Annotated in this window: 99 protein-coding genes, 1 pseudogene and 2 riboswitches (2 of these 102 cut by a window edge); of the genes and pseudogenes, 48 read left to right on the top strand and 52 right to left on the bottom strand. The window is 71.0% G+C overall.

Annotated features, from left to right (window positions below):
- The 3 genes from pulA to ACSHXC_RS27805 form a co-directional block, all read left to right on the top strand.
- Window positions 1–384: the end of a pullulanase-type alpha-1,6-glucosidase gene (gene pulA, locus ACSHXC_RS27795; RefSeq protein WP_438294203.1), read on the top strand. The gene continues 4917 nt to the left of window position 1, outside the view; the window shows 384 of its 5301 coding nt (coding positions 4918–5301); its start codon lies beyond the left edge, outside the window; it ends in the stop codon at window positions 382–384.
- A 90-nt stretch (window positions 385–474) separates the two neighbouring features.
- Window positions 475–2508 carry an ATP-binding protein gene (locus tag ACSHXC_RS27800; RefSeq protein ID WP_438294204.1) on the top strand — a complete coding sequence of 678 codons (2034 nt, stop codon included), beginning with the start codon at window positions 475–477 and terminating at the stop codon, window positions 2506–2508.
- A gap of 130 nt (window positions 2509–2638) precedes the next feature.
- Window positions 2639–4240: a SpoIIE family protein phosphatase gene (locus tag ACSHXC_RS27805; RefSeq protein ID WP_438294205.1), complete on the top strand. Its 1602-nt coding sequence runs from the start codon at window positions 2639–2641 to the stop codon at window positions 4238–4240.
- Window positions 4241–4328: 88 nt separating this feature from the next.
- Here the strand turns inward: ACSHXC_RS27805 and ACSHXC_RS27810 are convergent, their stop codons facing one another.
- The 6 genes from ACSHXC_RS27810 to ACSHXC_RS27835 all read right to left on the bottom strand — a co-directional run bounded on the left by ACSHXC_RS27810 (window position 4329) and on the right by ACSHXC_RS27835 (window position 10513).
- Window positions 4329–5042: a TetR/AcrR family transcriptional regulator gene (locus tag ACSHXC_RS27810; RefSeq protein WP_438294206.1), complete on the bottom strand. Its 714-nt coding sequence runs from the start codon at window positions 5040–5042 to the stop codon at window positions 4329–4331.
- A gap of 13 nt (window positions 5043–5055) precedes the next feature.
- Window positions 5056–6120, bottom strand: a complete 1065-nt coding sequence (locus ACSHXC_RS27815) for a PDR/VanB family oxidoreductase (protein ID WP_438294207.1) — start codon at window positions 6118–6120, stop codon at window positions 5056–5058.
- A 1-nt stretch (window position 6121) separates the two neighbouring features.
- A complete protein-coding gene (locus ACSHXC_RS27820) occupies window positions 6122–7009 on the bottom strand; it encodes a metal-dependent hydrolase (protein WP_438294208.1) in 888 nt (295 codons plus the stop codon).
- Between the two features lie 81 nt (window positions 7010–7090).
- Window positions 7091–9034, bottom strand: coding sequence for a hypothetical protein (locus ACSHXC_RS27825; protein WP_438294209.1), 1944 nt, complete (start codon window positions 9032–9034; stop codon window positions 7091–7093).
- A 77-nt stretch (window positions 9035–9111) separates the two neighbouring features.
- The gene (locus ACSHXC_RS27830; protein WP_438294210.1) at window positions 9112–9903 is read right to left on the bottom strand and encodes a tyrosine-protein phosphatase; all 792 of its coding nucleotides are present in this window, start codon (window positions 9901–9903) and stop codon (window positions 9112–9114) included.
- 28 nt (window positions 9904–9931) lie between these two features.
- The gene (locus ACSHXC_RS27835) at window positions 9932–10513 is read right to left on the bottom strand and encodes a rhomboid-like protein (protein ID WP_438294211.1); all 582 of its coding nucleotides are present in this window, start codon (window positions 10511–10513) and stop codon (window positions 9932–9934) included.
- Between the two features lie 98 nt (window positions 10514–10611).
- Between ACSHXC_RS27835 and ACSHXC_RS27840 the strand changes: the two genes are divergently transcribed.
- Window positions 10612–10995: a hypothetical protein gene (locus ACSHXC_RS27840; protein WP_438294212.1), complete on the top strand. Its 384-nt coding sequence runs from the start codon at window positions 10612–10614 to the stop codon at window positions 10993–10995.
- Window positions 10996–11046: 51 nt separating this feature from the next.
- Here ACSHXC_RS27840 and ACSHXC_RS27845 read toward each other — a convergent pair whose 3' ends face one another.
- From ACSHXC_RS27845 to ACSHXC_RS27880, 8 genes and pseudogenes are all read right to left on the bottom strand, one after another.
- Window positions 11047–12441 (bottom strand): DUF1996 domain-containing protein, encoded by a 1395-nt coding sequence (locus tag ACSHXC_RS27845; protein WP_438294213.1) that lies wholly within the window; start codon window positions 12439–12441, stop codon window positions 11047–11049.
- 149 nt (window positions 12442–12590) lie between these two features.
- Window positions 12591–13736 carry a methyltransferase gene (locus ACSHXC_RS27850; protein WP_438294214.1) on the bottom strand — a complete coding sequence of 382 codons (1146 nt, stop codon included), beginning with the start codon at window positions 13734–13736 and terminating at the stop codon, window positions 12591–12593.
- 62 nt (window positions 13737–13798) lie between these two features.
- Window positions 13799–14446, bottom strand: a complete 648-nt coding sequence (locus ACSHXC_RS27855; RefSeq protein ID WP_438294215.1) for a LuxR C-terminal-related transcriptional regulator — start codon at window positions 14444–14446, stop codon at window positions 13799–13801.
- Entirely contained in the window at window positions 14431–15696 is a 1266-nt protein-coding gene (locus tag ACSHXC_RS27860; RefSeq protein ID WP_438294216.1) for a sensor histidine kinase, read from the bottom strand. Before ACSHXC_RS27860 ends, ACSHXC_RS27855 begins: the two co-directional genes overlap by 16 nt.
- A 358-nt stretch (window positions 15697–16054) precedes the next feature.
- On the bottom strand, window positions 16055–16639 hold the full coding sequence (locus ACSHXC_RS27865) for a winged helix-turn-helix domain-containing protein (RefSeq protein WP_438294217.1): 585 nt from the start codon (window positions 16637–16639) through the stop codon (window positions 16055–16057).
- A gap of 378 nt (window positions 16640–17017) precedes the next feature.
- On the bottom strand, window positions 17018–18049 hold the full coding sequence (gene glnII, locus ACSHXC_RS27870; protein WP_438294218.1) for a glutamine synthetase: 1032 nt from the start codon (window positions 18047–18049) through the stop codon (window positions 17018–17020).
- A gap of 121 nt (window positions 18050–18170) precedes the next feature.
- Window positions 18171–19267, bottom strand: a pseudogene (locus ACSHXC_RS27875) (ARPP-2 domain-containing protein).
- A complete protein-coding gene (locus ACSHXC_RS27880; protein ID WP_438294219.1) occupies window positions 19264–20685 on the bottom strand; it encodes a hypothetical protein in 1422 nt (473 codons plus the stop codon). The pseudogene ACSHXC_RS27875 and the gene ACSHXC_RS27880 overlap by 4 nt, the downstream one beginning before the upstream one ends.
- 179 nt (window positions 20686–20864) lie before the next feature.
- On the opposite strand from ACSHXC_RS27880, the gene ACSHXC_RS27885 reads away from it, so the two are divergent.
- Complete coding sequence (locus ACSHXC_RS27885; RefSeq protein WP_438294220.1) at window positions 20865–21770, top strand: Gfo/Idh/MocA family protein; 906 nt, start codon at window positions 20865–20867, stop codon at window positions 21768–21770.
- Window positions 21771–21977: 207 nt separating this feature from the next.
- Here ACSHXC_RS27885 and ACSHXC_RS27890 read toward each other — a convergent pair whose 3' ends face one another.
- On the bottom strand, window positions 21978–22337 hold the full coding sequence (locus tag ACSHXC_RS27890; protein WP_438294221.1) for an arsenate reductase family protein: 360 nt from the start codon (window positions 22335–22337) through the stop codon (window positions 21978–21980).
- Between the two features lie 118 nt (window positions 22338–22455).
- On the opposite strand from ACSHXC_RS27890, the gene ACSHXC_RS27895 reads away from it, so the two are divergent.
- Together ACSHXC_RS27895 and ACSHXC_RS27900 are read left to right on the top strand one after the other, a co-directional pair.
- Window positions 22456–22737, top strand: a complete 282-nt coding sequence (locus ACSHXC_RS27895; RefSeq protein ID WP_399491830.1) for a hypothetical protein — start codon at window positions 22456–22458, stop codon at window positions 22735–22737.
- A gap of 192 nt (window positions 22738–22929) precedes the next feature.
- Window positions 22930–23127, top strand: a riboswitch (cobalamin riboswitch).
- A gap of 29 nt (window positions 23128–23156) precedes the next feature.
- Complete coding sequence (locus tag ACSHXC_RS27900) at window positions 23157–24269, top strand: HoxN/HupN/NixA family nickel/cobalt transporter (RefSeq protein ID WP_438294222.1); 1113 nt, start codon at window positions 23157–23159, stop codon at window positions 24267–24269.
- Between the two features lie 32 nt (window positions 24270–24301).
- Here ACSHXC_RS27900 and ACSHXC_RS27905 read toward each other — a convergent pair whose 3' ends face one another.
- Window positions 24302–26194: an ABC transporter ATP-binding protein gene (locus tag ACSHXC_RS27905; protein WP_438294223.1), complete on the bottom strand. Its 1893-nt coding sequence runs from the start codon at window positions 26192–26194 to the stop codon at window positions 24302–24304.
- A 374-nt stretch (window positions 26195–26568) separates the two neighbouring features.
- Here ACSHXC_RS27905 and ACSHXC_RS27910 point away from each other — a divergent pair, with 374 nt between their 5' ends.
- Together ACSHXC_RS27910 and ACSHXC_RS27915 are read left to right on the top strand one after the other, a co-directional pair.
- Window positions 26569–27966 (top strand): hypothetical protein, encoded by a 1398-nt coding sequence (locus ACSHXC_RS27910; RefSeq protein WP_438294224.1) that lies wholly within the window; start codon window positions 26569–26571, stop codon window positions 27964–27966.
- Between the two features lie 85 nt (window positions 27967–28051).
- Window positions 28052–29827, top strand: coding sequence for a hypothetical protein (locus tag ACSHXC_RS27915; RefSeq protein WP_438294225.1), 1776 nt, complete (start codon window positions 28052–28054; stop codon window positions 29825–29827).
- A 128-nt stretch (window positions 29828–29955) separates the two neighbouring features.
- Here the strand turns inward: ACSHXC_RS27915 and glnA are convergent, their stop codons facing one another.
- Window positions 29956–31365 (bottom strand): type I glutamate--ammonia ligase, encoded by a 1410-nt coding sequence (gene glnA, locus ACSHXC_RS27920; RefSeq protein WP_438294226.1) that lies wholly within the window; start codon window positions 31363–31365, stop codon window positions 29956–29958.
- A gap of 210 nt (window positions 31366–31575) precedes the next feature.
- Between glnA and ACSHXC_RS27925 the strand changes: the two genes are divergently transcribed.
- Window positions 31576–32043: an RDD family protein gene (locus ACSHXC_RS27925; RefSeq protein WP_438294227.1), complete on the top strand. Its 468-nt coding sequence runs from the start codon at window positions 31576–31578 to the stop codon at window positions 32041–32043.
- A gap of 111 nt (window positions 32044–32154) precedes the next feature.
- Here ACSHXC_RS27925 and ACSHXC_RS27930 read toward each other — a convergent pair whose 3' ends face one another.
- From ACSHXC_RS27930 to lipB, 4 genes are all read right to left on the bottom strand, one after another.
- Window positions 32155–32862 carry a DUF4191 domain-containing protein gene (locus tag ACSHXC_RS27930; RefSeq protein ID WP_114035619.1) on the bottom strand — a complete coding sequence of 236 codons (708 nt, stop codon included), beginning with the start codon at window positions 32860–32862 and terminating at the stop codon, window positions 32155–32157.
- Window positions 32863–32881: 19 nt separating this feature from the next.
- Window positions 32882–33094, bottom strand: a complete 213-nt coding sequence (locus tag ACSHXC_RS27935; protein WP_053723984.1) for an SCO2195 family GlnR-regulated protein — start codon at window positions 33092–33094, stop codon at window positions 32882–32884.
- A gap of 275 nt (window positions 33095–33369) precedes the next feature.
- A complete protein-coding gene (lipA, locus tag ACSHXC_RS27940) occupies window positions 33370–34326 on the bottom strand; it encodes a lipoyl synthase (RefSeq protein ID WP_438294228.1) in 957 nt (318 codons plus the stop codon).
- Window positions 34327–34516: 190 nt separating this feature from the next.
- Window positions 34517–35314: a lipoyl(octanoyl) transferase LipB gene (lipB, locus tag ACSHXC_RS27945; protein ID WP_438294229.1), complete on the bottom strand. Its 798-nt coding sequence runs from the start codon at window positions 35312–35314 to the stop codon at window positions 34517–34519.
- Between the two features lie 244 nt (window positions 35315–35558).
- On the opposite strand from lipB, the gene ACSHXC_RS27950 reads away from it, so the two are divergent.
- The gene (locus ACSHXC_RS27950; protein WP_053723987.1) at window positions 35559–37007 is read left to right on the top strand and encodes a hypothetical protein; all 1449 of its coding nucleotides are present in this window, start codon (window positions 35559–35561) and stop codon (window positions 37005–37007) included.
- Window positions 37008–37019: 12 nt separating this feature from the next.
- Here ACSHXC_RS27950 and ACSHXC_RS27955 read toward each other — a convergent pair whose 3' ends face one another.
- Window positions 37020–38336: an NAD(P)/FAD-dependent oxidoreductase gene (locus ACSHXC_RS27955; RefSeq protein ID WP_438294230.1), complete on the bottom strand. Its 1317-nt coding sequence runs from the start codon at window positions 38334–38336 to the stop codon at window positions 37020–37022.
- Window positions 38337–38834: 498 nt separating this feature from the next.
- On the bottom strand, window positions 38835–39734 hold the full coding sequence (locus ACSHXC_RS27960; RefSeq protein ID WP_438294231.1) for a TIGR01777 family oxidoreductase: 900 nt from the start codon (window positions 39732–39734) through the stop codon (window positions 38835–38837).
- Window positions 39735–39770: 36 nt separating this feature from the next.
- Here ACSHXC_RS27960 and ACSHXC_RS27965 point away from each other — a divergent pair, with 36 nt between their 5' ends.
- Together ACSHXC_RS27965 and ACSHXC_RS27970 are read left to right on the top strand one after the other, a co-directional pair.
- Window positions 39771–40295 carry an N-acetyltransferase family protein gene (locus tag ACSHXC_RS27965; protein ID WP_438294232.1) on the top strand — a complete coding sequence of 175 codons (525 nt, stop codon included), beginning with the start codon at window positions 39771–39773 and terminating at the stop codon, window positions 40293–40295.
- An 86-nt stretch (window positions 40296–40381) separates the two neighbouring features.
- Window positions 40382–41599 carry an amidohydrolase gene (locus tag ACSHXC_RS27970; protein ID WP_438296873.1) on the top strand — a complete coding sequence of 406 codons (1218 nt, stop codon included), beginning with the start codon at window positions 40382–40384 and terminating at the stop codon, window positions 41597–41599.
- Window positions 41600–41605: 6 nt separating this feature from the next.
- Here ACSHXC_RS27970 and ACSHXC_RS27975 read toward each other — a convergent pair whose 3' ends face one another.
- Window positions 41606–42286, bottom strand: coding sequence for a TetR family transcriptional regulator (locus ACSHXC_RS27975; RefSeq protein WP_438296874.1), 681 nt, complete (start codon window positions 42284–42286; stop codon window positions 41606–41608).
- 105 nt (window positions 42287–42391) lie between these two features.
- Between ACSHXC_RS27975 and ACSHXC_RS27980 the strand changes: the two genes are divergently transcribed.
- Window positions 42392–43195 carry an SDR family NAD(P)-dependent oxidoreductase gene (locus tag ACSHXC_RS27980; protein WP_438294233.1) on the top strand — a complete coding sequence of 268 codons (804 nt, stop codon included), beginning with the start codon at window positions 42392–42394 and terminating at the stop codon, window positions 43193–43195.
- Window positions 43196–43215: 20 nt separating this feature from the next.
- On the opposite strand, the gene ACSHXC_RS27985 is transcribed toward ACSHXC_RS27980, so the two are convergent.
- Window positions 43216–43737 carry a DUF4240 domain-containing protein gene (locus ACSHXC_RS27985; RefSeq protein WP_438296876.1) on the bottom strand — a complete coding sequence of 174 codons (522 nt, stop codon included), beginning with the start codon at window positions 43735–43737 and terminating at the stop codon, window positions 43216–43218.
- 166 nt (window positions 43738–43903) lie between these two features.
- Window positions 43904–44773: a winged helix-turn-helix domain-containing protein gene (locus ACSHXC_RS27990; RefSeq protein WP_438294234.1), complete on the bottom strand. Its 870-nt coding sequence runs from the start codon at window positions 44771–44773 to the stop codon at window positions 43904–43906.
- Window positions 44774–45031: 258 nt separating this feature from the next.
- Here ACSHXC_RS27990 and ACSHXC_RS27995 point away from each other — a divergent pair, with 258 nt between their 5' ends.
- Complete coding sequence (locus ACSHXC_RS27995) at window positions 45032–45265, top strand: hypothetical protein (protein ID WP_344371879.1); 234 nt, start codon at window positions 45032–45034, stop codon at window positions 45263–45265.
- 38 nt (window positions 45266–45303) lie between these two features.
- On the opposite strand, the gene ACSHXC_RS28000 is transcribed toward ACSHXC_RS27995, so the two are convergent.
- The 8 genes from ACSHXC_RS28000 to ACSHXC_RS28035 all read right to left on the bottom strand — a co-directional run bounded on the left by ACSHXC_RS28000 (window position 45304) and on the right by ACSHXC_RS28035 (window position 56967).
- Window positions 45304–46215, bottom strand: a complete 912-nt coding sequence (locus ACSHXC_RS28000) for a FadR/GntR family transcriptional regulator (RefSeq protein ID WP_438294235.1) — start codon at window positions 46213–46215, stop codon at window positions 45304–45306.
- A gap of 77 nt (window positions 46216–46292) precedes the next feature.
- On the bottom strand, window positions 46293–47273 hold the full coding sequence (locus ACSHXC_RS28005) for a helix-turn-helix transcriptional regulator (protein WP_438294236.1): 981 nt from the start codon (window positions 47271–47273) through the stop codon (window positions 46293–46295).
- A 101-nt stretch (window positions 47274–47374) separates the two neighbouring features.
- Complete coding sequence (locus ACSHXC_RS28010; protein ID WP_438294237.1) at window positions 47375–48148, bottom strand: VOC family protein; 774 nt, start codon at window positions 48146–48148, stop codon at window positions 47375–47377.
- 99 nt (window positions 48149–48247) lie between these two features.
- Complete coding sequence (gene aceE, locus ACSHXC_RS28015) at window positions 48248–50944, bottom strand: pyruvate dehydrogenase (acetyl-transferring), homodimeric type (protein WP_438294238.1); 2697 nt, start codon at window positions 50942–50944, stop codon at window positions 48248–48250.
- Window positions 50945–51170: 226 nt separating this feature from the next.
- Window positions 51171–51797 (bottom strand): GntR family transcriptional regulator, encoded by a 627-nt coding sequence (locus ACSHXC_RS28020; protein ID WP_438294239.1) that lies wholly within the window; start codon window positions 51795–51797, stop codon window positions 51171–51173.
- 127 nt (window positions 51798–51924) lie between these two features.
- The gene (gene sucB, locus ACSHXC_RS28025) at window positions 51925–53661 is read right to left on the bottom strand and encodes a 2-oxoglutarate dehydrogenase, E2 component, dihydrolipoamide succinyltransferase (protein WP_438294240.1); all 1737 of its coding nucleotides are present in this window, start codon (window positions 53659–53661) and stop codon (window positions 51925–51927) included.
- A 54-nt stretch (window positions 53662–53715) separates the two neighbouring features.
- Window positions 53716–55104: a dihydrolipoyl dehydrogenase gene (gene lpdA, locus ACSHXC_RS28030; protein WP_189961025.1), complete on the bottom strand. Its 1389-nt coding sequence runs from the start codon at window positions 55102–55104 to the stop codon at window positions 53716–53718.
- Between the two features lie 333 nt (window positions 55105–55437).
- The gene (locus ACSHXC_RS28035; protein WP_438294241.1) at window positions 55438–56967 is read right to left on the bottom strand and encodes a leucyl aminopeptidase; all 1530 of its coding nucleotides are present in this window, start codon (window positions 56965–56967) and stop codon (window positions 55438–55440) included.
- Window positions 56968–57299: 332 nt separating this feature from the next.
- Here ACSHXC_RS28035 and ACSHXC_RS28040 point away from each other — a divergent pair, with 332 nt between their 5' ends.
- The 5 genes from ACSHXC_RS28040 (at window position 57300) to ACSHXC_RS28060 (ending at window position 63856) form a co-directional block, all read left to right on the top strand.
- Window positions 57300–59312 (top strand): hypothetical protein, encoded by a 2013-nt coding sequence (locus ACSHXC_RS28040; RefSeq protein ID WP_438294242.1) that lies wholly within the window; start codon window positions 57300–57302, stop codon window positions 59310–59312.
- Window positions 59313–59389: 77 nt separating this feature from the next.
- Entirely contained in the window at window positions 59390–60940 is a 1551-nt protein-coding gene (gene pelF / locus ACSHXC_RS28045; protein WP_438294243.1) for a GT4 family glycosyltransferase PelF, read from the top strand.
- The gene (locus ACSHXC_RS28050) at window positions 60937–62373 is read left to right on the top strand and encodes a hypothetical protein (protein ID WP_438294244.1); all 1437 of its coding nucleotides are present in this window, start codon (window positions 60937–60939) and stop codon (window positions 62371–62373) included. The genes pelF and ACSHXC_RS28050 overlap by 4 nt, the downstream gene beginning before the upstream one ends.
- A 47-nt stretch (window positions 62374–62420) precedes the next feature.
- Window positions 62421–63038, top strand: coding sequence for a spherulation-specific family 4 protein (locus ACSHXC_RS28055; protein WP_438294245.1), 618 nt, complete (start codon window positions 62421–62423; stop codon window positions 63036–63038).
- Window positions 63035–63856, top strand: coding sequence for an endo alpha-1,4 polygalactosaminidase (locus tag ACSHXC_RS28060; protein ID WP_438294246.1), 822 nt, complete (start codon window positions 63035–63037; stop codon window positions 63854–63856). The genes ACSHXC_RS28055 and ACSHXC_RS28060 overlap by 4 nt, the downstream gene beginning before the upstream one ends.
- Before the next feature lie 3 nt (window positions 63857–63859).
- On the opposite strand, the gene ACSHXC_RS28065 is transcribed toward ACSHXC_RS28060, so the two are convergent.
- Complete coding sequence (locus ACSHXC_RS28065) at window positions 63860–64642, bottom strand: adenosylcobinamide-GDP ribazoletransferase (RefSeq protein WP_438294247.1); 783 nt, start codon at window positions 64640–64642, stop codon at window positions 63860–63862.
- 78 nt (window positions 64643–64720) lie between these two features.
- Here ACSHXC_RS28065 and ACSHXC_RS28070 point away from each other — a divergent pair, with 78 nt between their 5' ends.
- Entirely contained in the window at window positions 64721–65476 is a 756-nt protein-coding gene (locus tag ACSHXC_RS28070) for a hypothetical protein (protein ID WP_438294248.1), read from the top strand.
- Here the strand turns inward: ACSHXC_RS28070 and ACSHXC_RS28075 are convergent.
- The 4 genes from ACSHXC_RS28075 to ACSHXC_RS28090 form a co-directional block, all read right to left on the bottom strand.
- Window positions 65425–66156 carry a hypothetical protein gene (locus ACSHXC_RS28075; RefSeq protein ID WP_438294249.1) on the bottom strand — a complete coding sequence of 244 codons (732 nt, stop codon included), beginning with the start codon at window positions 66154–66156 and terminating at the stop codon, window positions 65425–65427. The two genes, ACSHXC_RS28070 and ACSHXC_RS28075, sit on opposite strands and share 52 nt — an antisense overlap.
- Window positions 66153–67922, bottom strand: coding sequence for a phosphatidylglycerol lysyltransferase domain-containing protein (locus ACSHXC_RS28080; protein WP_438294250.1), 1770 nt, complete (start codon window positions 67920–67922; stop codon window positions 66153–66155). Before ACSHXC_RS28080 ends, ACSHXC_RS28075 begins: the two co-directional genes overlap by 4 nt.
- 77 nt (window positions 67923–67999) lie before the next feature.
- A complete protein-coding gene (gene cobT / locus ACSHXC_RS28085) occupies window positions 68000–69085 on the bottom strand; it encodes a nicotinate-nucleotide--dimethylbenzimidazole phosphoribosyltransferase (RefSeq protein ID WP_438294251.1) in 1086 nt (361 codons plus the stop codon).
- 30 nt (window positions 69086–69115) lie between these two features.
- Window positions 69116–70312 (bottom strand): bifunctional adenosylcobinamide kinase/adenosylcobinamide-phosphate guanylyltransferase, encoded by a 1197-nt coding sequence (locus tag ACSHXC_RS28090; protein WP_438294252.1) that lies wholly within the window; start codon window positions 70310–70312, stop codon window positions 69116–69118.
- A 79-nt stretch (window positions 70313–70391) separates the two neighbouring features.
- Here ACSHXC_RS28090 and ACSHXC_RS28095 point away from each other — a divergent pair, with 79 nt between their 5' ends.
- Window positions 70392–70601, top strand: a complete 210-nt coding sequence (locus ACSHXC_RS28095; RefSeq protein ID WP_386001090.1) for a hypothetical protein — start codon at window positions 70392–70394, stop codon at window positions 70599–70601.
- A 39-nt stretch (window positions 70602–70640) separates the two neighbouring features.
- Here ACSHXC_RS28095 and ACSHXC_RS28100 read toward each other — a convergent pair whose 3' ends face one another.
- The 3 genes from ACSHXC_RS28100 to ACSHXC_RS28110 form a co-directional block, all read right to left on the bottom strand.
- Entirely contained in the window at window positions 70641–71750 is a 1110-nt protein-coding gene (locus tag ACSHXC_RS28100; RefSeq protein WP_438294253.1) for a S1C family serine protease, read from the bottom strand.
- A 98-nt stretch (window positions 71751–71848) separates the two neighbouring features.
- A complete protein-coding gene (locus ACSHXC_RS28105) occupies window positions 71849–72556 on the bottom strand; it encodes a class I SAM-dependent methyltransferase (RefSeq protein WP_344371929.1) in 708 nt (235 codons plus the stop codon).
- 86 nt (window positions 72557–72642) lie between these two features.
- Window positions 72643–73239, bottom strand: coding sequence for a DUF3043 domain-containing protein (locus tag ACSHXC_RS28110; RefSeq protein WP_438294254.1), 597 nt, complete (start codon window positions 73237–73239; stop codon window positions 72643–72645).
- A gap of 263 nt (window positions 73240–73502) precedes the next feature.
- Here ACSHXC_RS28110 and ACSHXC_RS28115 point away from each other — a divergent pair, with 263 nt between their 5' ends.
- From ACSHXC_RS28115 to ACSHXC_RS28135, 5 genes are all read left to right on the top strand, one after another.
- The gene (locus tag ACSHXC_RS28115) at window positions 73503–74297 is read left to right on the top strand and encodes a PspA/IM30 family protein (RefSeq protein WP_344371934.1); all 795 of its coding nucleotides are present in this window, start codon (window positions 73503–73505) and stop codon (window positions 74295–74297) included.
- Window positions 74298–74316: 19 nt separating this feature from the next.
- Window positions 74317–74595 (top strand): PspA-associated protein PspAA, encoded by a 279-nt coding sequence (gene pspAA / locus ACSHXC_RS28120; RefSeq protein ID WP_438294255.1) that lies wholly within the window; start codon window positions 74317–74319, stop codon window positions 74593–74595.
- Window positions 74596–74634: 39 nt separating this feature from the next.
- Window positions 74635–75858, top strand: coding sequence for a sensor histidine kinase (locus tag ACSHXC_RS28125; RefSeq protein ID WP_438294256.1), 1224 nt, complete (start codon window positions 74635–74637; stop codon window positions 75856–75858).
- Complete coding sequence (locus ACSHXC_RS28130) at window positions 75855–76544, top strand: response regulator (RefSeq protein WP_438294257.1); 690 nt, start codon at window positions 75855–75857, stop codon at window positions 76542–76544. Before ACSHXC_RS28125 ends, ACSHXC_RS28130 begins: the two co-directional genes overlap by 4 nt.
- Before the next feature lie 206 nt (window positions 76545–76750).
- Complete coding sequence (locus ACSHXC_RS28135) at window positions 76751–79870, top strand: efflux RND transporter permease subunit (RefSeq protein WP_438294258.1); 3120 nt, start codon at window positions 76751–76753, stop codon at window positions 79868–79870.
- Window positions 79871–79972: 102 nt separating this feature from the next.
- Here ACSHXC_RS28135 and nadA read toward each other — a convergent pair whose 3' ends face one another.
- Window positions 79973–81187, bottom strand: a complete 1215-nt coding sequence (nadA, locus tag ACSHXC_RS28140; RefSeq protein WP_438294259.1) for a quinolinate synthase NadA — start codon at window positions 81185–81187, stop codon at window positions 79973–79975.
- 299 nt (window positions 81188–81486) lie between these two features.
- Between nadA and ACSHXC_RS28145 the strand changes: the two genes are divergently transcribed.
- The gene (locus ACSHXC_RS28145; RefSeq protein WP_030933606.1) at window positions 81487–81843 is read left to right on the top strand and encodes a HesB/IscA family protein; all 357 of its coding nucleotides are present in this window, start codon (window positions 81487–81489) and stop codon (window positions 81841–81843) included.
- 75 nt (window positions 81844–81918) lie between these two features.
- Here the strand turns inward: ACSHXC_RS28145 and ACSHXC_RS28150 are convergent, their stop codons facing one another.
- Window positions 81919–83418 (bottom strand): hypothetical protein, encoded by a 1500-nt coding sequence (locus tag ACSHXC_RS28150; RefSeq protein WP_438294260.1) that lies wholly within the window; start codon window positions 83416–83418, stop codon window positions 81919–81921.
- A 116-nt stretch (window positions 83419–83534) separates the two neighbouring features.
- A complete protein-coding gene (locus ACSHXC_RS28155) occupies window positions 83535–83744 on the bottom strand; it encodes a hypothetical protein (RefSeq protein ID WP_399485572.1) in 210 nt (69 codons plus the stop codon).
- A 182-nt stretch (window positions 83745–83926) separates the two neighbouring features.
- Here ACSHXC_RS28155 and ACSHXC_RS28160 point away from each other — a divergent pair, with 182 nt between their 5' ends.
- Complete coding sequence (locus ACSHXC_RS28160) at window positions 83927–84901, top strand: carbohydrate kinase family protein (protein WP_344371956.1); 975 nt, start codon at window positions 83927–83929, stop codon at window positions 84899–84901.
- 3 nt (window positions 84902–84904) lie between these two features.
- Here the strand turns inward: ACSHXC_RS28160 and ACSHXC_RS28165 are convergent, their stop codons facing one another.
- Window positions 84905–86284: a cysteine desulfurase/sulfurtransferase TusA family protein gene (locus ACSHXC_RS28165; protein WP_438294261.1), complete on the bottom strand. Its 1380-nt coding sequence runs from the start codon at window positions 86282–86284 to the stop codon at window positions 84905–84907.
- 273 nt (window positions 86285–86557) lie between these two features.
- On the opposite strand from ACSHXC_RS28165, the gene ctaC reads away from it, so the two are divergent.
- The 4 genes from ctaC (at window position 86558) to ACSHXC_RS28185 (ending at window position 91028) form a co-directional block, all read left to right on the top strand.
- The gene (gene ctaC, locus ACSHXC_RS28170; RefSeq protein ID WP_344371961.1) at window positions 86558–87523 is read left to right on the top strand and encodes an aa3-type cytochrome oxidase subunit II; all 966 of its coding nucleotides are present in this window, start codon (window positions 86558–86560) and stop codon (window positions 87521–87523) included.
- Window positions 87520–89262: an aa3-type cytochrome oxidase subunit I gene (ctaD, locus tag ACSHXC_RS28175; protein ID WP_438294262.1), complete on the top strand. Its 1743-nt coding sequence runs from the start codon at window positions 87520–87522 to the stop codon at window positions 89260–89262. The genes ctaC and ctaD overlap by 4 nt, the downstream gene beginning before the upstream one ends.
- Window positions 89259–89657 carry a cytochrome c oxidase subunit 4 gene (locus ACSHXC_RS28180; RefSeq protein ID WP_189961050.1) on the top strand — a complete coding sequence of 133 codons (399 nt, stop codon included), beginning with the start codon at window positions 89259–89261 and terminating at the stop codon, window positions 89655–89657. The genes ctaD and ACSHXC_RS28180 overlap by 4 nt, the downstream gene beginning before the upstream one ends.
- Before the next feature lie 117 nt (window positions 89658–89774).
- Entirely contained in the window at window positions 89775–91028 is a 1254-nt protein-coding gene (locus ACSHXC_RS28185; protein ID WP_438294263.1) for an Ig-like domain-containing protein, read from the top strand.
- Between the two features lie 2 nt (window positions 91029–91030).
- On the opposite strand, the gene ACSHXC_RS28190 is transcribed toward ACSHXC_RS28185, so the two are convergent.
- A complete protein-coding gene (locus ACSHXC_RS28190) occupies window positions 91031–91432 on the bottom strand; it encodes a hypothetical protein (RefSeq protein WP_189961052.1) in 402 nt (133 codons plus the stop codon).
- A 187-nt stretch (window positions 91433–91619) separates the two neighbouring features.
- On the opposite strand from ACSHXC_RS28190, the gene ctaE reads away from it, so the two are divergent.
- The 6 genes from ctaE (at window position 91620) to ACSHXC_RS28220 (ending at window position 98925) form a co-directional block, all read left to right on the top strand.
- The gene (gene ctaE, locus ACSHXC_RS28195; RefSeq protein WP_438294264.1) at window positions 91620–92240 is read left to right on the top strand and encodes an aa3-type cytochrome oxidase subunit III; all 621 of its coding nucleotides are present in this window, start codon (window positions 91620–91622) and stop codon (window positions 92238–92240) included.
- A gap of 64 nt (window positions 92241–92304) precedes the next feature.
- Window positions 92305–93114, top strand: a complete 810-nt coding sequence (gene qcrC / locus ACSHXC_RS28200; protein WP_385999433.1) for a cytochrome bc1 complex diheme cytochrome c subunit — start codon at window positions 92305–92307, stop codon at window positions 93112–93114.
- Complete coding sequence (gene qcrA / locus ACSHXC_RS28205) at window positions 93111–94160, top strand: cytochrome bc1 complex Rieske iron-sulfur subunit (RefSeq protein ID WP_438294265.1); 1050 nt, start codon at window positions 93111–93113, stop codon at window positions 94158–94160. Before qcrC ends, qcrA begins: the two co-directional genes overlap by 4 nt.
- Window positions 94157–95782 (top strand): cytochrome bc1 complex cytochrome b subunit, encoded by a 1626-nt coding sequence (gene qcrB / locus ACSHXC_RS28210; protein WP_438294266.1) that lies wholly within the window; start codon window positions 94157–94159, stop codon window positions 95780–95782. Before qcrA ends, qcrB begins: the two co-directional genes overlap by 4 nt.
- Window positions 95783–95967: 185 nt before the next feature.
- Window positions 95968–97032 (top strand): anthranilate phosphoribosyltransferase, encoded by a 1065-nt coding sequence (trpD, locus tag ACSHXC_RS28215; protein ID WP_438294267.1) that lies wholly within the window; start codon window positions 95968–95970, stop codon window positions 97030–97032.
- Between the two features lie 136 nt (window positions 97033–97168).
- Window positions 97169–97286: riboswitch (SAM riboswitch) on the top strand.
- A 247-nt stretch (window positions 97287–97533) separates the two neighbouring features.
- The gene (locus ACSHXC_RS28220) at window positions 97534–98925 is read left to right on the top strand and encodes an aminotransferase class V-fold PLP-dependent enzyme (protein WP_438294268.1); all 1392 of its coding nucleotides are present in this window, start codon (window positions 97534–97536) and stop codon (window positions 98923–98925) included.
- A 264-nt stretch (window positions 98926–99189) separates the two neighbouring features.
- Here the strand turns inward: ACSHXC_RS28220 and ACSHXC_RS28225 are convergent, their stop codons facing one another.
- Both ACSHXC_RS28225 and ACSHXC_RS28230 read right to left on the bottom strand, forming a co-directional pair.
- On the bottom strand, window positions 99190–99471 hold the full coding sequence (locus tag ACSHXC_RS28225; RefSeq protein ID WP_053727718.1) for an Lrp/AsnC family transcriptional regulator: 282 nt from the start codon (window positions 99469–99471) through the stop codon (window positions 99190–99192).
- Window positions 99468–100217, bottom strand: coding sequence for a rhomboid family intramembrane serine protease (locus ACSHXC_RS28230; RefSeq protein ID WP_438294269.1), 750 nt, complete (start codon window positions 100215–100217; stop codon window positions 99468–99470). Before ACSHXC_RS28230 ends, ACSHXC_RS28225 begins: the two co-directional genes overlap by 4 nt.
- A 154-nt stretch (window positions 100218–100371) precedes the next feature.
- Here ACSHXC_RS28230 and ACSHXC_RS28235 point away from each other — a divergent pair, with 154 nt between their 5' ends.
- The 5 genes from ACSHXC_RS28235 (at window position 100372) to ACSHXC_RS28255 (ending at window position 105848) form a co-directional block, all read left to right on the top strand.
- Window positions 100372–100626: a hypothetical protein gene (locus ACSHXC_RS28235; RefSeq protein WP_386100543.1), complete on the top strand. Its 255-nt coding sequence runs from the start codon at window positions 100372–100374 to the stop codon at window positions 100624–100626.
- 45 nt (window positions 100627–100671) lie between these two features.
- Complete coding sequence (locus ACSHXC_RS28240; protein WP_438294270.1) at window positions 100672–102033, top strand: NYN domain-containing protein; 1362 nt, start codon at window positions 100672–100674, stop codon at window positions 102031–102033.
- A gap of 275 nt (window positions 102034–102308) precedes the next feature.
- Window positions 102309–103331 (top strand): NlpC/P60 family protein, encoded by a 1023-nt coding sequence (locus tag ACSHXC_RS28245; RefSeq protein WP_438294271.1) that lies wholly within the window; start codon window positions 102309–102311, stop codon window positions 103329–103331.
- A gap of 239 nt (window positions 103332–103570) precedes the next feature.
- A complete protein-coding gene (locus ACSHXC_RS28250; protein ID WP_438294272.1) occupies window positions 103571–104599 on the top strand; it encodes an NlpC/P60 family protein in 1029 nt (342 codons plus the stop codon).
- A 16-nt stretch (window positions 104600–104615) separates the two neighbouring features.
- Window positions 104616–105848, top strand: a complete 1233-nt coding sequence (locus ACSHXC_RS28255) for a hypothetical protein (protein WP_438294273.1) — start codon at window positions 104616–104618, stop codon at window positions 105846–105848.
- Here ACSHXC_RS28255 and ACSHXC_RS28260 read toward each other — a convergent pair whose 3' ends face one another.
- Complete coding sequence (locus ACSHXC_RS28260) at window positions 105849–106376, bottom strand: PadR family transcriptional regulator (protein ID WP_438294274.1); 528 nt, start codon at window positions 106374–106376, stop codon at window positions 105849–105851.
- A gap of 98 nt (window positions 106377–106474) precedes the next feature.
- Here ACSHXC_RS28260 and ACSHXC_RS28265 point away from each other — a divergent pair, with 98 nt between their 5' ends.
- Window positions 106475–107806 carry an MATE family efflux transporter gene (locus tag ACSHXC_RS28265; RefSeq protein WP_438294275.1) on the top strand — a complete coding sequence of 444 codons (1332 nt, stop codon included), beginning with the start codon at window positions 106475–106477 and terminating at the stop codon, window positions 107804–107806.
- Here the strand turns inward: ACSHXC_RS28265 and ACSHXC_RS28270 are convergent.
- Entirely contained in the window at window positions 107767–108993 is a 1227-nt protein-coding gene (locus ACSHXC_RS28270) for a glycosyltransferase 87 family protein (RefSeq protein WP_438294276.1), read from the bottom strand. The two genes, ACSHXC_RS28265 and ACSHXC_RS28270, sit on opposite strands and share 40 nt — an antisense overlap.
- A 155-nt stretch (window positions 108994–109148) precedes the next feature.
- Here ACSHXC_RS28270 and ACSHXC_RS28275 point away from each other — a divergent pair, with 155 nt between their 5' ends.
- The gene (locus tag ACSHXC_RS28275) at window positions 109149–110291 is read left to right on the top strand and encodes a glycosyltransferase family 4 protein (protein WP_438294277.1); all 1143 of its coding nucleotides are present in this window, start codon (window positions 109149–109151) and stop codon (window positions 110289–110291) included.
- 589 nt (window positions 110292–110880) lie between these two features.
- On the opposite strand, the gene ACSHXC_RS28280 is transcribed toward ACSHXC_RS28275, so the two are convergent.
- Window positions 110881–112674: an AMP-dependent synthetase/ligase gene (locus ACSHXC_RS28280; protein ID WP_438294278.1), complete on the bottom strand. Its 1794-nt coding sequence runs from the start codon at window positions 112672–112674 to the stop codon at window positions 110881–110883.
- A 275-nt stretch (window positions 112675–112949) separates the two neighbouring features.
- On the opposite strand from ACSHXC_RS28280, the gene ACSHXC_RS28285 reads away from it, so the two are divergent.
- Together ACSHXC_RS28285 and ACSHXC_RS28290 are read left to right on the top strand one after the other, a co-directional pair.
- Window positions 112950–113711, top strand: coding sequence for a metallophosphoesterase family protein (locus tag ACSHXC_RS28285; protein ID WP_438294279.1), 762 nt, complete (start codon window positions 112950–112952; stop codon window positions 113709–113711).
- Between the two features lie 127 nt (window positions 113712–113838).
- Window positions 113839–113990: the start of an SRPBCC family protein gene (locus ACSHXC_RS28290; protein ID WP_438294280.1), read on the top strand. 328 nt of this gene lie beyond the right edge of the window; 152 of the gene's 480 nt are visible here — the first part of the coding sequence; the start codon lies at window positions 113839–113841; the stop codon falls past the right edge of the window.

The raw sequence follows: 113990 nt of genomic DNA on the forward strand, positions 1-113990 counted from the left end.
ACGAATCCGTCGCTCACCCCGGGCTGCGCCCAGATCAACGGGACCTCGGCCGCCTACCAGGACCTCCTCGCGATCCGGGGCAGTGAGAGCGCGTTCGGGCTCGCCACCGCGGACCAGGTCCAGTCGGCGCTCTCGTTCCCGTTGTCCGGCACGGACGAGACCCCGGGCGTGATCACCATGCGGCTCGGCCCGCTGGTCGTCGTCTTCAACGCGACCCCCGAGGCCCAGACGCAGCGCGCGGCCGCCCTCGCGGGCACCGCGTACGCGCTGCACCCGCGCCAGGCGGCCGGGGCCGACCCGGTGGTGAAGACGGCCACATACGATCAGAGTTCGGGGAGCTTCACAGTCCCAGCCCGTACCGTTGCGGTCTTCAAGCAACACTGAACCGATCATTCCGGGTCGTTCGGTGACCTAATCCGGTTGTTCCCCGCCGCGGGTTGAGTCAAGGGCCGCACTGTGGTCCAGACTGTGCCCGTGGTGGGGAATCTTCCTGCGGAGAGCACGAGTTTCATCGGTCGGTCGGTCGAACTGACCACCCTGGACGGCCTCCTCGAACAGCATCGGCTCGTCACCGTCACGGGACCCGGCGGGGTCGGAAAATCCCGGCTCGCGCTGCGGACCGCCCGGCGGATCGAGGGCCGCTACCCCGACGGGGTCTGGTGGGTGGAGCTGTCGCCGCTGAGGGACCGGAACCTGCTCGCCGCCACCGTCGCCGACGCCTTCGACGTCTTCGACCAGAGCCTGCGCACCGCCTGCGAGGCGCTCTGCTCCTGGCTCGCCGACAAACGCCCGCTCCTGGTGCTCGACACCTGCGAGCACCTGATCAGCGCCTGCGGCCACCTGATCGGCGAACTCCTCCAGACCTCGCCGGGGCTCACCGTCCTCGCCACCAGCCGGCAACCGCTCGGCCGGCCGCAGGAGCGTGTCTTTCCCCTGGAGCCGCTGTCCGTCGCCGGCGAGGCGCTGACCCTGTTCAAGGAGCGCGCCACCGAGGCCGTGCCCCACCTCAGCTTCGCCGACCCGGCCCGCGAGGCCGCGGCCGTCGACGTCTGCCGGCGCCTCGACGGAATCCCGCTCGCCCTCGAACTCGCGGGCGCCCGGCTGCGGCTGTGGTCGGTCGAACAGCTCGCCAACCGGCTCGGCTCCCGATTCGAGGTGCTCGCCGACACCCGCGTCGCGGCCCTGCCCCGCCACCAGACGATGCGCACCGCCATCGGCTGGAGCCACGAGCTGTGCGAACCCCTGGAGCGGCTCCTGTGGGCGCGGCTCTCCGTGTTCGCGGGCGAGTTCGACCTCGCCGCCGCCCAGCACATCGGCGCGGGCGGCCCGCTGCCCGCGTGCGCCGTCGAACAGGTCCTGGCCGGCCTCATCGACAAGTCCGTCGTACGCACCCGGCTCGACGGCTCCGGCCGGTTCGGCCACCGCATGCTGGACACCATCCGCGAGTACGGCCTGCGCTGGCTCGACGAACTCGGCGAGACCCCCGAGGTCGCCGACCGGCACGCCCACCGCTTCCGCCGGATCGCCCACGAGGCCGACGAGGCCTGGATGGGCCCCGGCCAACTCGACTGGTACGTACGCCTGGAGGCCGAGCACGCCGATCTGCGCACCGCGCTCGAACACCTCCTCGCGACCGACCCCGAGGCGGCCCTCGACATGGCGGGCTCGCTCTGGTTCGTCTGGTTCTGCTGCGGCCGCCTGCGCGAGGGCCGCGGCTACCTCCAGCGCGCCCTGGACGGCTGCCCGGGCCCCGGACCGCACCGGGCCACCGCCGTGTGGGCGCTCGGTATGTGTGCGCTCCTTCAGGGCGACCTCGTCATCGCGGACAGACTCGGCGAGGAGTGTTCCCGCACCGCCACCGACCCCGAACACCGCCTGCGCGCGGCCTACTTGTACGGCGCCGCCGTCCTGATGCCCGGCGACCCCCGGCGGGCCCTCGGCATCCTCGACCCCGCTCTCGCCCAGGACACCGGCTTCTCGGCGGGCCGCGCGCTGTGCGCACTCGCCCGGATCTACGCCCTCACCAACCTGGCCCGCCACGCCGAGGCGTCCGCCGAAGCGGTGCTCCTTCGCGACGAGTGCGCCGCGCGGGGCGAGCGCTGGATGCGGGCGTACGCCGACTACATGCTGGCGGCGAACGCGCTCGCCCTGGACCGGCCCGCCGAGGCCGCCGCCCACGCCCGCGCCACGCTGGCCGGCAAGCGCCTCCTGCGCGACAGCTTCGGCATCGCGATCGGCCTCGACCTGCTGGCCTGCGCGGTCACCGCCCAGGGCGACGGCGAGGACGGTGCGCTGTTCCTCGGCGTCGGCCAGGAGTGCTGGCGCACCGTCGGCAAGGCACAGATGGGCGCGCCCGAACTGACCGCCGTGCGCGAGCAGTGCGAGCGCCGGGCGCGCGCCGCGCTCGGCGACGGGGCGTACGACTCGGCCTTCGGCCGCGGCGTGGCCACCGGCCTCGACGACGGGCTCGCACTGGCCCTCAAGGGTTGCCTGCCGGAAGGGGGTTGACGAAAGCCGCATGCGGCCGCCCCTGTCCGCGATGCGGCGCTACGGTGGGTGGCGGTCCCGTGTCACGGAGCGAACAGCACACGTGCGAGGGGCCGTTGGAGACGATCGGCGGTGAACGATGACGATGCCCATGTCGACGGACCGGGAAACGACCGTCCTGGTGGTCGACGACGTCGACGCCAACCGCTGTGCCATGGGCGCCGTGCTCAGCCGCGCGGGCCACCGCGTCGTATCGCTCGCCACCGCCTCGGCCGCGCTCATCGAACTCGACACCCGGCTGCGCGCGGGAGCGCTGCCCGACGCCGCCCTCGTCGACGTGGGCCTGCCCGACCTGGACGGCTTCGAACTGTGCCGCCGCATCAAGTCCCACCCCGGCATAGCGCCCATGCCCGTCGTTCACTTCTCGGCCGCCTCCATCACCCCGCACGACCGCAGCCGGGGCCTGGACGCGGGTGCCGAGGCCTATCTCACCGTGCCGGTCGAGCCCGAGGAGATCCAGGCCGTCATCCGGGCCGCGCTGCGCGGTGCCCGGCTGCGCCACGAGTCGGCCGCCCTGGCCGGCCGGCTCAGCCGTCTCGCCGAGGCGACCGCCGCCCTGCACCTGGCCCGCTGCCCGCAGGAACTCGCCGACGCGGCGGCGGCCGCTGCCATGCCGCTCACCTCGGGCCCGGTCACCGCGTTCGTGTTCGGCACCGGCGCCTTCCTCCACGCGGGCGGCGCGGCTCGCCCGGCCCAGGCCACCGAGATCCCGGCGCTAGCCGTGCTGCTCCGCCGCGCCATGGCGGGCTGCACCGGCGTGCGTTCCGTGCTCGCGCCGGCCCCGTTGTGGCCGCCGGAACTCTTCGGCATCGAAGGGGCCCGCCTGGTGCTCGCCCGCGGCCAGGCCGACCAGCCGCCCGTCTGCCTCGCCGTCCCGGCCCGCCTGCCGTACGGCCAGGAGACCGAGGAGCTGCTCTCTCGGCTCGCCCAGTCCCTGGCCGTGGCCGCCGAGTTCCTGCGCACCTACGCGGAGGAACGCCACATCGCGCTCACCCTGCAACGCAGCTTCCTGCCGCAGAGCGCACCCCGGCTGCCCGGCGCCGACATCGCCCTGCGCTACGTTCCGGCCTCCAGCCGCGCCGAGATCGGCGGCGACTTCTACACCGCGCTCACCACGCCCGCGGGACTCCTGGTCGGCGTCGGCGACGTCGTGGGGCACTCCCTGGACGCGGCCACCGTCATGGTCGAACTCCGCCATGCCCTGCGCGCGTACGCCACCGACCACCACGAACCTGCCGCCCTGGTCCGGCGCCTGGACCGGATGCTCCAGCGCTACCACCCCGAGGCCACCGCGACGCTGTGTCTGGCCCTCATCGACCCGGACACGGGCGAGACCCGCATGGCCAACGCCGGGCACCTCCCGCCGCTGCTCCTGCCCCACCGGGGCGAGGCCTCGTTCATCGAGACGCGGGGCCCGCTGCTCGGCCTCGGCCTGCGCCACCCTCCCTCGACGCGGCTCCAACTGGGGCTTTGCGACGGCCTGTTGATGGTGACGGACGGCCTCATCGAGCGCCGCGGCACCGACCTCGCCGACTCGCTGGAAGACCTCAGGCGCACCGCGGCCGCCGCCCCGCCCGACACCGAGGCGCTCTGCGACATCCTGCTCGACCGGTTCGGCGACGACCTGGAGGACGACGTGGCCCTGCTCGCGCTGCGCCTCAGCGCGGACCGAGGGCCTTCTCCACCAGCGTGACCGCATAGGGGTCGCTCCCGCCGTCGGTGACGCGTGTGAACGTCACGCCGTCGGTGTGGACGTCATGCCGTCGGCCATGCCGCAGGGCTCAGCCCACGCGCGGCGCGGGCGCCGGCGGGAGCAGGGCACTCAGGCGGTCCACCAGCTCGCTGAACGGGCCGTCGGCGGGCTCGTCCGCCAGCATGCGCAGCACGATCGCGGCCATCTCCGGGTCGTAGGCGGCGCTCACCGCGGCGAGCGCCGCGAAGTCGTGCACCAGCTGCAACTCCAGCTCGCCCCGCGGAATCCGCCGCCCGTCCAGCCAGATCAGCGCCGTCGACTCGGCGAGCGAGACCCAGGACCGTACGATCAACTCCAGCCTGGCGGGCGGCTGTTGGACACCGAGGTGCGCCAGGATCTGGAGGTAGGCGGCGTTGCGCACCTCGTCGATCATGGCGTTCGCGGTGGACGAGCCGACCGCCGGGCCGCCCCGCATCAGCGCGGAGAAGCCGGGCCCGTGCTCGTCGACGAAGTCGAAGAACCGGCTCATCACCCGCAGCAGCCGGGCGCCGAGCGGGCCCTCGTGCGGCTCCATGAAGCGGCCCGCGAGCTCGTCCGCGGCCCGGCGCAGCGCGGCCTCGTACAGGCTCTGCTTGCCGGGGAAGTAGTGATACACCAGCGGCCGCGATATCCCCGCGGCCGCCGCTATCTCGTCGATGGACACATCGCCGGGCGAGCGGTGGCTGAACAGTTCCAGGGCGACCCCGATCAACTGCTGCCTGCGCTCGTCGACGCCCATCCTGCGCCGTACCCCGGTCGTCATGCGAACAGAGTACCTATAGGTCGAGCACGAGTTTCTTGCCGAGGCACCTCGACACACAGATCAGCATCGTGTCGTCGCGCTCCGCGTCCGTGAGCAGCTCGTCGCGGTGGTCGATCTCGCCCTCCAGGACCCGCTGTTGGCAGGTCCCGCAGAAGCCCTGCTCACAGGAGTACGAGATGCCCGGCAGCTCCTCGCGCACGGTGGCGAGCAGCGACTTGTCCGCCGGGACGGCGAGCGTGCGCCCCGAGCGGCGCAGCTCGACCTCGAAGGCGGCGCCCGCAGAGGCCGCGCCGGGTGCGAAGCGTTCCAGGTGCGGGGTGCGTCCGGGCCCGAGCGCGGCGGTGACCGCGTCCATCAGCGGATCGGGCCCGCAGCAGTAAACGGCCGCGTCCGAAGGGGAGTCGGCGAGGAAGGAGGTCAGATCCGGCAGCCCCGACTCGTCCTCGGGGACGACGGCGACCCGCCCGCCCAGCTTCTCGATCTCGTCGAGGAACGGCATGGTGGCCCGCGAACGGCCGCCGTACAGCAGCCGCCAGTCGGCGCCCGAGTCCTCAACTGCCCTGAGCATGGGGAGAATTGGCGTGATCCCGATGCCGCCCGCGACGAACACGTACGAGGTGCCGGCCACCAGCGGGAAGCGGTTGCGCGGCCCGCGCACCGACAGCTCGACCGCCTCCTGGAGCTGCTCGTGCACTTCCCGCGAACCGCCCCGGCCGTCCTCGATGAGCCGCGTGGCGACGGTGTACGAGGTGCGGTCGGCCGGGTCGCCGCAGAGCGAGTACTGCCGTACGAGACCGGACGGCAGCACCAGATCGAGGTGCGCGCCGGGCTCCCAGGCGGGCAGCTCGGAGCCGTCCAGGGCTTCGAGGCGCAGCCGTACGACGCCTTCGGCGGGCTCGGTGCGCTCGGTGACGGTCAGCTTCAGGGTGATGGTGGAGCGCCGGGTGCCGCGCCCCGAGACGGGCTCCTCCAGGGCGGGCATCGGCCACAGAGGCGATGCGGCGATGCGGCGGCGCAGTGCCCGCCGGGTGAGCAGCGCGGCCCCGGCGGCCAGGGCGAACGTGGTGGCACGGCGCATGTCAGCGGCCTCCGTTGGCGCCGGGGGAGGAGGCGAGGTAGGCCACGGCCTGGGCGGTGCTGCCCTCCTGCGAGGGGTGGTAGGTGCGGCTCAGATAGCGCGGGATGGACTTGAGCATGGCGGGGGTGGAGGGCAGCATCCCCTTCTTGCCCGCCCGGTAGAACGCGCCGAGGCTCGCCCTGCCGACCGTCGGCGTCGGGTCGTTGTCCATGAAGAAGCGGGCTCCGCGCTGCCACAGGAAGGCGAGTGCGGTGAACGCGGTCGCCCAGGTGCGCACCCGGCGCCGGTAGCCGCCGTCCACGTGCATGAACAGCTCGAACGCCACCGACCGGTGCTCGACCTCCTCGGCGCCGTGCCAGCGCAGCAGGTCCAGCATCATCGGGTCTGCTCCGCGCCGGTCCAGGGTCTCGGCGTTGAGGATCCAGTTGCCGAGGAACGCGGTGTAGTGCTCGATCGCCGCGATGGTGGCGACCCGCTCCCTCAGCCACCACTCGCGCGCCCTGCCCGGGGGCAGCGTCCGGTCCCCGAGCAGCTTCTCGAAGAGCCAGTCCACCTGCGCGGTGTAGGGCGTCGGGTCGAGGCCGAGCTTCTTCAGATGGGGGAGTACGTCGTCGTGCGCGGCGGAGTGCATCGCCTCCTGTCCGATGAAGCCGATGACGTCCTCGCGCAGCCGGTCGTCCGTGATGTACGGCAGGACCTGCTTGTACACATGGACGAACCAGCGCTCACCGGCCGGCAGCAACAGGTGCAGCACATTGATGGTGTGGCCGGTGAACGGGTCGCCGGGTATCCAGTGGAGCGGGGTCTTCTCCCACTCGAACGAGACGTTCCGGGCCTTGAGCTCGATGCGCTCCTCCGCGACCGGAGCGGGCTGCGGCGTATTAGACATGGCGTCAATGTACTGACGGGTACGCCGCAGCGACAGGGGTGCGCACCGGATTGTTGGACGGATCGGTCGTGGACGGACCGGTCAGTGCAGGGTGCTGATCGGACTCCCGTCCGCGAGCCGCCCGTTGAGCTCGGCGCGCGCCCCCTCCTTGGCCCGTACGGCGAGGAGGTTGCCCCGCCCGCTGCCGGTCGTCCCGCCGGACAGGGTCACCGACGACACCTGCTCGCTGCCCGCCGCGAGCACGAACCAGTTCCCGCCGCGCGACTTCCACAGCACCCCGGCAAGGACCTGCGCCTCGCGGACCCCGCAGGCCGCGGAGTTCTCGGCACGGGCCGCGATGGCGCCCGGCGCGAGCTTGGCGGAGGGCGCCTGGAACTGGGCGAACACCCGGCTGCCCGCGCCCCGCCAGGTCTCGGCCCGGGTGCAGATCCAGTCGGCGGTGCCGTTGTTCTCGGGCAGCGCCTGCTGGGCGAACTGCCAGTTGTTGACGGAGCGCACCCCGTGCGAGCGGACGGTGGGCAGCAGACACGCGGTGCGCGCCCAGCCCGTGCGGGCGGAGCGGTCGCCGACGTCACGGGGATCGTAGGACGGCCCCCACGTCAGCCGCGCCGGGGCGAGCTCGCCGAGGTCGGTGACGAGCCGCACCCCGCTGTCGTCGTGGAACTCGAGCGCCTCCCAGGACGTGCACTGGCGGGCCTGCGCGGGCGACACGATCGGGTCGGTCACCCCGTCCTTGTCCCGGTGCAGCGGCCGCGCGGAGGCGTCCGGGGTCAGCAGATCGCGTACGGAGGCCTGGTGCACCCAGGGCGCGGTCAGATAGCGCACGTTGCCGTCGGTCCGGCCCACCACGAGCGCGCTCGCGGACGCGGCGTCGGCGGCATCCACGCGCGCGAAGTCGAGCGCGGCCCCGGCCGTGCCGTCGCGCGGCTCGGCATAGCGGGCGACCCGCAGCCCGTCGTAGAGCAGCACGACCCTGGCCCGGTCCACATCGCTCGCGAACAGGAGTTGAGGCGCGCCCATCGGCGGACCCGACGGGGTGCCCGGCGTCGCCGAGACCTGTACGGACTCGCCCGGCCGCGCCCACACGGCGAGCGCCCGCCGCAGCAGCCCCGAGTCGCCGAGCAGACCGCCCCGGGCCGGCCACACCGAGAAGTCCGTACGGGTCGCGGTCGTCCACGCCGTGGGCTCGACCCGCAGCAGATGGCCGGGGTCGAGCGCGGCCTGGGCCACCGGGTTCTGCGCGTAGGGCGGCGCGGCCGCGCCGTCGGGCCCCCAGCCGTCGCCCGGCAGACCGATGAGCGCCCCGCACACCACGAGCGCGGCGACGGCGGCGAGCGCGGCCCGGCTGTGCTGGCGGCGCCGCATCAGATCGGTGGGCCTGGCCTGGAGCGAGCAGGGGTCGAACTCGGCGGATTCGAGGAGCCCGGCCTGCGACTCGGTGGTGTCGGCCTCGGCGAGCGCCAGGCGCGCCTCGGTGACCCCGGCCGCGTTCAGCTCCGCGCACACCTCGTCGTCGCCGAGCCGTTCGAGACCGCGCAGTACATAGGCCGCCCGGGCGGGTCCGGAGAGGGCGGAGAGGCGCTGGTCCAGGGCGAGTTCATCGGCGCCGCCCGAACGCGGGAACAGCCTCAGGCCCCAGACCTGCGGCAGCAGCGGCGGGAACTGAGCCCGCTTGGGCCAGGCCTTGCGGCGCAGCGGAAGCCCCGCTTCGAGCGCCTGGCGCACCACGCGCCGCCGCACATACACATACCCCGGGTCGCCGTCGGCCTCGGCCTGCCGCGCCCCGGGGATCAGGCCGTCGTCGGGGCCGTCACCGGTGCCGCCGCGGCCGCGCGGCAGCGAGCGCTGCACGATCGCGTGCGCGGTCACCACTCGGCGGTTGCGCCCGAGCGACGGCGGGAGTACGAGGTAGGCGAGCCGCACCAGTCGCGGATAGTGCTCGACGAGCGCGGCTTCGGCCTGCTCGACGCCGACGGAGGGGGCGGGTGGGTTGAGGATGTCCTGCTCTGGGGCCACGTTCAGCAAAACGAGCGAATGTGGAGATGGTCACCCCGTACCCAACCGGCTGACCCCTCGGGCGAGTTGACGCCGGTGGGAGTCGATCAGACGACGAGCCGTTCGTGCAGCCGGGCCACCGCGTCGTCCGGCACCCCGAGCCCCTCGCGGACGTACTTCTCCATCGAGCCGTACTTCGTGGCGACCTCATCGAGGGCCGCCGCCAGGTACTCGGGTACGACGCCGATGATGGCGAGCGCGATCTCGGGGTCGCCGCCCTGTGCGGTGAAGCCCTCGATGAGCGGGGCGAAGGCCTGGCGCACCGCCGGGTTGACCGACAGGTACTCGCGCTCGACGGTCGCCTCGTCGGCGCCGAGCAGCGTCAGGAGCACGGTGGCCGCCCAGCCGGTGCGGTCCTTGCCGGCCGTGCAGTGGAAGAGCAGCGGGCCCGCGTCGTCGGCGGCGAGCTCCGTCAGGAGGGTGCGGTAGGCGGAGCGCGCCGAGTTGGAGGAGACGAGCGAGCGGTAGGTGTCGGCGAACAGGGCCTGCGCCTTGCCGCCCCCCAGGTGCTCCTCGGCCACGACCGGGTCGGCCAGGATGTGCTTGAGCTGGGCGGCGGGCGCGTCGGTGGCCGAGATCTTGTCGGCGAGCGCGTCGGCGACGACGAGGCGGGCGCCGGGCGGCACCCGGTCGGGGTGGTCGCCACGCTCGGCGTCGGTGCGGAAGTCGAGGATCGTGCGCAGCCCGAGCGCGGCCACCGCCGGATCGGCCGCCGGGTCCATGCGGTCGAGCTGACCGGCGCGGAAGACGAGGCCGGAGCGGACGGTGCGGCCGCCGGACAGCGGGGTTTCGCCGAGGTCGCGCAGGTTGGCGACGGTGGTGGCGGGGATCGCGATCATGTGCGGGCGGCTCCTGAGCGGGTGAAATCTACCGGTTTCGATCCGAACGGTAGTCCACGGCCGTCGCCACCCCGAGACCGAGCCCCAGTGCCGCGAAATGTCCCGCGTCGGTGAAGGTGCGGTCCCGCCGAAGGAGGGGCTTCGCGGCCAGGGCGAGCAGCGCGATCCGGGCGCCGGCGCGCAGCGGGCCGGGCGGCAGGGCCGAGGTCAGCGCCCCGAGGGTCGCGTAGAAGCCGTAGCTGGTGCCCACGTCCAGGGCGGAGCGGGTGGCGGGCGAGGGGCGGCCGGCGCGCAGCCCGCCGTACACCAGGAGCGTCGCGCCCGCATGGCCGAGCAGGAACACCCCGGCCGCCCACCAGGCCCCGTGCGCGTACTCCGCGTAGCCGAGCACCGCGAGCAGGAGCAGCGCGTATGGCAGCTCCATGGGCGACTCGACGAGCAGCGCGCTGGTGGCAAGGGTCCCGTATCGCCCGGCTTCCAGGTTGTCGACGTTGGTGGAGCGCGAGCGCAGCAGGTCCTGGCGGTCCCGCTCGCCGAGCAGCCGCCGGCTCGCGTACGCGATGAGCTGGACGCCGCCGACGTAGGCGGGGGCGAGGGTGGGTACACGCATGCGTCCATGATCACCCATCGGGGACCCGCCCGCCTTTTCGCCTTCGACAAATCGCCAAGTCGCCTTGTTTATAAGGGAGTTGGAGGCAAGATGGGGTGATGCGAAACGATGCACGAGTGGTCCTTGGGGTTGTTGTGGCCGTCGCGGTGGTGACCGGCTGCGGTTCGTCCTCGCACGGGCCCACGACCGCGAGCGGAACCCTGGAGCAGCTGGCCGCCCGGGCCGGCTGCAAGCCCGTCGTCTCGACGGACTCGGCCGAGCTGAGGCAGGCCAACTGCACGACGAAGGACGGCCGTTACGTGCTCGCCACCTTCGCCACCGACCGCGGCCAGCGGGAGTGGATCAACGAGGCGCGGGACTACGGCGGCGTCTATCTGGTCGGGCGCAAGTGGGTGGCGGTCGGCGAACAGCCGGTGGTCACGGCACTGCACGGCCGCCTCGGTGGCAGTGTCGAGACCGGGACCATGCATTCCGGACACTGACCGGGGCGGCCGCGCAGCGGCAGTTGCCTCCGCGCGCTCACGCGCAGGGGGTCAGGCGCAGGAGCGCCCGGTGTTGATGCAGTTCACCGCCTTTCCCATCAGCTGGTCGCTGAAGACGTCGATGAAGTCACCGTGATCGGTGACGGGCTTGTGGAGCTGCTCGGGGAACGAGTCCACGGCGAATGCGCCCGCCTTGGCGGGCACGTCGTAGACGATGCGCTGCACGAGCTGGGGAATCGCCTTGAATCCGGCCGGGCAGGCGCCCCTTTTGTCCGCGAAGGCGACATGGGTGCGGTGGTTGGCGCTGTCGGTGTTCCTGCCGTCCCAGCAGCTCTGGAATTTTAAGGTACGGACCACCTTGCTGCCCTGCGGGCACAGCGGGTATTTGTCCTTGAGCTGGCGGTTCTCGAATCCGGTGCAGCTCCAGGAGGCATTGGCATTCGCATTGCCATTGGTGAACGCCTTGGCGTCACCCGTGATGATCCGCAGGAATCGGGGCATTGCGGTGACCTTGCTCACCGGGCTTCCCGTCAATTGGATCGTGGCCTGGACAGGGGTCTGAATCTTGCCGACGTTCTTGTCCTTGCCGCCGCCGTCCGCGTTGGCGTCGGTGTCGTTGCCCTGGTTGAGGACCCGTACGACCGGCCAGTAATAGGTGGACCTGTCTCCCTGATTGCGGCAGCTGGTGTTGCCCCGGGCGAGATCGGCATCGCTGGAGAAGGCATCCGTCGCCTGGTTTCCGACGTAATCGTGCATATGGTGGGCGCCATTGCTCACGCCCGGCGCGACGATGACATTGTCGGGGTTGCGTTTGCCGTTCTGGTTGCGGCCGCAGTCGCTGGTGAAGGTGCCGGTGGAGGCGCCGCGTCCGGGCTGCGGGGCGGCGACGTTCGGACGTACGGAGCGGATGTCGGCGAAGTCGCTGCGTGCGGGGCCGGAGGCGGTGACGTTGTCGGCGGCGTTCTGGCCGTTGGCCTGGGCGTCTGCCTGGTTGCCGTCCTGATCACTGGACGCCGGGGCGTCGGCGGCCCGCATCGTGCAGGCGGCGAGCCCCTTGTCGTTGAGGTCCGGCTGGCCCGTGGCGTCCGCGATCTGGCCGATGGTATCGGTGCGTTGCCGTTTCAGCGGGTTGAGCACCATCGTGTCCGCGAGGCGGGGATCGCGCTGGATGCGGTCCTTGTTGTCGGCGAACTTCGTATACGCGTCGGTAATCTGTGTATCGAGGTCGGCGAGCCGGCGGTCCACGCGTGATTTCGCCGAATCGGGCACGGTGGACAGCGAATTGCCCACATCCGGGCAGTCGATGGTCGACAGCATCCGCATCTGCGCCATGTCGTGCCCGGACGATCCCGAACCGCCCGAATCGCCTTCACTGGCGGAGGCATAGAAATTGACCGCGACGAGCCCGCCTCCGCCCAGGATGAGTGCGGCCGCGGCCATCGTCATCCGGCGGGGGAGGGTCTGCCGTTTTCGTGGTGAGCGTGCGATGCGTCCCATGGAACTCCTTCGCTTGAAGCGCGCAGTTCCATACGGATGGGAAGCGTGGGGCGTTCAACGCCTCAGGAGATTCATGGGAGTTGAGACTCCCTCAGGATTTACCGCGCCTGCTTCACCGCGCGCAGCACCACGAACTTCGGGTCCGATGCCATGAGTTCGCAGTTGCCGAACATCCGGCGGAGCTTCTCGTGATAGCCGAGGTGGCGGTTGCCGACCACCCACAGCTCGCCGCCCTCGCGCAGCGCCGTGCGGGCGTCCGCGAACATGCGCGAGGAGGTGCGGTCCGTCGTCGCCTGGTGGGTGTGGAACGGCGGGTTGTTCAGGACCAGGTCGGCGGTGCCGGGCTCGAAGTCCGCGAGCCCGTCGCCGAGCCGGAAGCCGGCCTCGCGCGCGGGCCCCGCACACATCCGGAAGGTGGCCTCGGCCGAGGCCATCGCCGGGTGCGACTCGTCGGCGAAGGTGATCCGCGCCTCGGGGTTGGCAAGGGCCGCCGCCGTACCCACGACGCCGTTGCCGCAGCCCAGGTCCACCACGTGGTCCGGGCCCGTGCGCTCGGGCAGGTGCTGGAGCAGGAAGCGGGTGCCGATGTCGAGGCGGTCGGCGCAGAACACCCCGGCGTAATTGGTCACGGCGAGCCCGGAGGCGGGGCCGATGCCCAGCTCAAGGGAGTACGTCAGCGGCCACGGGTTCTTGGGCCTGATCAGCGCCGGGTCCGGCGTGGTGAAGATCAGGCGGGCCTTCTTCTCGGCCAGCGAGGTCTTCGTCGGGCCGAGGATGCGCTCGAACAGGTTCAGCGTCGAGGTGTGGATCTCCTTGACCATGCCGGTGCCGACGACGACCGTGCCCGCGTGCACCGACGGCGCGATCCGGTGCAGCTGGTCCTCCAGGAGCCCGAGGCTCTTGGGCACCCGCACCAGCAGCACATCGACCCGCTCGGGCACCTCGTCCCGCGTCGACAGGAGACGTACGGAATCCGGCGCGTACCCCGCCCGACCCAGGTTGGCCCGGGTCGCCTCCTGGGCCAGGAACGAGTCGCTGATCTGCACGGGGCCGTGCTCGGCAAGCGCCGTGGTGAGCGCGCCCCAGCGGTCGCCGATGACGACGACGGTCCCCGAGAGGTCCAGCTCCGTGATCCCGGCGAGGTGCCGCAGCAGATAGTCGTCGGCGGCGTCCCAGGCCCGCAGCGGGTCGCGGGGGTCTTCGGGGAATCGGGTCAGGTCGTGCTCGCCCCAGGGCGTGATCATGCGGTTCATTGTTTTGCCAGGCTAACCCGAAACTGCCGCGGACCCCCGCCGCCGCAGCCGTCTCAGCCGCGGTCGAGGTAGGCGAGCACTGCGAGGACCCGGCGGTTGTCGTCGTCGGAGACCGGCAGGCCCAGCTTCAAGAAGATGTTGGAGGTGTGCTTGGCGATGGCCCGTTCGGTCACGACAAGGCGCTCGGCTATCGCCGCGTTCGAGCGGCCCTGCGCCATCAGCTCCATCACCTCCAGCTCGCGCGGGGTGAGCCCGCCCATCGGCTCGTCCTGCGCGCGGCGGGACAGGAGCTGCTGGATGACCTGCGGGTCCATGGCGGTGCCGCCGCCCGCCACCCGGCGTACCGCGTCGATGAACTGCGCCGCGTCGAACACCCGGTCCTTGAGCAGGTAGCCGACCCCGCCGGTGCCGTCCGCGAGGAGCTCGCGCGCGTACAGCTGCTCCACGTGCTGGGACAGGACCAGGACCGGCAGGCCGGGCCGGGCGCGGCGGGCGGCGAGCGCGCACTGGAGCCCTTCGTCGGTGTGCGACGGCGGAAGCCGGACGTCGACGATCGCGACGTCCGGCTCCAGTTCCGCGAAGGCCCGGGTCAGCTCCGGCCCGCTCTCGACGGCGGCGAGGATCTCGAAGTCGAACGCCTCCAGCATTCTGACCAGGCCGTCGCGGAGCAGGAACAGGTCCTCGGCTAGGACAACTCGCAAGGGATCTCCATGGTCACCAGAGTGGGACCGCCCGCGGGGCTGCTGACGGCCAGGACGCCGTCGAATGTACCGAGCCGGCGCTCGACCCCGCTCAGGCCGGTGCCCGCCCCGGTCCTCGCGCCACCCTTGCCGTTGTCGCCGACGGACACGCGCAGCGCGCCCGACCCGTACGACAGGTCGACCCAGATGCTGTCCGCCTCCGCGTGCTTGACCGCGTTGGTGAGCGCCTCGCTGACCGCGAAGTACGCGGCCGACTCGACCGGCGCCTCGGCGCGGGCCCGCTCCGGCAGGTCCACCGACACGTCGGTCGGCAAGGGCAGCCGCAGCGCCAACGCCCTTACGGCATCGGCCAGTCCGCGCTCGGCGAGGACCGGCGGGTGGATGCCGCGCACCAGGTCGCGCAGCTCGGTCAGCGCCTCGGCGGAGGACTCGCGGGCCATCGCGAGGAGCTGCTTGGCCTTCGCCGGGTCCGTCTCGACGAGCGCCTCGATGGTGCCCAGGTTCATGCCCATCGCGACCAGGCGGGCCTGCGCCCCGTCGTGCAAGTCCCGCTCGATGCGGCGCAGTTCGGCCGCGGAGGTGTCCACGGCGTCGTGCCGGGTCTCGGTCAGCCGGTCCACCCGCTGCGCCAGCTCGGCCTCGCGGGAGGGCGCGAGCAGCGCCCGGGCGAGCTGGAAGTGGCCGCGCAGCAGGGCCGGGTTGACGAACATGCCGAGCACGAACATCGCGGTGCCGAGGGCCGCGGCCGCGTACGCGGTTCCCTGGCTGACGACGTGGACGAACAGGAACCAGTCGCCGCCCGCGTCCGCGATCGGCCGCCACACGCCGAGCGCGAGCACCCAGCCGTACGCCATGTACAGGATCAGGACCGGCGGCAGCAGCGCGATGACGAACCCCGCCGTCATGTCGGCGAGCATCCAGCGCAGGTCGTGCCAGGTCGCCGGGTCGCGCAGCATGACCGTGCACCGCTCGACCCATCCGGCCAGCCCCGGCCGGTGCGGCACCGGCCGGTACGCCGACGGGATCCGCACCCCGCTCCAGCGGGCGGCCAGCTCACGCCGGAAGTTCGCGTGGGCCCGCACCCGCTCGACGATCAGCGGGGTGGCGAGCACGCCGACGCCGATGGGGATGAGGGCGATGGAGACGACGGTGAGCGTGAACAGCAGAATCGACCCGACGATCGAAATGAGGCTCAGGGCAAAGCCCCGTGGCCCCGCGAGCAGCGCGTCCCGTGCCTTGGCCGCATTCATTGCTTCCCCGTCTCCCTGAGTTCCGCTGCGGTACGCGCCCCATAAGGGGCGCGGGGCTGTGACATGTGCGACTCCGCCGCGTGGGCGCGACCAGCCTCCCCCAAGCTCTCAGCTTCGTTCGAGCAGGGGGGACCCCCACCGGCCCGCAGTCGAAGAACCGCACTCTCTGCGGAGCGCTAAGTGCCGGTGGGGCCGGCTCCCAGTGTCGCCGGGCCGCCGGCCCGGAGTCACTGGGCCCCGCCCCCGCCCAGGGGGTGTTGCCAGCACCACCATGCCGGCCCGCGTTCCGCCCGCCCCGCAGGGACCCCGCACGCAAAAGGGGCGGGGCGCCCTGAGGTGCCCCGCCCCAACTCCCTTGTCAGGGTGCGTACTTGTACCCCACCCGCCGTACCGTCTGGATCGCCCCCCGATGCTCGGCCCCGAGCTTGCGGCGCAGCCGGGCGACATGGACGTCGACCGTGCGGCCGTCGCCGACGTGGCCGTAGCCCCACACCGTGGTGACCAGCTGGTCACGGGTGTGCACCCGGTGCGGATGGGCCACCAGGTGGGCGAGCAGCTCGAATTCGAGGTAGGTGAGGTCGAGCTGCGCCCCGTCCACCTCGGCGGTGCGCCGTACGGTGTCGATCCGTACGAGCGCGTCCCCGCCGAAGGAGGCGGGCTCGACCGGGACGGGCGTCAGGGGCTCGGGCGCCGCGGCGAGCAGCGCGGGCTGCTGGTCGGCCGGGACGAGCACCAGATAGCCGACCATCGGCGGCTGGCCCGGCAGCGCGGGCAGAGTGTGCTGGGGTGCGGGCAGCCAAGTGGCGCCCGGCGGAAGGAAGTCGATGACCTGGGACGGGGCAGGACGTGCCACCTCGTCGCGGTCCACGGCCCGCAGTCGGTGCCGGCCGAGCGGCAGGGGGGTGTGGGCGTCGGCGGAGGGGAGGGTACGGGTGTTCGCCATGAGGGGTCAGCTCTTTCGCGCGGGGAGTCGTCGGCAGGGGACGTACGTCGTTGCGCGCGGGCCGAAGGCCTGGAGTGGATCGAGGCGTTAGAGGGCCGGCGCGTTCGTCGCGCGGCAACACACCCGGTCGAAGTCGTGGTCCTGACGGGACGGCCAGAACGGTTCGAGGTCGCTGCGACCTGTCGCGGGGTTCTGGATGCTGGCCATGTCCCCATTCAACCAGACGATCCGCCCGGTGCAGCAGCCCCCTCCCACGGACTGATACGGATCCTTGGCACAGCGTGACCGGAGTCGGCCCCTCCGAATCAGCGCCCCACAACGCCGAAGGGCGCCCACCGCAGAAGCGGCGGACGCCCTTTGAAGCCGAGCGCGGATGGCTCAGACCTGTCCGGCCTTCTCCAGGCCGGTGCAGCAGGTGTCGACGATGAGACGGGTCACCACGTACGGGTCGACGTTGGCGTTGGGGCGGCGGTCCTCGATGTAGCCCTTCCGGTCCACCTCGACCTGCCACGGGATGCGCACCGAGGCGCCGCGGTCGGAGACGCCGTACTTGTACTGGTCCCACGGGGCGGTCTCGTGCAGGCCGGTCAGGCGGTCGTCGATGCCGGCGCCGTAGTTCTTGACGTGGTCCATGGGCTTGGAGCCCTCGCCGAGTGCCTCGCAGGCGGTGATGATCGCGTCGTAACCCTCGCGCATCGCCTTGGTGGAGAAGTTGGTGTGCGCGCCCGCGCCGTTCCAGTCGCCCTTGACCGGCTTGGGGTCGAGGGTGGCGGAGACGTTGAAGTCCTCGGCGGTGCGGTAGAGCAGCCAGCGGGCGATCCACAGCTGGTCGGAGACCTCAAGGGGGGAGAGCGGGCCGACCTGGAACTCCCACTGGCCGGGCATCACTTCGGCGTTGATGCCGGAGATGCCGAGGCCCGCGGCGAGGCAGTGGTCGAGGTGCTTCTCGACGATCTCGCGGCCGAAGATCTCGTCCGCGCCGACGCCGCAGTAGTAGCCGCCCTGCGCGGCCGGGAAGCCGCCCACGGGGAAGCCGAGCGGGCGGTCGCCGTCGAAGAAGGTGTACTCCTGCTCGATGCCGAAGATCGGCTCCTGCGCCGCGAACTGCTCGGCGACCGGACGCAGCAGGGCACGCGTGTTGGACTCGTGCGGGGTGCCGTCGATGTTCAGGACCTCGCACAGCACGAGGATGTGGTCGCCGCCGCGGATCGGGTCCGGGCAGGAGAACACCGGCTTCAGGACGCGGTCCGATGCGTGGCCCTCGGCCTGGTTGGTGCTGGACCCGTCGAAGCCCCAGATGGGCAGCTCGGCGACGGCGACGGGCGAACCGGCCATGATCTTCGTCTTGGAACGGAGCTTGGCGGTCGGCTCGGTGCCGTCGATCCAGATGTACTCGGCCTTGTACGTCACGGAAGCCATCCTTTGCGGGAGCTGCGGGGTGCCTGCGCGCTGCCACGCTGCGGCGCTGCTGTATGCCCGGCAGCCTCACACCCCGGCATTTCCCGTCCGTTGCCCGTTTGTGAACCCGGTGTTACCTGGGGTGCCGCAGCAGCGCCGCGAAGCCCGCGTTGCGGATCCGCCTCGTCAGTTCCTCCGGTACGGTGCCGAGCGCCTCGGCGGTTCGTACCGGATCCCAGTCGTGGGCGGCCAGGCTCTGGAGCAGATGGCCGCGCCGTACCTGGTTCTCGGAGAGCCGGAACGTCTTCAGATACGCCACCCTGCCCTTGCGGTCGGTGATCGCCTCGCCGATGTGCTGGGCGGCGCCGCCCCGGTGGAACGGCGGCAGGAAGCGCCACAGGTCGAAGCCGCCCATCCGGTACACCCGGCTGAAGGCGTACGACGTGTCGTACAGCTCCGCGGCCATCACCGTGTCGTGCGCCTCGCGCCAGGCCCGCTCCTGCCCGCGGGCCGCCGCCCGCAGATCCGCGAGGGTACGCACATGCCGGTCGTCGACGCGGGCGGTGAACTCCGTGACCGGGCGCCCGTACTGCGCGTACTGTGGTGGATCAGCTCGCCGAACAGGTCCTGGAGCAGGGTGGCGTGCAGCGCCCGGTAGTCGTCCGGGTGCGGCACCGCGAAGGCGGCGCCGAGCGCGTCCGCCGCGTACACGAGGACACCGCACTGGCCCGGGTGGATCTCGAACACCCGCAGCGCGTCGGCGAGCCCGGGCACCTCGGCGCCGAGGTAGGCGCTCTCCACGCGCGGCGAGAGCCCGCCGCGCAGCGCCTCGCGCGACCAGGTGTCCCACTGCACGGAGGGGCCGCCGAAGTGCAGCGCCAGATAGCCCTCCAGGGCCAGGTGCAGCGGCAGGAAGCGCAGCCGGTCGCCGGGCCGCCGCTTCGCCATCCGGTGCAGCGGCACCCGGCTCGGCGGCACCTCGCCCAGACTCGTGCCGTATGCCGCCGAGGGTCCCTCGCCCGACCAGTCGGCCACGAAGCCGTGCGGGATGTAGGAGGTGTAGCGGGTGGTGTGGTTCAGGCGCACGTCCGCACCCACCGGGTCCCCGTACACTTCCCGGCTCAGCCGCAGCCCCGCCACCGCCTCCGCGCGCAGCAGCGGCACGAGGCGGATGCCGCCCCACACCTGGGCGGGCCCGGCGTCGAGACCGGTCAGGTCGAGCGAGGTCATCGGCTGTCCTTGGTGAAGTCGGCCGTGCGGCGGTCCAGATACGTGTACAGCTCGGCCAGACCCGTGCGGCCCTCGGCGAACTCGGCGATCTCCACCAGGGCGGGCAGGTCCTCCGCGTCGCGGATACCGGCCGTGGGCACCGAGGGGGCGAGGCGGCGCACGTCGAAGCCGTCCGCGTCGTATACGGGGTTCACGTGGACGACGCGGGTGCGGCGGTCCGGGTCGAGCCGGGTGCGCCACACCCGCAGCACCTCGCCCGCGAGGCCCGGCGGCGCGTTGTCCCAGCCGTCGGAGACGATCACGAGTCGCTCGGGGGAGTCGTCGAGCGCGTCCAGGACGCGGGAGCCGAGCGGGGTCGCGCCGAGGGGCCGGACCAGCAGCGGATCCGTGCCGCCCGAGGTCCAGCGGCCGCGGTACGCCCCCGCGCCGGCCAGCGCGGCCAGGAGGAAGTGGCAGGCCAGGGCCACCGCGAGCGGGCGGCGACGCTTCTCGCCGGAGCCGGCGGAGGAGTAGCTGTCGTCGAGCACCGCCGAGACGCGGCCCCACGTTCCCGCGTGCGGCCCGGCCGCGCGCAGCGCCGAGGCCCGCAGCGCGCCCGTCAGCTCGGCCCGGCGCCGCGCCCGCTCGTCGAGGCCGAGCGAGAGGACGTACAGAGCGAGCCGGGTCAGCGGCATCGTGGCCAGGTCGGCGGGGGCGGCCCCGGCCCGCGCCTGGATGCGCAGCCGCTCCAGGCGGGTGGTACGGGACCCGATCCGCTCCAGGAACACCTCGCGCGGCACCCCGTGCCGGGCCGCGAACCCCTCGGCGACGGTGAACGGCAGCTTGTACAGGGCGGCCTGCTCGTAGTGCGCGCGGCGGTGGGCGTCGAGCAGGGGGTGCTCGTAACGGGGCCGGCGGCCGGGCCGGAACAGGAAGTCCCCCAACTCGCCACCTCCGTAAGGGAGATGGGCATGCCGGGCCGCGGACTTCAGGCCGCCCCGGTACTTCACCGCGTCGAACGCCGGGTCCGGGCGGGCCGCCAGCCAGTCGCGGAAGATCGCGCGGGTGCGCCGGTTGTTGACCTTCGCCGTCCGCAGCGCGCGCAGCAGCCGGTACACCCGCTGCGGCGGGAGCACCGCGAGCCGGGCCGCGATCAGCCGCCCCTCGGTGCGCTTCTCCTCGGGGCTCGCCTCGCCCGCGCTCTCCAGGAGGTGGCGGACGATCAGCGCCGCGTTGTGGTCGTTGATGTCCAGGGCGAGCACGGCGGCGTACACCCTGCGGTGGTTGACCCGCACGTACTCGTGGAGGAAGGCGAGCGAGAGCCGCTGCTCGCCGGCGGCCGAGCGGAATTCGCGCTGCCCGGTGGCGGTCACGGCGGCATTGACGAAGAGCAGTACGTCCTCGGCCGCCACGAGGTCGGCGTAGCTCTCCTGAGCCATGGAGGTCCCCCGTGCGTGAAGTGGAAGCCGGCCGGGGAATGGGGGCGCGAGCAGCGAAATGTTTGCTGTAGAGGCAAGTCCCGGAAGTCGCGCCGGAGTCCCGCGGCCGGCCCCGGAAACGTAACATTCCACCCCCCTCGCCCCGCCACCTGAATTCCGCGCCCGGCAGACTGGTCCCTATGAACCAGACTGCCGGCCCCACCCGCATCGGCCTCCTCGGCACCGGCCCCTGGGCCGTCGCCACGCACGCCCCGGCGCTCGCCGCGCACCCCCGTGTCGACTTCGCGGGCGTGTGGGGGAGGCGCCCCGAGGCGGCGGCCGCGCTCGCGGAGGAGCACGGGGTGGCGGTGTACGAGGACGCCGACGCGCTGTTCGCGGACTGCGACGCCGTCGCCTTCGCGCTGCCGCCGGACGTCCAGGCCCCGCTGGCGATACGGGCCGCACAGGCGGGCTGCCACCTGCTCCTGGACAAGCCGGTCGCGACGAGCGTGGCGGGCGCCCGCGAGCTGGCCGACGCGGCCGGGCGCGCCCGGGTCGCCTCCGTCGTCTTCTTCACGCTGCGGTTCGCGAAGGAGACCGCGGCGTGGGTGGCCCAACAGGCCGCCGTGGACGGCTGGTTCACCGGACGGGCCCAGTGGTACGGGTCGCTGTTCACTCCGGGCGCGGAGCGCGGTCCGTACGCCGCGTCGCCCTGGCGGGGTGAGAAGGGAGCGCTCTGGGACGTGGGCCCGCACGCGCTCGCCGTGCTGACCGGGGTGCTCGGCGAGGTGACCGCGCTGACGGCCGCGGCGGGCCCCGGCGACACCGCGCACCTGATCCTGCGCCACACCTCGGGCGCCTCCAGTACCGCCGACCTGAGCTTCACCGCACCCCCGGCGGCCGCGGGCGTCGAGGTCTCGGTACTGGGCGAGTCGGGCGCGGAGGTGATGCCGGGCTGGGGCGGCGCGCTGGACGCGTTCGCGGGAGCGATCGACGCCCTGCTGGACGCGGCCCGAACCGGGGTGCCGCACCCGTGCGACGTACGGTTCGGGGCACGCATCACGGAGCTGCTGGCGGACGCGGAGGCGCAGTTGGGCAGGGGCTGAGCGGACTTGTGGAAGCCGACTGCGGTACCTGCATCCTGCTAGGGGCGCGGGGCTGTGACATGGTGCGGCTCCGCCGCGATGGGGTCCCCTGTTCATGAGGGAGAAACCGAGAGCTTGGGGGAGCGACCGGCCACAGCCGGTCCGCAGCCGAAAACCGGCACCCCGCGAGGGGGCCGCACCCCGCACGGGAAGCCGCTCCCCGCGAACTCAGCGGGACAGCGCGTCGCGCACGGCCTCGTCGGTGCGGGCAACCACCGCAGACCCGTCGTCCGCCGTGATGATCGGCCGCTGAATCAGCTTGGGGTGCTCGGCGAGCGCGGAAACCCACCGCTCGCGGGAGTCGGCGTCGCGAGGCCAGTCCCCCAGTCCCAGCTCCTTCGCCGCGGCCTCCTGCGTGCGCGTGATGTCCCACGGTTCGAGGCCGAGCCGGTCGAGCACGGCCCGGATCTCGTCGGGCGAGGGCACGTCTTCGAGGTAGCGGCGCACCGTGTACTCGGCGCCCTCAGCGTCCAGCAGGTCCACCGCGCTGCGGCACTTCGAACAGGCCGGGTTGATCCAGATCTCCATGCCCGCCAGGCTACCCGCGGTCCGCCCCCAAAGCCCGGCTGGCCAGGGCCGATTGTCAGTGCCCCCCAGTAAAATTGAGGCAGTAAGTGAGGGTTCCCGACTGCCCAGGAGGATGCCCATGACCGCTGCCGTACTCACCTCGCACGCCCCGAAACAGTTGTCCCTCCAGCCTCTTCACAAGGTGCCGCTTCCCGCCGGGCGTCCGCGCGTGTGGTACGAGTCCCACAACCGGCGTCTGAAGGCCATGCGACTGGCCATCGCCCTGCTCGACACGGGGGTGTACCGGCCGGAGCAGGCGCCGGACCGCAAGATACGCACCGTGGCCGCGCTCATCGGAGTGCACCCGCCGTCGGAGACGACCTGCCGGATGGTGCGTGCGCTGATCTACGACGGGCGCTGAGCCCCGCACCACGGCCCGGTCACGCCTTCGGGAAGCCGCAGGCGTGATCCGGGCCGGCCGTCAACTCCCTACGGCTGCTGCGGGCGGCCGGAGCGGATGCGTGCGCGCATCCTCGCAGGGCCGTGCCCGGGTGGCCCGTGTGATCTTCGATACCGGCACAGGTGTGCAGGTAGGCAGGCAACTCCCCAGCGTCTAGGGTGACCGGGCCGTGGTGTTCGGGAAGACCGGTGCGAAACCGGAGCGGCCCTCGCCACTGTGATCGGGTTCCCCGGGTTCCGGGGAGCCGCCGTCCCCTTGTGACGCCACTGGCCAGGATCCATCTGCCCGGGAAGGCCGGGACGGAGGCACCCGCCCGTCAGCCAGGAGACCGGCCGCGGCATCTCACGAAGTGATCCACGAGGTGCTGGAGCGTGACCCGCATGACCCTGCCCATTCGCACATCCCCCGAGACGGGCGCCGCCGCCGCGCCGTCCTTCCACTGGCGGCGCGAGGACACCGTCCGCACCGCCGTCCTGCTCGCGGTGATAGCCGCCCTCCATGTCGTCGCCTTCGGCGTCCTGTTCCTGCTGGTGGCCCCCGAGCACTACGCGGTCGGCACCAAGACGTACGGCATCGGCCTCGGCATCACCGCGTACACCCTCGGCATGCGGCACGCCTTCGACGCCGACCACATCGCGGCCATCGACAACACCACCCGCAAACTGATGGCCGACGGCAAGCGGCCGGTGTCCGTGGGCTTCTGGTTCGCGCTCGGCCACTCCAGCGTGGTCGTGGTCCTCACGGCCCTGGTGGCGGGCGGCGCCCAGCTCGCGGGCACCCTGATGAACGAGGACTCCACCACCCACCAGGTGATGGGCGTGGTGGGAACCACCGCCTCCGGCTCCTTCCTCTACCTCATCGCGGCCCTCAACCTGGTGGCCCTGTTCGGCATCCTGAAGGTGTTCCGGGCCATGCGGGCGGGTGCGTACGACGAGAAGGAGCTCGAAGCGCACCTGGACTCGCGGGGCTTCATGAACCGCATCCTGGGCCGCTTCACCAGGTCCATCTCGCGGCCCGGCCAGATGTTCCCGCTCGGCTTCCTCTTCGGCCTCGGCTTCGACACCGCGACCGAGGTCACCCTGATGGTGATGGCCGGCACCGGCGCCGCCGCCGGACTGCCCTGGTACGCGATCCTGTGCCTGCCGCTGCTGTTCGCGGCCGGGATGAGCCTCTTCGACACCCTCGACGGCACGTTCATGAACTTCGCCTACCAGTGGGCGTTCTCGAACCCGGTCCGCAAGGTCTACTACAACCTCACCATCACCGGCCTGTCGATCGCGGTGGCCTTCTTCATCGGCACCATCGAACTGGTCGGCGTCCTGCACGAGAAGCTCGACCTCACCGACCCGGTCAGCGGCTGGATCGCCGGCCTCAACCTGGACAACGTCGGCTTCGTCATCGTCGGCCTGTTCGTGGTGGTGTGGGCGGCCGCGCTGGCGTACTGGCGCCTTGGCAAGGTCGAGCAGAAGTGGGCGGCGGGCCCGGGTGCGTGAGGGGCCGGCCTTTTGCATAGGCCCCGGTGCGTTTACGCACCCTCCCGCTGCCCCGGCACTCCTCCCCGGTCGTTCTGGAGCGTCCACAGCTCCTTGAACAGGCCTTCGTCTGCGACGAGTTGGGTGAAGGTGCCCTCCTGGATGACGCGGCCCCGGTCGAGGACGACGATGCGGTCCGCGATGGCGACGTTCGCGAGGCGGTGGGTCACCAGGACCACCGCCCGGTCACGGGCGATCGTGCGCAGGCCGGTGAAGATGCGGTGCTCGGCGCGCGCGTCAAGGGCGCTCGTGGGCTCGTCCATCACGAGCAGCCCGGCCGGGCGGTGGAAGGCCCGCGCGATCGCGATCCGCTGCCACTGCCCGCCGGACAGCTCCACACCCCCGAACCACTCCCGCGCGAGCAGCGTGTCGAGCCCGCTGCGCAGCCCGTCGACGACCTCCGCAGCGCCGGAGTGGGCGGCGGCCCGGCGCACCGACTCGTCGCCCCCGTGCGGCTGCCCCAGCGTGATGTTGTCGCGCGCGGACATCGGCCAGTGCGCGAAGTCCTGCGGCACGACGGCGGTCTGCCGCCACAGGGCCAGCGGATCGCACCGCTCCACCCCGACCCCGTCCCAGGTCACCGCCCCTTCGCTGGGCAGATAAAGGCCGGTGAGCAGCTTGCTGAGGGTGGTCTTGCCGGACCCGTTCTCGCCGACGAGCGCCAGCACCTCGCCCTTGCGCACCTCGACCGTCACCTTCTCCAGGGCGGGCCGCTCGCTGCCGGGATAGCGGTACGTCAGCGACTCGGCCCGTACGACGTCCGGCGCGGGCGGCGCCAGTGTGCCGCGCGCCATCCGGTGCCCGCCGGCCTCCTCGATGAACTCCGCCCAGTCGTCCAGGTACAGCCCGGTCCGGAACAGCCGCGTCCCGTACCCGACGACACCGTGCAGCGAGGAGGCGACCGTGCGCAGCGCGAACACCGCGGTGCCCGCCGACGCCACCGACATCCGCCCCGACCCGAGCAGCCAGGCGAGCGCGCCCCACACCAGGCCCGCCGCGAGCCCGCCCGCCAGGGCGCCGGTCACCGAGTAACGGGCGCCCTGGTGCACGGCCTTGTCGGTCGCCGCGTCTACCCGCCGCCCGATCGCCCGGTACCGGTCGAGCAGGAAGTCCGCCATCGTGCAGGACCGCAGCTGGTCGGCGGTGTCCTTGTCGATCACGAACCAGCGCAGCAGACTCAGCGTGCGCCGCTCGGCGCTCATCGCCCGCGACGCCTCGTAGTGCACCCGCGCGGCCTTCACCCCGGCGATGCCCTGCGGCAGCGCGGCGAGCAGGAGCAGGGGGAGCAGCGCCGGATGAAGGACGGTCACGACCCCGGCCGCCGCGACCAGTGAGGCCACGCACGCCATCAGGTCCTGCGAGTCGGTGAGCAGTTGCTGGGCGACCTCGGCGCCCCGGTCGGCCGCCTCGCGCTTGTCGTTGAACCCGGGCTGGTCGTACGCCGACAACTCGGCCTGTACGGCGGCCCCGAGCATCTGCATCTCGGCCTCGCGGGAGATCCGCGGCGAGAGCCGGCCGGAGATGTTCACCACCACGATCCCGAGCAGCGCCCGCAGCCCGGCCGCCCCGGCCAGCACCGCGATGGACGGCAGCGCATCGCGCAGCCGGTGCGCGATGTCGCCGCTCGCGATCAGCGCGGTGATCGTACGCGTCGTGGCGAGCAGCCCGAACGCCTCGAAGAACCCCGAGAGCGCCTGGCAGCAGAGCAGCACGAGCACGGCGCGCCGGTCCACCCGCCAAGCCAGCGCCAGCGCCTTCCGCACGAGCTGAGGCAGCCGCCGCGCCATGGTCCGTGTGGTCACCGGCCGCCGCTGCACCGCCTCCAACGAGCTTGACCGGTACCGCAGTTGCTCATCGACGGGCTGCCCGCCCAACACCTCCGCCATGCCGCCCCCTAGCTAGGAATCCGCCTACTTTCCCGCACGGATCCCCCAAGGGGACCGCCGCGTACGGTGATCCACCCAATGGGGGGACCGAACCGGAAAACGCGCCGAGCCCCGCCGCCCGGGAGGGGCAGCAGGGTTCGGGGTGTCGCGGAGCCGCGGGGGCTTAGATGTCGAAGTACAGCACGGAAGCCATTCTGACCTGCGAGTATGTGACCTTGATGACGGGCCTGGTGCACAACGGGTGCACACTGTGCACCCGCCGGGGCTGCGGACCGGAGGGGCACCATCCGAGCGGCAGTCCACCTACCGGGAGTCCCCTGGGCGCCCATGCGCACTTGCGTGCGCCCGCTCTCCCCTCCATACCGTGACACGCCATGTCAGTACCTGCGGAAAGCATCCTCGCACTACTGCGTCACCAGATCCCCGTACGCGTCAATTCGACAGCCTCGCTGGTGATGGACACCGACAAGGCAGCCACAGCCATCGCCCGCAAACGTGCACGCGAGCGAGGCGAGGAGGAACGAGTTCCTCGTAAGCCCGGGTTGGAACCGCTACAGACGGCCGAACGGAACGATCTTGCCACCACGCCTTGGGAGTTGCTCGGCGTCTTCGCGCGAGCGGCCACTCTGGCTCGTCATGGGCGCGGAAGAGGCTTGGCCGAGCACTGGCAGGCCCTGAAGTACTGCCAGGCCCTGGGAGCCGGTGTCAGTGGCTACCTGGCTCTCACCGAGGAGGGGCAGAACCCAGAACTCTCCTACAGGGGGATGCAGGCCCGGGAGTTGGGACGAGCGCTGGGGTTGGCAGTCGCAGAGCGCACGGTGCGGGCCCGCTTCCCGGATCATCTGGTCTCGACTGTCGATGCCGAGTCGGTCCTGCTGGCTGGATTCGCGCGCTCCGGCCCGCGGCCTTCCCTGGGCGCTCGACCACGGCCTGACTTCTTCATCGAGGCATGGAAGCCCGGCGAACCGTCCCGGCTCTTCGTGGTGACGGTCAACGGAAATCACCAGAAGACGACCAAGAGCACGGGGAAGACTGACCGCTCAGCCTTCAAGCAACTGGCCAGGGCCAGTGAGCGCGCTGAACATTTTCACCTCGCCGAGTGGAACACCACGCCCTGCCTCTTGATGTCCACCGAACTGCTAGCCAAGGAGGGCATCACAGTCCACGCTCTGCAGGCACCGGGCCAGGGGCTGTTACCTGAGCGATCGATTACAGGACGCGACAGTGCGGACGTTGTGCCATCGAAGCGGAACCCCCCGTATGTCAACGCTGTGAGAGTGCCTGCCCGCGCTGGCGAGGAAGGCTTCCATGACGGCTTCCTCATTCCACGAAAAGATCGCGCATGGTTTGGTCAGGTACTTGCCCGAACCGGTGCCGCGGGCCAACTGGCATTCGCCGGCGCTGGCATGGAGATCGCGCAGTACTTGACCAGCGATCAGGGCCGCAAGCACTACGGACAGCGAACATTCGCAGGATCATCCAGTGTCCGGGACGCAGAGCATGGCTTCGGCGCGACACGCTTCTTCGGTACTGACCAGGTCTTCAGGTTGAACAGGACCCGCGTCGAGGCGTTCTCAGGGATGGCAGAGGACCTGTATCAGCTTCTGGTTGAAGGGAGGGTCGAGGCGTACCGGCGCCGTGCATACGAGCTCCGCTCCACGCTGCCGAATGGTGCCACCGCTCCGAAGTGGGGCGCGGTCTCCTTCGGTGAGGACGGCACTGTCATGGCTTTGCGTATTCTCCCGGAAAGAGACAAACGATGTGCTCCGTGAACCAGACCCGGCATGTCCGCGCACTGGTGACCTCGCCGGAGACTGACTCAAAGCCCTGTCAGAGGTCGCCCGTAAGCTCTGGAGCATGGGGAGCACTGGAATCACTGAAGCCGATGTCGACAAGGCGATGGCCGTCGTCGAAAGCAGCAGGCAGTCACTTCGGCGGGATGATCCCGCCGTCCAAGCACTCGCCGCAGCGGTATCCGTGCGGCGCCGCTTACAGGGAGAAGAGGCGGTCACGGACGACGAACTGCTTGCGGCGCATGATCAGTTGTACGCAAAGGTGCCTCACAGGAACGGCGGCAGCCTGGAGGCACTTGCCCACACGCTACTGGGCCGCGGGATGGTGCCCTCGCCCGGCGACTACGACGGCGACTGGTGGCTGTGGTGGCCCAAGAAGGGCTATGGGCCGTGTCGTGACTGCCGACAGAGTCGCTCACTGACGCGCTACTCCGCCAAGTGGGGTAAGCCGTACAGATACTTGTGCGCGCGCTGCCGCAAGCAGGAACTGGCAGACGATACGGCGTATCTCAACAGCGTCACCGGTGTCACCCCGGAGGAAGGTGAGTCGGCCGAATCGCTCTTCAGCAGACGTACGGCAGCTCTCATCGGTCAGCTGGGCAGCCAGGCAGCAGCACCCGAGAGGCAAGTGGGTCGCCCGGACACCGAACAGTGGGGCGAGTACGTAGACCGGCTCATGGAAGTGCTTGGCCCGCTCGACTGGGCTGGCTGGGAGGTCCCGGACGAATACGATTCGGACTGGGATGCCGAAACTGGCCCGATGCTCTTCGCCACGCTGTGGCGTACCAGCGCCGCGCTGGACATCGAGTACTACCCGCGTGAAAGCCGGCTCCGATTTCTTCCCTACGAAGACGTATGCGGCGATTTCCCGGAGTCTTTTCCCGCACTCGATGAAGAGGTCGAACTCACGGTCACCCTCCAGGGCGACGAGGCGGTCACGGTGGTCCAACATCGAGCTGGCGCGTTGGGATTGCTCGATGCAACTCGCGTCCGTGTGGTGGAGGGGGCTGATCCAGAAGCCGCGGAGGCGTTCGAAGCAGAATCGCTACTGTCCCTCTTCGGCCCGGCAGCCTCCTACCGGAAGATCCCGGTTGCAGACATCGTCAAGGAAGCTGTACAGCACCCCGATCTCAGCACCTATCTGCGCTGGGTTGTCGGTATGGCGGGCCGCAACGTGCACCCGGATCCGGTGCCCGATGCAGCGGCTCTGGGTATTGCGGCCTGGTGCTGGCGCAATGAAACGGCTGTGGAGGCTCACCATCTTCCCTCGGACGTGCTGATGGCTCGAGTGAACATTGCGGTGACTCGCGCGGTGCTGCCTCATGTCTGCCCGTACGAAGGTATCGACTGGGACGGGATCGAGCAGTCACTGACTGATACAGACTGGGAACTCCCCAACGGTCGGACTGTCTCCTCCCTGTTCGGCGACGGATGGCCGGAGGTGCAGTCGACGGTGCGTGAGCAGATCCGTAAATGGCAACGCCTCGACAGCGAACTTCTTGGTCCGGATACCACTTTGAGGCTGATGACGATCGGGGGCTCGACAAGCTATACGTGTCATTGGTGGGGCCAGGGACGGTGGCGTGCGATCTGCGAAGAGATTGTCCGCGATGCTGTCGAAGCTGGTTTCACGCTGCCACAGCCGTACGACTCCCGTGGTCCTGATGCCTTGATCGACGACCTGGAACACCCGGACATGCAGTCCGATGCCGTGCTGGATTGGCTTATCGACATGCCCGAAGCTCCCGTTTCAGGGCCTCACGGTTTGCGCCACCATCCAGCTACCCAGCCGCTCGTGCGCGAATACGATCCGTGGTGGGTAACGCCGGAGGGAGACTGACTCCGCAGCCGTCGGCAGCCCAGTGCCCCTACGAGCAGATCGAGCGTCTGCCTTCAGCAGGTCCTGCTGGAGGCAGACGCTCGGGGGAGTCCTTCGGCCAACTACCCGCCGAGTTCGAGCTTTACTTTCTAGATGTCGAAGTACAGCTCGAACTCGTGCGGGTGCGGGCGGAGCTGGATCGGGGCGATTTCCGCCGTGCGCTTGTAGTCGATCCAGGTCTCGATCAGGTCGGAGGTGAAGACACCGCCGGCCTGCAGGTACTCGTTGTCGGCCTCCAGGGCCTCCAGGACGGCCGGGAGCGAGGTCGGGACCTGCTGGACGTTGGCGTGCTCCTCGGGAGCCAGCTCGTAGAGGTCCTTGTCGATCGGCTCGGCCGGCTCGATCTTGTTCTTGATGCCGTCCAGGCCGGCGAGGAGCAGCGCGGAGAACGCGAGGTACGGGTTCGAGGACGGGTCCGGGGCACGGAACTCGACGCGCTTGGCCTTCGGGTTGGAGCCCGTGATCGGGATGCGCATCGCGGCGGAGCGGTTGCGCTGCGAGTACACCATGTTGACCGGCGCCTCGAAGCCCGGGACCAGGCGGTGGTAGGAGTTGACGGTGGGGTTCGTGAACGCCAGCAGCGACGGAGCGTGCTTGAGGATGCCGCCGATGTAGTAGCGGGCGGTGTCCGAGAGGCCCGCGTAGCCCTGCTCGTCGTAGAACAGCGGGTCGCCGCCGGCCCACAGGGACTGGTGGACGTGCATGCCCGAGCCGTTGTCGCCGAAGATCGGCTTCGGCATGAAGGTCGCGGTCTTGCCGTTGCGCCAGGCGACGTTCTTCACGATGTACTTGAAGAGCATCAGGTCGTCGGCCGCGGCGAGCAGCGTGTTGAACTTGTAGTTGATCTCGGCCTGGCCGGCCGTGCCGACCTCGTGGTGCTGGCGCTCGACCTGGAGGCCGGAGTTCTCCAGCTCCAGGGAGATCTCGGCACGCAGGTCGGCGAAGTGGTCGACCGGCGGGGCCGGGAAGTAGCCGCCCTTGTAACGGACCTTGTAGCCGCGGTTGTTCTCGACCGCACCGGTGTTCCAGGCGCCGGCCTCGGAGTCGATGTGGTAGAAGCCCTGGTTCGCGGAGGTCTCGAAACGTACCGAGTCGAAGACGTAGAACTCGGCCTCGGGGCCGAAGTACGCGGTGTCCGCGATGCCGGTGGAGGCGAGGTAGGCCTCGGCCTTCTTGGCGATGTTGCGCGGGTCGCGGCTGTACTGCTCGCCCGTGATCGGGTCGTGGATGAAGAAGTTGATGTTCAGCGTCTTGTCCCGGCGGAACGGGTCCAGACGCGCCGTCGACAGGTCCGGGCGCAGCGCCATGTCGGACTCGTGGATGGCCTGGAAGCCGCGGATCGACGAGCCGTCGAAGGCGAGCTCCTCCGCCGGGTCGAACGCCTTCGCGGGGATCGTGAAGTGCTGCATCACGCCCGGCAGGTCGCAGAACCGGACGTCGACGAACTTGACGTCGTTGTCCGCGATGAACTTCTTCGCGTCGTCGGCGTTCTGGAACATCCAACTCCTCCTACTCCCACCCGGGGAGGGGCGGGGTTGCAGCTCGGTCGTGCGGCCAGTGCGGTGGCACACGCTGGACCCGACCATAGGCAGGCGGGATTTCTCAAGCGTGACCCGTTTGTTTCGCCCAAGTTAACCGGGCTGGTGACGAAGCTGCCAAGACTGACCCGGGCCGAAGTGATCGAAAACGGGCGCAGTACCGTGGGATCCGTGGACAACAGGCAAGCAATCGGATCGTGGCTCTCGGGGCCCCGCGCGGCCGCCGAGGAGATGGGCGTCGACTTCGGCTACCGGGGCGAGCGGCTCGGTCTGCCCAAGGACGGGCCCGGCTCGGTGGCGCCGCTGGGCCGGCGCTTCGGCGCCATCTTCATCGACTGGGGCCTGTGCGCCCTGATCGCCTACCAGCTGATCGCCCGCGGCAACCCGCAGAGCGCGAGCAACTGGGCGCTGCTCGTGTTCCTGGTGCTCGGCGTGCTGACGGTCGGGACCGTCGGGTTCACCCCCGGCAAGCGGCTGCTCGGCCTGCGCGTGGTCGCCGAGGAGGGCGGCCGGCTCGGCATCGTCCGGGTCGCCGTCCGCACCGTACTGCTGTGCCTGGCGATCCCCGCGCTGATCTGGGACCGCGACGGCCGCGGCCTGCACGACCGCCTGGCCCGCGCGGTTCAGGTCAGGATCTGAGGCCCGCAGACGTCACCATCCCCGCGGACGCCAGAAGGATCCCCGCAGACGTCAGAAGGCGGCCCGGACCATGTCGGTCCGGGCCGCCTTCGTTTGTCTACGAGGTGAGGGTCAGCGCATCTTTCCGCCGCGCGGCATCCGCGTGCCCTTGGGCATCGGGCCCTTCGGCAGCGGCATGTTGCTCATCAGGTCACCCATGGCGCGCAGCCGGTCGTTGGCCGCGGTCACCTGCGGGCCGGACAGCACGCGGGGGTACTTCAGGAGCGTGGTGCGCACCTTCTTCAGCGGCACCTGGCCCTCGCCGTCACCGACGATCACGTCGTGGACCGGGACGTCCACCACGATGCGGGCCATCTTCTTCTTCTCGGCGGCCAGCAGGGACTTCACCCGGTTCGGGTTGCCCTCGGCCACGAGCACGACGCCGGCCCGGCCGACGGCCCGGTGGACGACGTCCTGGCTGCGGTTCATCGCCACGGCCGGCGTGGTCGTCCAGCCGCGCCCGATGTTCTGCAGCACGGCGGCCGCCGCGCCCGGCTGGCCCTCCATCTGACCGAACGCCGCCCGCTCGGCACGCCGCCCGAAGACGATCGCCATCGCGAGCACGGCCACCAGGAGGCCCAGAATGCCGAGATAGACCGGGTGCCCCAGCAGGAAACCGATCGCGAGGAAGACGCCGAGGACGACGATTCCCACGCCGGCGATGACAAGTCCGATCTTGGAATCGGCCTTGCGGGTCATCTTGTAGGTCAGGGCGATCTGCTTCAGTCGCCCCGCATTCGCATCGTTCGCAGCGCTCTCTGCGGTTGCCTTCCTCGCCATACCAGGAAGTTTACGTGGCCTAGGAGCGACGGGTGGCCACGGCCTCCAGTACGTGCTGGGCCTCGACGCGGTCCTTGGCCCGGCGCCGGTCCTCCAGAACCGCGGTCCAGGCGTTGCGGCGGGCGGTGCGCTGGCCGGAGCCCATGATCAGCGACTCCATGGCGCGCAGCGCGCCGGTGACGGACGGAAGCGTGGTGGCTCGCACGGTCTGCGGAGCGGTAGCGGCCTGCATCGTCGAGGTCCCCCCTCGGGACGGGAAGTCAGAAACGGGCGATGGCTGTGGGGGCATGTGCGGTGCGTAAAGCCAGGGTCACTGATTGGTGTTACCAGGGCGTGTCCGAGCGGTCAAACGCCAATGAAACATTGATATGGACCGGGAAAACGTTGACGCGGCCCGTACGCATGCCCCGACCTGCGGGGAAGGTACGGGCCGCGTCATATCGGCCATTACTGATCAGTAGCCGCTTGTGAGCGGGTTCACGCAGTCCGTGCGGTACGCGACCGGGCTCACGCGGTGGTGGCGGCGCTCCGGGCTTCCATCGCCTGCTGGTACAGCCGGCCCGCACGGTAGGAGGAGCGGACCAGCGGACCCGACATCACACCGGAGAAGCCGATCTCGTCGGCCTCCTCCTTCAGCTCCACGAACTCCTGCGGCTTCACCCAGCGCTCGACGGGGTGGTGGCGCACGGAGGGGCGCAGGTACTGGGTGATCGTGATGAGTTCGCACCCCGCGTCGTGCAGGTGCTGCAGCGCCTCGCTGATCTCCTCGCGGGTCTCGCCCATGCCGAGGATCAGGTTCGACTTGGTGATCAGGCCGTAGTCGCGGGCCTTGGTGATCACGTCGAGGGAGCGCTCGTAACGGAAGCCGGGGCGGATCCGCTTGAAGATCCGCGGCACCGTCTCGACGTTGTGCGCGAAGACCTCCGGGCGGGAGGAGAAGACCTCTTCCAGCTGCTCGGGGACCGCGTTGAAGTCGGGGGCCAGGAGCTCGACCTTGGTGCGGCCCTCGGCGCGCCCGGCGGTCTGCGCGTGGATCTGGCGCACCGTCTCCGCGTACAGCCAGGCACCGCCGTCCGCCAGGTCGTCGCGGGCGACGCCGGTGATGGTGGCGTAATTCAGGTCCATCGTGACGACCGACTCGCCGACGCGGCGGGGCTCGTCACGGTCGAGCGCCTCGGGCTTGCCCGTGTCGATCTGGCAGAAGTCGCAGCGCCGGGTGCACTGGTCGCCGCCGATGAGGAAGGTCGCCTCGCGGTCCTCCCAGCACTCGAAGATGTTCGGACAGCCCGCCTCCTGGCAGACCGTGTGCAGCCCCTCGCTCTTCACCAGTTTCTGCAGCTGGTTGTACTCGGGGCCCATCTTCGCCCGGGTCTTGATCCACTCGGGCTTGCGCTCGATGGGGGTCTGGCTGTTCCGGACCTCCAGGCGCAGCATCTTGCGTCCGTCGGGTGCGACTGCGGACACGTCCGGCTCCCTGTGACTTCGATTCTTCGGCGTACCCCAGGGTACGCCCGTTGTTTGCTTGGGCGAGGTGCGGCTCCCGCCGGGGGTAACCCCTGCGGGGTCCGGTTGCATTCCCTGGGGGCTCCGCCCCCGGGCCCCCGGTCGCGCCTCAAGGGCGCTCGTCCTCAAGGCCGGACGGGGCCGGGTATGCCTACGCGGAGGCCCGCTCGATCTCTCGCGGGGCGAGTTCCGCGTTCTCCAGGATGTCGCGCAGGTGCTTTTCGGCCACCGGGAGAACCTCCGCGATGGTCACCTCGCGGCCCAGTTCGTACGAGAGCGACGTCACACCCGCATCGCGGATCCCGCACGGCACGATCCGGTCGAACCAGGTGTTGTCCGGGTTCACGTTGAACGAGAAGCCGTGCATCGTGACGCCCTTGGCGACGCGGATGCCGATGGCCGCCAGCTTGCGGTCCTCGCGGCGCTGGCCGGCGTTGGAGGGCGCGTACTCGGGGCCGTTGAGGCGGGCGTCGAACTCGTCGTCGTTCAGGCGCGGGTCGAAGTCGAGCGAGAGGCCTCCGAGCCTGGGGCGCTGCTCGACCGGGTCGCCGAGCACCCAGACGCCGCTGCGGCCCTCGACCCGGGTGGTCGCCAGGCCGAAATCGGCGGAGGTACGGATCAGGGCCTCTTCGAGGCGGCGTACGTGCGCGACGACGTCCACCGGGCGGGGCAGCTTCTGGATCGGGTAGCCGACGAGCTGGCCGGGGCCGTGCCAGGTGATCTTGCCGCCGCGGTCGACGTCGATGACCGGGGTTCCGTCCAGGGGGCGCTCGCTGTCCTCGGTGCGCCGGCCCGCGGTGTAGACCGGCGGGTGCTCCAGCAGCAGGCAGGTGTCCGGAATCTCGTCGGCGAACCGGGCCGCGTGCACCCGGCGCTGCTCGTCCCAGGCCTCCTGGTACTCGACCGCGTCCTCGCCGAATCCCAGCCGGACAAATCGCAGCTCGTTCACGCCAGCTCCCCTGTCGAACTTCTCGGATGCACTGCGGATGCAATGCGGTGCGCGCCCTCATTCACTGTACGACCGTGTTCGAGGGCCTCCGCACAGCCCCCAGACCCGGGCAGAAACGGCACGTCACCACACGATCGGATGAATGCGGGGCGAACGTGGCGGCACCAGCCGTATTGACCGCTAAATTCTCGCCGTTCCATGAGGGCTGCAAGATTGGCCCGGAAGGCAGGAGAACGCAGAGCTGATGACGGAACGACCCTCGCAGCGCACCCCCAACCGCCAGCTCGCCGCACTGATCGCAGAAGCCGGGTTCTCCAATGCCGGGCTCGCCCGTCGCGTTGACCAGCTCGGTCTGGAGCACGGCCTGGATCTGCGCTACGACAAGACCTCGGTGACGCGGTGGCTGCGCGGCCAGCAACCGCGCGGCACCACACCCGCGCTGATCGCCGAGGTGTTCACCCGGCGGCTCGGCCGACGGCTCTCCGCACAGGACCTCGGGCTCGACGCCTGCGCTCCCGTGTACGCGGGCCTGGAGTTCGCGGCGACGCCCGAGGAGGCCGTCGACATCGTCAGCGGGCTCTGGCGCAAGGACTCGGGCAGCCACGCAGAGCTCCGCAAGATCGCGTTCACCCCGGCGGGCCTGGTGGTCCCCAGCAGAGACTGGCTGATCGGGCGGGCGGACGACCGGGTGAGCCGCGGCGAGCCGAACCCACAGGGCAACGTGACCCGCATCCCGGTCCAGGGCCGCCCCTCCGTACCCCGCCAGCGGACCACCGACCGCGGCCCCGGCCAGCGGGTGACCAGCGGGGACATCGCGGCGCTCCGCTCGGTCGGCGAGCTGTTCCGCACCCTGGACCACGCCTACGGCGGCGGGCACGCGCGCCAGGCCCTGGTGCGCTATCTGGAGCACGAGGCCGAGCCGATGCTGCGCGGCACGTACGGCGAGAACGTGGGGCGCCGGCTCTTCGCGGCCGCGGCGGACCTGACCAGACTGGCCGGCTGGACCTCGTACGACATCGCCGCGCACGGGCTCGCCCAGCGGTACTTCGTGCAGGCGCTGCGGCTGTCCCAGGCGGCGGGGGACCGGGCGTACGGCTCGTACGTGCTGGTCACCATGAGCCGGCAGGCGGTCTATCTGGGGCACGGCCGCGAGGCGGTGCAGCTGGCCCGGGTCGCCCAGCAGGGCGTCGGGTCGGCGGCTCCGCCCGTCGTGCAGTCGCTCCTGAACGCGGTGGAGGCGCGCGGGCACGGGGTGCTCGGCGAGGTGCGGGCGTGCACCGCCTCGCTCGTGCGGGCCGAGCGGGCCCTGGAGAGCGCGCGGCCGGGCGACGACGTGCCGCACTGGGCGCGCTTCTTCGACGAGGCGCAGCTCGCCGACGAGTTCGGCCACTGCCACCGCGACCTCCAGCAGTACCGCGCGGCCGCCCAGCACGCCGAGCGCTCGCTGCAGCTGCGCGCGCCCGGCTATGCCCGGTCCCGGCTGTTCTGCCGGGTCGTGCTCGCCACGGCCCGGCTCGGCCTCGGCGAGCTCGACCAGGCGTGCGCGCTGGGCGCGGAGGCGGCCCAGCAGGCCAGCGAGATGCGCTCGGCGCGCGCGGTCGAGTACGTACGCGACTTCGAGCGCCGCCTGGAGCCGTACCGGGACGCCGCCGCGGTGCGCAACTACCGGGACCGGGTGGCCGCGCTGGGCTGAGGGCGGCGGGGGTCAGGCCGCCTTGCGGATCACCTCCGGGGCCGAGTGCCAGGACTGGACGCCCAGGTCGGCGAGGATCGCCTGGGCGGCGCGGCGGCCCGAGTACAGGGCGCCCTGGACGGTGCTGGTGTCGCGGTGGTCGCCGCACACGTACAGGCCGGCGAGCAGCCGGACCGGGCGGCGCAGATCGTGCGGGGCGGGCATCGACGGCACGGCCTGCGGCGTGTGGTGCACGGCGAGCAGCTCCCAGCCGTCCGTGGACGTGGCGTACAGCCGCGCCAGTTGGCGGCGCACCGCGTGCTCCAGGTCTTCGGGCGGGGTGCCGAGCACGGTCGAGGTGATCAGCGCCCGGCCGCGCGGCGCCCGGCTCGGGTCGACCTCGCTCATCACCGAGCTGTACGCCACCGGGCCGCTGCGGTCCGCGTCCAGGAGCAGCGCGGGGTCGGCGAGCGGGGAGTGCGGGGCGGCGTGGTGCAGCACGGTGAGCGGGTGGAACGCGGGGACCCTGAGGCCCGGCAGCAGCTCGGCGGCGGCCGGGGCGTCGGTGGCCAGGAGCAGCGAGCGGCAGCCGAGCACGCCGTGGTCGGCGGTGGTGACCGAGGTCGTGGCGACGGCCGTCACCTTCACATCGGTACGCACCGTGCCGGGCGGCAGGGCTGCGGCGAGCAGCTCCGGCAGGGTGGCCGCGCCGCCCGCCGGGACACACAGCCGGCCGCGTGCGAAGCCGCGCAGCGCGAGGTCGGCGCAGCGGCTCGACGTGGTCAGGTCCGGGTCGCAGAGCAGTGCGGAGAGCAGCGGGCGTACGAAGCCGTTCAGGGTGCGGGCGGGCAGGCCCCGGCCCAACAGGGCCTGGCCGATGGGGAGTTCCGGCCGGGTGACGATCCGCTCGATCGGGGTCGCGGCGAGCCTGGCGAGCGCCTTGCCGAGCCGGGCCTGATCGAGTGCGCCCCCGAGCGGGGTGACCGTGCCCCGAGGGGCGCTCGCGCGGGCGCGCGCTGCTGCCAGTGCGCCCCTTGCGCTCCCTGTCGCGCCCGCCCGGTAGTGCCGGCCCTCGCTGTGCACGAGGACGCCGGGCGAGAACGGGCGCAGCGGCAGGTCTTCCAGGCCCGGGGTGCGGGTCAGTTCCGGGTACGAGGTCGAGAGCAGCTGGCCTATCCGGTCGAGGCGGAAGCCGTCGACCGTGGTGGTCGACATGCGGCCGCCCACGGACGGGGCCGCCTCCAGAACGCTGACCGTGACTCCCGCGCCGGTCAGCTGATGAGCCGCTGACAGGCCCGCGAGCCCGGCTCCCACGATGAGTACGTCCGCATGGTGTGCGGTGCTGAGCACGTGGCCCTCCCCGGGGTAGGCGCGGTAGGTGGAGGCCTCATGCCCCCAACTGGCCCACGGAATGCGGCAGTTCGAGGAGAGAGTAGGTACGTTCCGGGTGGGCGGGCCCATGCGCGCGGGGGTGGGCGTTGGGGCATGGCGGGCGCACGGAGGCCCTCCGGGGGTGGGCGGGGGAGGGGGTTTCCCTTGCGAGGGCGGCCCTCCTGGGGCTCCGCCCCAGACCCCGAGCGGTCTGCCCGCCCGCCCTTTGCTCAGAGTTGAGTGGCTCGGCCCCCTGGGGCTGCGCCCCAGACCCCGGGGAGCCTGGGCGGGCATGTGCGTGCGGGCCGTCGGTGGCTGGTCGCGCAGTTCCCCGCGCCCCCAAACCCGAGGCGCGAACGGGGGTCCGGGAGCAGGGCCCCCGTCATGGGCGGGTGGATGGGCGAACCCCCGGGGTCTGGGGCGGAGCCCCAGGAGGGGGTCGGGGCCGGACGGCCCCGCGCAACGGGGGCGCGCCCCCTAACCCGCCGCCGCCCCGATCGCCCCCTCCACGCTCGGGAACGCGAACCTGAACCCCGCCGAGAGCAGCCGCGTCGGCAGGACGCGCTGGCTGGCCAGGGCGTCCGACGCCGCCTCGCCCACCGCAAGACGCATCGCCGCCGCCGGGACGGGGAGGAGGGCAGGGCGGTGCAGGGCCCGGGACATCGCCGCTGTCACCTCCCGGTTCGTCACCGGCTCCGGGGCGGTCAGGTTCACCGGGCCGGACAACCCCTCCGTGTCCACCAGGAACCGCAGCGCCGCCACCTCGTCGTGCAGCGCGATGAACGACCAGTACTGGCGCCCGCTCCCAAGGCGGCCCCCCAGCCCCGCCCGGAACAGCGGGAACAGCTTCGCCCAGGCCCCGCCGTCGCGGGCCACCACCAGACCCGTACGCGCGAACACCGTCCGGATGCCCGCCTCCTCCGCCGCGGCCGCCGCCTCCTCCCACTCCACGCACACCCGTGAGAGGAACCCGTCGCCCGGCGGTGCCGACTCGTCCACCGGGCGGCCGCCCGTGTCGCCGTAGTAGCCGATCGCCGACCCGCTGACCAGCACCCGGGGCGGGGTGTCGAGCGAGGCCAGCGCCTCCGCGACCGCCGCGGTGCCGAGCACCCTGCTGTCCCGGATCTCCTTCTTGTACGCGGCCGTCCAGCGGTGGTCGGCCACCCCCGCCCCGGCCAGATGCACCACCGCCTCGCATCCCACCAGGCCCGCCGTGTCCACGTACTGGCGCGCCGGATCCCACTCGACCTCGTCCGGCGCCTCGGCCTCGCGCCGTACGAGACGCAGCACCTCATGCCCGTCCGCCCGCAGCGAGCGCACCAGCTCCGCACCGATCAGCCCTGTCGAACCCGTCACCGCGATCTTCATGGATCCCATCCTCGCGCTCCACGGCCCGCATGGCACAGTGGCCGCATGCCCGAGTCGTACACCAAGGCCAGTACTTCTCCTCCTCTGCTCATACGCACCGCCCGTCGCTCCGACGGCGAGCCGCTGGGTGCGCTCAGCCGGGCCGCCTGGTCCCCGCTGCACTCCGTACAGCCGCGTCCGACACCTCCGTACGAGCCCTTCTTCGACGAGCGGCACGAGCCTGCGCACTACCTCGTCGCCGAGACGGACGGCCAGGTCGTCGGGTTCATCCGGCTGGTTTTGGCCACCCCGCTCGCCTGCAACCGGCACGTCCGGCAGATCCAGGGGCTCGAAGTCGCCGAAGCCGCGCGCGGCAGGGGCGTCGCGCGAGCCCTTCTGCGCGCCGCCTGCGAGGCCGCACGCCGTCAGGGGGCCACCCGCATCACCCTGCGCGTCCTCGGCCACAACGCCCCGGCCCGCGCTCTGTACGAGGCGGAGGGCTTCGCCGTCGAGGGCGTACTGCCCGGCGAGTTCCTCCTCGAAGGCGAGTACGTGGACGACGTCCTCATGGGACGTGCCCTGACCGCCTGACCGCCGATCACCCCCCGAAAGGCAGGCCCGTGTCACACTCCGGTTCCTCGAACAACGCCGCCAAGGCCGCCGCCGACGCCGCCGGTATCGCCCTGCGCGGGCTCGACGCCGTCCGCGCTGACCTCGCCGCCGTCTACCGCGATCTGCACGCGCACCCCGAGCTGTCCTTCGCCGAGCACCGCACCGCCGCCGAAGTAGCCGACCGGGCAAGGGAGTTCGGGTGCGAGGTGACCACCGGGGTCGGGCGCACCGGGGTCGTCGCCGTCCTGAGGAACGGGCCCGGGCCCACCGTGCTGCTTCGCGCCGACTTCGACGCGCTGCCGGTCGGCGAGCGGACCAGCCTCGACTACGCCTCCACCGTCGACGGGGTCATGCACGCCTGCGGGCACGACATGCACGTGACCTGCCTGCTCGGCGCGCTCAAGCTGCTCGCCGACTCCCGCTCGCTGTGGAGCGGCACCGTCCTCGGCGTGTTCCAGCCCGCCGAGGAGATCGCGCAGGGTGCGCGGGCCATGCTCGACGACGGCCTTTACGAGCGGTTCGGGACGCCCGACGTCGTGCTCGGCCAGCACGTGGGCCCGTTCCCCGCCGGGCTGGTCGGCGCGCACGCGGGCCCCGCCTTCGCCGCCACCGACGGGCTCAAGGTCGTCCTGTACGGCAAGGGGGCGCACGGTTCGCGGCCCGAGACGTCCGTCGACCCGGTGGTGATGGCTGCCTCCACCGTGCTGCGGCTCCAGACGATCGTCTCGCGCGAGATCCCGGGCGGCGAGACGGCCGTCGTCACCGTCGGCGCGCTGCACGCCGGGACCAAGGACAACATCATCCCGGACGAGGCCGAGCTGAAGATCAACATCCGGACGTACAAGGAGAACGTGCGGGCCAGGGTGCTTGCCGCCGTCGAGCGGATCGTGCGGGGCGAGGCGGCCGTCGCCGGGGCCGAGCGCGAGCCCGACATCACCGAGATCGACTCCTTCCCGGTGCTCGTCAACGACGCCGACGCGGTGGCGCGGACGATGGCGGCCGTCGGCGCGGTCATCGGTGACGACAAGGTGCTCGACCCGGGTCCGGTGACGGGCAGCGAGGACGTCGGCCTGTTCGGTACGGAGGTCCAAGTCCCGGTCTGCTACTGGCTGTTCGGGGGTGCGGACGCCGAGGCGTTCGGCGCCGCGTTCGCCGCGGGCACCGTCGACCAGGACATCCCCTCCAACCACTCGCCCTTCTTCGCCCCGGTGGTCGAACCCACCCTGACCACCGGCGTCACGGCCCTGACGACCGCGGCGCTCGCCTGGCTCGACCTCCGCTGAACGGGCTCAGCGCCCCAACAGCCGCATCCCGCCCGTGAGTTCGCGCAGACAGCGCACCGCGAGCTCGGAGGGGCAGCCCGGGCCCGTGGCCGCGGCGTCGGTGGCGGACCACGCCTCTAGTGCCACCCGGATCGCGTCGGTGGCCGCGGCCGCCGCGAGCCGTACCTCCAGCGCGTCGGCCCCCGGCCCCGCGAGGCGGGCGAGCACGGGCAGCAGGCGCTCCTCGGAGTCCTGGTTCACCCGGTACCAGACCGCGCGCAGCGCCGCGTCGTGCTCGGCCGCGCGCAGCAGCCCCCGGGTCCACCTGAACTGCTCGGCGGCGTGCGCGTCGGGCACCGCGAGGGCCTCCCGGACGGCGACCTCCAGGGTTTTGGCCAGGGGGCCGGGCTCGGCCGCTTCGAGCAGCGCCCGCCAGCGTTCGGCGCCGCCCGAGAGCAGCGGGCCGACCGCGTCCTGCTTGGAGCGGAAGTAGCGGTAGAAGGTGCGAAGGGCGACCCCGGCGTGCCGGGCGATGGCCTCGGCGGTGGTGCCGTCGGGCCCGTGCTCGGCGAAGAGCGCGCCCGCGGCGCGGGCGATGTCGAGCTGGGTCGCGGCCTTGCGGCGCTCGGTGAGCGAGGTCTTGGGCGCGGGAACGGGCTGCGGTACGGGCTGGGTCACTTCGCAAGCGTACGCCCGGAGCCTGTGCATCTGCATGGATTGACTTCATGGCAAAACGTGCCACCAAGGCGTACGGTGGAAACATCCACCAGGAGTCCTCACCGGCTCCCCCTGCGTCAGGAAAGCTGGACCGCGATGAGCGTGAACACCGTCACCGACCGCTACGAAGGACGCCGCGCGCTGGTCACCGGCGGTGGCTCCGGCATCGGGCAGGCCACCGTGCTGCGCCTGCTCGCCGAGGGCGGTCACGTCGTCGCCGCGGACGTCAGCGAGGCCGGTCTGAAGGACACCGCCGAGAAGGCGGGCGCCGCCGTAGGCCGGCTCACCACCCTCGTCGTCGACATAGCCGACGAGGACTCGGTACGCGAGGGCGTCGCCGCCGCGGTCGCCGCGCTCGGCGGCCTGGACGTACTGGTCAACGCGGCCGGCATCCTGCGCTCCTCGCACACCCACGAGACGAGCCTGGCCGAGTTCAACAAGGTCGTCGCGGTCAATCTGACCGGCACCTTCCTCGTGATCCGCGAGGCGATCCCGGCGCTGCTCGAAGGCAACGGCGCGGCCGTCGTCAACTTCAGCTCGACCTCGGCGACGTTCGCCCACCCCTACATGGCGGCGTACGCGGCCAGCAAGGGCGGCATCCAGTCGATGACGCACGCGCTCGCCGCCGAGTACGCCAAGCAGGGCATCCGGTTCACCGCCGTACAGCCCGGCTCGATCTCCTCCGGCATGACCGACGGAACCGGTGCGTCCAGGGCGAGCGTGGGCCCCGGCCTGCCCGCCGACGCCGACATGTCGCTCTTCATGAAGCTCGCCCCGGCCATCGGCCAGGGCTTCGCGGGCCCGGAGACGGTGGCCTCCGTGGTCGCGATGCTGGCCAGCGACGACGGCCGCTTCATCACCGGCACCGAGATCCGCATCGACGGCGGAACGCACTTCTGAGCCGGCGAACGGTGTCCGGCTCAGCCCGTCCCGAACCGCTCCCACAGGCGGGGGAAGCGGGCCGCCAGCGCCGACTCGTCCTCGAAGTCCAGCACGGTTCCGGCCGGCTCCTCGGGCTGGGCCGGGATGCCTAGGTCGGGCGCGACGACACCGGTGAGCTGCTCGTACGCCTCGTCCGCCGCGTAGCCGAGCTCCTCGCCGTCGCCGTCGACCTCCTCGTCGAACTCGCCGAGGAGGTCGGCGAGAGCGTCCGGGTCGTGCAGCGCGCCCTCGAAGATCTCGCGGCCCTGGCCGATGAGCCAGCAGCGGAAGTAGTCGAAGGCGTCGTCGCCGGCCCCGTCGAGCAGCACGGCGGCGGCTCCCCACAGGTCCCAGCGGTAGGCGCGGTTGTAGCGCGCCTCGAAGTGCCGGGCGAAGTCGAGCACGGAGTCGGGGTCGTACTGCAGCAGCCGCTCCACGAGCAGGTCGGCCTGTTCCTCGGGGTCGCCGTCGGCGGCCTCGCGGGTACGGTCGACGATCTCCCAGAACTCCGTCTCGTCCATCACGGAACCAGCATCGTGGGTAGGGGGAGGCGGCGCACGCGGAGCGGCGCTTTTCGTCCGGTTGCCGCTCCTGGCTCACCCCTGGCACACCTGTAGCCATTCGCCCGCCAGGTGTTCGCCATCCGTTCGCCACTCGGCTCGTGTGCCCGACTCGCCACTCGGCTCACTACTCGTCGAGGGGCAGCGCGGTGGCGACCATCTCCCAGCGCGAGTCGAACCAGGCCTGCACCTGCTGGAACTCCGCGCGCTCCACGGACCGTGCCCCGTTCCCCTCCAGGGTGGCCGGGAACAGCGTGTCGCTGTGCAGTTCGAGCACCTCTATGGCCTCGGCGTCGACGAGGATGCGGGTCCTGCGCAGGAAGTAGTAGCCCGTCAGCATCTGGCTGCCGTTGATGAGATAGCGCTTCTCGCCGGGCACCGTCGGCAGGCTCCGGATCTCCACGGACACCGAGCCGACCGTGCCCTCCTCGGCCAGCTGGGTGAGCGAGTGGTGCAGCGCCTCCGTGTACATCCGGATGACCCGGCGAAGGCGCCGCAGCGGGCGCAGGTCCGACGGGTCGTCGAGGTGGCGGGGGTAGGGGTGGTGGGTGTCCAGATCCGGCACCAGGACCCGTACCCGGACCGACTGCGGGGCCGGCCGGTCGCCGAGCCGGATGAGCTCGGCCTGCTGCTGCACGGCCCGGGAGAGCTCCTCGGTGTGCAGCGACCAGACGTCGAGCGAGACATGGGGTGCCTCGAAGGCGCGGGAGATGTAATGGACCAATGGCCGTCCGATGGCAGCCTGGCGAGCCACCCGGGCGCCCCGGCCCGGCACTCCTTCCTCCAGGAGCCCCTCGTCGCGCAGCAGCTGGAGCGCCTTTTGCACGGTGCCGCGCCCGCAGTGGAAACGGCGCATGAGCTGCTCCTGTTTGGGCAGCGCCTCGCCGGGCGCGGGGACACCGTTCTGGATGTCCTGGCGCAGCGCGTCGGCGACGAATCGGAAGCGGGGGGTCTCCCCGGCGTCGTCCCGGTCGGCCCCTGGGTTGTGGGTCGTCATCCAGCGAGGCTACAACTCGCGGTCAGGACAGGACAGATGGCTGCGTCGATCGGTCAACTCTCCTGATTGACCGGTTGGTTGGGCCTGATGGCCGCTCAATTCCCCATTGGCATAGATGTGTTGCCCAATATGCAGCGGGCTGACCATAGATGGCCACCATTCAGGCCGGGTAGGAGAAGGGAACACAATCGCCTGCCAATGAAGGTACCGGGCTCAGTACTTGCGGTCCCCGGCGGCGACAACCGGAGGAGGTGTTCCATGGGACTGGAGACGCGCGTGCAAATCGTCCTCGAACTGCTGTCGAACGTAGGTGTGGTGTCCCTGCTCGGCCCGTCGGGCCTGCTGGTGCTCGCCCTGGGCGTACTGCTCGCGAAGGGCGGCGGTGCCGGCGCGGCCCCTCGGGAGCCGGGGCCGGTTCCGGCCGGGCCGCGCACGAACCTGGTGTGCGTGGCGGCCGTGATCCTGGTACTCCTGCTGATCGCCGCGCTCTGAACGCAGCCGGCTGAAAGGCGGCCCGCTCCGGATCCGGCTCAGTTCGGATCCATGGGGCGGGCGATGGTGTTCCACAGCGAGTCGAACCACTGCTGGGTCTGCTCGACATAGCTGCGGGTGACCTGGTCGTCGTCCACCACGGTGTGCCGGAAGAGCATGCCTTCCACGCCGAGCATGTCGTAGATCTCGATCGGGTTCCGGTCGAGATCCACCGTGCGCTCGGTCACCTGGTAGTGGCCGGCGAGGACCTCGCGGCCGTTGAGGATGTAGACCTTCTGCGTCGGGGTGATCGACACCTTGCGGGCCTCGACCGTCACGTCCGGCACCAGGTCGCGGACCTTGAGCATGCGCAGCGAGTGCCGCAGTGAGCCGTAGATGTGGCTGCTGGTGATCCGCAGCCGCTCGCGCGGCCGGCCGTTCTGCAGGTCGCCGATCACCTGGGGCAGGGCGAGCGGGGCCTCGGCGTCGGGCAGCAGGATGCGCACCGCCACCCGGCGCGGGCCCGAGCCCTCCGCCTGCACGGTGACCAGCGGACCCGCGAGCGCGGAGGCCAGCGTCTCGCCATTGAGGCAGTACGCGTCGATGGTCACCTCCTCCTGGCGGAAGCACTGCGCCACCCGCTCGCCCAGGAAGATCCCCGCGGGCCGCGGCGAATGGCGGCGACCGCCGGGCGCCTCGCGCCGGTTGTTCGCGGCCTGGACGATCGCGGGGCGGGCCACCGTCGGCGGGGTGCCCTGCTGGGCCCGCCTGATCAGGCCCTCCCGCTCCAGGAGTTCGACGGCGCCGCGGACCGCACCGCGCGGCACGGCGAACCGCTCGCTGAGCTGGGCCTGGGTCGGGATGTGCTCACCGACCCGCAACTCACCGCCGGTGATGAGCGCGCGTAAGCCGTCCGCGACCACATCCCGCGGACGCCGCTGCCCATCGGTCGAAGCGCTGCTACCAGGCACGCTGCCAGCCTACAACTTCCTGCCAATGACGGCGAGTTGTCTGCCGGAAACTGACCGTATCTGCCAATGCGGCCGACCTATTCGTAGAGTTGGCGCAGGGCGCGGGCCGCGTCGGCGAAGCGGTCGCGCAGCGCGGTGGGTTCCAGTACCTCCAACTCCGGTCCCAGGCCGAGCAGTTGGCCGTTCGCCACATCCTGTGACTCGACGGGAAGCGTGAGAGTCAGCCAGCCGTCCTCGTCCGGGCCCCTGCCCTTCTCCAGGGCCTCGCGCGCCGCACCGCGGTCGCTGGTGACGTACGGCAGGCGCGCGGCACCGGCGGGCGAGACCCGTACGACCACCGTCTCGCGGAGCACCGAGCGCGCGAACTCCTCGGCGCGGGCCTCCCAGAAGCGCGGCAGGTCGAAGTCCTCGTCGCGTACGAAGCGGTCCTCGCCGACCGCGACCGCGGTGAACCGGTCGAGCCGGTACACCCGGAAGCCGTCGCCCTCGTCGGCCGCCCGGGCGCACAGGTACCAGACGCCCGCCTTCAGAACCAGGCCGTACGGTTCCAGCTCGCGCTCCACCTCGGCGCGGTCCGGGCGCCGGTAGCCGACCCGGACCCCGCGGTCGTCCCACACCGCCTCGGCGACGGCGGGCAGCAGCTCGGGCGTCTCGGGCTCCTGCCACCAGCCGGGGGCGTCCAGGTGGAAGCGCTGGGCGGCGACGGACGGGGCGTCCTTGAGGGAGGGGAGCAGGGCGGCCGACACCTTCAGGCGGGCGGCCGAGGCGGCGTCCTCCAGGCCCATCTCCCGCAGTGCGCCCGGCACTCCGGACAGGAACAGCACCTCGGCCTCGGAGCGGGCGAGGCCGGTCAGGCGCGTCCGGTACCCGCCGACCAGGCGGTAGCCGCCGGTCCGGCCCCGGTCCGCGTACACCGGCACCCCGGCCTCGGCAAGCGCCTGCGCGTCCCGGGTCACGGTCCGCTCCGAGACCTCCAGTTCGCGAGCCAGCTCGGCGGCGGTCATGGCGGGCCGCGCCTGAAGCAGAAGCACCATCTTGATGAGCCGGGCTGCACGCATGCGCCCATGATGCAGGCTGGGGGGCTTCGGGTTCGCCTTCGGGTGCGGGCCGTCCGCGGCTGGTCGCGCAGTTCCCCGCGCCCCTGTAGGGCGCCCCGTGCCTACCGATGTGCCGCGTCAAGGGCGATGACCGAGAACACCCCGCCCTGCGGGTCACGTAGGAGCGCGAAACGGCCCGGCGGGATGGTCGTGGGCGGCACGTGAACCTCGCCCCCCAACTCCCGCGCCTTCGCCGCGGAAACGTCGCAGTCCTCGACCTCGACGTACACCATCCAGTGCGGCGGCACCTCCGGCGGGAAGTCCTCGTTCATCCGCATCATGCCGCCGAAGCTCTTTCCTTCGAGCTCCCATTCCGTGTATTCGGAGCTGCCGTACGGCTCGCTGTCGCCGTCCCAGCCGAAGACCGTCCGGTAGAAGGTCTTCGCCTGGTCCGGGTTCCGGGTCAGGAGCTCGAACCAGCACATGCTGTACGGCTGGTCGGCCACCCCGAAACCCTTGTGCTCCTTGGGCTGCCAGACGCCGAAGACCGCGCCCTCGGGGTCGGCGAACACCGCGAGCCGGCCCGACTCGAAGACGTCCATGGGCCCCGCGACGATCGACCCGCCGTTGCCGGTCACCGCCGCGGCCGTGGCGTCGGCGGAATCGACCTGGTAGTACACCAGCCAGGCCACCGGCTGCTCCGGCGCCCTGCAGGGCCCGTATCCGCCGACGTACTGGCCGCCGAGCAGGAACATCCCGTAGCCGCCCGCCTCCTCCATCGGCACGTCCGCGCCCTGCCAGCCGAAGAGCCCGCCGTAGAAGGCCTTGGCGGCGGCCACGTCGGTCGTCGACAGGTCGGCCCAGGCGGGCGTGGACGGGCGGTTGTAGATCTTCATGCGGTGCTCCCGGAGTGGTGCCGCCCCCGGTCGACCATTCACGCACGCGTGCCCCGCCCCGGCAATCGGGACGGGGCACGCGTGCGTACCTGCGAAGACCTACAGGCCGTAGCGCTCGCGCGCCTCCTTCACGGCCGTGACCGGGACCTCACCGCGCTTGGCGAGCTGGGCCAGGGCCGCGACGACGATCGACTGGGCGTCGACGCCGAAGTGGCGGCGGGCCGCCTCGCGGGTGTCGGAGAGGCCGAAGCCGTCCGCGCCGAGCGAGGAGTAGTCCTGCTCGACCCACTGCGCGATCTGGTCCGGGACCTGGCGCATGTAGTCGGAGACCGCGAGGACGGGGGAGTCCACGCCCTCAAGTGCCTTGCGGATGAAGGGAGTTCGCTCCTCGCCGCGCAGCAGGGCCGCGTCGGCCTCCAGGGCGTCGCGGCGCAGCTCGGTCCAGGAGGTGGCGGACCACACGTCGGCGGCCACGCCCCACTCCTCGGCGAGCAGCTTCTGGGCTTCGAGCGTCCAGTGGATCGCGGTGCCGGAGCCGAGCAGTTGGATGCGCGAGGCGTTGACAGGGACGGTGACGCCCGCCGTCTCCGCCGTGTTGAAGCGGTACAGGCCCTTGACGATGCCCTCGTCGATGCCCGCGGGCTTCGCCGGCTGCGGCATCGGCTCGTTGTAGACGGTGAGGTAGTAGAAGACGTCTCGGTCCTCACCGGGGGCCGCCTCGCCGTACATGCGGCGCAGACCGTCCTTCACGATGGCCGCGACCTCGTAGGCGAAGGCCGGGTCGTACGACATCGCCGCCGGGTTGGTCGCCGCGATCATCGGGGAGTGGCCGTCCGCGTGCTGGAGGCCCTCACCGGTCAGGGTCGTCCGGCCGGCGGTGGCGCCCACCAGGAAGCCGCGGCCGAGCTGGTCGCCGAGCTGCCACATCTGGTCGGCCGTGCGCTGCCAGCCGAACATCGAGTAGAAGATGTAGAACGGGATCATCGCTTCGCCGTGCGTGGCGTACGCGCTGGACGCGGCGATGAAGTCGGCCATCGAGCCGGCCTCGGTGATGCCCTCGTTGAGGATCTGGCCGTCCTTGGCCTCGCGGTAGTACATCAGCTGGTCGCGGTCGACCGGCTCGTACGTCTGGCCCTTCGGCGAGTAGATGCCGAGCGAGGGGAACAGCGACTCCATGCCGAAGGTGCGGGCCTCGTCCGGGACGATCGGAACCCAGCGCTTGCCGGTCGTCTTGTCGCGGATCAGGTCCTTCATCAGCCGGACGAACGCCATGGTGGTGGCCATCGACTGGCTGCCGGAGCCCTTGTCGAAGGCCGCGAACGACTTGTCGGCCGGGGCCGGCAGCGGGGCGATCGCGTGGCTGCGGCGGGCCGGGGCCGGGCCGCCGAGGGCCGCGCGGCGCTCCTGGAGGTAGCGGACCTCGGGGGAGTCGGCGCCCGGGTGGCCGTAGGGGACCTGGCCGTCGACGAACTGGGCGTCGGATATGGGCAGTTCAAGAAGGTCACGCATGTTCTTGAACTCGTCGTTGGTGAGCTTCTTCATCTGGTGGTTCGCGTTCTTGGACGCGAAGCCCTCACCGAGGGTGAAGCCCTTGACGGTCTGCGCCAGGATGACGGTCGGCGCGCCCTTGTGGGACAGGGCGGCCTTGTAGGCGGCGTACACCTTGCGCGGCTCGTGGCCACCGCGCGACAGGTGGAAGCACTCCAGGATCTTGTCGTCCGAGAGCAGCTTCGCCATCTCGACGAGCGCCGGGTCCTTGCCGAAGAAGTCCTCGCGGATGTAGGCCGCGTCCCGCGTCTGGTACGTCTGCACCTGGGCGTCGGGGACCTCGCGCAGGCGGCGGACCAGGGCGCCGGTGGTGTCGAGCTGGAAGAGCTCGTCCCAGGCGCCGCCCCACAGCGACTTCACGACGTTCCAGCCGGCGCCGCGGAACTGGGCCTCCAGCTCCTGCACGATCTTGAAGTTGGCGCGGACCGGGCCGTCGAGGCGCTGCAGGTTGCAGTTGATGACGAAGGTCAGGTTGTCCAGACCCTCGCGGGAGGCGAGCGCGAGGGCCGCCGTCGACTCGGGCTCGTCCATCTCGCCGTCGCCGAGGAACGCCCACACGTGGGAGTTCGAGACGTCCTTGATGTTCCGGTTGGTGAGGTACCGGTTGAAGCGCGCCTGGTAGATCGCGGAGAGCGGGCCGAGTCCCATGGAGACGGTCGGGAACTCCCACAGCCAGGGCAGGCGGCGCGGGTGCGGGTAGGAGGGCAGGCCGTCGCCGGCCGACTCCTGGCGGAACTTGTCGAGGTGCGCCTCGGTGAGGCGGCCGTCGAGGAAGGCGCGGGCGTAGATGCCGGGCGAGGCGTGGCCCTGGATGTAGAGCTGGTCGCCGGAGCCGTCGCCCTCCTTCCCGCGGAAGAAGTGGTTGAAGCCGGTCTCGTACAGCCAGGCCGCGGACGCGAAGGTCGCGATGTGGCCGCCGACGCCGTGCTTCGAGCCGCGGGTCACCATGGCCGCCGCGTTCCAGCGGTTCCACGCGGTGATCCGGCGCTCCATCTCCTCGTCGCCGTCGATGACGGGCTCGGCGGAGGAGGGAATGGTGTTGACGTAGTCCGTCTCCAGCAGCTTGGGCAGGGCCAGGCCCGCACCTTCGGCGTGCTGCAGCGTGCGGCGCATCAGATACGCGGCCCGGTGCGGGCCGGCGGCCTTGGCGACGGCATCGAGGGAGGCCGCCCATTCGGCGGTCTCCTCGGTGTCACGGTCCGGGAGCTGGTCGAGCTCGCTCGGAAACTTGGCTACGGGGTCGATCATGATCGCCGCCTTCCGGACAGGAGGGGGGTGGAGAAAAAGGGGCCTTTGTCTGGCAGGACGGGGCCTTGGACCGGTGAGTCCGCCGTCGACTGTAAGCCGCCGATCGATGATCGATCAAAGTGCTGAGCCAAAAACTTCTTCGAATCGCGAAAGTAGGCACAGGGTGCCGCAAAAAAGGGCACCGGGTGCCTTGCTTTTGAAGGACCCCGGTACCCGGCCGTGCAGGTCAGGCGCTACGCGGCGCACACCCCAGGACATGGGCCTTCACCAGTGCCCCGATGGCCGGATCCCGCCGCCGGAACGCGGCGACCAGGTCCTCGTGCTCCTCCGCGTAGGACTTCTGGACGGTGCCGAGCCAGCGGATGGACAGCGCCGTGAACACCTCGATGCCGAGGCCTTCCCATGTGTGCAACAGCACACTGTTGTCGGCCGCCCGCACCAGTTCCCGGTGGAAACCGACGGTGTGGCGCACCTGCGCGGTGCCGTCGGCCGCCCGGTCCGCCTCGTACAGCGCCGCCACGTGGGGTTCAAGCGCCGAGCAGTCCTCGGCCAGCCGCTCGGCCGCGAGCTCCGCCGCGATCTGCTCCAGACCGGCCCGCACCGGGTAGCTCTCCTCCAGGTCGGCCGCGGTCAGGTTCCGCACGCGTACGCCCTTGTTGGGCGCCGACTCGATGAGGCGCAGGCTCTCCAGCTCCCGCAGGGCCTCGCGCACCGGCGTCTGGCTGACCTGGAGCTCCACCGCGATGCGCCGCTCCACGATCCGCTCACCGGGCTTCCAGCGCCCGCTGACGATCCCCTCCACGATGTGCTCGCGGATCTGCTCGCGCAGCGAGTGGACGACGGGCACGGTCATGGGGGCTCCTTAAGGCGAGCGGTGACCTCCAAACAATACGGCCGCGCCCCCGCCCGGAAGAGCCCGGGCGGGGGCGCGGCCGCTGGTGAGACGAGTCTTACAACCGTCCCACGCTGCCTTCGGAGCCTTACAGGCCGAGCTCGACCTCGAACTCGCCGGCCTCCAGGATCGCCTTGACGGCCGTCAGGTAGCGGGCCGCGTCGGCGCCGTCCACCAGACGGTGGTCGTAGGAGAGCGACAGGTACGTCATGTCGCGGACGCCGATGACGGTGCCCTCGGCGGTCTCGATGACCGCCGGACGCTTGACGGTGGCGCCGATGCCCAGGATGGCGACCTGGTTCGGCGGCACGATGACCGTGTCGAACAGCGCACCGCGCGAGCCGGTGTTGCTGATGGTGAAGGTCGCGCCGGACAGCTCGTCCGGGGTGATCTTGTTGGCGCGGACCTTGCCGGCCAGGTCGGCCGTGGCCTTCGAGATGCCGGCGATGTTCAGGTCGCCCGCACCCTTGATGACCGGCGTCATCAGACCCTTCTCGGAGTCCACGGCGATGCCGATGTTCTCCGAGTCGAAGTACGTGATGGTGCCCTCGTCCTCGTTGATCCGGGCGTTGATGACCGGGTGGGCCTTCAGGGCCTGGGCCGCCGCCTTCACGAAGAACGGCATCGGGGACAGCTTGACGCCCTCACGGGCGGCGAAGGAGTCCTTCGCCTGGCCGCGCAGCTTCATCAGCTTGGTGATGTCGACCTCGACGACCGAGGTCAGCTGGGCCTGCGAGTGCAGGGCCTTCATCATGTTGTCGCCGATGACCTTGCGCATGCGGGTCATCTTGACCGTCTGGCCGCGCAGCGGGGACGCCTCGACGGACGGGGCGGCCTTCTTGGCGGCGGGGGCGGCGGCCGGAGCCGGAGCCTTGGCGGCCTCGGCGGCGGCGATGACGTCCTGCTTGCGGATACGGCCGCCGACGCCGGTGCCCTTGACCGCACCCAGGTCCACACCGGACTCGGAGGCGAGCTTGCGGACCAGCGGTGTGACGTACGCACCGTCGTCACCGGCGGTGGCAGCGGGTGCCGGAGCCGGGGTGACCGGAGCCGGAGCCGCGACCGGCGCGGGGGCCGGGGCGGCGGGCGCCGGAGCGGGCGCGGCCGGAGCAGCCACCGGGGCCGGAACCGGAGCGGGGGCCGGGGTGGGCGCCGGAGCGGCGGCCGGGGCCGGAGCCGCCGGAGCGGGGGCGGCGGCCGGAGCAGCGCCCGGGGCACCGATGACGGCGAGCTTGGCGCCGACCTCGGCGGTCTCGTCCTCGCCGACCACGATCTCCAGGAGCACACCGGCGACCGGGGCGGGGATCTCGGTGTCGACCTTGTCGGTGGAGACCTCAAGGAGCGGCTCGTCCTCGGCCACCTCCTCGCCGACCTCCTTGAGCCAGCGGGTGACGGTGCCCTCGGTGACGCTCTCGCCGAGCGCGGGGAGGACGACGTCGGTGCCGGAGGCGCCACCGGCGGCCGGGGCGGCCGGAGCAGCGGCGGCCGGAGCCGGAGCGGCGGGGGCCTCGGCGACCGGAGCGGCCGGGGCGGGGGCGGCGGGGGCCTCGGCCTGGGCCGGAGCCGGGGCAGCGGCGGGGGCGCCGGTGCCGTCGTCGATGATGGCGAGCTCGGCGCCGACCTCGACGGTCTCGTCCTCGGCCACCTTGATGGAGGCCAGGATGCCGGAGGCGGGGGCGGGGATCTCGGTGTCGACCTTGTCGGTCGAGACTTCGAGCAGCGGCTCGTCGGCCTCGACGCGCTCGCCCTCGGCCTTCAGCCAGCGGGTGACGGTGCCCTCGGTGACGCTCTCGCCGAGCGCCGGAAGGGTTACGGAAACCGACATGGTTTCGGTTGCTCCTTACGAATTGCGGAAGTGGTCGTCGCGCCCGAGGGGCTACTAGTCGTGGGAGTGCAGCGGCTTGCCGGCCAGCGCCAGGTGGGCCTCGCCGAGCGCCTCGTTCTGCGTCGGGTGCGCGTGGATGAGCTGCGCGACCTCGGCCGGCAGAGCCTCCCAGTTGTAGATCAGCTGGGCTTCGCCGACCTGCTCGCCCATACGGTCACCGACCATGTGGACGCCGACCACGGCGCCGTCCTTGACCTGGACGAGCTTGATCTCGCCCGCGGTCTTGAGGATCTTGCTCTTGCCGTTGCCCGCGAGGTTGTACTTCAGAGCGACGACCTTGTCCGCACCGTAGATCTCCTTGGCCTTGGCCTCGGTGATGCCCACGGAGGCGACCTCGGGGTGGCAGTACGTCACCCGGGGCACGCCGTCGTAGTCGATCGGGACGGTCTTGAGACCGGCCAGACGCTCCGCCACCAGGATGCCCTCGGCGAAGCCGACGTGCGCGAGCTGGAGCGTCGGGACGAGGTCGCCGACGGCGGAGATGGTGGGCACGTTGGTGCGCATGTACTCGTCGACCAGGACGTAGCCGCGGTCCATCGCGACGCCCTGCTCCTCGTAGCCGAGGCCCTGGGAGACCGGGCCGCGGCCGATGGCGACGAGCAGGACCTCGGCCTCGAACTCCTTGCCGTCGGCCAGCGTGACCTTCACACCGTTGGCGGTGTACTCGGCCTTCTGGAAGAAGGTGCCCAGGTTGAACTTGATGCCGCGCTTGCGGAACGCGCGCTCCAGGATCTTGGAGCTGTTCTCGTCCTCGACCGGGACGAGGTGCTTGAGGCCCTCGATGACGGTGACGTCGGTGCCGAAGGACTTCCACGCCGAGGCGAACTCGACGCCGATGACGCCGCCGCCCAGGATGATCGCGGACTGCGGGACGCGGTCCAGGGTCAGCGCGTGGTCGGAGGAGATGATGCGGTTGCCGTCGATCTCCAGGCCCGGCAGCGACTTCGGCACGGAGCCGGTCGCCAGGAGGACGTGGCGGCCCTGGATGCGCTGGCCGTTGACGTCCACGGAGGTGGCGGAGGACAGCCGTCCCTCGCCCTCGATGTAGGTCACCTTGCGGGAGGCGACCAGGCCCTGCAGACCCTTGTACAGGCCCGAGATGACCTCGTCCTTGTACGCGTGGACCGCGTTGATGTCGATGCCCTCGAAGGTGGCCTTGACACCGAACTGGCCGGCCTCGCGCGCCTGGTCGGCGATCTCGCCGGCGTGCAGCAGGGCCTTCGTGGGGATGCAGCCGTTGTGCAGGCAGGTGCCGCCGAGCTTGTTCTTCTCGATCAGTGCGACGTCCAGGCCCAGCTGCGCTCCGCGCAGGGCCGCGGCGTAGCCGCCACTGCCACCGCCGAGGATCACTAGGTCGAAAACGGTGCTGGCGTCGTTCGCCACGTCACGTCCTCCATGCATGTGCGCCGGGCGCGGTCGTCGATGACCGGCGGCGGCTGGTGTTCGGCCGCTTGTCTTCGGCCCTGTGGTGGGGGCCCTGTCCTGCCGAGAACCCATCTTCGCACTTGTTGACGGAAGGCGGGACGCGGGGCCGGGGTCTGAGACGTCCGATCGTTTGACTCGGCGCTTCTCAGGGGTGACTCCACCGCATCGCGGCGGCGTACGGATTTCATCGACAGCGAAATCCGGCCGAAGCGCGGCGGTACGGAGCGTGAACACGGGCGGCCCCGGGATCCATACCCGGGGCCGCGCCGTGTGTCGGCTGTGCGCGGGCTGTCAGCCGAGGTCGCCCGAGGCGGTGCGCTCGGCGAGCCGGAGCAGGGTGCGCACCGAGGAGCCGGTGCCGCCCTTGGGGGTGTAGCCGTGCGGGGCGCCCTCGTTGAAGGCCGGGCCCGCGATGTCCAGGTGGGCCCAGGTGATGCCCTCGCCGACGAACTCCTTCAGGAACAGTCCTGCCACGAGGCCGCCGCCCATCCGCACGCCCATGTTGGCGAGGTCGGCGGTGGGGGAGTCCATGGTCTTGCGCAGGTTGGCGGGCAGCGGCATCGGCCAGGACTGCTCGCCGGACTCCTCCGCGATCTCGTGGATCGCGGTGCGGAAGGCGTCGTCGTTGGCCATGATCCCGAAGGTGTGGTCGCCGAGCGCGAGGACCATGGCGCCGGTCAGCGTCGCCACGTCGACGATCGCGTCGGGCTTCTCCTCGGAGGCCTTCCACAGCGCGTCGGCGAGAACGAGGCGGCCCTCGGCGTCGGTGTTCAGGACCTCGACGGTCTTGCCGCTGTACATGCGAAGGACGTCACCCGGGCGGGTGGCGGAGCCCGACGGCATGTTCTCGGCGAGCGCGAGCCAGCCGGTGACGTTCACTTCGAGGCCCAGGCGCGCGGCCGCGACGACGGCGGCGAACACGGCGGCGGCGCCGCTCATGTCGCACTTCATCGTCTCGTTGTGGCCGGCCGGCTTGAGCGAGATGCCGCCCGAGTCGTAGGTGATGCCCTTGCCGACGAACGCGAGGTGCTTGGCGTTCTTGGCGTGCGTGTACGAGATCTTCACCAGGCGCGGCGGGTTCGCGGAGCCGACGCCGACGCCGAGGATGCCGCCGAAGCCGCCCTTCTCCAGCGCCTTCTCGTCCAGGACCTGGACCTTGAGGCCGTGCTCCTTGCCGGCCGCCGACACGACCGCGGCGAAGGCCTCGGGGGTGAGGTCGTTCGGCGGGGTGTTGATCAGGTCGCGGGCGCGGTTCATCTCCTCGGCCAGCGCGAGCGAGCGCTCGGCGGCGGCCTTGTGGGCCTTGTCGCGCGGCTTGGCGCCGAGCAGCGCCACCTCGGCGAGCGGGCCCTTGGCGTCGGCGGCCGTCTTGTCGGCGGACTGGTAGGCGGTGAAGGCGTACGCACCCAGGAGGGCGCCCTCGCCGATCGCCTCGATGTCCTCGGCGGCCTCGATCGGCAGCGCGAACGCGGCTTTCTTGACGCCGTGCAGGGCGCGGGCGGCGTTGCCCGCGGCGGTGCGCAGCACCTCGGAGGCGTACGCCTCGTCGTCGGCGGGGGCGGTGCCGAGGCCCACCGCGAGGACGAACGGGGCCTTGACGCCGGCGGGGGAGACGGCCTTGGTCACCTCACCCTCGGCACCGCTGGCGCCGAGGGTCGCCAGGACAGCGGCGAGCTTCCCGTCGAACGCCTTGTCCACGGCCTCGGCGCCGGGCGCGACGACCAGCCCACCCTTGGGGCCGGCGGCCTTGGCGACGCCGACGACGAGGGCGTCGGCGCGCAGCGTCGCCGCACCGGCAGTGCTGAGAGTCAGAGCAGTCACGGTGGTGAGATCTCTCTTCCTTGAGAATCCTGTGGAGTGTTCGACCGTCGGATGGGCCGGCCGGGACCGGGGACATCGTATTTCGGGCGGGTCGACCACCGGTCACCGAGCCTACGCGCGGTGACGTCGTTCGATAGCGGTGGCTGTAATTCACTCGTCCGTGGTGTCTCTTTCACGTTTGCCCCACAGGCTTAGTGAGAGCTCCGTCACACTCGCCTCAAAGGGGCACAGGGGGCACCGTGCCCCTTTGCATCATCACCACAGGTTCTCCATGCGCACTCCGCGCACGGAGGCTCTTTTTGGGGGGACACATGAAGGCGAAGGCCTTGAAAATGGGCAGAACCAGGCTTGCGCTCACGGCGCTGATGGCTGCCGGACTGCTCACCACAGCCATCCCGGCAGCCAACGCGGCGGCCACCGTCGCGCCGCGCATCGATCTGAAGGTGCTGGTCCTCGACGACGGCGGAAGCGCGGTCGGGGCTGTCGTCGCCGAGCTGAAGAACACCGGAGTCCCGTACCAGACGGTCCAGTTGGGCGCCGCGGGCCGACCGGTCATCGACGCCGCCTTCCTCAGCGACACCGTCAGCGGGCGCCCGCGCGCCAAGTTCCAGGGCGTCGTCGCGCCCAACGAGATCCCGTTCGGCTCAGCCGGCGCCCCCGAGCAGGCCGCTCTCGCCACGTACGAGACGACCTTCGGGATCCGCCAGATCGACGCGTACACCTGGGCGCACCCCGAGGTCGGCATCGACTACACCGACCGGAACGGCGGCTGGTCCGGCGTCCTGGACGGCGTCAAGTCCCAGGTCACCGCGGCCGGCAAGGCCGGGCCCCTCGGTTATCTCGACGGGCCGCTCACCTTCGAGGACAACGACCCCGCGGTGCCGGAGAGCTACGGCTACGCGGGCCACCCCAGGGACGGCTTCACCAGCTACCTCGACGCGCCGACCGGCGGCACCCTGCTCGGCCAGTACACCCACGACGGCCGCAGCGAACTGGTCGTCACCTTCGCCTACAACCAGTACCAGGAGCAGTTCCAGGCGCTGGCCAAAGGCATGGTGGAGTGGGTGACGCAAGGGGTGCATCTCGGCCAGAGCCGCAACTACTTCACGGTGCACGTGGACGACGTGTTCGCGCCGGACGCGCGCTGGGACAGCGTCCACAACTGCACCCCGGGCGACTTCGACTGCCCCGCCGGCGGCGCCACCAACCCGGACATCCGCATGACGGCGGCCGACGCCCAGTACGCGGCCCAGTGGGAGCAGGCCAACGGGTTCACGCTCGACATGGTCTTCAACGCGGGCTCCGGCGAGGAGTGGAAGTCCGAGAACGGCGGCACCGACGCGCTGGCCGCCCAACTGCTCGCCGACAAGGCCAAGTACCGCTGGGTGAACCACACCTACACGCACGAGTTCCTCGGCTGTATCCAGGACAACACCGTCGTGCCGTGGCAGTGCAGGAAGAACGCCGACGGCTCCACCCAGTGGATGAGCCGGGCCGACATCTCCGCGCAGATCTCGCAGAACAACACCTGGGCCGCCCAGAAGGGCCTCCCGGTCGACAGGAGCGAGCTCGTCACCGGTGAGCACTCCGGCATGCGGGTCCTGCCGCAGCAGCCCGACGACAACCCGAACCTGGCGGGCGCGCTCGCCGACAACGGGGTCAAGTGGACCGGCAGCGACGCCTCGCGCGAGCCCGACCAGCGCGCGGTCGGCGCCGCCCAGACCGTCCCCCGGCACCCGATGAACGTGTACTACAACGTCGGCAAGGCCGCCGAGATGACCGACGAGTACAACTGGCTGTACACCTCCAAGGCCGACGGCGGCAGCGGCGTCTGCGAGAACAACCCGGCCTCCACCTGCATGGCCGCGCCGCTGGACACCACCACCGGCTACCAGTCGTACATCGTGCCCAGGGAGGCCAGGACCGCCCTTTCGCACGTGCTGTGGAACGACCCGCGGCCGCACTACGTGCACCAGTCCAACCTGGCCGAGGAGCGGATCCTCTACCCGGTCCTGGACAAGGTCCTCGGCGACTACAAGGCGCTGTACGCCGACAACGCGCCGATCGTGAACCTGCGCGAGAAGGACGCGGGAACCGAGTTCAGCCGGAGGGCGTCCTGGGACAAGGCGCTGGCTTCCGGTTCGGTGACTGCCTACCGGATCGGCGACACCGTCACCGTGCAGGCCCCGAAGGGGGTGGCCGCACCGATCACGGCACCGGAGGGCACCCGCAAGCAACTGCTCCTCGGTACCGCCGCGTTCGGGACGCCGTACGCGGGTCAGCGCTCCGACTGGTCCTCGCCCGAGCTGCTCCAGTCGGCCATCACGCTGAAGCTGCCGGCCTGACCGGCCGCCCGACCGCTCGTCACGCACGACCGCTTGATCGCTCGTCACGCACGACCGCTTGTCCTGGGGGGACATCCATGCCGAGCAGTGGCCGTCATGTCACCATGCTCACGGAAGGCACGTATCCGCATATACACGGGGGCGTCAGCACCTGGTGCGATCAGCTCGTACGCGGCATGCCGGAGGTCGACTTCAATGTCGTCGCCCTCACCGGCAGCGGCCGCGAGCCGGTCGCCTGGGAGCTGCCGGCCAACGTCTACCGGCACACGGCCTTTCCCCTGTGGGGGCCGCAGCCCGGCAGACGCCGGCCGCTCCTCGGCAAGGAAAGGCGCCGGTTCACCGACACCTACGAGCGCTTCCTGCTCGCCCTGCTCGACCCGGATTCCGGCTGCGACTTCGCCTCGGCCCTGTACGGCCTGGCGGAGCTCGCCCGGGCCGGGCGGCTCTCGGCGGCGCTCCGCTCGGAGGCGGCGCTGAAGTCGCTGATGTGGATCTGGGCCATGCCGCACCTGGCGCTGTCCAGGGCGAAGCCCACCGTGCACGACGCCCTGACCGCGACCGACCTCCTGGAACACGCACTGCGCCCGCTGTCCGCCCGCATTCCGGCGGACAGCGTGGCGCACGCGGTCAGCAGCGGACTTGCCACGCTGCCCGCGCTCGCCGCCCAGCACTTCGACGGCGTGCCGTTCCTGCTCACCGAACACGGCATCTACCTGCGGGAGCGCTACCTCGGCTACCGCACCGGCGAGCAGAGCTGGCCGGTCAAGGCGGTACTGCTCGGCTTCTACCGGGAGCTCAACACCATGGGCTACCGCCGGGCCGACCTCATCACCCCGTGCAACCAGTACAACCGCCGCTGGGAGGAGCGCGGCGGAGCCCCCGCCGAGCGCATCCGCACCGTCTACAACGGCGTCGACCCCGACCTCTTCCCGCACGCCGGACCCGACCCGGCCGTCCCCACCCTGAGCTGGTGCGGACGCATCGACCCGATCAAGGACCTGGAGACCCTGATCCGCTCGTACGCCATCGTCCGCGCCGAACTCCCCGAGACCCGGCTCCGGTTGTACGGGGGCGTGCCGGCCGGCGGCGAGGACTACAAGACCCGCCTGGAGAAGCTGGCCGCCGAGCTCGGCGTCACCGACGGCATCTCCTACGAGGGCCGGGTCAGCGACGTGGCGAGCGCGTACGCCTCGGGCAGCGTGGTGATGCTCTCCAGCATCAGCGAGGGCTTCCCGTTCTCGCTGATCGAGGCGATGTCCTGCGGGCGCGCCACCGTGTCCACGGACGTCGGAGGCGTACGGGAGGCGGCCGGCGAGGCCGGACTCGTCGTGCCGCCGCGCGAGCCCGCGGTGATGGCCGAGGCGGCCCTCGGACTGCTCCGCGACCCCGGGCGTCGGGCCTCGCTGGGCGCCGCCGCCCGGCAGCGCGTGGTCGACAAATTCACCCTGCACCGCTCGGTGGACGGCTTCAGGCGCATCTACCTCGAACTCGCCGGATGCCCCGAACCCGAGCTCGCCCCGGCCGGGTTCGCGCCCGAGGACGACTGGACGCTGCAGCTCACCGGCCCCTGGTATCGCGAGCTGTCCGACGACCCGCAGCCCAGCAGCCTCGGCGGGGCGCCCCGGTGAGCGGTTCCCTGTGGGTCGGCGGGGCTGAAGGGCAGGACACCCTGCCCTTCATCCCGCGCCAGCGCCTGCCCGGGCTGCCCGAGGACGACCCCCTCACCGAACTCGCCCTGCGCCTGGAGGACTTGATAGCGGCTGCCGTCCATCCGGATGAAATAGCCGCCATTATCGAGTCCGACGGCATGTCGGACGCTCAGATAAGAGCTGTGTACGGGCACCCCGACTCCTTCTCGCTCGCCGAGGAGCTCTACGGCCGCGTCGAGCGCCGCTACCCCGAGCCCCCGGCGCCACCCGCCGAGCCCTGGCACGCCCACCTCGGCCCCTGCCTCCTGCGCGGCCTCGTCTTCGCGCTGCCCGGGCTCGCCTACGTCCTGGGCGCGCCCCTCCTGGCCGGCCCCCGCGCCACGCTCGGCCTGCCTGGCGGAACCATTCCGCTGCTCGCCGGGGCCGTCACCGGCTGGGTGTGGAACCAGTCGCTCTCGCACCGCGCCCACTCCTGGCTCAGCCTCGCCGACCGCCCGGCCGCCGTGCGCGCGCTGCGCCTGGGGGCACCGCTCGGCGCAGCCCTCAGCTCGCTCGCCGCCCTCGCCGCGACCGGCCCGGGCGAGCTGCCCGCCGCCGCGTTCGCCGCGGGGCAGTGCTGCTATCTCGCGGCGGCCACCGCGCTGCTCGTGCTCGGCCGTGAACGCCCGCTGTTCTGGGCCCTGTTGCCGCTCACCCTCGGCGTCGTACCGGGTCTTCCGTCCTTCGCCGGGCCGGTGCTGCTGCTCGTCTCGCTGACCGCGGCCGTGACGCTGGCCGTGCTCACGCTGCGCGGCGAGGAGGCCGGGCCGGGGCCGCGCGGCGCCGTCTCGCCCCGCCTCGCCGCCTCCGTGCCGTACGGCCTGTTCGGCCTTGGCGCGGGCGTCCTCGTCCTGTACGCCGCCCTCGGCGACATCTTCCGGCACGGCTCGGCGGGCACGGTCGCGGGTCCCTCCGCCGTCGCCCTCACCCTCAGCATGGGCCCCGCCGAATGGCTTCTGCACCGCTTCCGCGCCGAGAGCCTGGCGGGACTCAGGACCACGTCCAGCGCGCACGGGTTCCGCGGTTCGGTCGCCGTCACCGTGACCGTCTGCATCGGCGCGTACCTGCTGATCCTGGCCGGCCTCGCCGAGGCCGGCACCCGGCTGTGGCCGGACGCCCCCGCGCTGAGCGGGCTGCGCCTGGCCACGCTGCTCCTGATCGGCGCGGTGCTGTGGACCGGGCTGCTGCTCCAGTCGTTCGGGGCGGCGCCGGGTGCGGCCCTGGTGTGCTGCGCGGCGGCCGTCGCCCAGACCCTGGCACTGCTCCTGGGCGCGCCGCCGCCGACCGGTCTCGCCGTGTCGGGGACAGCGGCCGCGCTGCTTGCCATGCTGGTCTGTGTCCTGGTGGGGAGGGCGACCGCCCACCGGCCATGATCGGATCGAGGACCCCCGAGTACCCTGAACGCGCTGCGAGGAAGCACATGAGCAAGTTGCTGGTGCCCTACTACGAGCACCCGGCCGAGCAGCCGGAAGCCTGGGACGCGCTGATCGCCGCCGCGCCCTCGCTGTACGGGGTCGTCCTCAACCCGGCCAACGGCTCGGGGAGTTCGGCGGACGCGGCCTTCGCCGAGGTGGCCGACCGGCTGCGCTCGGCGGGCGTGCGCGTGCTCGGCTATGTGGACACCGCCTATGGCGCGCGCCCGCCGCAGGACGTCGTGCGCGAGGCGGCCCGCCACCGCGCCTGGTACGGGGTGCACGGCCTCTTCCTCGACCAGGCGGCCACCTCCGCGCTCCAACTGCCGTACTACGCCGACCTGCGGGCCGCGCTCGCCGCCACGTACGACACGTACGTCACGCTCGTCCTGAACCACGGGGCCGTACCGCACCCCGGCTACGCCCGGATCGCCGATCTCCTGGTCACCTTCGAGGGGCCGTGGTCCGCGTACCCGCCGGCCGGGCCGACCGGGCCCGACACCTGCCATCTGGTGTACGGGGCCCCACCCGACGCCGTCGCCCAGGCCCCCGTCCACTGCCTCGTCCCCGGTCAACTTCCGCATCCCTGGGGCACGTTGCCGCACCGCTTGGAGCCCGTCCGGTGAAACGCTCACTCTGGCTGCTTGTCCCGCTGCTCCTGCTCGCGGCGTGCACCAGCTCCCCGGACGGCCCCGACGACGGAGACGGGGGCGGCGGCGACACCGTGCCGCCCGCCCCGTCCGGCCCGCACTGGCAGCCCCGGCCGGGTCTCACCTGGCAGTGGCAGCTCAAGGGCAAGCTCGACCCGGCCGTCGACGTCCAGGTGTACGACATCGACGCCGTCGACCAGGACGCGGCGGCCGTCGCCGATCTGCACCGCAGGGGCCGCAAGGTCATCTGCTACGTCTCGACGGGCGCCTGGGAGAACTGGCGCCCCGACGCCGAGCGGTTCCCCAAGCAAGTGCTCGGCAAGGGCAACGGCTGGGACGGGGAGCGCTGGCTCGACATCCGCCGTACCGACGTCCTCGAACCGCTGATCGCCAAGCGCTTCGACCTGTGCAGAGCCAAGGGGTTCGACGCGGTCGAGCCGGACAACATGGACGGCTACAACAACGACACCGGCTTCCCGCTCAAGGCCGCCGACCAGCTCAAGTACAACGAGCTCATCGCCAAGCTCGCCCATGACCGGGGCCTGGCCGTCGGCCTGAAGAACGACCTCGACCAGATCCCGCAGCTGCTCGCCCACTTCGACTTCGCGGTCAACGAACAGTGCGCCCAGTACGGCGAGTGCGACAAGCTCACGCCGTTCGTGAAGGCGGGCAAGGCCGTCTTCCACGTCGAGTACGAACTCCCGCCGGCCAAGTTCTGCGCCGCGTCCAAGAAGCTGGGGCTCAGCTCGATGGAGAAGAAGTACGACCTGCTGGCGTGGCGCGAACCCTGCTGAGGCTCAACCCAGGGTGAGGGTGATCAGCGTCACCGTCGCGGAGGTCTCCGCGACCGCCCCGAACACATCGCCCGTCACCCCGCCGAACCTCCCCACGCAGCGCCGCAGCAGCACCTGGGCCACCGCGAGCCCGGCCGGCACGGCGAGCGCGAAGTGCAGCGCGGGCCAGGGCCCGAAGAGCAGCCCGGCCGCCGCGGAGGCCGCCGTCACCAGGGCGGCCACCATGGCCGCGCGGCGCCCCGGCACCGTGCCCGCCACCACAGCGCCGAGCCCGTCCGGACGAGCCGCCGGAACTCCGCGCCGGGAAGCCAGGGTGAGGGCGGTGCGCGCTGCCACGGCCGAGACGACGGTGGCCACGGCACCCCGGGCCCAGCCGGCCTCGTACAGCCGGGACAGGGCGGCGATCTGGGCGAGCAGCAGGAAGAGCAGGGCGACCACGCCGAACGGGCCGATGTCGCTGCGCTTCATGATGCGCAGTGCGTCCTCGGCGGGCTTGGCGCTGCCGAGCCCGTCGGCGACATCGGCGAGCCCGTCCAGATGCAGCCCCCGGGTCAGAAGGGCGGGCACGGCCACACTCACCACCGCCACGAGCAGCGCCCCGGCCCCGGCCGCCCAGAACCCCGCGCCCGTGGCAGCCGCGCACAGGCCGACGGCCAGGCCGGCCAGCGGGGCGAGCGTCATCCCCGCGCGGGCGGCGGCGCGGTCCCACCGGGTGATGCGGGCGGGGAAGACGGTGAGGGTGCCGAAGGCGAAACGTACGCCGTGCAGGGCCTTGCTGGGGTTCACCCGGCGCAGGGTATCCCGAGCACACGGCCCCCCGGCGGCGGTAAATTGCGCATACCAGCGCAAACAAGGGCGGGTGGGATGGGTCACTGGTTCTACCGGAACATCACTGAGCCGGGCAAGCTCCCCATGCTGCTCGCGCTGGCGGCGTTCGTCGTGACGTTCCTGGTCACGCGCTCCATCACGCGTCTGATCCGGGCCGGGCGCGGCCCGTTCCGGAACATCAGGCCGGGCGGGCTGCACATCCACCATGTGGTGCCCGGGGTCATCCTCACCATCGTCGGCGGCTTCGGGGCGGTCGGCAGCGGCCGGCACGGGATCGCGGCGGCCATCTTCGCCGTCCTGTTCGGGATGGGCGCCGGCCTGGTGCTCGACGAGTTCGCGCTGATCCTGCACCTCGACGACGTGTACTGGAGCGAGAACGGCCGCAAGAGCGTCGAGATCGTGGTGATGACGGCCGCCCTCATGGCGCTGGTGCTCGCCGGGTTCTCACCGCTCGGCGTCAACGACGTGAGCCCGGGGGAGCGGGAGAGCCGGGGCTCGTTCGTCACCACGATCGCGATCAACTTCTGCTTCGTGCTGATCTCGCTGTTCAAGGGCAAGGTGCGGCTTTCGGTGATCGGCACGTTCGTGCCGTTCGTGGCCCTTGTCGGCGCGATTCGGCTGGCCCGGCCGGGCTCTCCGTGGGCCCAGCGCTTCTACCGCAACCGGCCGCGGGCCAGGGCCAAGGCCGGGCTCAGGGCCTACCGCCACGACCGGCGCTGGTCACAGCCGCGGCGCCGCTTTCAGGACTGGATCGGCGGCGCACCCGACAGGCTCCCGGTGCGCCGCCCCTGATCATGCCGGTCGCGTCGCCGCTTCCGCCGCGCATGGGTGATCCAGCAGATCACGGCGACCACGATGAGCGCCGCGATGTGCTCCTTGCCCGCGAGGTTGTTCTTGAGCACCACTTCGACGACCATCGCGAGCGCGACCGTCCCGGCCGTCCAGTACGCCCGGTAGCGCCAGCACACGTACACCGCGAGGGCGACCACCGCCGCCGAGGGGCCGGTGTCGACCATCTTGGCGGCGGAGGCGGGCAGCCCGAAGACGCTGTCCGGGCCGATGTGGATGCCGACCCGCGCGTACAGGGTGCCGGCCAGCGTCGCCGCGTACGCGATGAGCAGCATCCGGCCGCGCCCGATGCAGATCTCCGCGATGCCGAACACGAGAAGGACCTGGGCGAGCGCGCCCCACACCGGCAGGTCGAGGGCCGGTACGAAGAGCGAGAACGGGGTGCGCAGGAGCGAGATCCACAAGGGGTACTCGGCCTTCACGGAGCCGATGACCTGGATCGGCCGGAAGCCCCAGGACTGGTTCTGGATGACCTGGAAGACCGAGGTGAGCAGGACCGCCGAGATCGTCAGCGGGATCGCCCGCCAGCGCTGGGTGCGCAGCGCGTACTTCACGGTCTTGTACAGCGGCCCCCACTCGCGCTCGGCGAACCTGCCCACGGCGCCCCTGCGCGGGCCGTTCATCTCTGCGATTCCAGATGCCTGCGGTGCAGCCACTTGGGCAGCCCGGGGGCCTCCAGGAACCCTTCGGCGCGCGCGGACGCGATGGCGATCCGCGGCAGATCCGCACTCTTCTCGAACAACGTGAACCGTGGCTCCCAGATCGGCCGGTACTTGGCATTGGACCGGTAAAGAGACTCGATCTGCCACCAGCGGGAGAAGAAGCTGAGGAGCGAGCGCCACAGCCTCAGCACGGGTCCTGCCCCGAGCTTCGAGCCGCGCTCGAAGACGGAACGGAACATCGCGAAGTTCAGTGAGACCTGAGTGATCTTGATCTCCTTGGCGCGCTGCAGGAGTTCGATCACCATGAACTCGATCAGGCCGTTCTCGGAGTCGCGGTCACGCCGCATCAGGTCGAGCGAGAGCCCCTCGGGGCCCCAGGGCACGAAGCTGAGCAGCGCCCTCAACTCGCCCTCGCCGTCGAAGCATTCGAGCATCATGCACTGGCCGTCGGCGGGGTCGCCGAGCCGGCCGAGCGCCATCGAGAAGCCGCGTTCGGTGGCGCCGTCGCGCCAGTCGTCGGCCTTGCGCAGGAGTTCGTTCATCTCCTGGGCAGGAATGTCCGCGTGACGGCGGATCCGTACCTCGTACCCGGCCCTCTTCACCCGGTTGTACGCCTGGCGCACGGTCCGCATCGCGCGGCCCTCCAGGGTGAACTCGGCGGTCTCCACGATCGCCTCGTCGCCCATCTCCAGGGCGTCCAGGCCGTGCCGGGCGTAGATCTGCCCGGCCTCCTCGCTGGCGCCGGTGACGGCCGGGATCCAGCCGTGCTCGCGGGCCTCGGCCAGCCACGGCTCGATCGCGCCCGGCCAGGCCTCGGGGTCGCCGATCGGGTCGCCGGAGGCGAGCGAGACGCTGTTGATCACGCGGTAGGTGACGGCGGCCTTGCCGGTCGGCGACCAGATGACGGCCTTCTCGCGGCGCAGCGCGAAGTAGCCGAGGGAGTCGCGCTCGCCCTGCTTGTCCAGGAGCGCGCGCAGTTTCTCCTCGTCCTCGACGGTGAGCGGGTCGACGGCCTTGCGGTTGCGGAAGGCGGCGTAGATGACGGCGATCAGGAGCAGCGTGGCCAGGACGTTGATGGTGACGTTGACCCAGCCCGGGGTGGTGATGCCCTGGGTGTGCCGGTCGTCGGGGACCAGGAACACCAGCCGCATCACGCCGTAGCGCCAGCGCTGCAGGAACGTCGAGTGGTCGGTGCCGTCGTAGGTGTTGGTGGCGCTGACCAGGACCGCCGCGATCAGCGAGGTGACCAGCAGGCCGCCGACCGCGGTCGCGACCGCGGCCAGCGGGTTCGAGCGGTCGCCCTTGGCGTAGAACTCGCGGCGGCCGAGCAGCAGCGCGAGTACGAACGCCGCGGTCAGGGTGAGCGAGACCCAGTTCTGCGCGTAGCGGTGGATCTCCGGGAACGCCATGGCGAACGCGAACAGCGCCAGGAACAGCCCGCCGAGCACCATGTTGAGGATCCAGGCGGCCCGCTTGCGCCGGCGCATGGTGACGGCGAGGAACAGCGTCACGACGCCCGAGGTGAAGCCGGCTTCGAGCAGGTACGGAGTGAAGTAGTCGTCCGTGTTGTGCCGCCGAAGCCCCTGGCCGAGGGTGACCCAGACGGCGCTGAGGAAATTGATGAACGTCACGACGCGCAGGTACCAGACGGCGAACGCCATCCCGCGCCGCGACCGGGGGGTGCTCCGGTTCGTTCCTTCGGTGGTGCTCAAGCGGACTTCTCCCATGAAACGCGATGATATGGCGGCATAGCGTTCCACAGTGATCGCGGGCGGAGCCGAGGGGGGCCCGGCTCCGCCGCGGCTCACGCGTCGCCGCTCTCCTCGGGGCTCTCCGCGCGCTGGTCGGTGCGCTCGGGCAGCTCCGCGGCCAGTGCGGCCGCGGCTTGTACGAGGGGAAGAGCGAGCAATGCCCCGGTTCCTTCGCCCACTGTGACGCCATGATCGAGCAGAGGGTTGAGCGCCATCCGGTCCAGCGCCTTCGACTGGCCCGGCTCGCCGCTCAGCTGGCCCGCGAGCCACCAGTCCGGAGCCCGGAAGGCCGCCCGCTGAGCCACCAGCGCACAGGCCGACGAGACGACCCCGTCCAGGATCACCGGCAGTCTGCGCACCGCACACTGCAGCAGGAAACCGGTGGTCGCGGCAAGGTCCGCGCCGCCCACGGCGGCCAGAAGTTCGAGCTGATCGCCGAGAACCGGCCGCGCCCGGCGCAGCGCGTCCCGGATCGCGGCGCACTTGCGCATCCACGCCAGGTCGTCGATCCCGGCGCCGCCGCGGCCGGTGACCACCGAGGCGTCCGTGCCGCACAGCGCGGCGATCAGCACCGCCGCGGGGGTGGTGCCGCCCACGCTGAGGTCGCCGAGCACCACCAGGTCGGTGCCGGAGTCGGCCTCCTCGTCGGCGATCCTCATGCCGAGCCGTACGGCCGCCTCCGCCTCCTCGACGGTGAGCGCGTCCTCGATGTCGATGCGGCCGCTGCCGCGCCGCACCCGGTGGCGTACGACGTCCTCGGGCAGCAGGGCCGGGTCGCAGTCCAGGCCCGCGTCGACGACGCGGACCGAGGCGCCCTGGCGGCGGGCGAGCACCGCGACGGGGCTGGCGCCTTCGAGGACGGCGCGTACGAGCGTGTGCGCGGAGGCCGCCGGGCGGGCCGAGACGCCGAGCCCGGCCACGCCGTGGTCGCCCGCGAAGAGGATCACGCGGGGCCGCTCCACGGCCCGGACCGGGTTGGCGCCCTGTGCCGCCGACAGCCAGGTGGCGAGCTCGTCGAGCCGGCCGAGGGCGCCGGGCGGCACGGTGAGGCGCTCCCGGCGTTCCTCGGCGTCCCGCCGCACACCGTTGTCGGGGCGTTCGATCAGATCGGAGAAGTCGTCCAGGTTCAGCCTGCTCATTTGCCGAACAGTACCGCCAGCGCGTTCGTTTCAGCCGCGCAGCGTGAGCGCCTGCCCCGCGACGACCAGCAGGACCTGCTCGCACTCGGCCGCGAACAGCGCGTTCAGGCGCCCCAGTTCGTCCCGGAACCGCCGCCCCGACGAAGTGGCGGGCACCACGCCGGAGCCCACCTCGTTGCTCACCGCCACCAGCGTCCGCGAGGTGCCCCGGACCGCCGCGACGAGCTCGGCCGTGCGTTCCCTCAGTGCCCGCTCGCCGCCCGCCGCCCACTTCTCGTCGTCCCAGGCGCCGACCCGGTCCATCGCGTCGGTCAGCCACAGCGCCAGGCAGTCGATCAGGAGCGGCGGCCCCGACTCGTCGAGCAGCGGCGCGAGTTCGCAGGTCTCCTCGGTGCGCCAGGAGGAGGGGCGGCGTTCGCGGTGCAGGCCGACGCGCGCGGCCCACTCCGCGTCGCCGTCGCGGGTGCCGCCCGTCGCCACGTACACGACCTGCGGGAAGCCCGCCAGGCGCCGCTCGGCCTCCACCGACTTGCCGGAGCGCGCGCCGCCCAGGACGAGCGTGCGGCGCGGCAGGTCGGGCACCGCGTGGTACTCGCCGACGACCAGCGTCGTGCCGTCGGGCACCGCCCGCGCGCCGAGCGCCGCGAGCCGGCGCTCCAACTCCCGCCCGGGCGGGACGTCGTGGTCGATGTGGACGGCGATCACGTCCGTCGCGGGACCGATGCCGCCCGCCGCCCGCAGCCGCGCCAGCGCGTCGGGCCGCCCGGCGACATCGGCCACCACCATGTCGTACGGGCGCACCTCGGCGGGCCCGGCGGGCGCCCCGCCCGGGGGCAGGTAAAGGAGCCGCTCGCCCTCCGGGGAGGTCACCTCGTACCCGGTCCCGGGCGAGTCCAGCGGCACCGCGAGCACCCGGTGGCCGCTGATCAGCGTCAGCCTGCGGCCGTCCGGCACCCGCCCGGCCGCGGGCAGCCCGGCGGGCAGCTCCACGGCGGGCCCGGCGTGCGGATGGGTGAGCAGCACCTGGCGCACGCCGGCGAGGGTGTGTCCGGCGCGGGCGGCGGCGAGCGCCGCACCCGGGGTGAGGTCGAGCAGCAGCGCGCCGTCGACGAGCAGGGCGGTCGCGGCCCGCGCGTCGCCGCCGCGGGCGACGGCGCACGCGGCGCAGGGACAGTCGGGGCGCGGCAGGCCGGTGGGGGCCCCGGTGCCGAGGAGAGTCAGTTCCACAGGGACGATCCTCCCGCGTCAGGGGCCCTCTTGCGCGCCCGGTTACGCTGCGGGCAGCAACGTGACCCAGGAGGCGGACATGGCGTGGACGTGGCGTTTCGAGAAGTCGGACGGTACGGAGGTCGAGCCGGCGGTGGTGCCGGAGGAGTTCACGACCCAGGGCGATGCGGAGTCCTGGATCGGTGAGGTGTGGAAGGACCTGCTCGAAGGCGGGGCCGACCAGGTCTTCCTGTCCGAGGACGGCACGCGGATCTACGGCCCGATGAGCCTGCACGCCGACCAGGCCTGAGGGCCCGGCCGGGGGCGTGTTGGGCGCCCCCGGCCCGCCTCAGATCTCGCCGAGGGTGACCTCGGCCGTCTTGTTCGTACCGTCGCGTGTGTACGTCACCCGCACTTTCTGGCCGGGCTTGTCCGCGGCCAGCGCCTCCGTGAGCGAGGTGATGGTCGTGATGCCGGTGTCGTCGAGCTTGACGATGATGTCGCCCGGCTTCAGGTCCGCCCTGGCCGCGGCGCCGTCGGCCGCGACCTGCACGATCGCGACGCCGGCCGGCCGGTAGCCCGCGTCGACCACGGTGCGGCCGGTGATGCCGAGCGCCGCCCGGCCGGAGTCGGTGACCTTGCCGCTCTTGATGATCTGGTCGGCGACCGTCCTCACCATCGACACCGGGATCGCGAAGCCGATGCCGGGGGCCGCGCTGCCGCCCATGTCCGGGTCGGTCGCGGCGAGCGTGGGGATGCCGATGACCTCGCTGTCCAGGTTGACCAGCGCGCCGCCGCTGTTGCCGGGGTTGATCGCGGCCGAGGTCTGCACCATGTTCGCGATGGTGGCGCCCGTCCCGCCGCCGCCCTGGCCCTCGGAGACGGTGCGGCCGGTCGCGGACACGATGCCCTGGGTGACGCTGGAGGACAGGCCGAGCGGGGAGCCCATCGCCAGCACGATCTGGCCCATCTCGACCTTGGCCGAGTCGCCGAACTTCGCCGCCTTCAGCCCGCTCGGCACCGAGTCCAGCCCGATCACCGCGAGGTCCTGCTCTGGATAGGCCGCGACCAGCCGGGCGGTGACCGCCGAACTGCTGCCGGACGTCGTCACCTTGAAGCTCTTCTCGTCGCCCACGACATGGGCGTTGGTGACGATGTGCCCCTGGTTGTCGTAGACGATCCCCGAGCCGAGGCTGTTGGACGCCTCGATCTGCACGACCGAGGGCAGCACGTCCTTGATCACCCGCTGGTAGTCGCTCTGCAGGCTGTCGGTCCCGCCGGAGCCGCCCTGCCGGGCCGTCGAAGAACTCGCCGACGCGACTGCGGACGTACTCGGCGTTGCCTTGACCGCCGCGGCGCCCGTGTCCGAACAGCCGCCGAGGAGAAGGGCGGTGGCAACGGTGGCGGCCAGGGGCAGGGCAGCACGGCGCACCCGGCCGGGGCGAAGAGATGCATCCATGGCAGGAGTATCCCTTTGGTCCGATTTGACGGCCTGTCGGTGCGCCCGATCAGGTACCGGAGCCCCGGGCCGGGGCCCCATCGGCGGATACCCCCGGCTCAGTCCCGTACGCCGAAGAGGTGCAGCAGCGCCGCGACCTGGCGGTAGGGGTCGGTGCGGCCCGCCCGGTCCTCGGCGGCGAGCAGGCGGTCCAGCTCGTCGGCGGGCGGCAGCGGCGTCTCGTTCGGCACGTTGTCGGTGAACACTCGCACCCCGTACCAGGCGTGCAGCGGCGCCGCGATCCCGTCGAGCGTGCGGGTCAGCGCGGCCAGCTTGTCGGCCCGCACGGGCAGGCCGAGCCGGTTGGTGTACGAGTCGGTGTCGAAGGCCGACAGGGCGCCCGGCCAGTCACCGGCGAGCCCGGGCCGCACGGCCAGCGCGTCCGCGTTCCGTACGAGCAGCGAGAGGAGGCCGCCGGGGGCGAGCATCCGGGCCAGGCCCGCGAGCATCGCGTCGGGCTCCTGGACGTACATCAGGACGCCGTGGCAGAGCACCACGTCGAAGGAGCCCGGCAGGAAGTGCACCCCGGTCTCGCGGCCGTCGCCCTCGATCAGGCGGACCCGCTCGCGGATGCCCTCGGGCTCGGTGGCCAGTGACTCGCGGGCCACCTTCAGCATCCCGGGATCGGATTCCAGCCCGGTCACCGAGTGCCCGGCGCGGGCCAGGCGCAGGGCCTGGGTGCCCTGGCCCATGCCGACGTCCAGAATGCGCAGGCGCTGGCCCACCGGGAAGCGCGCGGCTATCTGCTCGTCGAGCTGACGGGCCACGAGCTCCTGGCGGACGACGTTGCGCAGTCCGGCGAGGCCCTTGAGCCAGGCTTCACCGGCGCCGGCGAAGCCGGACGGTCCGCCGCTCAGGGCCGCTCTCCGCGCTTGACCTGCGGCTTCGGCAGCCGCAGCCGGCGCATCTGGAGCGTGCGCATCAGGCCGTAGGCGACGGCGCCCTTCTTCGGCTCGTCCGGGAAGCGGGCGGCCAGCGCCTTCTTCAGGCGGAAGGCGAGCCCGATCGAGTCGAGGACGATCAGCACGATCACGACGAGCCACAGCAGCAGCGAAAGGCTCTGCAGGCTGCCGATCCGGATCATCGAGAGGACCAGGATGATCACCGCGAGGGGCAGGAACATCTCGGCGACCGAGAACCGGGAGTCGACGAAGTCGCGGACGAACCCACGCACCGGGCCCTTGTCGCGGGCCGGCAGATAGCGCTGGTCGCCATTGGCGAGCGCCTCGCGCTGCTTGGCCATGTCGACCCGGCGTGCCTCGCGCTGGCGCTTGGCGGCCTCCTTGCGGTCGGTCGGCGCGGTCGAGGCACGGCGGCGCTGAGTCTGGGCCTCACTCCGCTTGGGAGTGGGGCGCCCCTTGGGGGCCTCGGGGTCGCGGGGCGCTTTGGAGAGGTCCGCCGTCACCTTGTCGGTGGGGGCCTTCTCTGCGTTGGAACGGCTACGGAACACAATCCCCAAGGGTACGGGGTGATGGGAATGGACCCCAGGCCGGTGGGGAACGATCCCACAACGCCTTGCGTCTGTAGAGGCGGCGGATGCACGGTTCCCCGAGGTTCACCTACTCCCTGCGCCGGATCGGCGCGGAACGTAGTCGTCCTTGGGGATGAGCGCATCGTCGCCCGAACAGTGCGGTAATGGATGCAGGGCCCGTACTGTGGGTTCTGTTGCAGCAGCTGGAGCTGGAGTCCGTCAGAAGGGGGCGCGCGAAGCCCATGAGCGGTGTCATGAAGCGTATGGGGATGATCTTCCGCGCGAAGGCGAACAAGGCCCTTGACCGGGCCGAGGACCCTCGCGAGACCCTCGATTACTCGTACCAGAAGCAGCTTGAGCTGCTCCAGAAGGTGCGCCGGGGCGTCGCCGACGTGGCGACCTCCCGCAAGCGTCTGGAGCTGCAGCTCAACCAGCTCCAGAGCCAGTCCTCCAAGCTGGAGGACCAGGGCCGCAAGGCCCTCTCGCTCGGCCGTGAGGACCTGGCCCGCGAGGCCCTGTCCCGCCGGGCCTCGCTGCAGCAGCAGGTCACCGACTTGGAGACGCAGCACCAGACGTTGCAGGGCGAGGAGGAGAAGCTCACCCTTGCGGCCCAGCGCCTCCAGGCCAAGGTCGACGCCTTCCGCACCAAGAAGGAAACGATCAAGGCGACGTACACGGCGGCCCAGGCCCAGACCCGGATCGCGGAGTCCTTCTCGGGCATCTCCGAGGAGATGAGCGACGTCGGCATGGCCATCCAGCGGGCCGAGGACAAGACCGCGCAGCTCCAGGCGCGAGCCGGCGCGATCGACGAACTGCTTGCCTCCGGCGCCCTCGACGACCAGTCGGGCCTCGCCAAGGACGACATCCAGACCGAGCTGGACCGGCTGTCCGGTGGTACGGATGTAGAGCTGGAACTGCAGCGGATGAAGGCCGAGCTGATGGGTGGCCCGGCAGGCGGGAAGCAGGCCATCGAGGGCGGCACCGCCGCTCCTCAGGACAAGGCCCCGCAGCAGAGCCCGCGCTTCGACAAGCAGTGACGAGCAACGGGAGACGTTCATGATCGTCCGGATCATGGGGGAGGGCCAGGTGAAGCTGGCGGACAGCCACTTCACCGAGCTCAACAAGCTCGACGACGAGCTCCTCGAAGAGATGGAGTCCGGCGACGAGGAGGGCTTCCGTCGCACACTCGGCTCCCTCCTCGACGCGGTGCGCCGCCTGGGCGAGCCCCTTCCCGACGACGCCCTGGAGCCGTCCGAGCTGATCCTTCCGAGCCCGGACGCGACGCTGGACGAGGTCAGGGAGATGCTCAGCGACGACGGGCTCATCCCGGGCTGACCGGGAGCCGGGGCCCCGGCCCGTTTACGGTAGGTGACCGTGACTCCCGTCGACCGTGCCCGCCCGTGGCTCAGGGCGCATCCGCTGGCCCTGGATGCCGCCCTCGCCCTCGGCGTACTGCTGTGCATGGTCCTCGGGTCCTTCGCGGACCCGCACGGGCCGAACGGGCCCACCTTCGGCACCCGTACGCCGGGTCTGCGTTCGCTCGTCCTGATGACGCTGGGGGCGGCCGTCCTCGTCCTGCGGCGGCGCAGACCCATGGCCGTGCTGGCCTGCACCAGCGCGCTCACCATGGTCGAGCTGAGCCTCGGCGCCCCGCCCGCGCCCGTCGCGATGAGCGCCGTTGTCGCGCTCTACACCGTCGCCGCCCACACCGACCGGCCCACCACCTATCGGGTCGGCGTGCTCACCATCGTCGTGCTCACCGGTACGGCGATGCTCTTCGGCGCCCCGCCCTGGTACTCCCAGGAACACCTCGGGATCTTCGCCTGGACCGGGATGGCCGCGGCCGCCGGAGACGCCGTGCGCAGCCGGCGCGCCTTCATCGACGCGATCAGGGAGCGCGCCGAGCGGGCCGAGCACGGCCGTGAGGAGGAGGCCCGGCGCCGGGTCGCCGAGGAGCGGCTGCGGATCGCCCGTGACCTCCACGACGTGGTGGCCCACCACATCGCGCTGGTCAACGTCCAGGCCGGGGTCGCCGCCCACGTCATGGACAAACGGCCCGACCAGGCGAAGGAGGCACTCGCCCATGTGCGCGAGGCCAGCCGCTCCGCGCTCGACGAACTCCGGTCCACCGTCGGCCTGTTGCGCCAGTCCGGCGACCCGGCCGCCCCCACCGAGCCCGCCCCCGGGCTCGCCGTCCTCGACGATCTGCTCGGCGGATTCCGGCGCGCGGGGCTGCCCGTGGAGCTCGCCCGCATCGACGACTCCCCGCTGCCCGCCTCCGTCGACCTCGCCGCGTACCGGGTCATCCAGGAGGCCCTCACCAATGTGCACAAGCATGCGGGGCCCGGCGCCAAGGCCGAGGTGAGCGTCGTACGGGTCGGTCCGAACACCGAGATCACCGTCATCGACAACGGCACCGCCGCGGGCGACGGGAACGGCGACGGCGGGGGGCACGGCCTGCTCGGCATGCGCGAGCGCGTCACGGCGCTCGGCGGCAGCTGCACGGCCGGGCCCCGCTACGGCGGCGGCTTCCGCGTTCAGGCGATACTGCCGGTCAAGGCCGCGGAGACCGGGGCCACGGGGGAAGGCACGTCATGACGATCAAGGTGGTACTCGCCGACGACCAGGCGCTGCTGCGCTCGGCCTTCCGCGTACTGGTCGACTCCGAGCCGGACATGGAGGTCGTCGGCGAGGCGGCCGACGGCGCCGAGGTCGTGGGCGTGGTCCACCGGACGCTGCCGGACGTGGTCCTGATGGACATCCGGATGCCCGGCACCGACGGCCTCGCCGCCACCCGCGCCATCACCGCAGACCCGGCGCTGGCCGCCGTCCACGTGGTGATGCTGACGACCTTCGAGGTCGACGAATACGTGGTGCAGTCGCTCCGGGCCGGAGCCTCGGGCTTCCTCGGCAAGGGGGCCGAACCCGAGGAACTGCTCGGTGCGATCCGGGTCGCGGCGGCCGGTGAGGCGCTGCTCTCCCCGGCCGCGACCAAGGGCCTGATCACCACCTTCCTCGCGCAGGGGGGCAGTTGGGACGGCGGCGGCGAGGACCCGCGGCGGCACGGCGAGCGGCTCGCCGCCCTCACCGTCCGCGAGCGCGAGGTCCTGGTCCAGGTCGCGGGCGGCCACTCCAACGACGAGATCGCCGAGCGCCTCGCGGTCAGTCCGCTCACCGTCAAGACCCACGTCAACCGCGCGATGGCCAAATTGAGCGCCCGCGACCGCGCCCAATTGGTGGTCATCGCGTACGAATCGGGCCTTGTCCGCCCACGGGTGGACTGAAGGGTGGAGCGCGGCGTACTGCGGCTGCGGTATGCGCGGGATAAGGAAAGGGACCTGGGAGCGAGGAATCGACCCCGCCCCATGACCGAGGGTTATAGGTGGGGGCCGGGTCTTCCCGGGTGATGCGCCGCGTGATCACGGGCCGGTCCCGCCTGCCTTTTGCCGGGTAACCGCCGCTCGCACGCCACAGAAGAGAGACCCCACCCATGTCCTGGCTGTCCAGATTCAGCCTCGCACAACGGGCCCTGATAGGCCTGATGTCGATCGTCGCGATCGTCTTCGGGGCGATCGCCATTCCGCAGCTCAAGCAGCAACTGCTGCCCACCATCGAACTGCCGATGGTGTCGGTGCTCGCCCCCTACCAGGGTGCGTCCCCCGACGTGGTCGAGAAGCAGGTCGTCGAGCCGCTCGAAAAGAACATCAAGGCCGTCAGCGGAGTCAAGGGCATCACGTCCACGGCCTCCGAGGGCAACGCCGTGATCATGGCGACCTTCGACTTCGGCACCGGTACGAAGCAGCTCGTCGCCGACATCCAGCAGGCCGTCAACCGGTCCCGCACCCAGATCCCCTCGGAAGTCGACCCGCAGGTCGTGGCCGGCTCCACCGACGACATGCCGACCGTCGTGCTCGCGGTGACCTCCGACAAGGACCAGCAGGCGCTCGCCGACCAGCTGGACCGCACGGTCGTCCCGGTCCTCCAGGACATCAAGGGCGTCGGCCGCGTCAGCGTCGACGGCGTCCAGGACCTCCAGGTCAACGTCACGCCCGACCCGAAGAAGCTGGCCGCGGCCGGCCTCACCACGATGACGCTCGGCGACGCCCTGAAGGCGGGCGGCGCCACCGTCCCCGGCGGTTCGTTCTCCGAGGACGGCAAGAGCCGCACCGTCCAGGTCGGCGCTCCGTACACTTCGCTGAAGCAGATCGAGGACCTGCGGATCAAGCCGCAGCAGGGCTCCCCGGTCCGCCTCGGCGACATCGCCACCGTCAAGCAGCAGCCCTCGAAGCGGGTCTCCATCACCCGCACCAACGGCAAGCCCAGCCTCGCCGTGACGGCCACCATGGACCACGACGGCAGCGCCGTCGCGATCTCGAAGGCCGTCAAGGACAAGCTGCCCGACCTGAAGAAGGACCTCGGTTCCGGCGCGGAGCTCACCGTTGCCATGGACCAGGGCCCCCAGGTCTCCAAGGCCATCTCCGGCCTGACCACCGAGGGCGCGCTCGGCCTGCTCTTCGCCGTGATCGTGATCCTGCTCTTCCTGGCCTCGGTCCGCTCGACGCTGGTGACCGCGGTCTCCATCCCGCTGTCCGTGGTCCTCGCGCTGATTGTGCTGTGGACGCAGGACCTCTCCCTCAACATGCTCACCCTGGGCGCGCTGACGATCGCGATCGGCCGGGTCGTCGACGACTCGATCGTGGTCCTGGAGAACATCAAGCGCCACCTCGGCTACGGCGAGGAGCGCCAGGAGGCGATCCTGGCGGCGGTCAAGGAGGTCGCCGGCGCGGTCACCGCCTCGACGCTCACCACCGTCGCGGTCTTCCTGCCGATCGCCTTCGTGAACGGCATGGTGGGCGAGCTGTTCGGCTCGTTCAGCCTCACCGTCACCGCGGCCCTGCTCGCCTCGCTCCTCGTCTCCCTGACCGTCGTCCCGGTCCTGTCGTACTGGTTCCTGCGCGCGCCCAAGGCGATCGCGGGCATCGACCCGGACGAGGCGCGCCGCAGGGCCGAGGAGAAGGAGAACAAGGCCCGCCTCCAGCGGATGTACGTCCCCGTGCTCCGCTTCGCCACCCGGCGCCGCCTCACCAGCGTGCTGATCGCGGTCGTGATCCTGGTCGGCACGTTCGGCATGGCCGGTCTCCTGAAGACCAACTTCTTCGATCAGGGCGAGCAGGACAGCCTGTCGATCAAGCAGGAGCTGGCCCCGGGCACCAGCCTGGACGCGGCGGACGCGGCCTCCAAGAAGGTCGAGCAGATCCTCGCCGCCGACCCGGCGGTCAAGAGCTACCAGGTCACCGTCGGCTCCTCCGGTTTCATGGCGGCCTTCGGCGGCGGCACCGGCGCCAACCAGGCCTCGTACACGGTGACGCTGAAGAACGCGAGCGACTACGACAAGGCGCACGACCGCCTGGAGAAGGCGCTCAAGGGCCAGCCGGGCAACCCTGCCATCACGGCCGGCGGTGGCTTCGGCAGCCAGGACCTGAGCGTGGTCGTCAAGGCGGCCGACGCCGACGTCCTGAAGAAGGCCTCGGAGCAGGTCCGTCAGGCGGTCGCGGGCCTCAAGGACGTCAGCGACGTCCAGAGCGACCTGGCGCAGAGCGTGCCCCGGGTCTCGGTGCAGCCCAACGACAAGGCGGCCGACGCGGGCTTCAACCAGACCACCCTCGGCATGGCCGTCGCCCAGCAGGTGCGGGGCACCCAGGTCACCAAGGCGATCATGGGCGACTCCGAGCGTGATGTGTACATCACCGCGGCCGACCCGGCCACCACGGTGGACCAGCTCAAGAACCTGTCCCTCGGCGCGGTCAAGCTCGGCGACATCGCCGATGTGAAGCTCGTGCCAGGACCGGTCTCGATGACCCGGATCGACGGCGCCCGCTCCGCGACCATCACCGCCAAGCCGGTCGGTGACAACACGGGCAAGGTCAGCACCGACCTCCAGGCCAAGATCAATGACCTGAAGCTGCCGTCCGGCGCCACCGCCTCCATCGGCGGCGTCTCCTCGGATCAGTCGGACGCGTTCAAGAACCTGGGTCTGGCGATGCTGGCGGCGATCGCGATCGTCTTCATGCTCCTGGTCGCGACGTTCAAGTCCCTGATCCAGCCGCTGATCCTGCTGGTCGCGATCCCGTTCGCGGCCACCGGTGCGATCGGCCTCCTGATCGCCACCGGCACCCCGATGGGCGTCCCGGCGATGATCGGCATGCTCATGCTGATCGGCATCGTGGTCACCAACGCGATCGTCCTGATCGACCTGATCAACCAGTACCGCAAGCAGGGTCTCGGCGTCGTCGAGGCCGTCGTCGAGGGCGGTCGCCACCGTCTGCGCCCGATCCTCATGACGGCACTGGCGACGATCTTCGCGCTGCTCCCGATGGCGCTCGGCATCACCGGCGAGGGCGGCTTCATAGCCCAGCCGCTCGCGGTCGTGGTGATCGGCGGTCTGGTGACGTCGACGCTCCTGACGCTGCTCCTGGTGCCGACCCTCTACGCGATGGTCGAGCTCCGCAAGGAGCGCAAGGCCAGGAAGAAGGCGGCCAAGCGCGCCAGGAAGGCGGGGCTCCCGGCCCCGTCGGACGGCTCCGACCGGCTGGAGCCGGCCAACGCCTGACCCGGTCCGGCGACAACGCCCGGCCCGGTCCCGCAACGACGAAGGCCGCCCCCTCGGCCGGGGGGCGGCCTTCCGTCGTGTCACAGGCAGTGTCGCGGGCGGCTACGGCAGCGCCAGCATCCGCTCCAGGGCGAGCTTCGCGAAGCTCTCGGTCTCCCTGTCGACCTGGATCTGGTTGATCAGCTTGCCCTCGGCGAGCGACTCCAGGGTCCACACCAGGTGGGGGAGGTCGATGCGGTTCATGGTCGAGCAGAAGCAGACCGTCTTGTCGAGGAAGACGATCTCCTTGTCCTCGGCGGCGAACCGGTTGGCCAGGCGCCGCACCAGGTTCAGCTCGGTGCCGATCGCCCACTTCGAGCCGCGCGGGGCGGCCTCCAGGGCCTTGATGATGTACTCCGTCGAGCCGACGTAGTCCGCCGCGGCGACGACCTCGTGCTTGCACTCGGGGTGCACCAGGACGTTCACGCCCGGGATCCGCTCGCGCACGTCGTTCACCGAGTCCAGCGAGAAGCGGCCGTGCACCGAGCAGTGCCCGCGCCACAGGATCATCTTGGCGCCCTGCAGCTCCTCGACGGTGAGCCCGCCGTTCGGCTTGTGCGGGTTGTAGAGCACGCAGTCGTCGAGGGACATGCCGAGCTCGCGCACCGCGGTGTTGCGGCCCAGGTGCTGGTCGGGAAGGAACAGCACCTTCTCCCCCTGCTCGAAGGCCCAGTTCAGGGCGCGCTCGGCGTTGGAGGAGGTGCAGATGGTGCCGCCGTGCTTGCCGGTGAACGCCTTGATGTCGGCCGAGGAGTTCATGTACGAGACGGGCACGACCTGCTCGGCTATGCCGGCCTCGGTCAGCACGTCCCAGCACTCGGCGACCTGCTCGGCGGTGGCCATGTCGGCCATCGAGCAGCCCGCGGCGAGGTCCGGCAGGACGACCTTCTGGTCGTCGCCGGTCAGGATGTCCGCGGACTCGGCCATGAAGTGCACACCGCAGAACACGATGTACTCGGCCTCGGGCTTCGCGGCGGCGTCCTTGGCCAGCTTGAACGAGTCGCCCGTCACATCGGCGAACTCGATGACCTCGTCGCGCTGGTAGTGGTGCCCGAGGATGAAGACCTTGTCCCCGAGCTTCGCCTTGGCGGCGCGGGCGCGGGCCACCAGGTCCGGGTCGGAGGGCGAAGGAAGGTCGCCGGGGCACTCCACGCCGCGCTCGCTCTTCGGGTCGGCCTCACGGCCGAGCAGGAGCAGCGCGAGCGGCGTCGGCTGAACGTCGAGCTCGACGCGGCCGGCGGTGTCCTGACGGGGCTGGGCGGTGGTCACGTCACGCACCCTTTCTGTTTCCTGAGCAGTGCGGCGGAGCCGCTCCAGTGGCCCCCGGTGCTTCCATCGAGGGGTTTTCGTCTAAATGACGCTATCTATCATAACTGCTTCACGTCACTTTGACGATGGCCATAGCGTCGATGTGACGCACCCGGCCCGCGCAGGTTCTCGCACCGGGTTGTCCACAGGCCTTTCCTCGCCCGCCATCGCGTGTGCGAGCATGAAAGGGAAGAACCCGGAATGAATCCGGGGCCCCGCCGGTTGCAACCGTCGGCAAGCAGTCTCCGTACAACCCGGGAGAGAAGCAGATGTCCGTATCGGACGAGACCACCACCGTGAGCGACGGCATCCTCCTGTCCGACGCCGCCGCGGCCAAGGTCAAGGGCCTCCTTGAGCAGGAAGGCCGGGACGACCTGGCGCTGCGCGTCGCCGTTCAGCCGGGCGGCTGCTCGGGCCTGCGTTACCAGCTGTTCTTCGACGAGCGCTCGCTCGACGGCGATGTCGTCAAGGACTTCGACGGCGTCAAGGTCGTCACCGACCGCATGAGCGCCCCGTACCTGGGCGGCGCCTCGATCGACTTCGTCGACACCATCGAGAAGCAGGGCTTCACGATCGACAACCCGAACGCGACGGGTTCCTGCGCCTGCGGCGACTCCTTCAGCTAAGCCTCGCGGCAGCCGAAAGGCGGGTGGCCCCGGATATCGGGGGCACCCGCCTTCGTCATGTCCGGCGCATCCGCGCTACTTCTTCGGCAGCTCCTTGCCGGTGTCCGCGTCGAGCACCTTGCGGGCCCCGAGCGCCTCATGCAGCTGTACGGAGACCGTCTGCTGCTTGGCCAGCATGATGCACATCTTCTTCGGGTCCTTGACCTGCCCGGTCACCTTGACCCGCACGCCGTCGCCGCTCTCGTCGGCGGTCGCCGTGTACGTGCTGCACACCCCGCCCCAGAACGTCACGTTCAAGGTCCGCCCGTCCGGCGCGACGGCGTACGACTCAAGCGCCTGCCTGTGCGTGCCCGGCGCGTTGGCCGACCCCGAAGGCGGCGGCACGGGAGCACCGGTCGGCGGCTTGGTCACGTACTGGGGCGCCACCGCCGGAGCGGTGATGGTGAAGGACTGACCGGCGTCCGGCTTCACCTGGAACAGCCATGACGGTACGAGGGTCGGAGTGCCGTCCACGAACTGCGCGGCGAGCCCGAAGGTGGCCCCGTCGATCGTCACGGTCGAGGGCGTGGGCTGCTTGCACGGCTGGATGTTGCCCTGCGGATCACTCGGCAGCCGGCCCTTGGTGGGCTGGCCCTCCACCGGCACCGGCCCTGTGCAGTCCTTGGGCTTCGGCCGCTGTGTGACACGGCTGTTGAGCTGCGCCAGCGTCTGGTCCGCGCTGACCACCGGATACGTGGCGCCCTTGTCCGGGGTCTTCAACTGGCCGCTGCCGCCCACCACTTGACCGTCCGGGCCGACCTGGATGCCGGTCGTCCAGCCGTAGGTGGGGAGGCCGTCGACGGCGGGGTCGGCGTTCACCACCCGGGCCGAAGCCAGGATCTCCTTGGCGTCCAGCTTGGCGTCGTCCTGACCGAGCGCCTTGAGGACCGGGGCCGCGGCCGCCTTCGCCGCCTGCTCGCTCACGGGGCCGCCGGAGCCCGTACCGCCGTCGGTGCCCGAGCCGGTTCCGGTGTCCGCGCCCGTCGTGTGCATCGGACACATCTTGCCCTTGGGGCAGTTGTCCGAGCCGCCGGTGCCGTACCGGGCGAACGACCAGGTGCCGGGCGCCTTCTGACTCACCGTCAGAATCGGGCCCGAACTGTCCTTGGTCACTCCCGCCTTCCAGCTGCCGCCTTCGAGGCGCACCGCCCCGTCGATCCCCAGCGCCCGGGCGAGCCGCGTCGCGTCGGCCTCGCTCACCGTGCCGCGCGGCTGGAAGACGGGTGCCTTGCCGGGGCCGTCGGGCAGCTTGACCGACGCCCGGTAGACCACCCCGTTCGGGTCCGGCTCACCGGGTGCGATCCCGTTGCCGCCGCTACCGCCGCCGGCGTCGCCGCCCGGGGTGCTGTCGAGTGCGAGCGGCGGAGGTGCGCCGTTCCCGCCGGGCGTACTGCCACCGCCCGAGGACGCCGTCGAGGCCCAGTACGCCCCACCGCCACCCGCGGCCAGTACGGCCACGGCGGCCGCGGCGAGGATCAAGGGAGATCGTCGCGAACGCCGCTGCTCGGGCTCGTCCTGCGTGTGCTCGCTGCTCACCAGATCGCTCCTGTCCAGTCGTATCCCGCATCCCCCTTACGAGGGACGCCGTTTGGACGGAGCGGGGGAGCGCACGGTTCCATCCCCGTGCGCCGCACCCGTGCGATCAAGCCGTTTCAGTCCCCGTATTCGGACATGTCCGCGATCAGCCGTACCGAGGAGGACGGAATCGTCACACCGTGGATCCGGGACGGCGGTACCGGAGCCGGAGCGTTCCGTGCGGGCACCACCCAGTGCGGAGCCATCCGCGCACAGTCCCCGCGCAGCTCCTCCAGGCCCGGAAGATCGGCCGCCACCCCGTGCACGCTGCTCACCTTGGTTTCCATGCTTCGCACCGTACGCATCGGGAAGCGTGCACAGAAAGACCTACTATTGGGTAGTTTCCGCCGGTCGGCCCAGCAGATCCGACCCGGTAGCGTGAACTGTCAACGCCCGCCCGTCACCCACCACCGCCCTTATGGGGGCGCTTCGCGCGCCCCTCTGCATTCCCTTCAGGAGCGCCCCCGCCGTGCGTATCGCAGTCACCGGCTCCATCGCGACCGACCACCTCATGACCTTCCCCGGCCGATTCGCTGACCAGCTGGTCGCCGACCAGCTGCACACGGTCTCCCTCTCCTTCCTGGTCGACAACCTCGACGTACGCCGCGGCGGTGTCGGTCCGAACATCTGCTTCGGCATGGGCCAGCTCGGCGGCCGGCCGATCCTGGTCGGCGCGGCGGGCTCCGACTTCGACGAGTACCGCGCCTGGCTCGACCGGCACGGCGTCGACACCGGCTCGGTACGGATCTCCGAGGTCCTGCACACCGCCCGCTTCGTGTGCACCACCGACGCCGACCACAACCAGATCGGCTCCTTCTACACGGGCGCGATGAGCGAGGCCCGCCAGATCGAGCTGAAGGCCGTCGCCGACCGCGTGGGCGGCCTCGACCTCGTGCTGATCGGCGCCGACGACCCCGAGGCGATGCTGCGCCACACCGAGGAGTGCAAGGCGCGGAGCATCCCCTTCGCCGCCGACTTCTCGCAGCAGATCGCCCGCATGTCCGGCGACGACATCCGCACCCTGCTCGAAGGCGCGACGTACCTCTTCTCCAACGAGTACGAGAAGGGGCTCATCGAGAACAAGACCGGCTGGAGCGACGAGGAGATCCTCGCCAAGGTCGACTACCGGGTCACCACGCTCGGCTCGCGCGGCGTGCGCATCGAGCAGGTCGGCGCCGAGCCGATCGTCGTCGGCGTCCCGGAGGAGGAGGCCAAGGTCGACCCGACGGGTGTGGGCGACGCCTTCCGCGCCGGGTTCCTGACCGGCCTGTCCTGGGGCGTCGGCCACGAGCGGGCCGCCCAGCTCGGCTGCATGCTGGCCACCCTGGTCATCGAGACGCTGGGCACCCAGGAGTACACCCTGCGCCGGGCCCACTTCATGGACCGCTTCACCAAGGCGTACGGCGACGAGGCCGCCGCCGAGGTGCGGGCCCACCTCCAGTAGGGCTCAGCTGACGCGGCGCACCCGGTAGGCGGTTCCGCCCTCCGCCGGGTGCTCGCCCAGGTACTCCTGGCCCCGCATCTCGCACCATGCCGGGATGTCGAGGCGGGCCGCCTCGTCGTCGGCGAGCACCGTCACGACACCGCCCACGGGTACGTTTCCGATCGCCTTCGCGAGTTCGATGACCGGGATCGGGCAGAGCCGGCCGAGCGAGTCCACCACGAATTCCTCGGCGTCGGCGGGACCGGCCGCCGCGACCGGCGCTCCGAGCTTGGTCCGTACGGACGCGACCACGCCCGGCAGCACGTCGAGGAAGCGGTCGACCTCCTCCGCCGGAGTGCCGAGCGGCAGCGACACCCGGACGTTGCCCTCGCTCAGGACCCCCATGGCGCGCAGCACATGGCTGGGCGTCAGGGTGCTGCTCGTGCAGGACGAACCGGAGGAAACGGAGAATTCCGCCCGGTCGAGCTCGTGCAGCAGGGTCTCTCCGTCGACATAGAGACAGGAGAAGGTGACCAGATGCGGCAGCCGCCGCACCGGATCGCCGACCACCTCGACATCCGGCACCAGCTCCACGACCCGGGTGCGGATCCGCTCCACCAGGCCCCGCAGACGCGTCGATTCGGCCTCGGCCTCGGCCCGTACCGCCCGCAGCGAGGCGGCCGCCGCGACGATCGCCGGGATGTTCTCGAAGCCGGCCGCGCGCCCCGACTCCCGCTCGTCGGCGGGCCCTTGAGGCGCGAACCGGACGCCCTTGCGCACCGCCAGCAGCCCGACCCCTGCCGGACCGCCCCATTTGTGGGCACTCGCCGCGAGGATCGACCAGGCGCCCTCGACCGGCTCCCAGGCCAGCGACTGGGCCGCGTCCACGAGCAGCGGAACCCCCGCCGCCCGGCACGCCTCGGCCACCTCGGCCACCGGCTGGAGGGTGCCCACCTCGTGGTTGGCGGACTGCAGGCAGGCGAGCGCGGTGTCGGGCCGCAGGACGGCGGCGTACGCATCGGGGTCGACCCGGCCCGTACGGTCCACCACGACCTCGGTCACCGAACCGCCGTCCGTCTCATGGGAGGCGGCCGAATGGAGGACCGAGGAGTGCTCGACCGCGGACACCACCAGATGCCGCCCGACACGCCGACGCCCGGACAAGGATCCGTAAATTCCGGAGTGCACCGCGCGCGTCCCCGAACTGGTGAAGCTGAGCTCGTCCGGGCGGCAGCCGACGGCCTCCGCGGCGGCCTCCCGTGCCGCGTCCAGGAGCAGCCGGGCACGCCTGCCCTCCCGGTAGAGCCGGGCCGGATCGGCCCACCCCTCGTCCAGGGAGGCTTGCAGGGCCTGGCGGGCGACGGGGTGCAGGGGGGCCGAGGAGGCCGCGTCGAAGTAGGGCACCCGGCCACGCTAACCCCGCCCCGGCGAACGAGCTGCGGGGGACGGGGCGAGGGGCCGTCAGATGGCGCCCGGAGGCCGGGATTCCACCGCGACTCCACCCCTTCGGGGACTCGGGCGGCGCGTTGGGCACCCTCCCCGCGCGACCCCAAATAGCGTCCAGTAGGGTTTGGTCCGCATAAACATCCAAACCCCTGCCCGTGTGCCAGGGCGGCGACCGACCAGCGAGACGGCCGTAGCCGACCACCGCGGGCGAGACTCTCGGGAAGGCGCTACGTGAGTCCCAACGGCTCCGACCGCTCGTCGCGGCGCCCGATGCGGCGGAAGCTGCCGCAGGTGCTGACTGCGGGCCTGGTCCTGGCGACAGCATCCGGTTGCTCGTACAACTGGAAAGACTTCCCTCGACTTGGTATGCCCACTCCGGTGACGGACGAGGCCCCCAGGATCCTGTCCCTCTGGCAGGGCTCGTGGGCGGCTGCGCTCGCCACGGGCGTGCTGGTCTGGGGCCTGATCCTGTGGAGCGTCATCTTCCACCGGCGCAGCCGCACCAAGGTCGAGGTACCCCCGCAGACCCGGTACAACATGCCCATCGAGGCGCTGTACACCGTGGTCCCGCTGATCATCGTCTCCGTGCTCTTCTACTTCACGGCACGCGACGAGACGAAGCTCCTGGCTCTGTCCCCGAAGCCCGCCCACACGGTCAACGTGGTCGGCTATCAGTGGAGCTGGGGCTTCAACTACGTCGAGGACGTGCCCGGTGTCAAGGGCGACGCCAAGACGGACAAGAACCTGGACGCGATCCCGGACCGGTTCAAGAAGGACTTCCCCGCGAACGCGGGCGGTGTCTACGACGTCGGCATCCCCGGCACCCGTAACCCGCAGACCGGAAACCCGGGCCCGACCCTGTGGCTGCCGAAGGGCGAGAAGGTCCGCTTCGTGCTGACCTCGCGCGACGTCATCCACTCCTTCTGGATCGTGCCGTTCCTGATGAAGCAGGACGTCATCCCGGGGCACACCAACTCGTTCGAGGTCACGCCGAACCAGGAAGGCACCTTCCTGGGCAAGTGCGCCGAACTCTGCGGCGTCGACCACTCGCGCATGCTCTTCAACGTGAAGGTCGTCTCCCCGGAGCGCTACCAGCAGCACCTCAAGGAGCTGGCGGCGAAGGGCCAGTCCGGTTACGTGCCGGCGGGCATCGCCCAGACCGACCCCGCCAAGAACGCGGAGACGAACAAACTGTGAGCATCCTCAACGAATCTCAGGGTGCCGCGGCAGCAGACGACTCGTACGAGAACGAGCTGCCGGTCCGGCGCAAGCAGCCGGGAAACGTCGTCATCAAGTGGCTGACCACCACTGATCACAAGACGATCGGCACGATGTACCTGGTCACGTCGTTCGCGTTCTTCTGCATCGGCGGGATCATGGCGCTCTTCATGCGCGCCGAACTCGCCCGCCCCGGCACGCAGATCATGTCGAACGAGCAGTTCAACCAGGCGTTCACGATGCACGGCACGATCATGCTGCTGATGTTCGCGACGCCGCTGTTCGCCGGATTCGCGAACTGGATCATGCCGCTGCAGATCGGCGCGCCCGACGTGGCGTTCCCGCGGCTGAACATGTTCGCCTACTGGCTCTACCTGTTCGGCTCGACCATCGCGGTCGGTGGCTTCCTCACCCCGCAGGGCGCGGCCGACTTCGGCTGGTTCGCCTACTCCCCGCTGTCGGATGCGGTCCGCTCGCCGGGCGTCGGCGCCGACATGTGGATCATGGGTCTGGCCTTCTCCGGCTTCGGTACGATCCTCGGCTCGGTCAACTTCATCACCACGATCATCTGCATGCGCGCGCCCGGCATGACGATGTTCCGTATGCCGATCTTCGTGTGGAACGTCCTGCTGACCGGTGTGCTGGTCCTGCTGGCCTTCCCGGTCCTCGCGGCCGCGCTGTTCGCCCTGGAGGCGGACCGCAAGTTCGGTGCGCATGTCTTCGACGCCGGTAATGGCGGCGCGATTCTCTGGCAACACCTCTTCTGGTTCTTCGGCCATCCAGAGGTGTACATCATCGCGTTGCCATTCTTCGGAATCATTTCCGAAGTGATTCCGGTGTTCAGCCGAAAGCCGATGTTCGGCTACAGCGGCCTGATCGGCGCCACCATCGCGATCGCGGGTCTGTCCGTGACCGTGTGGGCGCACCACATGTACGTCACCGGTGGCGTGCTCCTGCCGTTCTTCTCCTTCATGACGTTCCTCATCGCCGTGCCAACAGGCGTGAAGTTCTTCAACTGGATCGGCACGATGTGGAAGGGCTCACTGTCCTTCGAAACACCCATGCTGTGGGCCGTCGGCTTCCTGATCACCTTCACCTTCGGTGGTCTGACCGGCGTCATTCTGGCCTCGCCGCCGATGGACTTCCACGTTTCCGACTCGTACTTCGTCGTCGCGCACTTCCACTACGTCATCTTCGGCACCGTGGTCTTCGCGATGTTCTCCGGATTCCACTTCTGGTGGCCGAAGTTCACCGGAAAGATGCTGGACGAGCGGCTCGGCAAGATCACCTTCTGGACGCTGTTCGTGGGATTCCACGGCACGTTCCTGGTGCAGCACTGGCTGGGTGTCGAGGGCATGCCGCGTCGTTACGCCGACTACCTGGCGGCCGACGGCTTCACCGCGCTGAACACCATCTCGACGATCTCCTCGTTCCTGCTCGGTCTGTCGATCCTGCCGTTCTTCTACAACGTCTGGAAGACCGCCAAGTACGGCAAGAAGATCGAGGTCGACGACCCGTGGGGCTACGGCCGTTCGCTGGAGTGGGCGACCTCCTGCCCGCCGCCGCGGCACAACTTCCTCACGATGCCGCGCATTCGCTCCGAATCACCGGCGTTCGACCTCCACCACCCCGAGATCGCGGCTCTCGACCAGCTCGAGAACCACGGCGACGTCCACGGTGACCACATGCTCACCGGTGGCAAGGAGGCCGGGAAGTGAAGATCCAGGGCAAGATGTTCCTGTGGCTGTCCGTCTTCATTCTGGTCATGGCCGTCGTGTACGGCGTGTGGTCGAAGGAAGCGGCCGGCACCACCGCGCTCGTCATGGCCTTCGGCCTGAGCGTCATGATCGGCTTCTACCTGGCCTTCACGGCCCGGCGGGTCGACGTGGGCGCCCAGGACGACAAGGAAGCCGATGTCGCGGACGACGCCGGTGAGGTCGGCTTCTTCTCGCCGCACTCCTGGCAGCCGCTCTCGCTCGGCATCGGCGGCGCCCTCGCGTTCCTCGCGATCGCCATGGGCTGGTGGCTGCTGTACTTCTCGGCTCCGCTGATCCTGGTCGGCCTCTACGGCTGGGTGTTCGAGTACTACCGCGGCGAGAACCAGAACCAGTAGTTCCGGCGCACGCCGCACCGCGTCAAGAGGGGCCCTCCGTCTCACCGAGAGACGGAGGGCCCCTCGTTTGCAGTCACCCCGCGCGCCGGAACTGACGAATCTTCATACCGTGTGCTCATGAGCCACGCACCGCGCATCCGCACCGTATTGAGCTGCACCCTCCTTGTCCTGTCCCTCGGTGTGGGGGCCACGGGGTGCGGCGGGCCGGACGCCAACCCGCTTTCGGCCAAGCCGTACGACGCGGCCGGGCAGGTGGTCTACAACGGCCCGGCGGGCCGTCAGAAGGCCGATCCCGGCAAGCCCCTGGAGATCACGGCCAAGGACAGGGAGGCCCGCCTCACGGACGTCACCGCCGTCGACGGCAACGGCCGTTACCTGGCGGGCGAACTGGCCGCGGACGGCAGCCGCTGGCACTCCACCGGCCCGCTGGTGGCCGGCGCGCACTACACCGTCAAGGTCTCCACGGAGAACGAGGACGGCTCTCCGGGGCTGCGTACGCTGACGTTCGACACCGCGGCGGTCACGGACGCGGTGGAGGTCGAATTCGGCCCGGACGCGGGCAAGTACGGCGTCGGACAGCCCATCACCGCGGAGCTCAGCAAGCCGATCAAGGACAAGAAGGCCCGGGCGATCGTCGAACACGCCCTGGTCGTCGAGTCCACGCCCAAGGTGGAGGGCAACTGGTACTGGGTGGGCGACAAGGTGCTGCACTACCGGCCGAAGGAGTACTGGCCCACACACGCCACCATCAACGTCCACTCCAACCTGGAGGGCGTGAAGATCGCCGACAAGCTGTACGGCGGTCCCGGCAAGCCCCTGAAGATCACCACCGGTGACCGAGTCGAGGCCATCACCGACGCCGCCGGGCACTACATGACGGTCAAGCGCAACGGAGAAGTGATCAATACCATTCCGGTCACCACCGGAAAGCCCGGATTCTCCACCCGCAACGGCGTCAAGGTGGTCCTGGGCAAGCAGTACTTCGTACGTATGCGCGGGGAGACCGTCGGCATCTCCTCCAACAGCTCGGACGGCTACGACCTGCCCGTCTACTACGCGACGAGGGTCACCTGGAGCGGCGAATACGTGCACGCCGCGCCCTGGTCGGTGGGCTCGCAGGGCTACGAGAACGTCAGCCACGGCTGTACGGGCATGAGCACCGGCAACGCCGCCTGGTTCTACGAGAACATCAACGAGGGCGACATCGTCAAGGTCGTCAACAGCATCGGCGAGGACATGACGCCCTTCGACAACGGGTTCGGCGACTGGAACGTGGAGTGGGACCAGTGGCGCACGGGCAGCGCCCTGCTGGCCGACCTCAAGGCCGGCCAGATCAAGGCCAACTCCGCCCGGCTGCGGCCGGGAGTGTGAGGTCAGGCACCCACGGCAAGCCGCTTGCGCAGCAGCGAGGCCAGCGTGTCGGCGAACTCGACCGGCTCGACCGGCAGGGTCACCGCGGCGTCCGCACGGCTCCAGGTGGCCAGCCAGGCGTCCTGCGGGCGGCCGATGAGGAGCAGCACCGGCGGGCACTGGAAGACCTCGTCCTTGATCTGGCGGCAGACCCCCATGCCGCCCGCCGGGACCGCCTCGCCGTCCAGGACGCAGACGTCGATGCCGCCGCGCTCCAGCTCCTTGAGGACCGCCGGCAGCGTCGCGCACTCCAGGAATTCGACCGGGGGCACGTCGGAGGCGGGCCTGCGGCCGGCCGCGAGCCGCACCTGCGCGCGGGTGTTCGCGTCGTCGCTGTAGACCAGAACGGTGGCGCTCGACTGCATGGATCCTCCGAAGGTCCGGCGGATTCGCCGGCGTTGGCTCATGAACCGATGCGCGGATGCTACTCCGTCCGACTGCCCGTCAACACCGGTTCGGACAGCCCTTCGATGGGCCGTTCGGGCCCTGCATACGCCGCTGACACACCGAACGGCACCCCCCGGGGTGAGGGCGGGATAAGCGACCGACATAATGTCGGTCGTGGCGACAGCAACGACAGTAGAAACCGGGCACGCGCACCCGTCGGTCAATCGGCCGAACCTCACCAGCGTCGGAACCATCATCTGGTTGAGTTCCGAGCTGATGTTCTTCGCGGCCCTCTTCGCGATGTACTTCACTCTGCGATCGGTAACGGGTGCCGCGCACTGGTCAGAAATGGCCTCGTCCCTGAACCTTCCGTTCTCGGCGACCAACACCACGATTCTGGTGCTCTCCTCCCTCACCTGCCAGCTCGGCGTCTTCGCCGCCGAGCGCGGCGATGTGAAGAAGCTCCGCACCTGGTTCATCATCACGTTCGTGATGGGTGCGATCTTCATCGGCGGCCAGGTCTACGAGTACACCGACCTGGTGAAGGAGGACGGCCTCTCGCTGTCCTCGGATCCATACGGCTCGGTGTTCTACCTGACCACGGGCTTCCACGGACTGCATGTGACGGGCGGTCTGATCGCCTTCCTGCTGGTCCTCGGCAGGACGTACGCGGCCAAGAGGTTCACCCATGAACAGGCGACCGCGGCCATCGTCGTGTCCTATTACTGGCACTTCGTCGATGTCGTGTGGATCGGCCTCTTCGCCACGATCTACCTGATCCAGTAGCCGGGCCCGCAGGTCCGCACCACATCCAGCATCGACGCAGAAGATCCTGACACCGGGGTAATCCGTGAAAAAGCTCTCCGCACGACGACGCCATCCGCTGGCGGCGGTCGTCGTCCTACTCCTCGCGCTGGCGGCCACCGGGGGGCTGTACGCCGCGTTCGCGCCCGCGGGCAAGGCTCAGGCTGACGAAACCGCCCAGTCCCTCGCCATCGACGAGGGCAAGAAGCTCTACTCCGTCGGCTGCGCCAGCTGCCACGGAACCGGCGGTCAGGGCACCTCTGACGGCCCCTCCCTGGTCGGCGTGGGCGCCGCCGCGGTGGACTTCCAGGTCGGCACCGGCCGTATGCCGGCGCAGCAGCCCGGCGCTCAGGTGCCGAAGAAGAAGGCCATCTACTCGCAGTCCCAGATCGACCAGCTCGCCGCTTACGTGGCCTCGCTGGGCGCCGGTCCGAGCGTGCCGACCGACTCGCAGTACAACCCGAGCGGTGCGGACATCGCCAAGGGTGGCGAGCTGTTCCGCACCAACTGCGCCCAGTGCCACAACTTCACGGGTGAGGGCGGTGCCCTGACGAACGGCAAGTTCGCCCCCAGCCTGGAGGACGTGGACCCCAAGCACATCTACGAGGCCATGCAGACCGGCCCGCAGAACATGCCGTCCTTCCCGGACACGACGATGCCGCAGAAGCAGAAGCAGGACATCATCGCGTACCTGCACGCCGTCAACAGCGACAAGTCCGCGAGCCCCGGTGGCCTCAAGCTCGGCGGGCTCGGCCCGGTCAGCGAGGGTCTGTTCGGCTGGATCTTCGGTCTGGGTGCCCTCATCGCAGTAGCCATCTGGGTCGCGGCCCACACCGCTAAGGCCAAGAAGTCATGAGTAGCCAAGAGAATTCCGAGAGCCTGCCTGAAGCGCAGGCCACCGCGCACGGCGCGGTAGAGACCGCGGGCGACCCCTTCGCCGACCCGGGACTGCCGGCCCACAAGCCGCGCATCCAGGACATCGACGAGCGGGCGGCCAAGCGTTCCGAGCGCGCGGTCGCGTTCCTGTTCTTCCTGTCCATGGTCGCGACGGTCGGCTTCATCGCCTCGTACGTGATCTTCCCGGTCGACAAGATCGTCTTCATCTTCCCGTTCGGGCACGTCAGCGTCCTCAACTTCGCTCTGGGTCTGACCCTGGGCGTGGCGCTGTTCTGCATCGGCGCGGGCGCGGTCCACTGGGCCCGCACCCTGATGTCCGACGTGGAGATGCCGGCCGAGCGGCACGAGATCGCGGCCCCGCCGGAGGTCAAGGCGCAGGTCCTGGCCGACTTCAAGCAGGGCGCGGCCGAGTCCGGCTTCGGACGCCGCAAGCTGATCCGCAACACCATGTTCGGCGCGCTCGCCCTGGTGCCGCTCTCCGGTGTGATGCTGCTGCGCGACCTGGGCACGCTGCCCGAGGACAAGCTGCGGCACACCATGTGGTCCAAGGGCAAGGCCCTGATCAACATGAACACCAACGAGCCGCTGCGTCCCGAGGACCTGTCGGTCGGTTCGCTGACCTTCGCCAAGCCCGAGGGCCTGGAGGAGACCGCGGAGGACTTCCAGACGCAGATCGCCAAGGCAGCCCTGATGCTCGTCCGGATCAAGCCGGAGGACATCAAGGACAAGCGCGAGCTCGAGTGGTCGCACCAGGGCATCGTCGCGTACTCGAAGATCTGCACCCACGTCGGCTGCCCGATCTCCCTGTACGAGCAGCAGACGCACCACGTGCTCTGCCCGTGCCACCAGTCCACCTTCGACCTCTCCGACGGCGCCCGCGTCATCTTCGGCCCGGCCGGTCACGCCCTTCCGCAGCTGCGGATCGGCGTGAATGACGAGGGTTACCTCGAAGCGCTCGGCGACTTCGAAGAGCCCGTCGGTCCTGCCTTCTGGGAGCGCGGATGAGCACCACGACAGACGCACGGCGCGAAGCGCCCGCCGGTGAGCGGATCGCGGACTGGGCGGACGGCCGGCTCGGGATCTACTCCCTGGCCAAGGCCAACATGCGCAAGATCTTTCCGGACCACTGGTCCTTCATGCTCGGCGAGATCTGCATGTACAGCTTCATCATCATCATCCTCACGGGTGTGTATCTGACGCTGTTCTTCCACCCGAGCATGAACGAGGTCGTCTACGACGGCTCGTACGTGCCGCTGCAGGGCATGCACATGTCCGAGGCGTTCAACTCGACCATGCACATCAGCTTCGATGTGCGCGGTGGTCTGCTGATCCGGCAGATCCACCACTGGGCGGCGCTGATCTTCCTCGCCGGCATGTTCGTGCACATGATGCGCGTGTTCTTCACGGGCGCCTTCCGCAAGCCGCGTGAGGTCAACTGGCTGTTCGGCTTCCTGCTGTTCGTCCTGGGCATGTTCACCGGCTTCACCGGTTACTCGCTCCCGGACGACCTCCTTTCGGGCACCGGTGTCCGCTTCATGGAGGGCGCGATCATGTCCGTGCCGATCGTCGGCACGTACCTGTCGTTCTTCCTCTTCGGCGGCGAGTTCCCCGGCGGGGACTTCGTGGCTCGGTTCTACTCGGTCCACATCCTGCTGCTGCCGGGCATCATGCTCGGCCTGATGGTGGCTCACCTGATCCTGGTCTTCTACCACAAGCACACCCAGTTCGCGGGTCCGGGACGTACGAACAAGAACGTCGTCGGCATGCCGCTGCTCCCGGTGTACATGGCGAAGGCGGGCGGCTTCTTCTTCCTGGTCTTCGGTGTCATCGCGGTGGTCGCGGCGATCGCCTCGATCAACCCGATCTGGGCGATCGGCCCCTACCGTCCGGACCAGGTGTCCACCGGCGCCCAGCCCGACTGGTACATGGGCTTCTCCGAAGGCCTCATCCGTGTGATGCCGGGCTGGGAGATCAACCTGTGGGGCCACACGCTCGTCCTGGGTGTGTTCATTCCGCTGGTGATCTTCCCGCTGGTCCTGGCGACCATCGCGGTGTACCCGTTCATCGAGTCCTGGATCACCGGCGACAAGCGCGAGCACCACATCGCGGACCGGCCGCGCAACGCGCCGACCCGTACCGCGTTCGGTGTCGCGTGGATCACCTGGTACATGGTGCTGCTCATCGGTGGTGGAAACGACCTCTGGGCGACCCACTTCCACCTCTCGATCAACGTCATCACCTGGTTCGTGCGGATCGCGTTCTTCGTGGCCCCGGTCCTCGCGTTCGTCGCCACCAAGCGGATCTGCCTGGGTCTGCAGCGCCGCGACGCCGAGAAGGTGCTGCACGGACGCGAGTCCGGCATCATCAAGCGGCTGCCGCACGGTGAGTTCATCGAGGTCCACGAGCCGCTGGACGCCAATGCGCGCTACAAGCTCACGGCGCACGAGCAGTACAAGCCGGCCGAGATCGGCCCGACGGTCGACGAGAACGGTGTCGCCCGCAAGATCTCGCGGACGCAGAAGCTGCGCGCCAAGCTCAGCAAGGGCTACTTCGGCGAGGGGAACCAGATCCCCAAGCCGACGGCCGAGGAGTACGAAGAGATCACGAGCGGCCACGGCCACCACTGATCTCTGCTTGACCTGACGGTCGCCACAACCGAGGCTCCGGCCCGGCCCCTTCACGGGTGCCGGGCCGGGGTCTTTTGCGTACGCGGCCTTTCGCACGTCCGCACTGCGGGCACGGGCGCGGGGTGCCCCGCCCCTGTCGATAGGCTTGCGGGCGGTATCCAGTCCCCTGACCACCAGGAGCGAGCATGAGCGCTGTTCCCCCCACCGGAGGCGACACCGTGGCGGCCCACTCCTGGCCGGGCGTCCTGGACGCGCTCCTGAGCGGCACCGACCAGAGCGCCGACGTGACCGCCTGGGCGATGGACAGGATCATGCGGGGCGAGGCCACCGACGCCCAGATCGCCGCCTTCGCGGTGGCCCTGCGCGCCAAGGGCGAGACCGTCGCCGAGATCACCGGCCTGGTGCGCACCATGTACGAGCACGCCAACCTCATCGAGGTGCCGGGCCCCAGCGTGGACATCGTCGGCACCGGCGGCGACAACGCCAAGACCGTCAACATCTCCACCATGTCGGCGATCGTGGTGGCCGGCACCGGCGCCAAGGTCGTCAAGCACGGCAACCGGGCCGCCTCCTCGGCCAGTGGCGCCTCCGACGTACTGGAGAAGCTCGGCGTAAACCTCGACCTCACCCCGCAGCGGGTCGTCGAGGTCGCGGAGGAGGCCGGCATCACATTCTGCTTCGCCGTGAAGTTCCACCCGGCGCTGCGCTACGTCGCCGCGGCCCGCCGCGAGATGGGCATCCGCACCACGTTCAACTTCCTCGGCCCGCTGACCAATCCGGCCCGGGTACGGGCCCAGGCGACCGGGGTCGCGGACGCGCGGATGGCGCCCATCGTGGCGGGCGTGCTCGCCGAACGCGGCTCCTCCGCGCTGGTCTTCCGCGGCGACGACGGCCTCGACGAGCTGACCACCACCGGTACGTCCCGGGTGTGGGTGGTGCGCGACGGCCATGTGCGCGAGGAGGCCTTCGACCCGCGGGACGTCGGCATCGAGACGGTGCCCATCGAGGCGCTGCGCGGCGCGGACTCCTCGTACAACGCCGATGTCGCCCGCCGCCTCCTCGCGGGCGAGCGCGGGCCGGTGCGGGACGCGGTGCTGCTCAACTCGGCGGCGGCCCTGGTCGCCCTCGAACCGGGGCAGGGCCCGCTCGCGGGGCAGCTCGGCGCCGCGATGGCCCGGGCCGCCGAGGCCATCGACTCGGGGTCGGCCCGGCGCGCCCTGCAGCGGTGGGTCGCGGCCAGCAACGCCTGAGCCGTACGTCCCGGTCCGTAAGTCCTGAGCCGTACGGAGCCGTACGTCCTTTCCGTACGGGATGTGACGCAAGGCGCAGTCCAGATCGCGGACTGTGCCTTGCGCACGCCGGGACCTGTGGCAGGATGCTGTTCAAGGTCATGAGTGACAGCGATTTAGGCCCCGGCTCGCTGTCCGGCAACCCTCCGTCCGTGGCGGGGTGCCCCGGGTGAAGACCAGGTCGTAGGCAGCAAGGCCTACGGCAAGCGCGGACCCCTGGACATCGCGTGATGTCACAGCCCTGGGGTCCTGGTCCTCAAGGGAGCAGTCTCGTGAGCAAGCGAATGCGATAGGGCGTACCGCCCCTTCTTCACACCCTCCGCGCACCCTTCTTCGGGCTGCGTGTTCGAGGTCAACACCCGTACACGGCAAGGCAGTCGAACCCTCTCGCTCGATGCAGGGTCGCGCCGCCGTACCCGGGATCCGAAGTCAACTCGCCTTTTCCTGCCGGGAGATACCGCCATGTCCGCACGCCCTGCCGCCACCGTCACCGCTTCCGCCGCCGTCGAGTCCGCCGACCCCTGCTGTGCGGCGCCGCTGCCGGTGCTCGGCCACGATGTCACCGTGCCGCTGGTCACCGGTGGCGAGGTGACCTACGCCGCCCTCGACTACGCGGCGAGCGCGCCCGCCCTCCAGCGGGTCTGGGACGACGTCGCCGCGTACGCCCCCTACTACGGCAGCGTGCACCGCGGGGCCGGCTACCTCTCGCAGCTCTCCACCGACCTGTTCGAGAACAGCCGCGAGACGGTGGCCGAGTTCCTCGACTGCCGCCCCGGCGACCAAGTCGTGTTCACCCGCTCCACCACGGACTCGCTGAATCTGCTCGCCCAGGTGATCCCGGCGAACTGCGAGGTCTTCGTCTTCGAGACCGAGCACCACGCCTCGCTGCTGCCGTGGCGCGACGCCCGCGTGACGTACCTGAACGCGCCGCGCACCCCGCAGCAGGCCGTCGAGACCCTGGAGCGCGCGCTCGCCGACCGCGACCCCTACGGCCCGGCGCTCGTGTGCGTCACCGGCGCGTCCAACGTCACCGGTGAGCTGTGGCCGGTGAGGGAACTCGCCGCCGCGGCGCACGCCCACGGCGCCCGCATCGTCCTCGACGCCGCCCAGCTCGCGCCCCATCACCCCGTCTCCGTACGGGAGTTGGACGTCGACTGGATCGCCTTCTCCGGGCACAAGCTGTACGCGCCGTTCGGCTCGGGCGTGCTCGCCGGGCGCGCGGACTGGCTCCAGGAGTCCGAGCCGTACCTGGCCGGCGGCGGCGCCTCCAAGAAGGTCGCGCGGCGCGCCGACGGCGGCGTGGACGTCGAGTGGCACACCACGGCCGCCCGCCACGAGGCCGGGTCGCCCAACGTCATCGGCGTCTACTCCATCGCCTCCGCCTGCAAGGCGCTGACCGAGGCCGGCTTCGACTCGCTGGTCGAGCGGGAGCGGCACCTGATCGCGAAGGTGCGGGCCGGCCTGGCGGAGGTGCCCGAGGTGCGGGTCCTGTCCCTGTTCGGCGACGACGCGCCCCGGGTCGGCGTCATCTCGTTCGTCGTCGACGGCTGGAACAGCTCGCACTTCGCGGCGGCGCTGTCCGCGGAGTACGGGATCGGGGTGCGCGACGGCCTCTTCTGCGCCCACCCGCTGGTGCGCACCCTGCTCGGCAGCGACCCGCAGGACCCGGGCGAGTGCGGGGCGCCCGAGGCGGAGCCGGGAGAGCGCTCGCTCAACGCGATCCGGGTCAGCTTCGGGGCGGGTACCCCGGACGAGCACGTCGACCGCTTCGTGCGGGCGGTACGGGAGCTGGTCACCCAGGGGGCGAAGTGGCAGTACCGCACGGAGGCCGGGCGCTGCGTCCCGGCGGTGTAAACCCCGCCGGGCCACGCCTACCGGGGGCTGTCGCCCCCGGAATCCCCGGGGCTCCGCCCCGGACCTCGTTCGTGCCTTAAGGGCGCTCGTCCTCAATCTCCCCCAAGGCCTTAAGGGCCAGGGGGGACCCCCATGACAGGCTGGGTATGCCCGTACCGCACTCTGCCAGGGGCGCGGGGAACTGCGCGACCAGCCGGCCACGGTCCGCAGCCGAACGACGTCGGGAGCGGGGGTTCGGGGGCGCAGCCCCCGAGCAAAAGGGGGTTACGAGTCCAGGCCGATCGCGAAGGCCGCCTCCAGGTCGTGCTGGGAATACGTGCGGAACGCGACATGCGTATCCGTGCCCTCGACCCCCGGGATCTTGCTGATGCTGCCCGGGATGATGTCCGCGAGGTCGTCGTGGCGGGCCACCCTGACCAGCGCGATCAAGTCGTACGTACCCGTCACCGAGTACACCTCGCTGACGCTGTCGAGCGCCGCGATGGACTCCGCGATCTCGGGAATCCGGTCCACGCTGGTCTTGATGAGCACGATCGCGGTGATCACGGCTGGCTTTCTCCCTCGGTGGCGGCCGGACCCGCGGGCTTCACGGGCTTTCGGCGTTTCACTCTATCCGCCCCTCGGAATCGGACCCACGCGTAGAGGAAGCCGAGGCCGAAGCCGATGAGATGGGCGAGGTAGGCCACCCCGGGCCCGGGCGGCGCGCTCTGGATCGCCAGCCATTGCAGGGCGAACCAGAAGACCAGGACCATCCAGGCGGGGAACCGCAGCGGCAGGAACAGCAGGAACGGGAAGATGCTGGTCACCCTGGCCCTGGGGAAGAGGCAGAGGAACGCGCCAAGGACCGCCGAGATGGCCCCGGACGCCCCCACCAGGGTCTGGTCCGAATCCGCGTGCGCCGCCGCGTACCCGAGCAGCGCCAGATAGCCGGCCGCCAGGTAGAACAGTGCGAACTCCAGCCGGCCCATGCCTTCCTCGGCCATCGCGCCGAAGACGTACAGGAACAGCATGTTGCCGAGCAGATGCAGCCAGCTGCCGTGCACGAACAGGGCGGTGAGCGGGGTGAGCAGGGTGTGCGGCCGCCCCGCCATCAGCTCTTTCGGGATGACGCCCCAGAGGGTGAAGTAGTCGCTCTGGGCACTCAGGATCGCGTCACCCGTTCCGTACCCCGTATTCAGGCCGGAGACCGGGCTGATGACGAAGAGCAGGCAGCAGGCGGTGATCAGGCCGTACGTCATGGTCGGGCCGTGCACCGCGCCCTTGAGGATCGCCGTTCCCCGCCGCTTGATCATGGGGAGAGAATGGCCTAAAGGGAGCTTTCGGTACAGACCGCCTCGCCGTGCCGGGGCCCGACGGGTAGGCCGTAGGGTTGCGGGCAGTACTCCCGCAGTTCGACGGCGCACCGCGAGATCCTGGACCATGGAAGTGGAAAGAGGACGGCACCACATGACCACCGTTCCCCAGCCGACCGCCGAGACCCGGTGGCGCTGCACGCTCTGCGGAAACCTCACCCGTTTCGATGTCACCCGCTCGTCGAAAGTGATCGAGTACGTCCACCTGGACCTCGCCGGAGAGCCCAAGGTGGAAGAACGCGAGGTGGTCAGTGAGACCATCGAGTCGGTCCGCTGCCGCTGGTGCAACGCGGTGGACCAGATCGAGCTAGTGGACCGGCCGGGTACCGACGCCGCGACCGCCTCCTGAGGGCGGCCGCCCGAGCGGTACGGATGACAGTTGGGGTGACGGATTGTGGAGCATGCAAGCGGTGCCGACCCGGCCGCTGCGGCCGGTGACGGCCCCGCCGAGGTGCTCGACCGCCCGCTGCCCGAAGGGGTGCGGCGCCGGGTCGTCGCCTTCGTCTCGGAGGCGTTCGGCGGCCTGACCGTCACCGAACTGCCGGGACAATTGCGGCAGTACGCCCGGTTCACCCCGACCCGGCGCGCCAAGTTCGCGGGGAACGCGATGGCCGCCGCGCTGGAGAGCGACCCCGTGTTCCGCCAGCGGATCGGCGAGCGGCTCAAGGAGTCGCAGCCCGAGCTCGCCGGCGCCGTCGAGGCCGGCTCGCCGCCCGCGGCCGCCGATCCCGTGGACGTGGCGGCCGCCGCCTATGTGCTGCGCCCCACCGGCTGGGTGAAGCTGGTCGCGGCGGCCGGCGAGGAGGCCCAGCGGGCGTTCGCCGAGCGGGCCGACGAGGAGGGCCGGCGCGAACTGGAGCGGCTGCGCGAGGAACTCGCCGAGGCCCGCGCCCTGATCAAGTCCGAGAACGAGGCGCTGCGTCTCGAACTGCTCGCCGCCCGCAAGGAAGCCGAAACGCTCCAGCGCAAGCTACGCAGCGCCCAGAGCGATGTGAAGCGCGGCGAGGCCGCGCTGCGCCGTACCACCTCCGAGATCGACGGCATCAAGTCCGAGGCGGCCGCGCAGGTCGCCGCCGCCGAGAGCGAGACCCGGCGGCTCAAGACGCGGCTCGGCGAGGCCGAGGCGGGTCTTGAGGCGAGCCGGCGCGCGGTCCGCGAGGGGCGTTCGGTGGAGGACATGCGGCTGCGGCTGCTGCTCGACACCGTCCTGGAGGGCGCCCAGGGCCTGCGCCGCGAACTGGCCCTGCCGCCCGCCGCCGTACGCCCCGCCGACACCGTGGACGCGGTCGCGCCGGGCAACATGACGCCCAAGGACATCGCGGCCCGGGCCCTGTCGGAGACCGACCCGGCGCTGCTCGACCAGCTGCTCGGGCTGCCCCAGGTGCACCTGGTCGTGGACGGCTACAACGTCACCAAGACGGGCTATCCGACGATGCCGTTGGAGAAGCAGCGCCTCAGGCTGCTCGGCGGCCTGTCCGTGCTTGCCGCTCAGACGGGCGCCGAGGTCACCTGTGTCTTCGACGGCGCGGAGCTGGCGGCTCCGGTACTGCTCGCGCCGCCCAGGGGCGTACGCGTCCTGTTCTCGAAGCCCGGGGTGACCGCGGACGAGCTGATCCGCCAGCTGGTGCGGGCCGAGCCGTCCGGGCGGCCCGTGGTCGTCGTCTCGACGGACAAGGAAGTCGCGGACGGCGTGGCGAAGGCGGGCGCCCGCCCGGTCGCGTCCCTGCTGCTCCTGAAGCGTCTTTCACGCGTCTGACGCATTCAGGGCGTTTGGCAACTCCTGTGTTCAATGCCCGAATTCGGGTGATCGCCGGCCAGCGCTCCGTCAAGTGCCAACTACTGCGCGTGGGGTGACAGTAAAGAATCACCTGGGCCCCGGAGTTTTTTCCTATCAGGATTTGAACTGATCACAGGAAGGTCACTAGGGTCGGGCCTCGTACCTTCACGCGTTGATCACTCGTCCCGGGGTGACCGTGAAGGTCCCGCCGAGTGTGTTCTGTTCGGCGGCTGAGGAAGAAGGAGCTCGCCTTCGTGGGGTCCCACCGTCGTCCCAAGCCCGCGAGCCGCACCCGCGTGACCGTGCTCAGCGCGACCGCGGCCGCAGTCGTCGCTCTTACTTCGCAGGCTGCCCAGGCGGACCCGAAGCCCTCCAAGGACGAGGTCAAGAGCAAGGTCGACAAGCTCTACGACGAGGCCGAGCAGGCGACCGAGGCGGCCAACGGCGCCAAGGAGAAGCAGGCCGCCCTGGAGAAGGAGATCGGGCAGATCCAGGACAAGGTCGCCCGCGGTCAGCAGGAGCTCAACACCCTGCGCAGCGGCCTCGGTTCGATGGCCTCGGCCCAGTACCGCTCCGGTGGCATCGACCCCTCGCTGGCGCTCTTCCTCTCCTCCAACCCGGACGACTTCCTGGACAAGGCCTCCTCCCTCGACCAGCTGAGCGCCAATCAGACCGAGGCGCTGCAGAAGATCCAGGGCAAGCAGCGCACCCTCGCGCAGGAGCGCAAGGAAGCCGAGGGCAAGCTGAAGGACCTCGCCGACACCCGCAAGGTGCTCGACGACAAGAAGAAGGAAGTCCAGGGCAAGCTCGGCGACGCGCAGACGCTGCTCAACTCGCTGACCGCGCAGGAGAAGGCCGCGCTCGCCGCCGACGAATCGCGTGCCAACCGCTCCAACGAGCGCCCGAACCTCGGCAACGTGCCCGCCTCGGGTGTCGGCGGCGCCGCCCTCGCCGCGGCCCAGACCCAGCTCGGCAAGCCGTACAGCTACGGCGCGACCGGCATGGCGACCTTCGACTGCTCGGGTCTGACGGGCTACGCCTACAGCCAGGCCGGCGTCCACCTGCCGCGTACCTCGCAGGAGCAGGCCACCGCGGGCACCCAGATCGGCCGCGGCGACCTCAAGCCCGGCGACCTGGTGCTCTTCTACGGGGACCTGCACCACATCGGCCTCTACGCCGGCAATGGCATGGTGCTGCACGCGCCGCGGACCGGCACGGTCGTTCGCTACGAGTCGATGGACAACATGCCGTTCCAGTTCGGTGTGCGCATCGGCTGACCCGCCTTCCCCTCCGTCAGCAGCCGATGCCGCCCAAACGGGCGAATTACGACAACTCGCGCTGACGCCACGCCCCACCGGTGACCTGTGCTCTCCGGTGGGGCGTCACTTTGCGTAGGCGGCGGGGTCGTTGGCCGCCCGGTGTGCGCCCGGTTACTGTCCGGCGTGCGGTTTCCCCGGTGACTCGCCGCCCGCCCGGGCGGCAGGGGCCGCACGCAGTGCAAGGGAGTGCGGCATACGTGGCGTCCCATCGCCGGCCTTCGCAGTCGGGCCTGACCCAGAGCGCCCGCGTCACCGTCCTTTCGGCGGCGGCGGCAACCGCCGCGGCAGCCCTCGCGGCCCCCGCGGCCAGCGCCGACCCGCAGGAGCCGGCCTCCTCGGGACAGGCCAAGGTGGACCGCCTCTTCGAGGAGGCCGAGCAGGCCACCGAGCAGTACGACAAGGCCGACGCGCACGCGCGGGAGCTGCGCGAGCAGGTCAAGCAGGCGCAGGACGGCGTCGCGCGCGGCCAGGACAGGATCAACCGCATGCGGGGCGCGCTCGGCGCGATCGCCGGGGCGCAGTACCGCCAGGGCGGCATCGACCCCGCGCTCGCCCTGCTCCTGTCCTCGAACCCGGCCACGTATCTCGACCGGGCCGCCACCCTCGACCGGCTGAGCGAGCGTCAGGCCGGTGCGCTCCGGGACCTCCAGCGCGAGCAGCGGCGCCTGTCGCAGCAGCGCGCCGAGGCCGGCCGCAAACTCGCCGAGCTGGAGCGCAGCCGCACCGAGGTGGCCCGGCACAAGCGGACCGTGGAGTCGAAACTGGCCGAGGCGCGCCGCACGCTGAACGCGATGCCCACCGCCGACCGGGCCGCCTTCGACCGCGCCTCCCGCTCGGGACGCACCGAACTGCCCGCGCTCTCCGACTCGGCGCCCGCTTCCGCGCGGGCCGCGGCGGCCGTGATGGCGGCCCGCGCGGCGATCGGCAAGCCGTACATCTGGGGCTCCAGCGGGCCCGCCGGGTTCGACTGTTCGGGCCTCATGCAGTGGTCGTACGCCCAGGCCGGACTCGGCCTGCCGCGCACCTCGCAGGAGCAGCGGTACGCCGGCCACCAGGTGCCGCTCTCCGAGGCGAAGCCCGGCGACCTGATCACGTACCGGCACGACGCCAGCCACATCGCCATGTACATGGGGAACGGTCAGGTGGTGCACGCGCCGTATCCGGGGGCGCCGGTGCGCTACGACCCCGTGGGGATGATGCCCATTTCCTCGGTGACGCGCGTCTGACCGTACGATCGGCGGCGTGGCAGGTCATGGACGTGGTCGAGGGGTGTGGCGCGGGCGGGCGGCGGGATGCGCGCTCACCGCGCTGCTGCTCGTGGCCGGCTGCTCGGCGCCCGGCTCGGCCCCCGACGCCACGGCGAACCAGGTGCAGCAGGTCCTCGACCGGCGGGCCGCCGCGGTCCTGAAGCACGACGAGGCCGGCTATCTGGCCGCCGTCGACCCCGCAGCCGCCGGCCTGCGGGTGGCTCAGCGCACCGAGCTCGGCAACCTCGCGCAGGTGCCGCTCGGCTCCTGGGCGTACAAGGTCACCGGCGTGGACCGGCGCGGTGCGACGGCGATCGCCAAGGTGGATCTGCGCTACCGCATCGAGGGCTACGACACCGCCCCCGTGACGGCCGCCCGCACCCTGACCCTCGACCGGCGCGGCGGCAGCTGGTACGTCACCGACGACCGGCCCGCCCAGGGTGCCGCCCAGCTGCTGTGGCAGCAGGGCCCGGTCACGGCCGTGCGCGGCGCCCACAGCCTGATCCTCGGGGTGGGCCAGGACCGGGCGAAGCTGGACGGGATCGCGGCCGCGGAGGACGCGGCGGTACCGGCGGTTTCGGCTGCTTGGCCGGGCAATTGGGCAGGCCGGGTCGTGGTCCTCGTCCCCTCCTCCCTCGATGGCATGGCCGCACTGCTCGGCGCGCCCGCCGCCTCCTACCGGGGCATCGCGGCGGTGACCACCGGCGAGGCGGGCGGCGCGGCGGCGGCCCCGGCGGACCGGGTGATCGTCAACCCGGAGGCGTACGCGGTCCTCGGCGACCTGGGGCGCAAGGTCGTCCTCACCCACGAGACCACCCACGTCGCCACCCGGGCCCACACCTCGCCCGCCACCCCGATGTGGCTCTCGGAGGGCTACGCGGACTGGGTCGGCTACCGCGACACCGGCCGCACCGCCCCCCAGGCCGCCCCCGAACTCCAGAAGGCCGTCCGCGCGGGCGGCCTGCCGGCCGATCTGCCGAGCGACGCCGACTTCGGCTTCGACGGCGGCGCGGACCGCCTGGCGCGAGCGTACGAGGGCGGCTGGCTGGCCTGCCGCCTGATCGCCACCCGCTGGAGCGAGGCGACGCTGGCCCGCTTCTATACGAAGGTCGGCGACCAGCCCCACCGCGAGGGGGCGCTGGAGAAGGCGATGCAGGAGGAACTCGGCCTGTCCCCAAGGGAGTTCACGGCGCGGTGGCGGGAGTACGTACGGGGACAGCTGGCCTGATCAGGGCTTGTCCAGCTGCCTGATCGCCTCCGCCAGCCACTTCTTCTCCTCCGTGCCGGTGGCGCGCGCGATCCGCAGCATGCCCTGGCGGAACAGGTCCGGCGCCTGCTCGGCCGCGACGGGCTCGCCCTCGCGGTAGAAGAAGCTCGCCGGTGTTTCGAGGAAGGCCTGGCGTCGCCTCAGGACGGCCGCCTGCTCGGCGGGGTCGGGCAGGTGCCGCAGGAAGGCGAGCAGGGTGAAGAACCGCTGCCCGTCGGTGATCTCGACATCCTTGGGGTGCCGCAGCCGCTCCAGGAGCCCGGCGCGGCCCGCGTCCGTGAGGGAGAGGATGCGCCGGGGCGCGGCCCCGCTGCCCGGCTCGGTGTGCTGCTCCAGGGCGCCCGCCTTGGCGAGGCGGGTGATCGCCGGGTACAGGGCTCCGTCGCTGACCGGCCGGATGTGGCCGCTGAGGCCCTTGATGCGCTCCTTGAGCTCGTAGCCGTGGAGGGGCTCCTCGTACAGGAATCCCAGGATCGACAGCTCCAGCATGGGCGCCCCTCGTCTTGTCCGGTTGCCGTGTCTCATGCTACCTCTTATCGAGTTACCTCGAATCGAGGTATTGCGCAGGGGGAAACGGGGGAGAGGGCATGGGGCCGACTGCTCATCGCCGGGCGCTGGTGGCGCTCGCGTATCCGGTCTACTTCGAGCTCCTGGCCGGGGTCGCGGCCGGAATCATCAACATGGTCTGGGTGGCCCGGCTCGGCGGGGACTCGGTGGCTGCGGTCGCTGTCGCCACCAATGTCGAGAACGTGCTGCTCGGGGTCGTCCTCATGGCCGGGTCGGGCACGACCGTGCTGCTCGCCCGGGCCAGGGGCGCCGGGGACTCGGGCGGGGTGCGGGCGGCGGCGCGGGGCGGCTGGGCGCTGTGGGCGCTGCTCACCCCGGTCGTCACGGCGGGCGGGTTCCTGTGCCGGGAGCCGCTGGCGCGCCTGGTGCTCGGCGGCGACGGCGGCGCGGCCCTGCCCCTCGCCGCCGGCTACTTCTCCGTCGCGCTGCCCGGCATCGCGGTCTTCTTCGCCGCCAACGTCGTGGACGGCATCCTCAAGGGCACGGGCGACACCCGCACCCCGATGTGCCTCGCCCTGCTCGCCAACGGGCTGATCCTCGTCCTCGACCCGCTGCTCATCCTGGGCTGCGGCCTCGGCGTGCGGGGCGCGGCCATCGCCACCGTGCTCGGGCGGACCGTCGCGCTGGGGCGGGGGCTTGTGGTGCTGCGGCGGAGCGCCGTGCTGCGCGCGGCCGGGCCCTCGCCACGCTCCCTGTCCGCCGATCTGCGCCGCACGGTGCGCACCGGACTGCCCATGTCCGCCGACTTCGTCGTGCGCATGGGCGGAGCGCTCGCCCTTGTCGGGGTCGTCGCCCGGATCGGTGTCGCCGAGGTCGCCGCGTACGGCATCGCGACCAAGGCGGTGTACGTGGCGACCATGGCCTTCTACTCCGTACGCCAGGCCGCCGCGATCCACACCGCGCGGCTGCTCGGGTCCGGGCGGGACGAGCGGCGGGCCGTCGCGCGGGCGGCGCTTCGCGTCTCGGGGGCGGTGGGGGTCGCGGCGCTCCTCGTGCTGCTCGCCGCGGCTCCCTGGATCATGGCGGCGTTCGGCGCGCGCGGGGAGGTGGCCGCGGCCGGAGGACTGTATCTGCGCTGCCTTGGGCCCTACTTGGTGCTGCTCGCCTGCTTCATCGCGGTGGGCGGAGTCTTCGAGGGCAGCGGCGGCAGTCCGCTCCTGGCGCGGATCACCGGATGCGGCGTGGTGCTCCAACTGGCGCTCGCCCACGGCCTGTCGGTGCTCGGCCTGCCCGGCATCTGCCTGGCTGTCGCGCTCGCCGCGGCCGCCCAGTTTGCGGCCCTGGCGTGGCTCTGCCGACGTACCCCGAAGCCTCAGCAGGTGGTGGACGGCTCGGTCCTGCGGGTGGGCTGAAGGGGGAGCGGCGGGAGGTTGCGGCTGGGGGACGTCGACTGCCACAGGCGGCGGCAGGCGAGGAGCGAGGCGGTCAGCAGGAGACCGTTGCGTACGACCAGGAGGAGTACGCCCACCCAGTCGCTCGCCACCACGTGCGAGAACCAGACCGGGAACTCCAGGAGGGTCACGCCCGTCGCCGCCAGGACCAGCTGGGCCGGGCGGGTCATCGGAGTGCGGCGGAAGACCAGGCACACCGCGGCCAGGCCCACCAGCCACAGGAGGTACTGGGGGCTGATCACCCGGCTCGTCGTCGTGAAGAGCAGTACGGCGGCGAAGGCCGCGTCCGCCAGGGTGCTCGGGCGCGTCGGGCCGCAGGACCTCAGACGCCACAGCAGCAGCCAGCCGAAGGCGAGCGCGGTCAGCGCCATCGCGAGGGTGGACACCAGAGAGACGTACGGGCCGAGGAACTCCACCGAGCCGTAGTTCAGCTGCACCCGGCCGTTCCAGCCGAAGTGCCGGGCCACGTGGAAGACCAGACCGCCGAGCGACTCGACCTCCGTGCCCCGCTCCCGCTGGAACGTGAGGAAGGCGAGCGCGCCCGGCGCCGCCGCCATGCAGGCCCCCAGGATCGCGGCGCCGGCCACCATGGCGGTCGTCCAGGACCGGCGCGGGGCGCGGATCAGCAGGAGCACCGGCCACACCTTCAACAGCGCCCCGAACGCGGCGAGCGCGCCCAGGAGCCGCGGGTGGCGGACGCCCGCGAGCAGCGCCGCGACCGCGACCGCGGTCACCATCAGGTCGTAGCGGGCGTACACGGTGGGGCCGAGCAGCGGGACGCCGACGGCCCACATCCAGGCGCCGTTCAGGGACTTGCCCGGGCGGCCCGCCGCGTACATGAGGAGGCCGAGGACCGCCGTGTCCGCCAGGAAGACGAGGAGGAAGAACGCCGTCGCGTAGTCGAGGAAGGGGAGCGCCGCGGGGGAGAGGATCGCGAGGGCCGCGGCCGGCGGGTACTGCCAGGTCACGTCGTCCAGCGGATACGTGCCGGTCGCGAGCACCTGCGACCAGCCCTGGTAGATGACATGGACGTCGCTGGTGACGTCCGGGCCCGGCAGGACGAGCACCCTGAAGACGCCGAACAGCAGCAGATAGCGGGTCGCGGCCCAGGTGACCGCCACTGCGAAGGGGCGCCGCAGGATGCTCATTTTTGTGTCCGTCTCGTCCTCATTTGGGGGCCGGACCAGTCATGATGCCGGGTATCCGGGCGCCTCGGCCGTCAGGCGGGGCCCTTTCGGTTCCGTGGCGCCGCCCCGCCGCCTCCCTTCGGCCGCGCGCCCCGGGTTCGGTACTGTCGGCGGCGATGCACAAGACCTTGATCGTGACCAATGACTTCCCGCCGCGCCCCGGCGGGATCCAGGCGTTCCTGCACAACATGGCGCTGCGCCTCGATCCCGAGCAGATCGTCGTCTACGCCTCGACGTGGAAGCGGAGCCGGGAGGGCGTCGAGGCGACCGCCGTATTCGACGCCGAGCAGCCGTTCACCGTTGTACGGGACCGCACCACGATGCTGCTCCCCACCCCCAGGGTCACCCGTCGGGCCGTCTCCCTGCTGCGCGAACACCGCTGCTCCTCCGTGTGGTTCGGGGCGGCGGCGCCGCTCGGCCTCATGGGGCCCGCGCTGCGCAGGGCCGGCGCGGAGCGCCTGGTGGCGACCACGCACGGGCACGAGGCCGGATGGGCCCAACTCCCCGCCGCGCGGCAGCTGTTGAGGCGGATCGGCGAGGGCACGGACACGATCACCTATCTGGGTGAGTACACCCGCTCCCGGATCGCGGACGCGCTGACCCAGCAGGCCGCGGCCCGCATGGTCCAACTCCCGCCCGGCGTGGACGAGAAGACCTTCCACCCCGGCTCCGGCGGCGACGCCGTCCGCGCACGGCTCGGGCTCGCCGACCGGCCCGTCGTGGTCTGTGTCTCGCGGCTCGTGCCGCGCAAGGGCCAGGACACGCTGATCCTTGCCATGCCGGCGATCCTCGCGCAGGTGCCGGAGGCGGTACTGCTCATCGTGGGCGGCGGGCCGTACGAGGCCGACCTGCGCAAACTCGCCCTGGACACGGGGGTTTCGGCCTCCGTCCGCTTCACCGGGGCGGTGCCGTGGGAGGAGCTTCCCGCGCACTACGGGGCGGGCGACGTCTTCGCGATGCCGTGCCGCACCCGGCGCGGGGGCCTGGACGTCGAGGGCCTCGGCATCGTCTATCTGGAAGCCTCGGCCACCGGCCTGCCCGTGGTCGCGGGCGACTCCGGCGGCGCGCCCGACGCGGTGCTCGACGGCGAGACGGGCTGGGTGGTGCGGGGCGGTTCCCCCGAGGACTCGGCGGACCGCATCGTCACCCTGCTCCAGGACGCGGAGCTGCGGCGGCGGATGGGGGAGCGGGGGCGGGGCTGGGTCGAGGAGAGGTGGCGCTGGGATCTCCTGGCGGAGAAGCTGAGGGGTCTGCTTTAGCGGGGCTTCGCTCCGCGGGGGTGCGGCTGCGCTCCGCGGGGGTGCGGGTATTCGACGCTGGGGCCGGTCGGGGGCTGTTTGCGCAGTTCCCCGCGCCCCTGGCTCATCCTCGGCCTCGGGCCGTGTGCGGCTGTTTGCGCAGTTCCCCGCGCCCCTAAGCCGTCTTCGGCCTCGGGCCGTGGGCGGTACTCGCGCAGTTCCTCGCGCCCCTAGAACCCGTCTTTGGCCTCGGGCTGTGCGTGGTTGCTCGCGCGGTTCCCCGCGCCCCTGGTGGCAACGGGGCTTGGCTGGGTGATCATGCGGTATACCCAGGCCGCCCCGAGCTACGCGGGTGGCTCAGCGGCATTCCCAGCCTGTCATGGGGGTCCCCCTGGCCCTTAAGGCCTTGGGGGAGTTTGAGGAGGAGCGCCCTTCAGGCGCGAACGGGGTCCGGGGCGGAGCCCCGGGGGACACCGGCCTGCGGGGGGGGGCAAATTGAGCCCCTCCGGCGATTGAGGAGCGGGGGTCGGGGCGGAGCCCCGAGTGCGTTGGACGGGCCGTGGAGAGGGGGCCGGGGGCGTAGCCCCCGAAAACCCCGGCCCGCTGGGGCTCAGCGGGTGTAGATCGCCTCGATCTCGTCCGCGAAGTCCTTCGCCACGACATTCCGCTTCAGCTTCAGCGAAGGCGTGATGTGGCCGGCCTCCTCCGTGAACTGGGCCCCGAGCACGCGGAACTTCCGTACCGACTCCGCCTTGGAGACCGCCGCGTTGCCGTCGTCCACGGCCCGCTGCACCTCCGCCAGGAGATCGGCGTCGTCACGCAGAGCGGCCACCGTCGCCACGGACTTGCCGTGCTCCTCGGCCCAGCGGCCCAGGAACTCCTCGTCCAGGGTGACGAGCGCGCCGACGAACGGCCGGCCGTCGCCCACCACCATGCACTCCGCGACGAGCGCGTGCGCGCGGATGCGGTCCTCGATGACCGCGGGGGCGACGTTCTTGCCGCCCGCCGTCACGATGATCTCCTTCTTGCGGCCGGTGATCGCGAGGTAGCCGTCCTCGTCGAGGGTGCCGATGTCGCCGGTGTGGAACCAGCCGTCGGCGAGCGCCTCGGCGGTGGCGGCCTCGTTGTTCCAGTAGCCCTGGAAGAGGTGCTCGCCGTGCAGCAGCACCTCGCCGTCGTCGGCGATGCGGACCACCGAGCCCGGCAGCGGCTGCCCGACCGTGCCGATCTTCGGCCGGTCCCAGGGGTTGAACGCGGTCGCGGCGCAGGACTCGGTGAGGCCGTAGCCCTCCAGGACCGTGAAGCCGATGCCGCGGAAGAAGTGGCCGAGCCGCTCGCCCAGCGGCGCGCCGCCGGAGATCGCGTACTCGCCGCGCCCGCCGAGCACCGCCCGCAGCTTGCTGAAGACGAGCTTGTCGAAGACCTTGTGCTTGATCTTCAGGCCGACCGAGGGCCCCGCGTCCGTGCTGAGCGCCGTGCTGTAGGCGATCGCGGTGTGCGCGGCCTTGTCGAAGATCTTGCCCTTGCCGTCGGCCTGCGCCTTGGCGCGCGCCGAGTTGTAGACCTTCTCGAAGACGCGCGGCACGCCGAGGATCAACGTCGGCCGGAACGAGGCGAGTTCATCGGTCAGGTTCTTGATGTCCGGTACGCAGCCGAGCTTGATCGGCGCCATCACCGAGGCCACCTCGACCAGACGCCCGAAGACATGGGCCGCGGGCAGGAAGAGCAGCACCGAGCACTCGCCCGTACGGAAGAGGGGCTTGAGCCGCTCGACCACGTTGCCGCACTCCGCGAAGAAGGCGCGGTGGGTCAGCACACAGCCCTTGGGGCGGCCGGTGGTGCCGGAGGTGTAGACGATGGTCGCCGGGTCGTCGGCGTGCGCCGAGGACATCCGCTGGTCGAGCAGCTCGTCGGAGACGTCCGCGCCGGTCGCGGTGAGCCGGCCCACCGCGTCGGTGTCGAGCTGCCAGATGCCCTTGAGGGCGGGCAGGCCGGCCTGGACCGAGGCCACGGAGGCCTGGTGCGCCGCGGACTCGACGATGGCGAGCGTCGCACCGGAGTCGCCGAGGATCCACTGGATCTGCTCGGGCGAGCTGGTCTCGTACACCGGGACGGTGACGGCGCCCGCGCTCCAGATCGCGAAGTCGAGCAGCACCCACTCGTACCGCGTCCGGGAGAGCAGGGCCACCCGGTCCCCGGCCTCGACGCCCGAGGCGATCAGGCCTTTGGCGACGGCGCGCACCTCGGCGAGGAACTGGCGGGCGGTGACATCGGCCCAGGCACCCGCGATCTTGCGGCCCATGACCGCGACATCGGGATGCTGAGCGGCATTGCGGCGGATCAGATCCGTCAGGTTGCCGTCCGAAGGGACCTCGTACAGGGCCGGAAGGCTGAACTCGCGCAAGACTGCTGCTCCTCATCGGGCGCCGGTGCCACGGCTCTGTGTGATGCACCGGCTGCGGTCCAAGATCGGGCAGGTGCCCGGAGGCTTCCGTGGGGGGCGGAACTCCGAGCACGACTGGACTGCCCGGACGTTACCCATGGGTAGTGGGTTCCCGATAGGGGGTTCTGGCCAGATGTTCGGTGCGTCACACATGTTTGACACTGCTTCGCGCACAGTAGTCCACACCTTTGGGCACTCGGAAGTAACCGCAGGTCCGACGGCCTAAGGTGACCCTCATGCGAGTTCATGTGGTCAGTGACGTGCACGGGAACACCGAGGGCCTGGCGAAGGCCGGCGACGGGGCGGACGCCTTGGTCTGCCTCGGTGACCTGGTCCTCTTCCTCGACTACGCCGACCACTCGCGCGGCATCTTCCCCGACCTCTTCGGTGTCGAGAACGCCCACCGCATCGTCGCCCTGCGCACCGCCCGGCGCTTCGAGGAGGCCCGCGAGCTGGGACGTTCGCTCTGGGCCGGGCTCGACCGGGAGGCCGCGATCGAGGCCGCGGTCCGCCGCCAGTACGCCGAGATGTTCGCCGCCTTCCCCACCCCGACGTACGCCACGTACGGCAACGTCGACATGCCGGACCTCTGGCCGCAGTACGCCGGACCGGGCACCACCGTCCTGGACGGCCAGCGCGTCGAGATAGCCGGGCGCGTCTTCGGCTTCGTCGGTGGCGGGCTGCGGACCGCGATGCGAACGCCCTATGAAATCTCGGACGAGGAGTACGCCGCCAAGGTCGAGGCGCTCGGCGAGGTCGACGTGCTCTGCTCGCACATCCCGCCCGAGGTCCCCGAGCTCGTCTACGACACCGTCGCCCGCCGCTTCGAGCGCGGCTCGCGCGCCCTGCTCGCCGCGATCCACAAGACCCGGCCCCGCTACTCCCTGTTCGGCCATGTCCACCAGCCGCTGGCCCGGCGGATGCGGATCGGCCGCACCGAGTGCGTGAACGTCGGCCACTTCGCCGCCACCTCCCGGCCCTTCGCCCTGGAGTGGTGATCCGGCCACTGGAGTGACGAGGGGCCCGTACGCGATAGCCTGCACGCACACCTCCCCACCGCCGCCGCCCTCGTGCGGGCGGGGGAGAAAACCCAGACCCGGACCGCGCACTGGAGGAGCCACGACGATGGCGGAACACACCAGCTCGTCTATCACCATCGAGGCGGCCCCGGCCGACGTCATGGGCGTGATCGCGGACTTCGCCCGCTACCCGGAGTGGACCGGCGAGGTGAAGGAGGCCGAGGTGCTCTCCACCGACGCCGCCGGCCACGCCGAGAA

The organism is Streptomyces sp. HUAS TT7 (assembly GCF_051550175.1).
Lineage (GTDB): Bacteria > Actinomycetota > Actinomycetes > Streptomycetales > Streptomycetaceae > Streptomyces.

What these genes read in the sequence shown, in the direction of transcription:
- sucB (WP_438294240.1), bottom strand. Translation starts at nt 53,661, where the DNA reads ATGTCGGTTTCCGTAACCCTTCCGGCGCTCGGCGAGAGCGTCACCGAG.
- ACSHXC_RS27850 (WP_438294214.1), bottom strand. Translation starts at nt 13,736, where the DNA reads ATGATCACGCCCTGGGGCGAGCACGACCTGACCCGATTCCCCGAAGAC.
- ACSHXC_RS27845 (WP_438294213.1), bottom strand. Translation starts at nt 12,441, where the DNA reads ATGACGATGGCCGCGGCCGCACTCATCCTGGGCGGAGGCGGGCTCGTC.
- ACSHXC_RS27820 (WP_438294208.1), bottom strand. Translation starts at nt 7,009, where the DNA reads ATGTCTAATACGCCGCAGCCCGCTCCGGTCGCGGAGGAGCGCATCGAG.
- ACSHXC_RS27960 (WP_438294231.1), bottom strand. Translation starts at nt 39,734, where the DNA reads ATGGGATCCATGAAGATCGCGGTGACGGGTTCGACAGGGCTGATCGGT.
- pelF (WP_438294243.1), top strand. Translation starts at nt 59,390, where the DNA reads ATGCCGAGCAGTGGCCGTCATGTCACCATGCTCACGGAAGGCACGTAT.
- ACSHXC_RS27965 (WP_438294232.1), top strand. Translation starts at nt 39,771, where the DNA reads ATGCCCGAGTCGTACACCAAGGCCAGTACTTCTCCTCCTCTGCTCATA.
- aceE (WP_438294238.1), bottom strand. Translation starts at nt 50,944, where the DNA reads ATGATCGACCCCGTAGCCAAGTTTCCGAGCGAGCTCGACCAGCTCCCG.
- ACSHXC_RS28270 (WP_438294276.1), bottom strand. Translation starts at nt 108,993, where the DNA reads ATGAGCATCCTGCGGCGCCCCTTCGCAGTGGCGGTCACCTGGGCCGCG.
- ACSHXC_RS28135 (WP_438294258.1), top strand. Translation starts at nt 76,751, where the DNA reads ATGTCCTGGCTGTCCAGATTCAGCCTCGCACAACGGGCCCTGATAGGC.
- ACSHXC_RS27805 (WP_438294205.1), top strand. Translation starts at nt 2,639, where the DNA reads ATGTCGACGGACCGGGAAACGACCGTCCTGGTGGTCGACGACGTCGAC.
- ACSHXC_RS28010 (WP_438294237.1), bottom strand. Translation starts at nt 48,148, where the DNA reads ATGAAGATCTACAACCGCCCGTCCACGCCCGCCTGGGCCGACCTGTCG.
- ACSHXC_RS28155 (WP_399485572.1), bottom strand. Translation starts at nt 83,744, where the DNA reads ATGGAAACCAAGGTGAGCAGCGTGCACGGGGTGGCGGCCGATCTTCCG.
- ACSHXC_RS27885 (WP_438294220.1), top strand. Translation starts at nt 20,865, where the DNA reads ATGAACCAGACTGCCGGCCCCACCCGCATCGGCCTCCTCGGCACCGGC.
- ACSHXC_RS27840 (WP_438294212.1), top strand. Translation starts at nt 10,612, where the DNA reads ATGCGAAACGATGCACGAGTGGTCCTTGGGGTTGTTGTGGCCGTCGCG.
- ACSHXC_RS27865 (WP_438294217.1), bottom strand. Translation starts at nt 16,639, where the DNA reads ATGGCGAACACCCGTACCCTCCCCTCCGCCGACGCCCACACCCCCCTG.
- ACSHXC_RS27915 (WP_438294225.1), top strand. Translation starts at nt 28,052, where the DNA reads ATGGGGAGCACTGGAATCACTGAAGCCGATGTCGACAAGGCGATGGCC.
- ACSHXC_RS27935 (WP_053723984.1), bottom strand. Translation starts at nt 33,094, where the DNA reads ATGCAGGCCGCTACCGCTCCGCAGACCGTGCGAGCCACCACGCTTCCG.
- qcrB (WP_438294266.1), top strand. Translation starts at nt 94,157, where the DNA reads ATGAGCACCACGACAGACGCACGGCGCGAAGCGCCCGCCGGTGAGCGG.
- ACSHXC_RS27810 (WP_438294206.1), bottom strand. Translation starts at nt 5,042, where the DNA reads ATGACGACCGGGGTACGGCGCAGGATGGGCGTCGACGAGCGCAGGCAG.
- ACSHXC_RS28055 (WP_438294245.1), top strand. Translation starts at nt 62,421, where the DNA reads ATGAGCAAGTTGCTGGTGCCCTACTACGAGCACCCGGCCGAGCAGCCG.
- ACSHXC_RS28075 (WP_438294249.1), bottom strand. Translation starts at nt 66,156, where the DNA reads ATGAACGGCCCGCGCAGGGGCGCCGTGGGCAGGTTCGCCGAGCGCGAG.
- ACSHXC_RS27890 (WP_438294221.1), bottom strand. Translation starts at nt 22,337, where the DNA reads ATGGAGATCTGGATCAACCCGGCCTGTTCGAAGTGCCGCAGCGCGGTG.
- ACSHXC_RS27910 (WP_438294224.1), top strand. Translation starts at nt 26,569, where the DNA reads ATGTCAGTACCTGCGGAAAGCATCCTCGCACTACTGCGTCACCAGATC.
- trpD (WP_438294267.1), top strand. Translation starts at nt 95,968, where the DNA reads ATGAGCGCTGTTCCCCCCACCGGAGGCGACACCGTGGCGGCCCACTCC.
- ACSHXC_RS28145 (WP_030933606.1), top strand. Translation starts at nt 81,487, where the DNA reads ATGTCCGTATCGGACGAGACCACCACCGTGAGCGACGGCATCCTCCTG.
- qcrA (WP_438294265.1), top strand. Translation starts at nt 93,111, where the DNA reads ATGAGTAGCCAAGAGAATTCCGAGAGCCTGCCTGAAGCGCAGGCCACC.
- ACSHXC_RS27980 (WP_438294233.1), top strand. Translation starts at nt 42,392, where the DNA reads ATGAGCGTGAACACCGTCACCGACCGCTACGAAGGACGCCGCGCGCTG.
- glnA (WP_438294226.1), bottom strand. Translation starts at nt 31,365, where the DNA reads ATGTTCCAGAACGCCGACGACGCGAAGAAGTTCATCGCGGACAACGAC.
- ACSHXC_RS27830 (WP_438294210.1), bottom strand. Translation starts at nt 9,903, where the DNA reads ATGATCGCGATCCCCGCCACCACCGTCGCCAACCTGCGCGACCTCGGC.
- ACSHXC_RS28130 (WP_438294257.1), top strand. Translation starts at nt 75,855, where the DNA reads ATGACGATCAAGGTGGTACTCGCCGACGACCAGGCGCTGCTGCGCTCG.
- ACSHXC_RS27995 (WP_344371879.1), top strand. Translation starts at nt 45,032, where the DNA reads ATGGGACTGGAGACGCGCGTGCAAATCGTCCTCGAACTGCTGTCGAAC.
- ACSHXC_RS28190 (WP_189961052.1), bottom strand. Translation starts at nt 91,432, where the DNA reads ATGCAGTCGAGCGCCACCGTTCTGGTCTACAGCGACGACGCGAACACC.
- ACSHXC_RS28230 (WP_438294269.1), bottom strand. Translation starts at nt 100,217, where the DNA reads ATGATCAAGCGGCGGGGAACGGCGATCCTCAAGGGCGCGGTGCACGGC.
- ACSHXC_RS28040 (WP_438294242.1), top strand. Translation starts at nt 57,300, where the DNA reads ATGGGCAGAACCAGGCTTGCGCTCACGGCGCTGATGGCTGCCGGACTG.
- ACSHXC_RS28220 (WP_438294268.1), top strand. Translation starts at nt 97,534, where the DNA reads ATGTCCGCACGCCCTGCCGCCACCGTCACCGCTTCCGCCGCCGTCGAG.
- ACSHXC_RS27990 (WP_438294234.1), bottom strand. Translation starts at nt 44,773, where the DNA reads ATGACGACCCACAACCCAGGGGCCGACCGGGACGACGCCGGGGAGACC.
- pspAA (WP_438294255.1), top strand. Translation starts at nt 74,317, where the DNA reads ATGATCGTCCGGATCATGGGGGAGGGCCAGGTGAAGCTGGCGGACAGC.
- ACSHXC_RS28260 (WP_438294274.1), bottom strand. Translation starts at nt 106,376, where the DNA reads ATGCTGGAGCTGTCGATCCTGGGATTCCTGTACGAGGAGCCCCTCCAC.
- ACSHXC_RS28005 (WP_438294236.1), bottom strand. Translation starts at nt 47,273, where the DNA reads ATGCGTGCAGCCCGGCTCATCAAGATGGTGCTTCTGCTTCAGGCGCGG.
- ACSHXC_RS27895 (WP_399491830.1), top strand. Translation starts at nt 22,456, where the DNA reads ATGACCGCTGCCGTACTCACCTCGCACGCCCCGAAACAGTTGTCCCTC.
- ACSHXC_RS27930 (WP_114035619.1), bottom strand. Translation starts at nt 32,862, where the DNA reads ATGGCGAGGAAGGCAACCGCAGAGAGCGCTGCGAACGATGCGAATGCG.
- ACSHXC_RS28275 (WP_438294277.1), top strand. Translation starts at nt 109,149, where the DNA reads ATGCACAAGACCTTGATCGTGACCAATGACTTCCCGCCGCGCCCCGGC.
- ACSHXC_RS28285 (WP_438294279.1), top strand. Translation starts at nt 112,950, where the DNA reads ATGCGAGTTCATGTGGTCAGTGACGTGCACGGGAACACCGAGGGCCTG.
- cobT (WP_438294251.1), bottom strand. Translation starts at nt 69,085, where the DNA reads ATGAGCAGGCTGAACCTGGACGACTTCTCCGATCTGATCGAACGCCCC.
- ACSHXC_RS28095 (WP_386001090.1), top strand. Translation starts at nt 70,392, where the DNA reads ATGGCGTGGACGTGGCGTTTCGAGAAGTCGGACGGTACGGAGGTCGAG.
- ACSHXC_RS28265 (WP_438294275.1), top strand. Translation starts at nt 106,475, where the DNA reads ATGGGGCCGACTGCTCATCGCCGGGCGCTGGTGGCGCTCGCGTATCCG.
- ACSHXC_RS27815 (WP_438294207.1), bottom strand. Translation starts at nt 6,120, where the DNA reads ATGCGCCGTGCCACCACGTTCGCCCTGGCCGCCGGGGCCGCGCTGCTC.
- ACSHXC_RS28020 (WP_438294239.1), bottom strand. Translation starts at nt 51,797, where the DNA reads ATGACCGTGCCCGTCGTCCACTCGCTGCGCGAGCAGATCCGCGAGCAC.
- ACSHXC_RS27905 (WP_438294223.1), bottom strand. Translation starts at nt 26,194, where the DNA reads ATGGCGGAGGTGTTGGGCGGGCAGCCCGTCGATGAGCAACTGCGGTAC.
- ACSHXC_RS28235 (WP_386100543.1), top strand. Translation starts at nt 100,372, where the DNA reads ATGACCACCGTTCCCCAGCCGACCGCCGAGACCCGGTGGCGCTGCACG.
- ACSHXC_RS28115 (WP_344371934.1), top strand. Translation starts at nt 73,503, where the DNA reads ATGAGCGGTGTCATGAAGCGTATGGGGATGATCTTCCGCGCGAAGGCG.
- ACSHXC_RS28070 (WP_438294248.1), top strand. Translation starts at nt 64,721, where the DNA reads ATGGGTCACTGGTTCTACCGGAACATCACTGAGCCGGGCAAGCTCCCC.
- ACSHXC_RS27835 (WP_438294211.1), bottom strand. Translation starts at nt 10,513, where the DNA reads ATGCGTGTACCCACCCTCGCCCCCGCCTACGTCGGCGGCGTCCAGCTC.
- ctaE (WP_438294264.1), top strand. Translation starts at nt 91,620, where the DNA reads ATGTCGGTCGTGGCGACAGCAACGACAGTAGAAACCGGGCACGCGCAC.
- ACSHXC_RS27975 (WP_438296874.1), bottom strand. Translation starts at nt 42,286, where the DNA reads ATGCACAGGCTCCGGGCGTACGCTTGCGAAGTGACCCAGCCCGTACCG.
- ACSHXC_RS27860 (WP_438294216.1), bottom strand. Translation starts at nt 15,696, where the DNA reads ATGAATGCGGCCAAGGCACGGGACGCGCTGCTCGCGGGGCCACGGGGC.
- ACSHXC_RS27880 (WP_438294219.1), bottom strand. Translation starts at nt 20,685, where the DNA reads ATGGCTCAGGAGAGCTACGCCGACCTCGTGGCGGCCGAGGACGTACTG.
- ACSHXC_RS28100 (WP_438294253.1), bottom strand. Translation starts at nt 71,750, where the DNA reads ATGGATGCATCTCTTCGCCCCGGCCGGGTGCGCCGTGCTGCCCTGCCC.
- ACSHXC_RS28185 (WP_438294263.1), top strand. Translation starts at nt 89,775, where the DNA reads ATGAGCCACGCACCGCGCATCCGCACCGTATTGAGCTGCACCCTCCTT.
- ACSHXC_RS27900 (WP_438294222.1), top strand. Translation starts at nt 23,157, where the DNA reads ATGACCCTGCCCATTCGCACATCCCCCGAGACGGGCGCCGCCGCCGCG.
- ACSHXC_RS27950 (WP_053723987.1), top strand. Translation starts at nt 35,559, where the DNA reads ATGACGGAACGACCCTCGCAGCGCACCCCCAACCGCCAGCTCGCCGCA.
- ACSHXC_RS28080 (WP_438294250.1), bottom strand. Translation starts at nt 67,922, where the DNA reads ATGGGAGAAGTCCGCTTGAGCACCACCGAAGGAACGAACCGGAGCACC.
- ACSHXC_RS27985 (WP_438296876.1), bottom strand. Translation starts at nt 43,737, where the DNA reads ATGGACGAGACGGAGTTCTGGGAGATCGTCGACCGTACCCGCGAGGCC.